At 59.2% G+C, this 114,751-nt stretch carries 108 protein-coding genes and 6 pseudogenes (1 of these 114 cut by a window edge); 41 read left to right on the forward strand and 73 right to left on the reverse strand.

The genetic code is table 11. The annotated features are described in order from the left end of the window. Positions 1-220: 220 nt before the first annotated feature. The 3 genes from BG60_RS21415 to BG60_RS21425 are packed head-to-tail and all read right to left on the reverse strand — an operon-like array spanning position 221 to position 2,180. Positions 221-718 (reverse strand): TPM domain-containing protein, encoded by a 498-nt coding sequence (locus BG60_RS21415; protein WP_033536755.1) that lies wholly within the window; start codon positions 716-718, stop codon positions 221-223. Positions 719-720: 2 nt separating this feature from the next. Continuing rightward, positions 721-1,569, reverse strand: a complete 849-nt coding sequence (locus BG60_RS21420; RefSeq protein ID WP_033536754.1) for a TPM domain-containing protein — start codon at positions 1,567-1,569, stop codon at positions 721-723. Continuing rightward, complete coding sequence (locus BG60_RS21425; RefSeq protein ID WP_033536753.1) at positions 1,566-2,180, reverse strand: LemA family protein; 615 nt, start codon at positions 2,178-2,180, stop codon at positions 1,566-1,568. Before BG60_RS21425 ends, BG60_RS21420 begins: the two co-directional genes overlap by 4 nt. Before the next feature lie 391 nt (positions 2,181-2,571). Here BG60_RS21425 and BG60_RS37030 point away from each other — a divergent pair, with 391 nt between their 5' ends. Both BG60_RS37030 and BG60_RS21430 read left to right on the forward strand, forming a co-directional pair. Next, entirely contained in the window at positions 2,572-2,811 is a 240-nt protein-coding gene (locus BG60_RS37030) for a DUF2933 domain-containing protein (protein WP_081851870.1), read from the forward strand. After that, positions 2,804-3,460, forward strand: coding sequence for a methyltransferase family protein (locus BG60_RS21430; protein ID WP_034472839.1), 657 nt, complete (start codon positions 2,804-2,806; stop codon positions 3,458-3,460). Before BG60_RS37030 ends, BG60_RS21430 begins: the two co-directional genes overlap by 8 nt. Before the next feature lie 67 nt (positions 3,461-3,527). On the opposite strand, the gene BG60_RS21435 is transcribed toward BG60_RS21430, so the two are convergent. The 13 genes from BG60_RS21435 to BG60_RS39640 all read right to left on the reverse strand — a co-directional run bounded on the left by BG60_RS21435 (position 3,528) and on the right by BG60_RS39640 (position 17,888). Beyond that, positions 3,528-5,999: a heavy metal translocating P-type ATPase gene (locus BG60_RS21435; RefSeq protein ID WP_277621795.1), complete on the reverse strand. Its 2,472-nt coding sequence runs from the start codon at positions 5,997-5,999 to the stop codon at positions 3,528-3,530. Between the two features lie 60 nt (positions 6,000-6,059). After that, positions 6,060-6,455: a Cu(I)-responsive transcriptional regulator gene (gene cueR, locus BG60_RS21445; RefSeq protein WP_029672610.1), complete on the reverse strand. Its 396-nt coding sequence runs from the start codon at positions 6,453-6,455 to the stop codon at positions 6,060-6,062. 352 nt (positions 6,456-6,807) lie between these two features. After that, positions 6,808-7,125 carry a P-II family nitrogen regulator gene (locus tag BG60_RS21450; protein ID WP_029672611.1) on the reverse strand — a complete coding sequence of 106 codons (318 nt, stop codon included), beginning with the start codon at positions 7,123-7,125 and terminating at the stop codon, positions 6,808-6,810. Between the two features lie 39 nt (positions 7,126-7,164). Further along, positions 7,165-7,716 (reverse strand): PCYCGC motif-containing (lipo)protein, encoded by a 552-nt coding sequence (locus BG60_RS21455; protein ID WP_049815765.1) that lies wholly within the window; start codon positions 7,714-7,716, stop codon positions 7,165-7,167. 2 nt (positions 7,717-7,718) lie between these two features. Further along, positions 7,719-7,877, reverse strand: coding sequence for a hypothetical protein (locus tag BG60_RS38790; RefSeq protein ID WP_160172906.1), 159 nt, complete (start codon positions 7,875-7,877; stop codon positions 7,719-7,721). Between the two features lie 105 nt (positions 7,878-7,982). Further along, entirely contained in the window at positions 7,983-8,210 is a 228-nt protein-coding gene (locus tag BG60_RS21465) for a DUF2933 domain-containing protein (RefSeq protein ID WP_029672614.1), read from the reverse strand. Positions 8,211-8,263: 53 nt separating this feature from the next. Then, on the reverse strand, positions 8,264-8,557 hold the full coding sequence (locus tag BG60_RS21470) for a hypothetical protein (RefSeq protein WP_029672303.1): 294 nt from the start codon (positions 8,555-8,557) through the stop codon (positions 8,264-8,266). A gap of 550 nt (positions 8,558-9,107) precedes the next feature. Next, on the reverse strand, positions 9,108-10,946 hold the full coding sequence (gene dsbD, locus BG60_RS21475; protein ID WP_033536827.1) for a protein-disulfide reductase DsbD: 1,839 nt from the start codon (positions 10,944-10,946) through the stop codon (positions 9,108-9,110). Between the two features lie 79 nt (positions 10,947-11,025). Continuing rightward, complete coding sequence (locus tag BG60_RS21480) at positions 11,026-11,376, reverse strand: copper-binding protein (RefSeq protein WP_029672306.1); 351 nt, start codon at positions 11,374-11,376, stop codon at positions 11,026-11,028. Next, entirely contained in the window at positions 11,373-14,579 is a 3,207-nt protein-coding gene (locus tag BG60_RS21485) for an efflux RND transporter permease subunit (RefSeq protein WP_029672307.1), read from the reverse strand. Before BG60_RS21485 ends, BG60_RS21480 begins: the two co-directional genes overlap by 4 nt. Next, positions 14,576-16,126 carry an efflux RND transporter periplasmic adaptor subunit gene (locus BG60_RS21490; protein WP_029672308.1) on the reverse strand — a complete coding sequence of 517 codons (1,551 nt, stop codon included), beginning with the start codon at positions 16,124-16,126 and terminating at the stop codon, positions 14,576-14,578. Before BG60_RS21490 ends, BG60_RS21485 begins: the two co-directional genes overlap by 4 nt. An 11-nt stretch (positions 16,127-16,137) precedes the next feature. After that, positions 16,138-17,433, reverse strand: a complete 1,296-nt coding sequence (locus BG60_RS21495) for a TolC family protein (protein ID WP_029672309.1) — start codon at positions 17,431-17,433, stop codon at positions 16,138-16,140. A gap of 92 nt (positions 17,434-17,525) precedes the next feature. Beyond that, positions 17,526-17,888: a hypothetical protein gene (locus BG60_RS39640; RefSeq protein WP_029672310.1), complete on the reverse strand. Its 363-nt coding sequence runs from the start codon at positions 17,886-17,888 to the stop codon at positions 17,526-17,528. Between the two features lie 989 nt (positions 17,889-18,877). Between BG60_RS39640 and BG60_RS21505 the strand changes: the two genes are divergently transcribed. The 9 genes and pseudogenes from BG60_RS21505 to BG60_RS21545 all read left to right on the forward strand — a co-directional run bounded on the left by BG60_RS21505 (position 18,878) and on the right by BG60_RS21545 (position 26,712). Beyond that, positions 18,878-19,204 (forward strand): DUF4148 domain-containing protein, encoded by a 327-nt coding sequence (locus BG60_RS21505; RefSeq protein WP_033536748.1) that lies wholly within the window; start codon positions 18,878-18,880, stop codon positions 19,202-19,204. A gap of 229 nt (positions 19,205-19,433) precedes the next feature. Further along, positions 19,434-20,069, forward strand: a complete 636-nt coding sequence (locus BG60_RS21510; protein ID WP_233409885.1) for a c-type cytochrome — start codon at positions 19,434-19,436, stop codon at positions 20,067-20,069. A gap of 473 nt (positions 20,070-20,542) precedes the next feature. Next, positions 20,543-21,301 (forward strand): annotated as a pseudogene (istA, locus tag BG60_RS21515) (IS21 family transposase); the annotation flags it as partial. Positions 21,302-21,399: 98 nt separating this feature from the next. Then, positions 21,400-22,641, forward strand: coding sequence for a tyrosine-type recombinase/integrase (locus BG60_RS21520; protein ID WP_034472844.1), 1,242 nt, complete (start codon positions 21,400-21,402; stop codon positions 22,639-22,641). Further along, positions 22,638-23,579, forward strand: a complete 942-nt coding sequence (locus BG60_RS21525) for a tyrosine-type recombinase/integrase (RefSeq protein WP_034472846.1) — start codon at positions 22,638-22,640, stop codon at positions 23,577-23,579. Before BG60_RS21520 ends, BG60_RS21525 begins: the two co-directional genes overlap by 4 nt. Beyond that, positions 23,572-24,567 (forward strand): tyrosine-type recombinase/integrase, encoded by a 996-nt coding sequence (locus BG60_RS21530; protein ID WP_034472848.1) that lies wholly within the window; start codon positions 23,572-23,574, stop codon positions 24,565-24,567. The genes BG60_RS21525 and BG60_RS21530 overlap by 8 nt, the downstream gene beginning before the upstream one ends. Before the next feature lie 104 nt (positions 24,568-24,671). Continuing rightward, positions 24,672-25,454: pseudogene (locus BG60_RS21535) on the forward strand (Mu transposase domain-containing protein); the annotation flags it as partial. Continuing rightward, positions 25,451-26,269 carry an IS21-like element helper ATPase IstB gene (gene istB / locus BG60_RS21540; RefSeq protein ID WP_034472851.1) on the forward strand — a complete coding sequence of 273 codons (819 nt, stop codon included), beginning with the start codon at positions 25,451-25,453 and terminating at the stop codon, positions 26,267-26,269. The pseudogene BG60_RS21535 and the gene istB (BG60_RS21540), both read left to right, overlap by 4 nt. 95 nt (positions 26,270-26,364) lie before the next feature. Continuing rightward, positions 26,365-26,712, forward strand: coding sequence for a response regulator transcription factor (locus tag BG60_RS21545; protein ID WP_029672313.1), 348 nt, complete (start codon positions 26,365-26,367; stop codon positions 26,710-26,712). Between the two features lie 286 nt (positions 26,713-26,998). Here BG60_RS21545 and BG60_RS21550 read toward each other — a convergent pair whose 3' ends face one another. Together BG60_RS21550 and BG60_RS37040 are read right to left on the reverse strand one after the other, a co-directional pair. Then, the gene (locus BG60_RS21550) at positions 26,999-27,682 is read right to left on the reverse strand and encodes a heavy metal response regulator transcription factor (protein WP_029672314.1); all 684 of its coding nucleotides are present in this window, start codon (positions 27,680-27,682) and stop codon (positions 26,999-27,001) included. Between the two features lie 490 nt (positions 27,683-28,172). Then, complete coding sequence (locus BG60_RS37040) at positions 28,173-28,499, reverse strand: DUF4148 domain-containing protein (protein WP_049815721.1); 327 nt, start codon at positions 28,497-28,499, stop codon at positions 28,173-28,175. Positions 28,500-29,803: 1,304 nt separating this feature from the next. Between BG60_RS37040 and BG60_RS21555 the strand changes: the two genes are divergently transcribed. Further along, complete coding sequence (locus tag BG60_RS21555) at positions 29,804-30,391, forward strand: DUF305 domain-containing protein (RefSeq protein WP_233392119.1); 588 nt, start codon at positions 29,804-29,806, stop codon at positions 30,389-30,391. Positions 30,392-30,489: 98 nt separating this feature from the next. Here the strand turns inward: BG60_RS21555 and BG60_RS37045 are convergent, their stop codons facing one another. From BG60_RS37045 to BG60_RS21570, 4 genes are all read right to left on the reverse strand, one after another. Further along, positions 30,490-30,894 (reverse strand): four-helix bundle copper-binding protein, encoded by a 405-nt coding sequence (locus BG60_RS37045; protein ID WP_375294347.1) that lies wholly within the window; start codon positions 30,892-30,894, stop codon positions 30,490-30,492. A gap of 274 nt (positions 30,895-31,168) precedes the next feature. Then, a complete protein-coding gene (locus BG60_RS21560; protein ID WP_029672316.1) occupies positions 31,169-32,428 on the reverse strand; it encodes a hypothetical protein in 1,260 nt (419 codons plus the stop codon). Positions 32,429-32,881: 453 nt separating this feature from the next. Continuing rightward, the gene (locus BG60_RS21565) at positions 32,882-34,003 is read right to left on the reverse strand and encodes a copper resistance protein B (protein ID WP_029672317.1); all 1,122 of its coding nucleotides are present in this window, start codon (positions 34,001-34,003) and stop codon (positions 32,882-32,884) included. Continuing rightward, positions 34,000-35,889 carry a copper resistance system multicopper oxidase gene (locus BG60_RS21570; protein ID WP_051996596.1) on the reverse strand — a complete coding sequence of 630 codons (1,890 nt, stop codon included), beginning with the start codon at positions 35,887-35,889 and terminating at the stop codon, positions 34,000-34,002. The genes BG60_RS21565 and BG60_RS21570 overlap by 4 nt, the downstream gene beginning before the upstream one ends. Positions 35,890-36,675: 786 nt before the next feature. Here BG60_RS21570 and BG60_RS39645 point away from each other — a divergent pair. Next, a pseudogene (locus BG60_RS39645) lies at positions 36,676-37,356 on the forward strand (IS3 family transposase); the annotation flags it as partial. 273 nt (positions 37,357-37,629) lie between these two features. On the opposite strand, the gene BG60_RS21580 reads toward BG60_RS39645, so the two are convergent. From BG60_RS21580 to BG60_RS36370, 6 genes are all read right to left on the reverse strand, one after another. Beyond that, positions 37,630-38,574 (reverse strand): copper resistance D family protein, encoded by a 945-nt coding sequence (locus BG60_RS21580; RefSeq protein WP_033536747.1) that lies wholly within the window; start codon positions 38,572-38,574, stop codon positions 37,630-37,632. Next, complete coding sequence (locus BG60_RS21585; RefSeq protein ID WP_029672320.1) at positions 38,574-38,948, reverse strand: copper resistance CopC family protein; 375 nt, start codon at positions 38,946-38,948, stop codon at positions 38,574-38,576. Before BG60_RS21585 ends, BG60_RS21580 begins: the two co-directional genes overlap by 1 nt. 76 nt (positions 38,949-39,024) lie before the next feature. Continuing rightward, a complete protein-coding gene (locus tag BG60_RS21590) occupies positions 39,025-39,372 on the reverse strand; it encodes a copper-binding protein (RefSeq protein WP_029672345.1) in 348 nt (115 codons plus the stop codon). Between the two features lie 56 nt (positions 39,373-39,428). Beyond that, positions 39,429-40,724, reverse strand: a complete 1,296-nt coding sequence (locus BG60_RS21595) for a copper oxidase (RefSeq protein WP_029672344.1) — start codon at positions 40,722-40,724, stop codon at positions 39,429-39,431. Then, complete coding sequence (locus BG60_RS21600; RefSeq protein WP_029672343.1) at positions 40,725-42,158, reverse strand: TolC family protein; 1,434 nt, start codon at positions 42,156-42,158, stop codon at positions 40,725-40,727. It abuts the gene before it with no gap. Then, positions 42,155-42,634, reverse strand: coding sequence for a hypothetical protein (locus tag BG60_RS36370; RefSeq protein WP_051996570.1), 480 nt, complete (start codon positions 42,632-42,634; stop codon positions 42,155-42,157). The genes BG60_RS21600 and BG60_RS36370 overlap by 4 nt, the downstream gene beginning before the upstream one ends. A 687-nt stretch (positions 42,635-43,321) precedes the next feature. Between BG60_RS36370 and BG60_RS21610 the strand changes: the two genes are divergently transcribed. Together BG60_RS21610 and BG60_RS21615 are read left to right on the forward strand one after the other, a co-directional pair. Beyond that, entirely contained in the window at positions 43,322-43,993 is a 672-nt protein-coding gene (locus BG60_RS21610) for a heavy metal response regulator transcription factor (protein WP_029672341.1), read from the forward strand. Further along, positions 43,990-45,411, forward strand: a complete 1,422-nt coding sequence (locus BG60_RS21615; protein WP_034472854.1) for a heavy metal sensor histidine kinase — start codon at positions 43,990-43,992, stop codon at positions 45,409-45,411. The genes BG60_RS21610 and BG60_RS21615 overlap by 4 nt, the downstream gene beginning before the upstream one ends. 447 nt (positions 45,412-45,858) lie before the next feature. Here the strand turns inward: BG60_RS21615 and BG60_RS37055 are convergent, their stop codons facing one another. Next, positions 45,859-46,275 (reverse strand): DUF411 domain-containing protein, encoded by a 417-nt coding sequence (locus BG60_RS37055; RefSeq protein WP_029672339.1) that lies wholly within the window; start codon positions 46,273-46,275, stop codon positions 45,859-45,861. 489 nt (positions 46,276-46,764) lie between these two features. Here BG60_RS37055 and BG60_RS21620 point away from each other — a divergent pair, with 489 nt between their 5' ends. From BG60_RS21620 to BG60_RS21645, 6 genes are all read left to right on the forward strand, one after another. After that, on the forward strand, positions 46,765-47,040 hold the full coding sequence (locus BG60_RS21620; protein WP_063897290.1) for a DUF4148 domain-containing protein: 276 nt from the start codon (positions 46,765-46,767) through the stop codon (positions 47,038-47,040). A gap of 677 nt (positions 47,041-47,717) precedes the next feature. Next, positions 47,718-47,918: a heavy-metal-associated domain-containing protein gene (locus BG60_RS21625; RefSeq protein WP_029672337.1), complete on the forward strand. Its 201-nt coding sequence runs from the start codon at positions 47,718-47,720 to the stop codon at positions 47,916-47,918. 17 nt (positions 47,919-47,935) lie between these two features. Next, entirely contained in the window at positions 47,936-48,898 is a 963-nt protein-coding gene (locus tag BG60_RS21630) for a YVTN family beta-propeller repeat protein (protein ID WP_029672336.1), read from the forward strand. 21 nt (positions 48,899-48,919) lie between these two features. Further along, complete coding sequence (locus tag BG60_RS21635; RefSeq protein ID WP_029672335.1) at positions 48,920-50,128, forward strand: permease; 1,209 nt, start codon at positions 48,920-48,922, stop codon at positions 50,126-50,128. A 23-nt stretch (positions 50,129-50,151) separates the two neighbouring features. Further along, positions 50,152-50,550: a CopM family metallochaperone gene (gene copM / locus BG60_RS21640; protein ID WP_029672334.1), complete on the forward strand. Its 399-nt coding sequence runs from the start codon at positions 50,152-50,154 to the stop codon at positions 50,548-50,550. Between the two features lie 65 nt (positions 50,551-50,615). Beyond that, complete coding sequence (locus BG60_RS21645) at positions 50,616-51,917, forward strand: Nramp family divalent metal transporter (protein ID WP_029672333.1); 1,302 nt, start codon at positions 50,616-50,618, stop codon at positions 51,915-51,917. Between the two features lie 33 nt (positions 51,918-51,950). Here BG60_RS21645 and cadR (BG60_RS21650) read toward each other — a convergent pair whose 3' ends face one another. Then, on the reverse strand, positions 51,951-52,382 hold the full coding sequence (cadR, locus tag BG60_RS21650) for a Cd(II)/Pb(II)-responsive transcriptional regulator (RefSeq protein ID WP_033536745.1): 432 nt from the start codon (positions 52,380-52,382) through the stop codon (positions 51,951-51,953). An 81-nt stretch (positions 52,383-52,463) separates the two neighbouring features. Between cadR (BG60_RS21650) and BG60_RS21660 the strand changes: the two genes are divergently transcribed. The 7 genes and pseudogenes from BG60_RS21660 (at position 52,464) to istB (BG60_RS21695) (ending at position 60,502) form a co-directional block, all read left to right on the forward strand. Then, on the forward strand, positions 52,464-54,854 hold the full coding sequence (locus tag BG60_RS21660; protein ID WP_375294348.1) for a heavy metal translocating P-type ATPase: 2,391 nt from the start codon (positions 52,464-52,466) through the stop codon (positions 54,852-54,854). Positions 54,855-55,709: 855 nt separating this feature from the next. Continuing rightward, positions 55,710-56,294: pseudogene (gene istA / locus BG60_RS21670) on the forward strand (IS21 family transposase); the annotation flags it as partial. Between the two features lie 163 nt (positions 56,295-56,457). Further along, positions 56,458-56,889 (forward strand): hypothetical protein, encoded by a 432-nt coding sequence (locus BG60_RS21675; RefSeq protein WP_029672327.1) that lies wholly within the window; start codon positions 56,458-56,460, stop codon positions 56,887-56,889. Positions 56,890-56,921: 32 nt separating this feature from the next. Continuing rightward, positions 56,922-57,683, forward strand: a complete 762-nt coding sequence (locus tag BG60_RS21680) for a tyrosine-type recombinase/integrase (protein WP_144403836.1) — start codon at positions 56,922-56,924, stop codon at positions 57,681-57,683. Then, the gene (locus BG60_RS21685) at positions 57,680-58,678 is read left to right on the forward strand and encodes a tyrosine-type recombinase/integrase (RefSeq protein WP_029672325.1); all 999 of its coding nucleotides are present in this window, start codon (positions 57,680-57,682) and stop codon (positions 58,676-58,678) included. Before BG60_RS21680 ends, BG60_RS21685 begins: the two co-directional genes overlap by 4 nt. Positions 58,679-58,764: 86 nt before the next feature. Next, positions 58,765-59,703: pseudogene (locus tag BG60_RS21690) on the forward strand (Mu transposase domain-containing protein); the annotation flags it as partial. Beyond that, positions 59,687-60,502, forward strand: coding sequence for an IS21-like element helper ATPase IstB (istB, locus tag BG60_RS21695; RefSeq protein WP_375294349.1), 816 nt, complete (start codon positions 59,687-59,689; stop codon positions 60,500-60,502). The pseudogene BG60_RS21690 and the gene istB (BG60_RS21695), both read left to right, overlap by 17 nt. Positions 60,503-60,603: 101 nt before the next feature. Here istB (BG60_RS21695) and BG60_RS21700 read toward each other — a convergent pair. Beyond that, positions 60,604-61,017 (reverse strand): annotated as a pseudogene (locus tag BG60_RS21700) (DUF4158 domain-containing protein); the annotation flags it as partial. Between the two features lie 579 nt (positions 61,018-61,596). Between BG60_RS21700 and BG60_RS21705 the strand changes: the two are divergent. Continuing rightward, positions 61,597-61,779, forward strand: coding sequence for a hypothetical protein (locus BG60_RS21705; RefSeq protein ID WP_033537010.1), 183 nt, complete (start codon positions 61,597-61,599; stop codon positions 61,777-61,779). Between the two features lie 138 nt (positions 61,780-61,917). On the opposite strand, the gene BG60_RS21710 is transcribed toward BG60_RS21705, so the two are convergent. Further along, positions 61,918-62,190 carry a DUF4148 domain-containing protein gene (locus BG60_RS21710; protein ID WP_033537011.1) on the reverse strand — a complete coding sequence of 91 codons (273 nt, stop codon included), beginning with the start codon at positions 62,188-62,190 and terminating at the stop codon, positions 61,918-61,920. Between the two features lie 872 nt (positions 62,191-63,062). Between BG60_RS21710 and BG60_RS37070 the strand changes: the two genes are divergently transcribed. Then, complete coding sequence (locus BG60_RS37070) at positions 63,063-63,335, forward strand: DUF4148 domain-containing protein (RefSeq protein WP_075583537.1); 273 nt, start codon at positions 63,063-63,065, stop codon at positions 63,333-63,335. 100 nt (positions 63,336-63,435) lie between these two features. On the opposite strand, the gene BG60_RS21715 is transcribed toward BG60_RS37070, so the two are convergent. The 9 genes from BG60_RS21715 to BG60_RS21755 all read right to left on the reverse strand — a co-directional run bounded on the left by BG60_RS21715 (position 63,436) and on the right by BG60_RS21755 (position 75,522). Continuing rightward, entirely contained in the window at positions 63,436-64,845 is a 1,410-nt protein-coding gene (locus BG60_RS21715) for a heavy metal sensor histidine kinase (protein ID WP_033537034.1), read from the reverse strand. A gap of 19 nt (positions 64,846-64,864) precedes the next feature. Then, positions 64,865-65,542 carry a heavy metal response regulator transcription factor IrlR gene (gene irlR / locus BG60_RS21720; protein WP_033537012.1) on the reverse strand — a complete coding sequence of 226 codons (678 nt, stop codon included), beginning with the start codon at positions 65,540-65,542 and terminating at the stop codon, positions 64,865-64,867. Continuing rightward, on the reverse strand, positions 65,542-68,769 hold the full coding sequence (locus BG60_RS21725; RefSeq protein ID WP_033537013.1) for an efflux RND transporter permease subunit: 3,228 nt from the start codon (positions 68,767-68,769) through the stop codon (positions 65,542-65,544). Before BG60_RS21725 ends, irlR begins: the two co-directional genes overlap by 1 nt. 72 nt (positions 68,770-68,841) lie before the next feature. Then, positions 68,842-70,317 (reverse strand): efflux RND transporter periplasmic adaptor subunit, encoded by a 1,476-nt coding sequence (locus BG60_RS21730; protein ID WP_033537014.1) that lies wholly within the window; start codon positions 70,315-70,317, stop codon positions 68,842-68,844. A 10-nt stretch (positions 70,318-70,327) separates the two neighbouring features. Next, the gene (locus tag BG60_RS21735) at positions 70,328-71,647 is read right to left on the reverse strand and encodes a TolC family protein (protein WP_033537035.1); all 1,320 of its coding nucleotides are present in this window, start codon (positions 71,645-71,647) and stop codon (positions 70,328-70,330) included. Between the two features lie 254 nt (positions 71,648-71,901). Then, positions 71,902-72,165 carry a DUF4148 domain-containing protein gene (locus BG60_RS21740; protein WP_033537015.1) on the reverse strand — a complete coding sequence of 88 codons (264 nt, stop codon included), beginning with the start codon at positions 72,163-72,165 and terminating at the stop codon, positions 71,902-71,904. 107 nt (positions 72,166-72,272) lie between these two features. Beyond that, positions 72,273-72,998 (reverse strand): ZIP family metal transporter, encoded by a 726-nt coding sequence (locus tag BG60_RS21745; protein WP_033537016.1) that lies wholly within the window; start codon positions 72,996-72,998, stop codon positions 72,273-72,275. Next, positions 72,995-73,375 carry a zinc-ribbon domain-containing protein gene (locus BG60_RS37075; protein WP_075583538.1) on the reverse strand — a complete coding sequence of 127 codons (381 nt, stop codon included), beginning with the start codon at positions 73,373-73,375 and terminating at the stop codon, positions 72,995-72,997. The genes BG60_RS21745 and BG60_RS37075 overlap by 4 nt, the downstream gene beginning before the upstream one ends. Before the next feature lie 32 nt (positions 73,376-73,407). Then, positions 73,408-75,522 (reverse strand): heavy metal translocating P-type ATPase, encoded by a 2,115-nt coding sequence (locus tag BG60_RS21755; protein WP_458026131.1) that lies wholly within the window; start codon positions 75,520-75,522, stop codon positions 73,408-73,410. Between the two features lie 60 nt (positions 75,523-75,582). Here BG60_RS21755 and BG60_RS39650 point away from each other — a divergent pair, with 60 nt between their 5' ends. From BG60_RS39650 to BG60_RS38295, 3 genes are all read left to right on the forward strand, one after another. After that, entirely contained in the window at positions 75,583-75,735 is a 153-nt protein-coding gene (locus tag BG60_RS39650) for a hypothetical protein (protein ID WP_235366324.1), read from the forward strand. A gap of 230 nt (positions 75,736-75,965) precedes the next feature. Continuing rightward, complete coding sequence (gene cadR / locus BG60_RS21765) at positions 75,966-76,397, forward strand: Cd(II)/Pb(II)-responsive transcriptional regulator (RefSeq protein ID WP_033537018.1); 432 nt, start codon at positions 75,966-75,968, stop codon at positions 76,395-76,397. A 443-nt stretch (positions 76,398-76,840) separates the two neighbouring features. Then, positions 76,841-77,044: a hypothetical protein gene (locus BG60_RS38295; RefSeq protein ID WP_144403809.1), complete on the forward strand. Its 204-nt coding sequence runs from the start codon at positions 76,841-76,843 to the stop codon at positions 77,042-77,044. Between the two features lie 71 nt (positions 77,045-77,115). Here the strand turns inward: BG60_RS38295 and BG60_RS21770 are convergent, their stop codons facing one another. The 3 genes from BG60_RS21770 to BG60_RS21780 all read right to left on the reverse strand — a co-directional run bounded on the left by BG60_RS21770 (position 77,116) and on the right by BG60_RS21780 (position 80,106). Beyond that, a complete protein-coding gene (locus BG60_RS21770) occupies positions 77,116-77,637 on the reverse strand; it encodes a hypothetical protein (protein WP_033537019.1) in 522 nt (173 codons plus the stop codon). Positions 77,638-77,968: 331 nt separating this feature from the next. Continuing rightward, the gene (locus tag BG60_RS39655; protein WP_033537020.1) at positions 77,969-78,598 is read right to left on the reverse strand and encodes a thioredoxin domain-containing protein; all 630 of its coding nucleotides are present in this window, start codon (positions 78,596-78,598) and stop codon (positions 77,969-77,971) included. Beyond that, entirely contained in the window at positions 78,595-80,106 is a 1,512-nt protein-coding gene (locus BG60_RS21780; protein ID WP_233392127.1) for a GspE/PulE family protein, read from the reverse strand. Before BG60_RS21780 ends, BG60_RS39655 begins: the two co-directional genes overlap by 4 nt. A gap of 144 nt (positions 80,107-80,250) precedes the next feature. On the opposite strand from BG60_RS21780, the gene BG60_RS21785 reads away from it, so the two are divergent. Genes BG60_RS21785 through BG60_RS39975 form a run of 7 tightly spaced genes read left to right on the forward strand, consistent with a single transcriptional unit; the run spans position 80,251 to position 86,072 of the window. Further along, positions 80,251-81,438 carry a hypothetical protein gene (locus BG60_RS21785; protein ID WP_233392129.1) on the forward strand — a complete coding sequence of 396 codons (1,188 nt, stop codon included), beginning with the start codon at positions 80,251-80,253 and terminating at the stop codon, positions 81,436-81,438. 12 nt (positions 81,439-81,450) lie between these two features. After that, entirely contained in the window at positions 81,451-81,999 is a 549-nt protein-coding gene (locus BG60_RS21790; protein WP_029672559.1) for a hypothetical protein, read from the forward strand. Continuing rightward, complete coding sequence (locus BG60_RS21795; protein WP_033537021.1) at positions 81,996-83,273, forward strand: hypothetical protein; 1,278 nt, start codon at positions 81,996-81,998, stop codon at positions 83,271-83,273. Before BG60_RS21790 ends, BG60_RS21795 begins: the two co-directional genes overlap by 4 nt. Before the next feature lie 8 nt (positions 83,274-83,281). Further along, on the forward strand, positions 83,282-84,700 hold the full coding sequence (gene traN / locus BG60_RS21800) for a conjugal transfer protein TraN (RefSeq protein ID WP_051996573.1): 1,419 nt from the start codon (positions 83,282-83,284) through the stop codon (positions 84,698-84,700). A gap of 8 nt (positions 84,701-84,708) precedes the next feature. Beyond that, positions 84,709-85,044, forward strand: coding sequence for a hypothetical protein (locus BG60_RS21805; RefSeq protein ID WP_029672532.1), 336 nt, complete (start codon positions 84,709-84,711; stop codon positions 85,042-85,044). Positions 85,045-85,048: 4 nt separating this feature from the next. After that, complete coding sequence (locus tag BG60_RS21810; protein ID WP_033537022.1) at positions 85,049-85,957, forward strand: hypothetical protein; 909 nt, start codon at positions 85,049-85,051, stop codon at positions 85,955-85,957. Next, positions 85,944-86,072: a hypothetical protein gene (locus BG60_RS39975; protein WP_255725350.1), complete on the forward strand. Its 129-nt coding sequence runs from the start codon at positions 85,944-85,946 to the stop codon at positions 86,070-86,072. Before BG60_RS21810 ends, BG60_RS39975 begins: the two co-directional genes overlap by 14 nt. A gap of 77 nt (positions 86,073-86,149) precedes the next feature. Here BG60_RS39975 and mobF read toward each other — a convergent pair whose 3' ends face one another. From mobF to BG60_RS21835, 5 genes are read right to left on the reverse strand one after another with little or no spacing between them, the layout of a single operon-like run. Beyond that, entirely contained in the window at positions 86,150-89,692 is a 3,543-nt protein-coding gene (mobF, locus tag BG60_RS21815; RefSeq protein WP_051996575.1) for a MobF family relaxase, read from the reverse strand. Between the two features lies 1 nt (position 89,693). Next, positions 89,694-90,164 carry a hypothetical protein gene (locus BG60_RS21820; protein WP_033537023.1) on the reverse strand — a complete coding sequence of 157 codons (471 nt, stop codon included), beginning with the start codon at positions 90,162-90,164 and terminating at the stop codon, positions 89,694-89,696. Then, complete coding sequence (locus BG60_RS21825) at positions 90,164-92,182, reverse strand: type IV secretion system DNA-binding domain-containing protein (RefSeq protein ID WP_051996577.1); 2,019 nt, start codon at positions 92,180-92,182, stop codon at positions 90,164-90,166. Before BG60_RS21825 ends, BG60_RS21820 begins: the two co-directional genes overlap by 1 nt. Then, positions 92,179-92,529 (reverse strand): hypothetical protein, encoded by a 351-nt coding sequence (locus BG60_RS21830; protein ID WP_033537024.1) that lies wholly within the window; start codon positions 92,527-92,529, stop codon positions 92,179-92,181. Before BG60_RS21830 ends, BG60_RS21825 begins: the two co-directional genes overlap by 4 nt. Positions 92,530-92,533: 4 nt before the next feature. After that, positions 92,534-92,914: a hypothetical protein gene (locus tag BG60_RS21835; RefSeq protein ID WP_033537025.1), complete on the reverse strand. Its 381-nt coding sequence runs from the start codon at positions 92,912-92,914 to the stop codon at positions 92,534-92,536. A 383-nt stretch (positions 92,915-93,297) separates the two neighbouring features. Between BG60_RS21835 and BG60_RS21840 the strand changes: the two genes are divergently transcribed. Continuing rightward, a complete protein-coding gene (locus BG60_RS21840; RefSeq protein ID WP_144403810.1) occupies positions 93,298-93,624 on the forward strand; it encodes a hypothetical protein in 327 nt (108 codons plus the stop codon). 732 nt (positions 93,625-94,356) lie between these two features. Here the strand turns inward: BG60_RS21840 and BG60_RS37890 are convergent. The 24 genes from BG60_RS37890 to BG60_RS21960 all read right to left on the reverse strand — a co-directional run. Next, positions 94,357-94,911 (reverse strand): hypothetical protein, encoded by a 555-nt coding sequence (locus BG60_RS37890; protein ID WP_033537026.1) that lies wholly within the window; start codon positions 94,909-94,911, stop codon positions 94,357-94,359. Then, a complete protein-coding gene (locus BG60_RS21850) occupies positions 94,908-95,204 on the reverse strand; it encodes a hypothetical protein (RefSeq protein ID WP_033537027.1) in 297 nt (98 codons plus the stop codon). Before BG60_RS21850 ends, BG60_RS37890 begins: the two co-directional genes overlap by 4 nt. A 10-nt stretch (positions 95,205-95,214) precedes the next feature. Continuing rightward, on the reverse strand, positions 95,215-95,415 hold the full coding sequence (locus tag BG60_RS21855) for a hypothetical protein (protein WP_033537028.1): 201 nt from the start codon (positions 95,413-95,415) through the stop codon (positions 95,215-95,217). Positions 95,416-95,982: 567 nt separating this feature from the next. Beyond that, positions 95,983-96,405, reverse strand: coding sequence for a hypothetical protein (locus tag BG60_RS21860; RefSeq protein ID WP_144403811.1), 423 nt, complete (start codon positions 96,403-96,405; stop codon positions 95,983-95,985). Next, positions 96,390-96,812: a phospholipase D-like domain-containing protein gene (locus BG60_RS21865; protein ID WP_233392132.1), complete on the reverse strand. Its 423-nt coding sequence runs from the start codon at positions 96,810-96,812 to the stop codon at positions 96,390-96,392. Before BG60_RS21865 ends, BG60_RS21860 begins: the two co-directional genes overlap by 16 nt. Before the next feature lie 202 nt (positions 96,813-97,014). After that, positions 97,015-97,446 carry a hypothetical protein gene (locus tag BG60_RS21870; protein WP_033537031.1) on the reverse strand — a complete coding sequence of 144 codons (432 nt, stop codon included), beginning with the start codon at positions 97,444-97,446 and terminating at the stop codon, positions 97,015-97,017. Positions 97,447-97,451: 5 nt separating this feature from the next. Continuing rightward, positions 97,452-99,032: a DUF5710 domain-containing protein gene (locus BG60_RS21875; protein ID WP_144403812.1), complete on the reverse strand. Its 1,581-nt coding sequence runs from the start codon at positions 99,030-99,032 to the stop codon at positions 97,452-97,454. A gap of 1,830 nt (positions 99,033-100,862) precedes the next feature. Beyond that, positions 100,863-103,136: a ParB/RepB/Spo0J family partition protein gene (locus BG60_RS21880; protein ID WP_051996582.1), complete on the reverse strand. Its 2,274-nt coding sequence runs from the start codon at positions 103,134-103,136 to the stop codon at positions 100,863-100,865. Between the two features lie 617 nt (positions 103,137-103,753). After that, a complete protein-coding gene (bamE, locus tag BG60_RS21885; RefSeq protein ID WP_033537032.1) occupies positions 103,754-104,140 on the reverse strand; it encodes an outer membrane protein assembly factor BamE domain-containing protein in 387 nt (128 codons plus the stop codon). Between the two features lie 67 nt (positions 104,141-104,207). Continuing rightward, complete coding sequence (locus BG60_RS21890; protein WP_033537033.1) at positions 104,208-104,486, reverse strand: hypothetical protein; 279 nt, start codon at positions 104,484-104,486, stop codon at positions 104,208-104,210. 764 nt (positions 104,487-105,250) lie between these two features. Then, complete coding sequence (locus BG60_RS21895; protein WP_033535947.1) at positions 105,251-105,634, reverse strand: hypothetical protein; 384 nt, start codon at positions 105,632-105,634, stop codon at positions 105,251-105,253. A gap of 40 nt (positions 105,635-105,674) precedes the next feature. Continuing rightward, positions 105,675-105,863 carry a hypothetical protein gene (locus BG60_RS21900; RefSeq protein WP_033535946.1) on the reverse strand — a complete coding sequence of 63 codons (189 nt, stop codon included), beginning with the start codon at positions 105,861-105,863 and terminating at the stop codon, positions 105,675-105,677. Between the two features lies 1 nt (position 105,864). Next, entirely contained in the window at positions 105,865-106,218 is a 354-nt protein-coding gene (locus tag BG60_RS21905; RefSeq protein WP_033535945.1) for a hypothetical protein, read from the reverse strand. 36 nt (positions 106,219-106,254) lie between these two features. Then, positions 106,255-106,485: a hypothetical protein gene (locus BG60_RS21910; protein ID WP_033535944.1), complete on the reverse strand. Its 231-nt coding sequence runs from the start codon at positions 106,483-106,485 to the stop codon at positions 106,255-106,257. A gap of 580 nt (positions 106,486-107,065) precedes the next feature. Next, entirely contained in the window at positions 107,066-107,368 is a 303-nt protein-coding gene (locus BG60_RS21915) for a hypothetical protein (protein ID WP_033536650.1), read from the reverse strand. 28 nt (positions 107,369-107,396) lie between these two features. Beyond that, positions 107,397-108,209, reverse strand: coding sequence for a methyltransferase (locus BG60_RS21920; protein WP_033536651.1), 813 nt, complete (start codon positions 108,207-108,209; stop codon positions 107,397-107,399). 58 nt (positions 108,210-108,267) lie between these two features. Then, positions 108,268-108,558 carry a hypothetical protein gene (locus tag BG60_RS21925; RefSeq protein ID WP_033536652.1) on the reverse strand — a complete coding sequence of 97 codons (291 nt, stop codon included), beginning with the start codon at positions 108,556-108,558 and terminating at the stop codon, positions 108,268-108,270. A 579-nt stretch (positions 108,559-109,137) separates the two neighbouring features. Further along, positions 109,138-109,359: a hypothetical protein gene (locus BG60_RS21930; RefSeq protein ID WP_033537241.1), complete on the reverse strand. Its 222-nt coding sequence runs from the start codon at positions 109,357-109,359 to the stop codon at positions 109,138-109,140. A gap of 53 nt (positions 109,360-109,412) precedes the next feature. Continuing rightward, a complete protein-coding gene (locus BG60_RS21935) occupies positions 109,413-111,350 on the reverse strand; it encodes a DUF3560 domain-containing protein (RefSeq protein WP_033537242.1) in 1,938 nt (645 codons plus the stop codon). A gap of 587 nt (positions 111,351-111,937) precedes the next feature. Continuing rightward, positions 111,938-112,699 carry a hypothetical protein gene (locus BG60_RS36375; RefSeq protein ID WP_049815773.1) on the reverse strand — a complete coding sequence of 254 codons (762 nt, stop codon included), beginning with the start codon at positions 112,697-112,699 and terminating at the stop codon, positions 111,938-111,940. A 40-nt stretch (positions 112,700-112,739) separates the two neighbouring features. Beyond that, on the reverse strand, positions 112,740-113,216 hold the full coding sequence (locus tag BG60_RS21945; RefSeq protein WP_029672638.1) for a hypothetical protein: 477 nt from the start codon (positions 113,214-113,216) through the stop codon (positions 112,740-112,742). Then, the gene (locus tag BG60_RS21950) at positions 113,213-113,488 is read right to left on the reverse strand and encodes a hypothetical protein (protein WP_029672639.1); all 276 of its coding nucleotides are present in this window, start codon (positions 113,486-113,488) and stop codon (positions 113,213-113,215) included. Before BG60_RS21950 ends, BG60_RS21945 begins: the two co-directional genes overlap by 4 nt. A gap of 583 nt (positions 113,489-114,071) precedes the next feature. After that, positions 114,072-114,602: a hypothetical protein gene (locus tag BG60_RS21955; RefSeq protein WP_029672564.1), complete on the reverse strand. Its 531-nt coding sequence runs from the start codon at positions 114,600-114,602 to the stop codon at positions 114,072-114,074. Further along, positions 114,599-114,751 carry the 3' portion of a hypothetical protein gene (locus BG60_RS21960; RefSeq protein WP_029672565.1) on the reverse strand. The gene runs 249 nt beyond the window's last position, so 153 of the gene's 402 nt are visible here — the last part of the coding sequence; its start codon lies off the right edge, out of view; its stop codon occupies positions 114,599-114,601. The genes BG60_RS21955 and BG60_RS21960 overlap by 4 nt, the downstream gene beginning before the upstream one ends.

Consider the following 114,751-nt stretch of genomic DNA (forward strand, 5'->3'; position numbering starts at 1 on the left):
GCGCTTACATGAAATTGAGCATACAGACCCATACAACGGGTGCCAGATTGATGCGACACGAAAGCGCTCCTAGAAATTTATAGCGCCCCGAGAGCCAATACGTGCAGCGTTTCGTCTCCCAGTTGGAGTTTTGCCTCTGCGGCCTTTGACGCTGCTTGCCATCGTCTGACGCGGTATAAATCGGCCATCCGTTGTCCTTCCCCATGCGGGGTGGCCCGGCTCATAATACGGTCGGCTTGCTCGGCAGTTCGCTGCGTAGCTCCTGCTGGATAGGGAAGTGCCTCGTGAGCAGTTCGGTCACTTCTTCTATGCCCTTGAGAACGCCGACCTCGTACTTGGCGAGCTTGAAATTCGCCTCCATTTTCTTGCAAATCCTTTCCCATTCGGCAGCGTGCACCCGGGCGTGCACACCTCGGTCAGCGACGATTTCAACATCACGGTCGGCGAGCAGGAGATAGATGAGTATTCCATTGTTGTGCTCAGTGTCCCAAACACGAAGCTCCGAAAAGACATCAATTGCGCGCTCCCTCGCTGTCGTGCCGCGCCGTAGTTCACTAACGTGCAGTGCGCCGTCCACGGCAAATCGAACCTGTCCTATGTGGGCGTGGTGACTTGTCTGAATCGCCTTTTCAATTGCTCGCAGCGTCCGGTGTGGGAAGGCACGGTCCACTTGCCAGCGAGTCATGAACATGTGTCTGACGACGCGTCTTAGGTCCATGGCTACCACCTGCCCGAGGCGCCGCCGCCGCCGAAACCACCGCCGCCACCGCGAAACGGTGACCTCCCCGACCCGCCACCCCGTCCGCCGATAGCTCGCCCTCCGACGTACGCACCCATGCCACCACCCACCAGCGTAAACACGAGAGCAATCGCCCCCGCGACGATTGCCACAAAGACTGTCCCCGAGAGCACCCATGTAATGCCCGCAACAGCGCCGCCCGTCACAAGCGAGCCCGGGAGACGTCCCATGATGGAACGAAGCACGCCACCAAGCGCCAAGGTGAGCACGAAAAGGATGGGCAAGTAGCCTCCTACGCGCCCTGAACGACCGCCTGCGTTTCGGTCCGGCGCGGGCAACGGTTCACCATTGATGACATTCATCATGCTGTCAACACCGGCCGTGATACCGCCGTAGAAGTCTCCCTGTCTGAATTTGGGAACGATTACCTCGTCGATGATGCGATGGCTCGTGGCGTCATTCAGCGAGCCTTCGAGGCCATATCCCACTTCGATGCGTAACGTTCGGTCATTTTTTGCGACGATGAGTAGCGCACCGTCGTCGATACGCTGGCGACCAAGCTTCCATTGCTCGACAACCCGTATCGAATACTGCTCGATGGTTTCGGGTCGCGTCGTCGGAACGATGAGCACCGAAAGCTGACTCCCTTTGTTCGCCTCGAATTTTTGTAACGTCTGCTCGAGCGCTGCGCGTTGGTCGGTGGTGAGCGTCTTGGTCTCGTCGGTGACGCGCGAGGTTAGCGTTGGAATCGCGACATCTGCGTTGGCAACAAGCAGCCAGAACGAGACGAGCGCGAAGAAAACGATTCTGGCCGCTTTCAGTATGTTCAATTGGCCGCTCCGCTCGCCGGCGCCGCGCTGAAGTCAACCTGTGGAGGGCGGGCAATCTCCGCTTCGTTCGACACCGAGAAGTTGGGTTTCTCCTTATAGCCGAACGCACTCGCCGTTAGATTTGACGGAAACGAGCGCACTGTGACGTTGTAGTCCTGCACCGCCTTAATGTAGCGGTTTCGGGCAACCGTGATGCGATTTTCAGTTCCTTCCAATTGGGCTTGCAGGTCCCGAAAATTGGCATCTGACTTCAGCTGCGGATAATTTTCAGACACCACCAGCAACCTCGAGAGCGAGTTCGTCAGTTGGGCCTGAGCTGCTTCGAACTTCGCGAATGCCTGCGGGTCGTTGATAAGCTCAGGAGTCGCCTGGATGGAGCCCACCCGTGCCCGTGCCTCCGTCACGCGCGTGAACACATCCTTTTCCTGGCTTGCGTAGCCCTTGACCGTATTCACAAGATTGGGAACGAGGTCGGCGCGCCGCTGATACTGGTTCAGCACTTCTGACCAGCTAGCCTTTACCTGCTCGTCCCGAGTCTGGATGGTGTTATAGCCGCACCCCGAGACTGCGAGAACGATGACGGTGACCAAGCCTAAAAGTAGTGTGCGCATTGAGCTGTTCCTATCCGTCGAGAATCCGGCTCCTGTACTTGCCACAGGACCGCGCGCCGTATGCGACGACCGCAAATTCCTTGGTTGCCAGGTGGAAGCGACGCACCACCGCCGAGATGGTGATGCCAGCCTACGCTCGAAGAGAACTTTGCTTTTGACGCACATCAACGAGGTTCATGTTTGACGTTGCCCCCTTGCTGCTGCGTCACTGGCCAGTCTTGATGACAAGCTGTCGTCAGCTCCGGAACTGTGTGGAAACGCTTCTCGCTCGCGATTCTCGAGTCACGATTCCAGCCACATCGCACTTCCCTTGAGTTAGGTCAATCGACTCTTCACCCCCGTCGTTACAGTCGACAACGTCCAGCCAGTTATCAGGGAGCCCGGTATGAAGATGCCTTCTCACGTCGCGTCACCGTTTTGGAAATCGCGCGGCGCTATTGCTTTGCTCGGCTTCGGGGCGATAGCCGCATTCTTTATGTTCTCAGAACATCGCGCGCACTTTCTTGGCGCGCTTCCATATCTGCTTCTCCTGGCGTGCCCGCTGATGCATCTTTTCATGCACCACGGACACCATCACGGAGAGCGCAGCGTTACTCAAAGCACGGACACGGAGGGAGGGCGAGATGAATGACCCAACTGGCGGGTATGGACTGTGGGGGCTGGTTGCCATCAACTCCCTAATCTTCATCATCTTCGCTTTCAGTTTCTTCAAACCAAATACTGCCCGAGACTGGCGCACCTTCGGAGCTTTCTCGGCGTTCGTCGTCGCGCTGTTTGCCGAGATGTACGGCTTTCCGCTTACCATTTATCTTTTGGCTGGTTGGCTCCAGGCGAAATTTCCGCAAACGAACCTGTTCACCCACGACGCCGGTCACATCTGGTGGACGATAACCGGCCAGCACGGCAATCCGCACCTTGTCTTCCCACATCTGTCCAGCATTGCCCTTATCTTCGGTGGCTTCTATCTGCTGTCGACGGCGTGGCACGTCCTCTATGAAGCGCAGCGCAAAGGGCAACTGGCAACGACGGGACCCTATGCTCGAGTTCGGCATCCGCAGTACGTCGCCTTCGTCATTATCATGGCTGGCTTCCTGCTGCAGTGGCCCACGTTGGTGACGCTCGTCATGTTCCCGATTCTCGTCGCTATGTACGTGCACCTTGCCCGTCAGGAGGAGCATGATTCCGAACAGCAGTTCGGACAGGCGTGGCGCGAATATGCCGCACGAACACCGCGCTTCGTTCCGAGGCTATCTGGCAGGGATACCGCGCAGGTCCAATGAGGCATCGAGGAAGTGGGCGTGTACCGTATACAGCCACGATACCCGCCCTACAATCCGAAGCGATGAGTCAAATCTCTACGTTGCGCAAACGCAGCGCGTTCGAGATGACTGAAGCCGAACTCAAACTCATTGCTAGCGCCGCAATCATCGGGGACAGCAACAGCCCTGTGAATGGATAGAGCACGCCGGCGGCCAGCGGGACACCCAATGCGTTGTAGACGAACGCGAAGCCGAGGTTCTGCTTCATGTTGCGGATGGTGGCTTCAGATAGCTCCCGGGCCCGCGCGATGCCGCGCAAGTCGCCTTTGACAAGCGTGACCTGAGCGCTGCTCATCGCGACGTCCGTACCGGTTCCCATCGCAACACCCACGTCGGCCTTGGCGAGCGCTGGCGCATCGTTGATACCATCTCCGGCCATGGCCACGACCTTGCCTTCCTCCTGGAACCTCGTTACGAGCGCAAGCTTGTCGGCGGGCTTGACCTCGCCATGGAACTCGTCGATTTGGAGCCTCGTCGCCACAGATTTGGCTGTCACGACACCGTCGCCAGTCGCCATCACAACGCGAATGCCGTCTTCCCTGAGCCGCTTCAATGCCTCGGATGTCGTCGCCTTTATCGGGTCCGAAACCGCGAGAAGACCTGCCAGCGTCTTGTCGACCGCCAGGTACATGACGCTCGCCCCCTGCGCTCGCAGCGCATCGGCCTCTGTGGCGAGTTCCCGAACGGAAATGCCTTCAACTTCCATCAACGCGGTGTTGCCGAGCGCGAGTTTCCGACCGCCGACAAGTCCTCGCACGCCAATCCCGGTGCTCGATTCGAAGTTTTCCACCTTCTCGAGGGCCAGTTTTCGATGACTGGCCGCATCCACGATGGTCGCGGCAAGCGGGTGTTCGCTACCCTGGTCGAGGCTCGCCGCGAGCCGGAGAACATCTTCCTCCGAATGTCCGTTCACACCGACTGCACGGTCAAAGGCGGGACGCCCCTCGGTTAGCGTGCCCGTTTTGTCCACGATAAGTGTGTTGACCTTGCGCAGATTCTCAATCGCGGCGGCATCCCTGAAAAGCACGCCATTGGAGGCCCCTTTGCCGCTCGCAACCATGATGGACATCGGCGTAGCGAGCCCGAGTGCACACGGACATGCAATGATGAGCACCGCCACGGCGTTGATGAGACCGTACACCCAGCTCGGGTCGGGGCCGAACAAGCCCCAGGCGAGAAGAGTCAAGGCCGCGATACCAACTACGGCGACGACGAACACACCCGCAACCTTATCAGCCATGCGTTGCATTGGCGCCCTCGAGCGCTGGGCCTGCGCCACCATCTGGACGATTTGTGCGAGTACGGTTTGAGACCCGACTTTCTCCGACTTGATAACGAGGCTGCCCGTCGCATTCATGGTCGCGCCTATGACATGGTCTCCGACCCGTTTGCCGACAGGAATTGGTTCGCCCGTAATCATTGACTCGTCCAGCGAGCTGGAACCCTCCATGACCACCCCGTCCACTGGCACTTTCTCGCCCGGCCGTACGCGGAGCAGGTCGCCAACATGGACGTGAGTCAAAGGGACATCCTCCTCAGTTCCATCAGCATTGATACGCCGCGCAGTCTTCGGCGCGAGACCCAGGAGCGCCTTGATAGCAGCGGACGTTTGTGACCGTGCTTTCAGTTCAAGTAGTTGACCCAGCAGGGTGAGCGAAATGATGACAGCCGCAGCTTCAAAGTACACCTCGACACGACCGTGGGCGATAAAAGCTTCAGGAAAGACTCCCGGAGCAACCGTCGCGATGACGCTATAGGCATAGGCCGCGCCTGTGCCGAGTCCAATGAGCGTCCACATGTTCGGGCTGCGATTGACGAACGACTGAACGCATCGTACGAAGAACGGCAGACCTGCCCAAACGACGACGGGGGTAGAGAGAACGAACTCAACCCAGCTCTGGGTGGATGCTTCTATCCAGTCCAGCCGATGGCCAAACATGGCTAGGACGAACACCACGGCGGTCAACGGCAGGGTCCACCAGAATCTGCGACGAAAGTCGGTCAATTCCGGATTCTCTTCGTCCTCGAGACTGGGCAACATGGGCTCGAGGGTCATCCCGCACTTTGGGCAGTTTCCGGGATGGTCCTGGCGAATTTCCGGATGCATCGGACAGGTGTATATCGTGCCCTCCGGAGAAGGCTGCACAGATGTATCGTTCGGCCGGTCGACATAACGCAGCGGGGCAGCCCGAAACTTCTCCTGACATGACTCGCTGCAGAAATAATATTGATATCCGTCATGTTCGGACCGGAATTGCGAATCCGCAGTGACACGCATACCGCAAACGGGGTCCTTGAGCACGCCATTAGTCTCCGCTTTTGCACCGACATGACCATGCCCGTGGTGCGCGATGTGATTGTCGTAAACATGCCCAGACGGTTTACCCTGTACATTGACCGTAGGCTGGTCATGTTGGCCGCCCGGCTCGTGGGCAGCACCCAAATGGTCGTGAGAAGTCTTACCGTCGCTAAGTGGCCTGCTCATATCGAGTGCTCCCATCTCGTCGTCATGCCCTGAACAACTTGCCTCGGTTATCGTAAACCTCGACCCATGGATGCATCAATGCGTCCCGCCAACCAGTTTGTCGAGAATCGGACAGTCGGGGCGTGAGTCCCCTTTGCAGTGTTTCGCCAGATGCATGAGCGTATCCCTCATGTCCACCAGTTCCTGAATTCTTGAATTCAAGTCTGCAATATGCGCGTTCGCGAGCCGCTTGACCTCACGACTTGACCGGCTGCGGTCTTCCCAAAGAGCCAGCAACACCGCAATTTGTCTGGTCGAAAATCCGAGATGTCGGGCCTGCTGAACAAAGCGCAGCACTTGGACATCTCGGGACGAGTACACCCGATAGTTCGACCCGGTTCGCGCGGCAGCCCGAATCAGGCCCGTTTCCTCGTAGTGTCGAATCATCTTGGCGGACATGCCCGATGACTTCGCAACCTCACCGATGTTCATGGTCTCCCCTTACGAAACGGCCGCTCGACCGATACAACCCATTGTTGACCTTCCTGCCATGGGAAGGTCAAGGAGCTTCAATCGGTGGCCGCTCCTGAGCGATAGACTCGTCTGACAATCGGTATGGACATGCTTCGCACTCGCCGAACTAAGCCAGACCCGCCGGCTGTCACTCGATTTTTCTTCGACGTCGGCACGGACCCCGGTCGAGCTCGGCGTCGAATATCTGCCGTACGGCGCGCTCAAAGAGCATCGCGAGAATCTTGCGCGCTTCGACAACGTGACGGGCCCACTGAGGCAGTCAGCACGTCGACCGGGCACGGGGGGACGTCCCGTCCGCCGTCTTTCCCGCTCACGGAGCCGCCTCTGAAGCCGTCCGCACGCGGAAAAAGCGCTCCACGGGAAGAACTGCGATGATTCCGTCGTCCCCTGAGGCGCCGCGCGCGGTGTCCATGATTTCCTGGACCAGCGCATCGACACGCTCGCTCTCGGTGAAGACTTCAATCTTGATGTGCTCGGTCGTCCAATCGTTCGAGAACGGGTTTGGATGAGTCCCGAATCCTTTGACTCGCGTGACGGTCAACCCATGAACGTGAACTGTTCCCAGCCGCCGTTCCAACACCTTAAGGACTTCGGGCCGCACAATTGCAACAACGCATCTCAGTTCCATGCTCCCCTCCATGACAAGTTGCGAGAAAGCCGCTCGGGCCTATCCTCTTGGCGCCCACTTCGCATCGACTCCCGCCTGAATCTTGCCCGCATCCTGAACGCCGTCCTGCGTCATCTGGTAAGCAATCTCAGCGGTACCCTGGCACACGGCACAGGTCACGGCCATCTCGTCTTCGAAGCACTGCAGGTTCGAGCGATGCACGCCACGATTCTCGCAACCGCACCAGCAGTAAAGCTTGTTGAGAACTGCGGGAATCTGCGTTGCAACCCAGTAGGCGTGCCGCACGTCCTTGGCAACGAACTTATTCGGACTCAGCACGTGGGAGGCATCTGACCGGCCACTTGGGATGATGCGCAACCCGTCAGGACGCAGCATTCCGATATGCCAGGGAACTGCGGCAGTTCCTTGCCGTACCTGACTGGATGGTCCTGCCACCATCGCAACCGATGTCGTCTCGTGGCGCATAAGAGACGGCCCCCAGACCATCGCAGCAGGTATCGCGAGAACCAGCGCCGACAGGAACAGCAGATGAAGCCGCGCTTTTCGCGACGGCTTGCCCCACGGATTCTTCTCGGGTGTATCGCGTTTCATTATCAGAGCCTCCCAGTTCTTCTGTCGGCGCCGGGGTCGAGCATCGCCTGACTGCAGGAATGCAGTCCCTGCATCATGCTGATATGCATCGCCGTCATGCCAACTGCACCCAGCACGACAATCAAACCGATGGCCGCAAAGAGACCGATGATGATGTTCAATATCGGCTTTCCGTTAAACATGATTCGCTCCCGTGCTACGCAGGGACTCGGCGCGACGACCATCAATGCCACACCGGCCCTGCGTAATGCCATCAGAGTGTTGAACTACGAGCCGCTTTTTTCCGTCGCCTGACCGGACTTCTCCGGTCTATCGGTTTGGGTCTGCATGCCGCGCATCATGAACAGCATCGAGAGCGGGCAAATCAGCACGCTGGCTATCGCGATGAATCTGCCGAGTTCGCCTCGTATCTGAGGCAGTGCCCAGTAGCCGACTGCAAGAATCAGTGCGAGAGCAAGCGCAATCGTCACCATCGTCTTTGTGTTGCACTTCATGATTGAATCCTCAAGGCTATGATTTGAGATTTAGCGGGAGAGTGCCGACTCATTCACTTCGACGGAGCCCCTGCGGCTTGGTCCGAATACTTAAGCATGATGTCGCCCATCGCGCGCATCATCTCGCCGTGCATCTTCATCGCGGTTTTAGGGTCCATACCGGCCGTACCACCCATCATCGGGCAGCCCCCCATCATTCCGCCCATGCCCATCATTGGGCCGTGTTCCCGGCTCTGCGATGACGAGCCGGGAGAGTTGTTCACTCCTGCTCCTGCTGCCATGCTGACCGCACTTGCACCCAGAAGTACTGCCGAAACAATCAATGCACCTACAGTTTTCGTGTTCATGAAAAGCTCCGAATCCGATTGAATCGTGTCGCTCGTAAAACGTTCATGCGCAGGTCGACAGTCGCTGCGCGCAGCGAACGTGCGCGAGCCACGGCGTAGAACCGTTCAAACCTGGTCGAAAGAGGAATTACAGCGAGCGAGGCGGAGGGGCGGGAAGTTCGGGAATGAACTCTTCAGCGAAGGCGGGAGTTACGGCCCGAAAGACGGGCGACGAAGGCGTGACGAGGACCGAATACTTCACGGGTATGGCCGACACACCGCAAAGGGAACCGCCTGCGCCACCCGGGCAGACGTGTTGCGCGTTCACGGCGCTGTGTTTCGCGTCATGTGCGCAGGGTGTCGAGTCCGAGGCACCCGACACACTGGCTTGTCGTGAAGCCATTGCCGTCATTTCCGGGCATGACGTCGCCGATGCCGGGTAGCCCATCAAAGGCAACCAGACAATCAGAAAACATGCGACGAATTTTACCCAGAATTTCATGAAGTTCAGTATAGGCTTGGTCGCAGCACAACGCTACGACACGTCGCGAGATTCGAGTGTGGCTTCATGTCACTGGGACCATTTCCTCAGGTGCGACAGGAACGCATCGGCACCGACGAATCCCGCGAGCTGCGCGTCGCGTTGCTGCCTGCCGTTCCTGTCATAGAAAATCAGTGCCGGCGGCCCGAAAAGTCCGAAGCGCCGCAGCATCGCTATGTCCTCGGGCGTGTTCTTCGTGACGTCAATGCGCAGCAGCTTCCATTGAGCAAATTCGATTACTACGCGCGGGTCAGTAAACGTGAAGCGCTCGAGTTCCTTACAACTGATGCACCAGTCCGCATAGAAATCGACCATAACCGGTTGGCCACGTGCTGCGTTGAGCGCCTGGTCCAGTTCTGCATTCGACCGTATCGCCTCGAAGCGTGCGGCTCCCTGGCCGGTGCTCTCCGACGAAACTCGCATCACACCACCAAGGGGCTCGAGGACGTCCCGCTGACCTGACAAAGCACCAATGAACTCGGCGATGCCCGCGACCAGTAGCAGCACGCCGAGCGCTTTGCTCACCCGCGTAGTCGCGGGCGCAGCTGTTGGCAGCGGGTCAATCGCGTGAAGCATCACGCCGCAACCGGTGAGCAGCAGCGCAATCAGTATCATCAACAACCAAACAGGCAGCAGCGAATAGACGAACCACAGCGCCGCTGCCAGCAGCATTACCCCCAGCGTGTTCTGGACCGCGACCATCCAGTGACCGGCCCGAGGAAGCATTCTAGTTCCGAAGGTACCGACGAGTAGCAGCGGAATTCCCATCCCCATACCCATCACGTAAAGGGCCAGCGCTCCCCCAATGACGTCGCGGGTGTTGGCGATATACAGAAGTGCGCCGGCCAGCGCCGGCGTCGCGCACGGCCCGACAATCAGCGCGGACAGCATGCCCGCAATGAACACTGGGACAAGGCGCCCCCCAGGCAGACGATTGCTCCATTCCGTCACTCGGGTCTGCCAGCTCGTCGGCAGTTGCAGTCTGAAGACACCGAACATTCCGAGCGCCAGGATGACCATGAGCACGCCAAAGCTGGCGAGCACCCAAGGCTTTTGTGTTACCGCCACTAACGGGATGCCGATGAGCGCCGCAATGGTGCCCGCCGCCGCATACGTAATCGCAAGCCCCTGCACGTACGCGAATGTTAGAGCGAAGCCTCGGCCAAAGGACGACGGTTCCCGCGCTCCCCCGATAACCGCGGTCACAATGGGAATGAGCGGGTACATGCACACGGTACCGGCCATTAACAAGCCCGCAAGCAGAAAGCCGAACAGTTCGGCGAGGGAAATGCCATTCGCAGGGTGTAGATTGAGTCCAAGCCTGGCGGCCGGCAGGGCGTCGCCAGTGTCGGGAAATCCGTCAACAGCCGCCGGCGCGTTATTCCCTGGTGCGACGGAGGCAACTGAGCCATTCGCTGCCACGCGATAACTTCGCGTCTGCGGCGGATAGCAGACGCCCAAGTCTGCGCATCCCTGCGATGTGACGGACAGCACAATGCTGCTCGCAATCGGGCGGGGCAAAGGAATACGGATTTGCATGGGCCGGTGGTAGACCGTGACCATGCCGAATGTTGGGTCGCTTTTCAGCTCACCCGGCGGCATGTGGTCCGGCTTTATCGGTGTGCCGTCGACCGCAAAACGGAACCTGTCCCGGTAAAGGTAGTAGCCTTCGTGAGTGTTGAAATCGAGTTGCACCTCCTGCGGCGCGCTGAGCGTGACCTTTAACGGGAAAGCTTGTTCAGGTGACAGTAGTTCCGACTCGTCGACAGCGTGGGCGGCCAGCGACGTCAGTACGAACAGCAAGCCGAGTGCAACGCGCAACACGCGTTTGACCGTCGCGCTCCATACATTGGTTGATATTGCTAGCATCGCTGGCCTCTGTCTCCTGTCGGCCGGACCGCAGGCCCACCGCACATAGCGAGCCTGCGAGTACGGTATCAGTACCTCGTCAAGACTGCTTTTCAAGCCTCACAATGGTGAGGTTGCCGTCGACGTTCTCGATGCGAACCCGGACCTTGTCACCCTCGTGAGCTTGCGTGACCATCGCAGCATCTTTTGCCTTGAAGGCCATCGTCATTGGCGGCATGCCGACGTTCTCCAGCGCGCCGTGCTTCAGCGTAATCATGCCGGTCGTTGCGTCTACCTTTTTTACTTCTGCGTCGGTCAGCGCGGCGTTCGACGACGCCTTCGCAGCCGACGGCTTCGCGGACATGTTCATGCCGGCCATGTCGTCGCCCGCAAACGCAGGGGTGGCAAAGACGGCTGCAAACGCTGCTGTTGCGACAATCAGATTCTTCATTGGACTTCTCCAGTTTCGGTAGATGGCACTCTCGTGCCGGAAGGTACTTCACTATGAAAAGGTGTCGCGTCGGCCTGCCGCGCACGACGGCGCTGTAACAGGAACCAGGCAGCAGGAATCACAAACATCGACAGAAAGGGTGCGGTGACCATGCCGCCGACCATCGGCGCGGCGATGCGCTGCATGACCTCTGACCCCGCGCCGTGTCCGACCATGATGGGGATAAGACCAGCCAGCACGACCGCAACCGTCATCGCTTTTGGCCTCACGCGCAACACAGCGCCTTCGCGTATTGCGTCGAAAAGCAGCGCCTCTGTCAGAGGCTCACCGTCTTCCAGGCGACGATTGAGGGCACCCTTAAGGTACAGCAGCATGACGACGCCGAATTCAGCAGCAACACCGGCGAGCGCGATGAAACCCACTGATGTAGCGACCGACACGGCATGGCCCAGTAGCCAGACGAACCAGAGGCCGCCGACCAGCGCGAATGGCACTGTCGACATGAGCAGCAACGCATCGGCCGCCGAATTGAAGGTCAGGAAGAGCAGCACGAAGATGACGACGAGTGTCACGGGAATGACCGTGCGCAGTTTCGCCGCCGCGCGCTCCAGGTACTCGAACTGCCCGGACCAAGCAATCGAGTAGCCGGGAGGGAGGACGACCTTTTCTGCGACCGCACGCTGCATCGCTTTCACAGCTGACTGTAGGTCCGTGTTACGGATGTCCACGTAGACGTAGCCCGAAAGACGGGCATTTTCGCTGCGAATCATCGGGGGACCGTCGGCAATCGTGATATGCGCTACATCACCGAGCTGGATTTGCGCGCCACGGTCCGTCACGACTGGCAGCTGTCGCAGCTTCTCGAGGGAGTCCCGAACCTCGCGTGGATAGCGGATATTGATGGGAAAGCGCTCGCGGCCTGCAATCACCTCGCCGACATTCTCGCCGCCCACCGCGGAGGAAACGACTGCCTGGATATCCCTCACGCCAAGCCCGTAGCGGGCCGCCGCCGACCGGTCGATATCGACATCAATGTACCGACCACCATTCAGCCGTTCGGCCAATGCGGACGTCACGCCGGGTACATCCTTAACCGCCGCTTCCACCTGCGTCGCAATTCGGTCGATTTGTGAAAGGTCCGCGCCCGAAATCTTCACCCCGACGGGCGTCTTGATGCCCGTCGACAGCATGTCCAGGCGATTACGGATGGGGGGCACCCACACGTTCGACAACCCCGGGACCTTGACTGTCGCGTCCAGTTCGTCGACCAGCTTCTCCGGCGTCATGCCCGGGCGCCACTGGCTGCGCGGCTTGAACTGAATCGTGGTTTCAAACATCTCAAGGGGGGCCGGGTCTGTGGCAGTGTCGGCGCGGCCGGACTTGCCGAAGACAGTGGCCACTTCCGGCACGGTCTTGATGAGCCGGTCGGTCTGCTGCAGTAGTTCCGACGCTTTCTCAGCCGAGATGCCCGGAAGCGCCGTCGGCATGTACAGCAGGTCGCCTTCATCAAGTGGTGGCAGGAATTCCCCACCGAGACGCGAAACCGGGACTATCGTGGCAGCCAACGCAACCACGGCGAGCCCCATGACAAACCACGGGCGTCGAAGCGTTGCTTCGAGCAGCGGCCTGTAGAGGCGAATCAGCACCCGGTTGATGGGATTGGCATTTTCGTGCGGGATGCGGCCACGTATGAGGTAGCCCATCAGGACGGGCACGAGCGTGACCGACAGTCCCGCAGCGGCCGCAATCGTGTAGGTCTTCGTGAATGCCAGCGGCGAGAACAGCTTGCCTTCCTGCCCTTCCAGCGAGAAGACTGGAATGAACGACAGCGTGATGATGAGCAGAGAGAAGAAGAGCGCCGGCCCCACTTCAGCCGCAGACGTGGCAATGAGGTCCCAGCGTTGCGAGGCAGAAATCCGCGTGCCAGCATACTCATGCTCGAACGCTTCCAGATGCTTGTGCGCGTTCTCTATCATCACGATGGCTGCGTCAATCATCGCGCCGATGGCAATCGCAATGCCGCCAAGCGACATCAGGTTCGCGTTGACACCCTGATAGCGCATCACGATGAAGGCTGCGAGGACGCCGAGCGGTAACGACAGAATCGCGACAAACGCGCTGCGCAGATGGAACAAGAAGACCGCACAGACAATCCCGACGACGATGAACTCCTCGATGAGCTTGTCCTTGAGGTTGTCCACGGCGCGCTCGATAAGCTGCGAGCGGTCATAGGTCGTTACGACTTCCACGCCGGCGGGCAGAGAACGTTTGAGGTCGGCGAGCTTTGCTTTCACGGCGTCGATAGTCGTCAGCGCGTTCTTCCCCGAGCGCATCACGATGACGCCACCCGCAACTTCGCCCTGTCCATTCAGCTCCGCAATGCCGCGCCGCATCTCAGGTCCAATCTGAATACGTGCCACGTCGCCGAGCAACACAGGTGTACCCGTATCGTTCGTGCGCAGCACGATGTTGCGGAAGTCATCCAGCGAGTGAAGGTAGCCGGAAGAGCGGACCATATATTCGGACTCCGCCATCTCGACCACCGACCCGCCCGATTCCTGATTCGCCTTGCCCAGTGCATCGGTCACCATTGCCTGGGTGATGCCATATGCGCGCAGTTTGTCCGGGTCAAGGACGACCTGATACTGGCGCACCATGCCGCCAATGCTGGCCACCTCAGACACGTCGGGGACCGACTTCAGCTCGAACTTCAGGAACCAGTCGTTCAGCGCGCGCAGTTGCCCGAGGTCGTGCTGCCCTGTCCTGTCGACAAGCGCGTACTCGTACACCCAGCCCACGCCGGTTGCGTCCGGACCGAGCGAGACCGTCGCTCCTGGCGGCAGGCGGCTTTGCACTTGGTTTAGATATTCGAGCACGCGTGAGCGTGCCCAGTACTGGTCGGTCTTGTCATCGAAGAGCACGTACACGAACGCGTCGCCGAACGAGGAATAGGCGCGGATGGTTTTTGCGCCCGGCACGCCGAGCAGCGTTGTGGTCAGCGGATAGGTGACCTGGTCCTCGATGACCTGCGGCGCCTTGCCCGGATACGAGGCCTTGATGATGACTTGCGTATCGGACAGGTCCGGTAGCGCGTCGAGTGGCGTCTCACTCACCGAGTAGACACCCCAAGACGCGACCAGGACCGTCGCCAGCAACACGAGGAAGCGATTGCGGATGGACCAGCGGATGAGACGCGCAATCATTTGGCGCCTCCCACCGGTTCGACCTTCGTGAGCTGATATCCGTCATCCGTCTGCCTGAACACGAAATGCACCGTCTCGCCCGCCTTGACGTCCGGGAATGCATCGGGCGAAGGCTTGTTGAACGCCATCGTCATCGCGCCCCAGCCGAGCGCCGGAACGGGCTGATGTGAGAATGTGATGTCGCCCGCAGTTACCTTCTCGACCTTACCGGTGGTCTCATACGTCTGAGTCGCCGCAGGGGCAGAGGCTGGCGCCGAAACGGTCGCGGGCGTAACGCCCGTTGCCCCTGATGCCGCGCGAGTTTCGAGCCTCGGCAGAACTGATTTCAGGCTGGCTTCGGAGTCGATGAGGAATTGGCCGGAGGCGACAACCGTCTCGCCGTCGTTCAGGCCACTGAGCACCGCAGTCTCGTTGCCAACATCGTTGCCGACGGTGACACTAACAGGTTGCAGGCGTCCGTCGCCGTTCTTCACGATGACGACGGAGCGTTTGCCGGTTGTGATGACGGCTTCTGAAGGCACCAGCAGCCGCGGCACTGCCTTCTGGCCAGCGACGCGCACTCGCATGAGCATGCCCGGCGTCAGCTTTAGCGCTGAATTGTCGAGTTCAAGGCGAGCCTGCAGCGTGCGGCTCGTCGTGCTGATGCCAGGCAGGATTTCCCGAATCTGGCCTTTGAAGTGCTGGGACGGGTCACCGCTGAACCTAGCGTCGACCGTCATGCCGGGTTGCACCGTCAATGCGAGCGCTTCCGGGATTTCGACGACAAGCCACAACTTCGAGAGCCCCGCGATTTTGGCCAGCGTTTGCCCCGGCGTGACCATCGCGCCATCCCTGACGTTCAGTTCGCTCACGACGCCCGTTTCTGGCGACGACAGCACGACATGGGTCTGCGCTTTACCGGTCCGGTCGAGCGCCGCGATGACGCCGTCCGGAATCGACAACGCCCGCATGCGCGCGCGGGACGCTTCCAGCAGGCCGGTGTCCATTCCACTGCGCCTGAGCGCGAGGTATTCCTCCTGGGGTGCCAGCCAGTCGGGGACGAATAGCGACGCAATCGGTGCGCCTTTCGCAATCCGCTGCATCGGGGCGCTGGCGTATAGGTGGTCGATGTAACCTGTGACGCGTGACTGCACGACGTCTGCCCGCGACTCGTCGAACTGTGTAGTGCCGACGGCGTCGAACCCTTCCGAAGTTTCCTGACGGCGCACGGTCGCGTAACGGATACCGAGGTTCTGCTGGAGGCCAGGGTCGATGCTGACGCCCGTCGAGCTACCACCTTCGTCCGCGTAGACGGGCTCAAGTTGCATATCCATGAAAGGCGACTTACCCGGCTTGTCGAAATGCTGTGCCGGGACCATCGGGTCATGCCAATACAGCACCTTGCGACCCGTTTTCGGGTCGACCTTGTCGCCTGACGTGGAGGCGGCGGCGACAGCGCCTGCTCCTCCTGAAGCCGGACGATGGGTGCCGGCAACATAGCCGACGGCGAGCAGCGCCGCTGCCGCAAACACCGCCAAGGCTGCGCGTGCCAGTTGTTTCTTTTGCATTCGTTTCTCCTTCACTGACCCGCAGTCATCGAAGCTGGGACGACCTGGTATTCAAGCTGTGCCCAGGTCTGTGACACGTCTCGCCGCAGTTCAAGCACCTGAAGTTCAGCCTCTAGTTGCGCGCGTCGAGCTGCAAAGGTGTCGGCGAGTGAGCCGGTGCCTGCCTTATAGGCGGCAGCCGCTAGTTGTACGCGCTGGCCAGCAGCCGGAAGTAGCGAGTTGGAGAGATTGGCAATGCGCTCGCGACCGCTCGCGAGGGTGGCGGACTGAGTGCGGATGTCGGCTTCGACCTGACGCTGCGCGTCCTCGTACATCAGGCGCGCCTTAGTGCCAAGCTCCGCTTTTTCCGCCGCATCCCGGTCCTGGCGATTTTTGCGATTGATGGGCAACGGGATGCTGACGCCAATCGACACCATATTCGAGTACGCTCCGCCGCGCTGTTGGTACGCAACGCCCCACGTCCAGTTCGGGCTTCGGTTACTGTTCGCGACGGCCGTATCGGCATCGGCGAGCGCGATGTCGCGCGACGCAGCGACGAGTGCCGGCTGTACCTCACTGAGCTCCTCCGGAGGTAGCGTCGATACGTAGGATAGGGGCGCGGGCGGCTCGCCCGCCACGTCGGACGCAGGCATCGCCGTCCATCGAGACAACCCGATGAGTGCCGTCTGGAAAATTTGGCGGGTCTTGAGCAACTGGTCCTGGGTCTGCGCGAGCATCACCTGCGCTTGCGTGACATCAGCGGCGGTCGCCTTCGCCCCGCGGTATGAAGCCTTCGTCGCGGCGAGCTCATGACTCATGTGTTCAACGAGTTCCTGCTGCAACAAGACAGTCTTCTTTGCGTACACCGCATTCAGCCACGCGATGGCAGTCTGCTGACGCGTGTTCGCGAGCTGAGCAAGATAGCCCGCTCGCTCGCGGTCAACAACGTCGTTTGCTAGAGCGGATTGGAGTCGGCGCTTCTCGCCCGACACCCATTCCTGCTCGATGCCGACGCGACGCATCGTCATGAAATCCTGGCCGACCGTGAATTTCTGCTGCCCTGTCACGGGCAGATTATCGATGCCCGCCTTGAGTACCGGGTCGGGCAACTGACCTGCCCGGATGGCCGCTTCTGAACTCGCGCGCACCGAGGCCTGCGCCGCCCCCATGACGGCAGAATGGTCGGTCGCCGCCTGAAGTGCTGCATCAAGCGTAATGGGTGTTTCCTGAGCGTACACAGTCACGCTCGTGAGAATCAGCGCGGCAAAAAGTGAATGCGCGCGCGGGGATGCACGCCGGTATGACGGCGTGCCAATGATTAAAGGCATGTTCTAACCCCAACGGCGGACTCCCATAGGGAATCCACGTCCTGAATGCAGGACGACCTCGCCGCTATTGCGGCGAACCTGTCAGCAAGGGATTAGAGAGTGCGAGGAGGTCGCCAGAGGCCGGCCGGTTCACGGTCGACGAGCGAGTGCGCGTAGTGGAATTGGGGCGGGCTGGACAAGGCGGCAGGACGCGTTACCTCGAGGCGCGAAACCGGGTGGTAGAGGCTGCCGAGCTGGCATTGCGCCGTTGCCTTGCAAAAGTACCCTTTAGCCTTCTCAGGTTGAGAAGATTTCGTCATCTCGCACCCGAGCATCTCCGACGACATCGCGCTTCCTTCGTCAGAGCCCGCGCTCATCTGCATCGGACATTCTCCGGTCAAGCCGCTGGCCGCCAGCCCACTGATGGGCAGCACAGCGCAAAGCAACAGGAGGAGCAGTATCCGAAGAAATTTCATGTCTAGAAGCGTAGCGAAGCTATTTTATACACGTTCTAGGAAATTTGTCGTCCGCGCCGCTTTTTTACCGGCCACGACGTGCACCGGCAGCACGTCCGGCGGAGCAGCTCAACGCGGTGCCGATTACCGCGCTAGGATGCACGCGAGGTTTTATAGTGCAGCCAACATCACTAAGCGTCCGGTACCTGCCGGCGGTAAATTTACGCACAAAGCTACGGCGCAGCAGGCCGGAACCCACTTCTATCCTTCAAACGACCACGTAGACCGTCAGCATGCGCTTGGACCAGGGACCAAAGCGGTTGGCACACTGCTAGTTCCGACGGACCGCGGTTGTAGGGGCAGTTCGCCGCAATATCCGGAGACGTTCGAGCCCCAGCCCGTGAATTTCGGAAAAAAAAAGACCCGGCGTTGCAACCGGGTCTGAAGGGATGGCGGTGCACACGACTACCCGCACGTCCGTCGAACGCTTAGGGAAGCATAGTCGAGGTCCACCATCCGCGTGGACGTCAAAACGGCATGAAGTCGCGCGAGACACAGTGTCCCGCGCGCCGGCTCTTAAAACATCGGTAGCACCCTCTGACGCACGTCGAAACCGCTCAGAACCGATGACGCAACGCTACACGAGCACGCCTGATTTGAAGTCGTCGCTTTATCACGAAGAGTCTTGATTTGATACGCAGTCCTATTTGCCAAAACTTAACGCAGTCATTTTTACCAGATTTTGCATCCCAATATTCTAACTATACAAACCAACGGCGCACGGTTCATTGCGCTGGGATTACATTTTGGCAATCTGTTCGTCATCAGACGTCTTCAATACGCTCCGAGGCATTAAGATGCGAGAGTAGGTAGCCAACCGGGAGAATGCCAACCAACTTCATCCACATTTTCTACGCTTCAAACGTTGCGCAATTTTCATGTTGAAGCCATGCTCCCGACAGAGTCCAAAACCTAAACTTTCCTCCAATCAAACTCACTTGGAGGACGCAATGAAAGTAATCCCGTTGTTGGTTGCTACCCTGAGCATCGCCGTCGCAGCGCCAGCTTTTGCCGAACATGCCTATCGCTTGAACGGCGTACAGCCGACCCGAGTGGCCGAATCGTTAGCGGCGTCGAGCAGCAGCACGCAGTCGTATGGCGGCAGCTCCGATGGCGTGGCTGCTACAGGCAAAATTGGGAAGAGCCGCGCGGAAGTCGTCGCCGAAATGATTCAAGCGCAACGGGACGGCATCATCCCCACCAGCAAGAACGACTACCCGCCCAGCGAGAGAACCATCGAACGCAATAGAGAACTCTATCGGATTCGCAATCGCTGACCTCCACACAACTAGGATTTCAGGCCAACTTGCTTCGCTCGACGGATGGCCTTAGCCAACGTGGCACAAGAGTTTGCAGAATTCAGCTGGCGATGGGCGGCAGTTCGACGGAAAAACGAGAGGTTCGTCGAACTGCCAAACATGGATTTCTTCAGCGAAGACAGCGTTCGAGCCGCCATGAAGCGTTGATTGGATGATGTTGGCCGATTCCCTTCTTCTCGGTGAGAGCATGAGACACTGGGTTCTTCCTGCAGCGTCATTGTCGGCCGTCGCGCTCGTCGGTGCGACCGCGTTCGTCTTGTCTGGAAGCTACAACATGGGGGCAGATGCTCCGCATTGGTCCCTTACCTACAAGATTTTGCAAACATTGCGGATGAGGTCCATCGAGGCTCATTCGAAGGACATCGCGCTGCCAGACCTCAATAGTCCCGAACTCATTCTTAAGGGCGCGGGGCAATACGCGGCAATGTGCGTGACATGCCACCTTGCACCTGGAGTGAAAGATTCGGAGCTGGCTCCTGGACTCTACCCTCAGCCGCCGGAGCTGGCGAAGTCGCAATTGGACCCGCGCAGCGCATTCTGGGTTATCAAGCACGGCCTCAAGATGAGCGCAATGCCCGCTTGGGGCAAGACACACGATGATGAGACGATTTGGAGTATGGTTGCCTTCGTGAACAAACTGCCGAGTATGAGCCCACAGGAATACAAGGAAATGGTGGCCAACGCGCCTCCAGACGAGGAAATGGAGAGTATGAAGAACATGCCTGGAATGAAGTCGATGCACGGCGCAGCAGAGGACGCGAAGAATGATGCCACTTCCTCACATAGCCCAGAGACCAGCCATCATACTCATGGCGCGGACTGAAGTTTTCCAGTCACGCTTCGAGGGCCTTCGTACAGACTGAGGCGCTCCGCATGAGGCTGCCGGTTTCTCGATTGGTTGGCTCGCGGAGAGGTCGAGTTTCGGCCACGCGGACGGTTTCGTACGGCAAAGGCTGAACGCGTATGCCAATACGCGTTTTTGCCGGTAAGCGATTCCGTCCACCTTGGGCCCGGCAGAAATGTCGGGCCTTTTTTTCAACACAGGAGCGTTGTCGCGAACAAGTTGCAAAGTGCCAACTGCGCAGCGCGCGGTTGCGCATCGACGCCACAGCAACGGCGTTTCGGTCGACCTGCTGGGCAGCGACAATTGTTTTGGCCGGTCGTTGACGATCGTTTTGGCCGGTGGTGAGGAGTCTAAGGGCGGCGCAGTCGCCGTAGACGATGAGCCACCGGCGGCGCCAGGTCGACGGGCTTTAGGATGGACTGATCGAAGCTTGAAGAAGAAGCGGTCAGCTCATGTCTGGAACCCGCATTACCGACCAACAGGTTCATCTCTATATGAACAAGCGCAAACAGTACTCCCAGGAAGTCGCGGCCGCCAAGACCGGTATCAGCGTGCGTACGGCGCGCCGCATCGAACGTGACGCCACCTTGCCTTCTCAGAAACCACGGCAAACATGGCGGACCCGAGCTGATCCCTTCGTCGACGTATGGGAGAGCGAAGTCGTACCGCTGCTGCGCAACGCGCCCCACCTGATGGGCATCACGATCCTGCGCAAGCTGCAAGACGATCACCCGGGTTGCTATCCCGATAGCATGCGCCGCACGCTGGAACGGCGTATTCGCCAGTGGCGGGCGCTTGAAGGGCCTACGCAGGAGGTGTTCTTCCCCCAGGAGCATCAGCCCGGTGTGCGCGGTCTGTCAGACTTCACCGATATGAGCAAGCTTTGCGTGACGATCGGCGGTGCCCCATTCGGTCATCGGCTGTATCACTTCGTACTGGCGTTCTCGCGCTGGGAATACGCGAACGTTGTTGAGGGAGGCGAGAGTTTCGAGGCCCTCGCAGCGGGATTGCAGAACGCGCTGTGGCAGGCCGGCGGCTGCCCGCGCGAACATCGCTCTGACAGCCTGTCGGCTGCCTTCAAGAATCTGACAGAGCAGGAGGACTTCACGAAACGTTACTCAGCGCTGCTCGACCATTACGGCATGGAGGGCACGCGCAACAATCGGGGCCTGGGTCACGAGTATGGTGCGGTAAAAAATATGTCACAGTGGTTCTCAACAACCCCGCATCGTCTATCGCATTGACGTTTCCATGACGACATAATTTTCAGGCTGACTGATATTCCACTGATCAATGATGGGGGAATATCATGTTCGAGACTCTCTTTACGCGTCCGCGTGTTCTTGCTGCCCACAATCTCGCGCCCTGCGTGGAATCCAGGAAGCGCTTCCTCGTACATTGTCAGGAACAGGGTTATCCGCTCAGGTCGATTCGGAAGATCGCGTGGATCCTGCTGGTTTTTTCACAGAGCATTGATCTGTCCCGCCCGCGGTTAATAACGCACGAGGAAATCGCGTTTGCGGTTGACCATCGGATTCGACTTCTCCGAAGTGAGCGCACGAACGAGTCCCGCAGCTCGCGGCTTCTGTTCATCCATACCGCCACGGCCTGGCTGCGCTTCCTGGGGCGTCTGGAGGAACGGCATCCTATAGAAGAACCATTTGTTCGCTATGTCGAGCACTACGTCGATTTCATGCGCGACCAGCGAGGACTTTCCTCTGCCACGATTTCAACCTGTCGTGATGAGATCGGCCATTTTCTGGCAATGGTCTGTCGCCCTGACAAGGCAATCGATGCTCTCACTATCCACGATGTCGACACCTACCTCGCCTATCAAGGCAACCGCGGCTGGAGCAGAGTCTCATTGCACGCGCTTGCGAGCACGCTGCGCAATTTCTTCCGGTACGCAGAAGGACAAGGGTGGGCTACCAACGTTGCGTCGGGCATTGAGGCACCTGTGGTGTATAGAGAGGAGGGGTTGCCGCTCGGGCTGAACTGGGATGACGTGCAAAGGTTTGTCGCCAGCTTTGTCGGCGAGAGCACGATCGATCTACGCAACCGTGCGATGATCATGCTGCTGGTTGTTTACGGACTGAGGCGCGGCGAGGTGGTACGGCTCCGTCTGGAGGACATCGACTGGTGCGGCGAGATCCTTCATGTCAATCGTCCGAAGCAACGCTGCACACAGCAATACCCGCTGGTGGCAACCGTTGGAAACGCCATTCTGCGCTACCTGAAGGAAGCGCGTCCACGAAGCGCCCATCGAGAGCTCTTCCTGTCGGTCGAGGCGCCGATCCGACCGCTGTCACCCGGACGCGTAAGCGGCATTGTCCGCTCGCGTCTCACGACGCTGGGCATCGATATTCCGCGGCGTGGCGCACATTCCCTGAGGCACGCCAACGCCCGGCATTTACTCGACGCTGGTTTTGCGCTGAAGGAGATCGGTGATCACCTCGGCCATCGCAGCGCTTCGTCGACGAGAATCTATGCGAAGGTCGACCTGACCGGACTGCGGTGTGTAGCCGAAATCGATCTGGGGAGTCTGCTATGAAGCTCTCCGAACTCGTCGCCCAATACGTGAGCCACAAACGGGCGTTGGGCATGCGCTTCAATTCCGAGGCGGCCACGCTTGCCTCATTCTGCCACCGGGTTGATGGCAACATTGATGTGGAATCGGTCACGGTCGGACAGGTACAGGACTTTCTGACCGGCAACAGGCCGCTGACTAACCATTGGCGGAAGAGAAGGTCTGTACTTGACTGCCTGTTTCGTTTTGCTCTCTCGCGTGGATATGTCCAGGCTTCGCCGCTTCCTCGCTACAGTCCGAGATTGCCGCCACCGCTGGCACCCTATATTTACTCGCAGCAGGAATTAAAGCGCCTGCTCGACGTGGCGTCGGCGGCATGCAGTCCACGCGGTCTGCTGGATGCATATGTTTTGCGTGCACTCATTCTGATTCTGTACGGCGGTTGCCTCCGCCATGGCGAAGCCTTGCGGCTAACCATGCAGGACGTCGATCTCGACGAAGCCGTCCTGCACGTGCGCGAGAGCAAATTCTATAGATCCAGGCTGGTTCCGCTAGGCGTAGATCTGAATAGAGCGATGCAAACTTATGCCCGGCAACGCAACCAGAGATTTGGGCAGGCACCGGATGCGCCGTTCTTCTGCTTACGCGATGGTCGCCCCCTGAGCCAGAAAGCTGTGCGCAAGGCCTTTCAGCGACAGCGTACTCTGGCAAATATCCAACGCGAAGGCGGTGCGTCCTGCCAGCCGAGGCTGCATGATTTGCGACACTCAGGCGCAGTGCACCGGCTAATCGCCTGGTATCGCTGCGGCGCGGATTTGCAACTGTTGTTGCCGCAGCTCGCGACCTATCTCGGCCACATCGATCTCGCGGGCACCCAACGCTACCTTACCCTGACGCCCGAGTTGCTGAATGCAGCGAGCACGCGCTTTGAAACATACGTCCTTGAGGTGCAACATGAATAACTCATCCCTGCTGGGTCCGTGGATCCGACGTTTCCTGATTGAGTATCTGGTGGGCGAACGTAACCTTGCCGTCAATACGCAAAGAAGTTACCGCGACATGCTCATGCTGTTGCTTCCGTATTTAGCCGCCAAGGTCGACAAGCGGATCGATCGCCTGACCGTTGATGATCTCTCCGCGCAAATGGTCCGTCTGTTCCTGACGCACATGGAAGAACAACGCCACTGTACGGTCAGCACACGAAATCAGCGGCTTGGCGGCATCCATGCGCTGGCTCGTTTCATCGGCGAACATGCGCCTGAATACGTCGACTGGTGGGCACAGATTCATCTGATTCCTGTCAAGAGAACCAGTCGGCCGGAGATCAGCTACCTTAGCAGGCAGGAAATGGACGCCCTGCTCGCTGCCTCTGACGTCAATACGGCGCAGGGGCAGCGCGAACATGCGTTACTGCTCTTCATGTTTAACTCAGGAGCGCGTGCAAGCGAAGCTGCGCAGCTCAAGATTGGCGACGTTGACTGGCACACGCGCTCGGTCAGCATCGTCGGCAAGGGGAACAGACATCGCCGCTGCCCGCTCTGGAAATCCACACTCGATGCGTTGCGCTCAGAGTCCGAGGGGAGGGCCGCAGACGCGCCGGTGTTCCTCAATCGATTCCACCAGACGATGACGCGATCCGGCATTCATGCATTGGTCAAGCGCTGCGCTATCCGTGCTGCAGCCAACGCGCCGTCGCTTGCCGGCAAGAATGTGCACCCACATGTGATTCGGCACACGACCGCCTCGCTACTACTCCAGGCCGGTGTCGACATCAATACGATACGCGGCTGGCTTGGGCACGTTTCGTTGGAGACGACCAATATCTACGCCGAGATCAATCTGGAAACAAAGGCGCGGGCGCTGGCGACATGCGAAGTGGAAGGCGGTGCCGAAGGACAAAAGCAATGGCGGGATCAGCCCGACCTGATGACCTTCCTCCGCACCTTGTAACCGAATAATATGTGCTGTTCGCTTTCTACAAAAGTACTGCCTTGGCCTAGTTCGTTATCGAGCAGCACATATTTTTTACCGCACCATACTCGTGGTTATGGCTTCGAGGCCATAACCACGAGAACGGCAGCGTGGAGTCATCGCATCGGTATCTGAAGGAAGCGGTCGACCAGGCCTTGATGCTTCGCGGTCATCGCGACTTCGCTGACCGGGCCGCCTACGATGAATTCATCCGTGAGGTGGTGATGCGCCGGAACCGGCGCAACGCTGCGGCGTTTCGCATTGAGCGCGCACAGTTGCAGGATTTACCCGCACGTCGCACTACTGACTTCGTCGAGGAAGAAGCACTCGTGACCCGCTGCAGCACATTCACCGTGCGCGGCATCCTATACAGCGCACCGTCACGCCTGATCGGCCATAGGCTAAAGGTGCGGATCTATGGTGACCGGCTCGACTGCTATCTGTCGGGCGCGCTGGTGCACAGTACGCCGCGAGGATCCCGTGCCGCCGACAACCGCCACGCGCTGGACTATCGTCACTTCATCGATTCTCTCAAGCGCAAGCCGCAGGCGTTCAGGGGGTTCGCGTTTCGCGACGCGCTGTTTCCCCGTGAAGCCTACCGACGGACCTGGGAGAAGCTGGAGACGCAACTGACGCAACGCCAGGCATGCAAGACGATCGTAGGGCTGCTCGAACTCGCAGGACATCACGGCGTTGAGGCGTTGCTGGCCGAGCGGCTCGAGGCCTTGCTCGAAGCAGGCGAACTGCCCGATCTGAAGCAGTTGCGCGATGAATTCGCGCCGCGTCAGGCCCAATGTCCCGAGGTCGTAGTCGAAATGCCGCCCGTCGCAGTCTATGACGAGCTTCTCGACAAGGTGGCAGCATGAACGCCCCTGCCCATGACAACGGCCGTCTGGCCTTGATGTTGAACGAGCTACGTCTGCCGACCATCGGCAGGTTATGGCCCGAGTTCGTTGAGCGCTCTGATAAGGAAGGCTGGCCGGCTACGCGATTGCTTGGGGCGCTGCTTGAGCACGAACTGGCCGAACGTGCCAAACGACGCATCGAGCGGCATCGTACCGAGTCACATCTTGATCCAACCAAGACGCTGGCCACCTTCGACTTCGGCATGGTGCCAATGGTCTCGAAAGCGCATGTCACGGCACTGGCGACCGGAGATTCGTGGCTGGAGAAAGGTGCCACGATTCTCCTGTTCGGGCCCCCCGGTGGCGGTAAAAGTCATTTAGGTTCAGCCATCGGACACGCTTTAATCGAAGCCGGCTATCGAGTGCTGTTCACACGCACGAGCGAGCTCGTCCAGAAACTCCAGGCTGCGCGTCAGAGCCTGCAGCTTCCATCCGCCCTCACGAAGCTTGATCGGTTTGATCTCATCATCCTGGACGACCTGTCGTACGCGCGTAAGGACCAGGCCGAAACCAGTGTGCTGTTCGAACTGATCGCCGAGAGGTATGAGCGTAAAAGTCTGCTCATAACGGCCAACCAGCCATTCTCGGGATGGAATGACGTGTTCCCCGACCCTGGCATGACGGTCGCAGCCATTGATCGGCTCGTCCATCACTCGACGATCTTCGAACTGAATGTTGAAAGCTATCGCCGTCGAAAGGCCAGCGCCAAACAGAGCGCGCGCCGGCGACAATTACCCGACGACAATTACGATGGAGAAGCGACAACTATGAACTAGCCAGCGACAATTACACCCGTCGACCGGCCAGAATAGTTGTCGCTGACCGGCCGTGCCGCTTGACGCTGTCTAACCTGCACTATTGGAGAGCTGTCATGGGGAAGGTCTTGTTCGTCGACGACCACATAGACACAGCCGATATGTTGGCAAATATCGCACTCGAATTGGGCCATTCTGTGTCGGTCGCATATGATGGAGCCACGGCAAGCTGGATGGCGTCTCAGCAAATCTTCGACCTGGTGTTTCTGGACATCTCACTACCGGATGTCGATGGACGAGACGTGTGCTCTCAGATTCGTTGCGGCCTGTCAAGGCATGCCCGCATTGTTGCCATTACAGGCCGCGCTGAAATTCGCACGAGCGGCGAACTGAGCGGATTCGACGACTGGTTAATCAAACCCATTTCGATGCACCAGATTGAACACCTGCTTACTGCACCGTAGCCGTGGGCGGTATTCATGCCAGGACGAGCAGAGAACGCGAGTGCCCTCGGCGGCCTGCATGGTCCCCTTGACGTCGTCACCGAAATCGAGGTGTGCGCGCCTTCTAGGGGCTCCTCCAATCCGACCAGAGGTTCGTCAAGCCGGCACCTTCCGCAGGTATCACTCGCATCATGGAACATCTCCGTGCGCGGGAGGCCCAGCTCCCTTTTCCGCGCCGGGACCGACGTCGCGTACTTCTTGCGGCGAGGGTGCTACCCTTAAGACCTCGGACAAGATGGTCTTTCAACTATTCACTCGCCGGAGACTTGTCCTCCAGCACGTAACCCATTCCGCGGACAGTGTGGAGCAACTTCTTGTCAAAGGAGGAGTCAATCTTAGCTCTGAGCCTTCGGACCGCGACGTCGACCACATTTGTATCGCTGTCGAAGTTTATGTCCCATAACTGCGATGTGATGAACGTTCTAGTCAAGACTTCGCCCTGCCGCTCTGCCAGCAATTGAAGAAGAGCGAACTCCTGGGCGGTAAGTTCAATCCGTACGCCACCGCGCCTCACGCGTCTCTTTATGAGTTCAATCTCTAAATCAGCAATGAACACGTAGTCACGGGCCGAACGAGGCACTCGTCGAAGAAGAGTACGGATTCGAGCCAGCAGCTCTATGTACGCAAAGGGTTTCGCCAAATAGTCATCAGCGCCCAGCTCGAAACCTTTAACTTTGCTCTCAGTGGTGTCTCTCGCGGACAGAAGGAGCACAGGCGTGTCCTTTTGCTCCCTTAACCGTTTCAGCACCTCGAAACCATCTATCTGAGGCAGCATCACATCAAGGACAATCAGGTCGAAGTCCTCGTGCAGGGCCAGAAACAAGCCATGCCTACCATTGTCGGCAATGTCGACAGTGAAACTCGCCTCCGTGAGTCCTTTACGAAGATAGGAACTCATCTTCTGCTCGTCTTCGATAAGTAGGATGCGCATACCGCTATGATTTATTCCTTTCGACCAATGGTTCCGAGCGGAAGCGCCCACCGCGTTGCACTCCGCTTCGAGATTATTCCGGGGAAGACAAATTGAGAACCGAGGAGGCGAGGGATGAACTCCGTGAGCCTCCCCCTCTCCAAGAACCTTACCGGCCGAACTTGATGCGCGCGGTTCGCTTACCGCGGAGGACAGTTCGTTGGCTTTACGTGCAGGTTTTGGCAGGGATACTCGGGCTTCAACTGTGGACTCGGTGCAGCGCGTGTGTTAGTGCTAGCAGCAGAGCCTTTCTGATTCGATATCGTGCCACAGGCGGCAAGAACGACGCCCGCTATTATCGCTACCATTACTACGCGGCCACTACCAATATCTGCTTTCAAGCTGGACCTCGCTCTTTCAGCACCAGCGTAACCTAAGTGTCCGGCTCACACCTTGGCTGTCAAACACTGCACCTTGTTGGCGAAACAAGGCAGCGCGAGCCGGCCGACCCTTACTGCGCTTGCGCCGCGCGTTGCCGCGCAGCGTACTTTTCTTTGTTCAATTGAACGCGCGATTCGCTAGGCGGATAGTCGTTGTCACCGTGCTGGATGAGTCCGTCTCGTTCCGCTTGTTTCAATTCTTGCAAGACTTGCTGTCGGGTCTTCCCTGTGGGTGCGGCCTGAGCGACCGGCGCTTGCCAGACGTGAGCGGATTGAGTAGTTTCAACACTTTCCGCTCTTGCGGTTTCCTTCGGAGGGTAATTGTGCATAGAATCTGCCAAGGCAGCTGTTGTGGCGACACTCAAGCATAGGGCGACAGCAAGACGATGCAATTTCATGTTTAACCTCGTTGTTAACAGCTGCGTCGGTGATTCGACGCGCTACGGGGCTTATTCTGAAGACGTGCACCTGAAAACACCGTGACGCTCAGATGACTATTCAGTCACCCAACGTGCAGGACGCGAAGGGCTGAGTGTGTCACTGCATTGCGCTTTTCCAATTGAGAGGTTCTGCTCTTTCACGGTATGAGTGGTTGCCGTGCGCGGCGCAGCCGTGATGGCGGTCAAATAAGTAACATCGCGTCGGTGCGATGCTGAATGACTTAGCAGGTCGTTGAACTATCCTTCGCGAACGCGTGCTCGCTTATACGCAAGAGCTAGCGCGGTGGTGTTCCGACGGCGAGCTTCCTTGATTCGGGTGACGCTGATGCCGCTTTCCGTCTTGCTTACCCTTTCATGTTGCTTGAGCAGCAAGCGTTCGCGCGTGAAACAAGTTGTGGCCGATTGAGTCAGCAAAAGCAACTGGACATCGCCTGCCGAATCCTGCCGACGGTCTTGCCCTACCCAGCAACTGGGTCGACTCGCCACAGACCTCGATACTCTATGCGTTCGCGTCTGAGTTGACTGATTGCGCAACCACCATTACGTCGTTGGCGCGTTAATCGCGGACCTGGGACCCGCCCGCGCATGCGGAGCTTTGCGCCACATGCGGCGTCACAGCGGCACATGGCCACGAACCCCGCCGCTTCGTAGTTCTTGTCCGCATCGACTGTGATAGACGTACTGGCAAATCGCACCGCATCCGCGAGCATCTCTGCGGCCTCGTCCCGGTCGACCGTGTCGTTTGCCTTGTACATTCATCACGACGCCATGCCGGTGAAGCGAGGTCCGAGGCATTTCTCGACGCGGCCATTCGTACGTGTCACGGACGTCGGTTCCAGGGCGTCTCTCATATTCGCCTCGCCGTGGCCGGGTTTAACTGGTTTAACTAGGGTTGAGCTGCGTAGATTATGAGAAACGAAGTTGGGCACCGTTTCGTGGCGCAAAGGCGAGAAGCTCTTCCTTTCTGGTTGATGACTGTCGCGTGAAATCTTTGTCATTTTTGCCAATCGGGCTTAACGGATGCTAGCGCTCCCTCTGTCACTCGGCGATGCGCATACTCGGAAAATTCCACGGAGGGGATTATGCAATTTAGTATGAGGAAGGAAACAGTACGGCGTGACGTTCCGGCTTTTACCATCTGTGCACGTCAAGGCCGTCGAACGGCAATCGCAATCGTCGCAGCAGTAGCTGCTTTTGCCAGCTCGTCCACCTATGCTGACGGCCCTGGGCGAGGACTAACGGCGAATTTCGAGGTGGGACTGATGGAGACCATCGTGGACCATCATTTTTCTGCGCTCAGGATGACCGAGCTTGCCGCAGGCACTGACGTTCGAACGAGCGGCAATCTGTCTCCAACCGAGGGAACGTCACCGTCTCCGGGGTTTCCTCCGACACAAGCTAAGGCCAGCTCGGACGAAATCAAATCTAATGCTCGTATGGAAAATCGCACACAGCGCGAGCAGATTTTTCAGTTGCAGTCGCTTCTTCACGACTGGTATGGAATCAACTACCAACCCCAGCTGCGTCCGGAACAACAGGCGGCCATCGGAATACTTGAGCATGCGCAGCCAGGCAAGTCTTTCGACCGCGCTTACCTGGAGGTATTCAGTCACCACCACTATCAGTTGTTTAAGTCCCTTAATGGATGCATGAGCGGTGTAGACCGACGCCATGAGGCACTCGCGCGCCTATGCAATCAAATGTGGCACGCTCAGACTAGCGCCGTCGACGAGATGCGAGAGCTGCTCGAGAAGAACTTCGGGATTGCAGATTATCAACCCTTCTCGGACGCTAGCCCACTGCAACCCGAAGGAGGAAATCTGCGCGGACAGCACAGCGGTGGTCGATAGCGCTTACCGAATATAGAAACTGCATCGCCAAGTGCTTACACCTTTTTCGCACGGCGGACCGAGCGAGCCGCTCTGGGCCCGCTTGGCGAGATAGCGTCCTACGCCATCGCGCGACATTCCTTCGCGCACGTGCGGCAAGCCTCTGCGCATTGCCTGCAATGCTCGTGTTGGTGTTTCTCGCACTCGGTAGCGCATGCTTCACATAGGGACGCGCATAGCGAACAAATGTCTTTGACATGTTGGCTGCCGCGAGCCATGACCGCAGACGCAAGACGACAGACACCAGCGCAGTCCATGTCCTGTCTGATGCAATCGGCCATTTGGGAGACGTTGCTTTCAGACAGGCATGCAGTTGCGCAATTGTCGCAAGCAGTGGCGCAGGAATCGCAAGCGTCAATGCACGACTGATACTGTTGGTGAGCCATATTTCCTCCTTGAATAGTAGGGGCTGGATGAGCCAGCGAAGAAGGACGCGCACGCATCGTGCCCGGTGATGCAAGCATCAATGCAGTCCTGTCATGACATGCGGTAGGTCTATCGGTCGGCGACGAGGTCTGTTCCTACGTCGGCCACCGACGGCTATCGCTCGCTAAATCAAGCGTTCCAACGAGCATGATGCGGTGTCCGCTCATCTATCAGAACCGCAACGAACACCACAGGCCCAACAGGAAGCATTTCGCAGAAACATTTGAACAAATGCGTGCCGCTGCTACGGAGTGAACCGGACATTCTTAGCGTCTAGATTAAAGCGACCAGCAAGCAACGGGAGACAAGTGACTACAGCTTGGAGGCAATGGCCTCGATGGGCTTCATCCCGGTGCCGAAACGCGCGATGGTTTCCCGATTTGCTTTTAGCGCACTATAGGGGATGTATTTCATGCTCAGCGCAGCCACGCGCGAGAATGCCGGCCTCGCGAGTTGACTACGAACGTCGCTCTCTCGGCTGTCGGGAGCAACGAGATACAGATGTCGTTGAATAGTATCTGCGGACCCAAGCGCAAGGTCGAGCAATCGAACGATGCCGGAGTAGATTGACGTCGAATGCTCTACTTCGAAAGCGGCGACAACCGAGCCGTCTTCATGCAGCCAGATGACGTCAATCAAAGGTACCGTGTCTCCGCCCACGATTGAAAGCGCAACCGGTAACTGCTCAAGGCATCCGTCGGAGAGCTTTCCTTCTTCATACGGGCGGGACCTATCGTTGGTCGCAATCCAAACCTTATATCCAAGCGAATGTCCGAGGTCGCGCAGCCAACCTTGAATCTGCGTATGTGTCGCATCCTCCTGTCTGCTTGCCGCCAATTGTTTGGCTTGACTCGCGGATTGGGCGCGGACTGCCTCAAGGTCTTTGCGCCACGCGTCGTGTGAGGCCATGTCGTCAGCCATCGGCGGAAGCGGATACCGTTCGCTTCCAACGTCAAACAGGAATCCAGCGGCTGCACCAAGGTCGTTGGATAAGAGCCCGCGATGCGCCGCATTGAACGCAAGAATGCTCTCCCGCATCGTCAAATAATGGTCCCAGCGGCCGAGCTTAACGTTCGAGCGCGAGACTGCGTTGAAGCCTTTGACGATGGCTGTATTGAAGGGACTGACCAGCGTCGGATGGATGAAATACAACAAGTTCGCGACAGCCGGTCCCAGCCCCTTGATAGCATGGGAATCGAGCGCTCGTATGGCGCAAAGCACTTCTTCTGCTTCGCTGCAGCAGTCGCAAGTTTCCAGGAGCCGCGCGAACGCCCGCTGATTGCCGGAGTTCTCGTAGATGTCCGGGATTCGGAGCTTCGGCTTCCAGATGAACGCATGGTCCGCCCCTTTAAATATTTGCCGTTGCTCGGCGATTGAGTGAACGACAGTCTCGAGTGACGACCCGCGGTACGCGTTCCCGAAAGTGCCTGCCTTTATCTCCTTCACAACTTGTCGAAGCCCTTGGCGAATCGAGCGGAAATTCTTTAAGCGTTCGGGCCATAAGAACCAACTCTGAAACGTTCCTGTCGGGTCTTGCTTCCAATGCTGAATCAACGCTGCTATTTCGTCCATTTGCTCGCGACTCTCTCGTTTGCCGCGAGTCTACCACTGCCCCGTTGCTCAAAAGCCATATGAAAACGTACATCCGAGCGTGCCGGCTCGCATTAGCCCTGCCTTGTGGGTCATCGGGAGAATCCCGGCTCGCCGCATGTGTTGTAACGAGTAACGCGTCAGGACGTTCCACCGGTCGCACGGCACATTAGGGCGCGCAACGCGGCCTGACGTGGAAGGCTGAATGACCGAGCCGCCGTCGGTTCCACCCGACAACGGTTTCTTCACCGAGGTTGCGCTTTACCTACGTGATATGCCTCGTCGAAGGAGGACCGCAAAAATGACGGTTGAATGACCAAAATGTAATGCTGACATCATCTGCCTAGTTCGAGTTGTGGACTACTAGGGCGAAGGCGACGTTGGAGTGCCGGGCGCGACGCTTCATGTTCAAACGACGGGGACAGCGGAGGTGCGTTAATACCAAAGGCGCAAGCCAACTACCAGTTCCGTATCGGTTACCGGCTCTCCATCGCGGCGGGAAAAATCAGCCGTACGGCCGAAGCGGCGTCCCCACACAAAGCCAATGTAGGGAGCTATTTCTCGCCTAATCTCGTAGCGAAGACGCAACCCCAGTTTGATATCAGATATACCACTGCCAATTTCTCGCTCCGGGTCGGACTTGCCGTATGCATTCATCTCGGCTTCGGGGGTCAGAAAGAGCTTCTGAGACAGCAAGATGTCGTAGGATGTTTTCAACTGAAGAGCGGTGCGGCCGGAAGTTCCGATATAGCCGGTCGCCTGTATATTGAAGAAATAAGGAGCTAGTCCTTCAACGCCGATGGCTGCCCAATCGCGAGTCGGTCCATTACCGAAGTCGTGCCGGACACCAAGTTGCGCGTTCCAATAGGTCGAGTATGCATGTGATACGAGAGCTTCGACGCGCGCATCGTCTGTTTTTCCGTAAAGACGCTCCCCAGAACTCTTCAACCAAAGCCTGTTGATGTCGCCGCCAATCCATGCCTCACCGTCCCACGACCATCCTTGTCCTCCAACTGCCTTAACGTACTCCAACTGGTTGATGAGAATTTGATGGTAGATACCGCTGTCGGACATATCCATGCCTTGCATCGGTATGCCTTCATTCGGGTTCGCCATCGGAATGCGAGGTTCGTCTACCCCAATGATGTGATTGGGTCCATTGAGCGGGCCTGCCTTCGGACTCTTCGAATTATCCACCCGGATACCGGCGTCGCCGCTAGACTTCGACCCATTGCTGTCGGTCGATGCAGCCGATTTGGGATGTGGCTGGTCGCCCGGCGATTTCGTCTGGTCCCCGCGGTCCATCCCTGACGTTCCTTTTGCCCTGGGTGCTCCGCCCGTCTGTAAGGCGGAGCCGGAGCGGGACTGAGATGAGTTAGTCCCTTCGTCCGACATGTCCACGTTGCCCATGCCTTTCATGCCCGGCATACCGTCCATCTGCGACATATCTCCTGCAGCCACGGCCGACGAGGAGGCTATCAATAGCGCGACCGCGGTTGGAAAGGGCTTGACCGGCTTCCTTTGGCTCGCGCGCCTGAAAAAGTGGCTCGCGCTCATGCGACCACCACCTTGCGGAACATTCCCGCCTCCATGTGATACAGAAGATGGCAATGAAACGCCCATTGCCCGGGAGCGTCCGCTGTTACCAAATAGCTCACTCGCTTGGTGGGCTGGACGTTGATGGTGTGTTTCCGCACGAGGAATTGCCCATGCTCGTCCTCCAATTCCATAAACATCCCATGAAGATGAATCGGATGGTTCATCATCGTGTCGTTTATGAGCGTAACCCTGAGCCGCTCCCCATAGTTGAAGACGATAGGTTCAGCTTCCGAGAACTTCTTGCCATCAAAGCCCCAAATAAAACGGTCCATGTTCCCCGTAAGCCGTAGCGTCATTTCCCTCGTAGGCGGGCGGTTGTCGAGCGGGCCGCCAATGGTCCGCAGGTCGGAATAGGTCAGCACCTTTCGGCCGTTGCCCCGCAGCCGTGGTCCTGGGTCGCTTAGAGAACTCGAAACAGTCATCGGTCGCATGTCGACTTCAGGGCCGGTCTTAAGAGCCATCTCACTCATCCCCGTGGTCCCTCCGCCGTTTATGCCTTTCATGTCGCCCATGTCCTTCATGTCGCCCATGTCTTTCATGTCGGCCATGCCCTTCATGTCACCCGTGTCCTTCATGTCGCCCATGCTCTTCATGTCGCCCATGTCACCCATGTCCTTCATGTCGCTCATGCCCTTCATGTCGTGCATGCCCTTCATGTCGCCCATATCCGACATTCCCTTCATTCCGTCCATCCCGCCCATACCCATGTCGTCCATCGTCAGCCAGGTCTTCTGGTCCATTGGGGGAATTTGAGCTTGCATACCGGGGTATGAAGCGAGAGTTGCGCGGGCATATCCACTTCTGTCCATCGACTGACAAAAAATCGTGTACGCCTTGTCGTCAGGCATCTCAACCACAACGTCGTAGGTCTCGGCGACCGAAATGCGGAATTCGTCAACCTCAACCGGTTCAACTTCCTGTCCGTCTGTCGATATGACTGTCATCTTCAGGCCCGGGATACGAACATCGAAAAGCGTCGTTGAAGACCCGTTGATGAAACGAAGTCTCACCTTTTCACGAGGTCGCGCGATAGCGGTCCAGTTCCCGGCAGGAGCCACACCATTGACGAGGTATGTGTAGGTGGCCCCCGACACATCATTGAAATCGGTGGGGTTCATTCGCATTTCGTTCCACATCTGCCGCTTCTTCAATGCCCCCTTGAGCCCGATTCGCTTGATATCGCTAAAAAACTGCGGCGCCGTCGGCATCTGGTAGTTGTAGTAGTCACTGGAGACCTTCAGGTTCTGCATGACTCGCTCTGGATTCTCGTCGGTCCAGTCGCTAAGCATGACAACGTAGTCACGGTCCGTAGGGACGCTCTCGCCATTGGCGGGCTCAATGACCAGTGGCCCATATAGGCCGGTCTGCTCTTGGAAACGGCTATGACTGTGATACCAGTACGTTCCCGCTTGCCGAACAAGGAATCTATAGGTGAACGTTTCGCCGGGCTCGATTCCAGGAAAGCTGATGCCAGGGACGCCGTCCATTCCAAAGGGGACAAGGATGCCGTGCCAATGAATGGAGGTAGGAACCGCAAGCCGATTCGTGACTCGCATCGCAACTTCCGAACCCTGTTTCCACTTGAGAATCGGAGCAGGAATCGACCCATTGACGGAGGTTGTAGGTCGGGTGCGCCCGGTATAGTTGACCGGTGTCGAGTCAATCGTTAAATCAAACTGCGTGCCGCTAAGTACCGTCGGACCCGTGCTTACAGTTGCGGCATGTGATGCAATCGGCCATCCGCCAATGCCAGCGACGAGACTACCGGCTGCGAGCCCGCGTACAAAACGCCGCCTTCCGTTGATTTCAACATCAATATCCGCTTGTTGCTTTAGCTTAGTCACGTCAAGCCCTCTCACAACTAGAACTAGGATTTGTCCCACCGCGCGCCGCATGGTCATACGAACGCCGAGGCTTCTTGCGCACTGCACACGAGGCAGTATCGACGCCCTTGGCGAAAAGCCGGAGCCGACGACATTCCATACGAAAACGCTTTTGAACATTGACCAGCCCTCTGTATGCGAGCGACCGAGTCGACTTGTCGATGAGATTAACTGCACAAGACAGCGGAAGGAAAGCGGAAAAACGCAATACGATTGAAGATGACTAACAAATGACCCAGTCGTAATGTGCGCGCAATCAATGCGTCACTTGCGAGCATGCCACCATCCTGCGTCTACGCAGTTCGCGCTCCAACCACTGGTTAGTTCGAGCAAGAAAGTCGAGAAAGATGTATTTTTTCGAATACCAAAGTCCCCGGGTTCGAGCGCCGCCGGTCGCGGTCGTGAACCTGACGGGGCGACGCATCGACGCTTAATGCCCCAAACTGCTCGCAGTCACCTGCGCACCTGGGCCGTGCCGCGTGGCTGTCGCCTTGCCGTGCTCAGTCGAACTCATGCCCGCCGTTCCCGAATCCTTGCCGTACTGCATTTCGAGGATTTGTGCGGCCGTGCCCTCGGCGGGTCACGTTTGATTGGGTCTTCGCTTGTAAGCTGTCCCGGCTTGCAGCTTTTGACCGTGGTCCGTTTGACCCTCCAGAACGCGAATCGTAAAACGTTGCGTCATTTTTTCATAAGCACCGCTATGGCAATTCGGATGTGAGAAGGAATACCACTCCGGCTTCGTCCTGCCGGGTGAGCGACGACGTGCTGCTGACGTACATCAAGCCGATTCATGCCGAGGTTAAGGGCGAATACTGACGGCCGCGCATTTGGAAGGAGTTGATTGCGCTGCGTACGCGTGGATTAGGACCGGCTTCGCAAGCTGATGGCGCGGCACGGTATCCACGCACGGCACAAGCGCAAGTACGTTGCGAAGACCAACTCGAACCACAACCTGCCGGTCACGCCGAACTTATGGAGCGCAACTTCACGGCGGTAGCGCCGAAGCAGCTCTAACGAGCGACATCACGTATGACGCGGAGGTCGAAGGTTGGCTTGTATCTGGCCGTCGTCATCGACATGCTTAGATGGCAGGTGGTGGGCCGGTCGATGCAGCCGCATATGAATGCCGGACTGGCCACAGATGCGCTGCGCATCGCATTGCGTTCCGGCGTCGCCTGGGAGCCGGAATGATGGTGCGTATCACCGTGGCAGCCAATATTGCAGCGGACTCTTCCAGGACACGCTTAAGGCGTACTGGCATCCGTTTGTCACGGAGCCGTCGCGGCGATTGTTGTGATAGTGCGTCGACCGAAAGCCTGTAAGGCTCGCTGAGGGGTCGCACGACTGCGCGCTCGTCACTTCGCAACGCAGAGTGCTGCGATGGATGAAATCGCCGACTGGCTCGGCTTCTACAATGCCCGCCGACTACAAATTCACGAGAAGGTCTTTCAGTGCGGAGAGGACATCGACGGATGCGTCTCCCATCGCAGAAACACGGCTCGCCACGCGGTTAAGAAGGCCCGAAGTAGAACTCCGGGCCCGAAAGACGAGTCTGCTGAGAGCCTCAACTAATCTCGATGACGGTAGACTCGCCGCGAACCGCCGCGTTGCTATCTTCGGTTCGCGCCGACCGCTTTCCAATTTAAGTTGCGAGGGGCTTGTGAGCACCGATGTGCAGGAGCCTGCCGAGATTTCGCTCTGTCACTCGGTGCCCGGAAGCGGGCTCGATACGAGCACCGTCGCAATTGCAATCACGCCTATAAGGACCCATGACTCTATATGCAATACGGTCGCGAAGCGTTTCAGTTGACGCGTCTGAATGGCAGACGAAGACCCTTTCAGCGACGCAAGAAGCGCGGGCATCTCGAAGAACCGGTTATGGCCGCCCAGCGCGGCGGCGACCAAGACGAGCGCAAGCTTAAAGACGAGGACCACACCGTAAGACGAACCGAGAATATTCTCAGGTGCGCTGACACCACGCCAGCCGTTGAACGCGCCCGTCAGGAACAGGGCGATGAGGGCGACGGTAGCCGCATCCGACATCGCCTGAACATATCTCGCGCCCCCGGAGAGTTCCGTCGACCTCGCGCGCAACATTCCCGGCGACACGATGTACGCTGCCATGAGGACCATACCCACCCACGAACTAATCGCGAGAAGGTGAACCCAATCCACCCATACGGGGAGACTCAAAATACCTGCATCTACCGGGTGACCCGCGTTACTTTTTGCCAGAGCGACTCCCCCTATCAAGAGCCACATTAGAGGGTGACACGGAATACCGGCGCCACTCGTAGGTTTGAACGACAACACAACAGCGCAGAGCAGCAGACTAGCCCCAATTGCCCAAATATGGCCGAACTGCGTCTTCACCAGCATCGAGCGGACTGCGGGCCAAGCGTCGAGGAGAGTAGTCTCGCTCATCAACGCGCAATGAACCCAAAATCCTGCCGTACTTGACAGCAACGCTACGATGGCTGACATCCTGAAGACAAGTGCGAGCTTCGCCGAGGCGCGCACTTGCCAATCGGATTTCGGTCCCCTCAGCCACCACGCGCTGAGAAGAGCGCCGACCATGGCCGCAAGACCGAGGTTTTGCAACGCCATCAACAAAAGGCGCTCGATGTCCAAGGAGCCGTAGTTCATCAGTTCACCGAGAATTTATACGTGCCTTTCGCTTTGTGACTGTCACCGGTCATGACAGCCCATTGCACGGAATACGTACCTGCCGCCAACTTCGGAACGGCGAGAGTCAAAACGCGCTTGTTTGCCGGGTCCACCTTGGCCTTTTCATCACCTACCGATGCACCGCTCGCATCAGCGACTTTGATGGTGCTGAAAGTCGGTTCGAGGTCTTCATTGAAGGTTAGGCGCAGTACGCCCGGTGCAGTTGAAACCGTGCCATTCACAGGAGGTTCTGCGCTCTCGAGCTTGCCGTGTGCGAAGGCAATAGCTGGGGTCAATGCGATGGCCAGAGTCGCAACGACCGGCGCGATGAGCTTGTTTTTCGAAGCCTTCATTTTTGATTTCCTTGATAGTGGTTGGTGCGGGCCGTCGAAACAGCGCTGCGCACCGAGTTGTCTGTCCTAGATGCTTTTACTGTTTCTGCAGTTTCGTAACAGTCAACGCACCGTTAATTTCCTCTGCAACGAAATCAACCTTGTCGCCCACTTTGACTTGCGACAACATCGCCGGGTCCTTGACCTTGAAAGCCATCGTCATCCCGTCCATGCCGAGGTTCTCAAGCGGGCCGTGCTTGATGGTCAACTTGCCGGACGCCGTATCCACTTTCTTAATTTCGCCGTGCGACATCGATGAGTTAGCTGCCCCCCCTTGCTTGGCGCCGCTCGACATGTCCATGTTCTCCATATCGCCCGCCGCGAATGCGGCGCCAGAAGTGGCCAATGCAACGCCGAATGCAATCGAAACAAATGTCTTTTTCATGCTCTTTCTCCAGATACTGTTTAGAAAATATCCGCTTCTCGCCGCGGACCTGCGATTTAGCTATCAGACATGTCGCCGGTGTATTCGTATGCGACAGTGCCCTTAGGATGCTTGTACCAACCCGGGTCGCGATAATCGTTACGGCCCAAGCCTTCGCGCACCTTCACAACCGTGAACATACCGCCCATCTCAAGCGGCCCGAATGGTCCCGTTCCCGTCATCATGGGGAGCGTATTTTCAGGCAACGGCATCTCCATTTCCCCCATGGCGCCGCCCGCACTCCCCATTGCCATGTAGTCCGGAACGAGCTTATTGATACGCTTCGCCAAATCCTTTTGTTGCACGCCAATCAGATTTGGCACCTGGTGGCCCATGGCATTCATCGTGTGGTGCGATTTGTGGCAGTGAAACGCCCAGTCCCCCGGCCGATTCGCCGCAAATTCAATAGCTCGCATCTGGCCTACGGCCACGTCTGCAGTCACCTCCGGCCAGCGCGCGCTCGGCGGAATCCAACCGCCATCCGTCCCCGTCACTTCAAAGTCATAGCCGTGCAGGTGAATTGGGTGATTGGTCATCGTGAGGTTACCGAACCGAATGCGAACACGGTCCCCCTTACGCACCGGCAATGTGTCGATGCCCGGAAAGACTCGGGAATTCCAGGTCCACATGTTGAAATCGGTCATCTCGTTGACCCGCGGAGTAAAACTCCCAGGGTCAATGTCATACGCCGACATCAGAAAAACGAAATCTCGGTCAACGCGCATGACGTTCGGGTCCTTGGGATGGACGATGAACGTACCCATCAATCCCATTGCCATTTGCACCATCTCGTCGGCGTGCGGGTGATACATGAACGTCCCATGTTTCTCGAGTTGAAACTCGTAGACGAAGGTCTTTCCCGGCGGGATATGCGGTTGCGTCAGCCCTCCAACGCCGTCCATCCCGGACGGCAGCAGCATTCCGTGCCAATGCACGGTGGTATGCTCGGGAAGCTTGTTGGTCACAAAGATTCGAACTTTGTCGCCCTCGACCGCTTCGATGGTTGGACCCGGCGACTGGCCGTTATAGCCCCAAAGGTTCGCTTTCATACCGGGGGCCATTTCGCGCACGACTGGCTCGGCTGTCAGGTGAAACTCCTTCCAGCCGTTCTTCATGCGCCATGGCAACGACCAGCCATTGAGAGTCACCACCGGTGTGTAGGCGCGGCCGCTCGACGGGACCAACGGTGGCTGCATGTTAACGCTCGACGTTGTCGGCGCCTCCGGCAGAGATGCAGCGCCGGCCTTGCTAACAAGTGCTGCGCCCAACAACGCAGCGCCTGAACCGCCGATGAAATTTCGACGTGAGACCATTTATTTACCTTCAGAATTTGGTGACGATGCCGGCTGTGCCAGAGGCGCGGGGTGAGATTGGGCGACGGCTAGAGTAGGAAGGCGGCCACCGACTGCTTGCTGCAAATCGGTCTCCGCAATCCAGTAGTCCTTCAGCGCCTCGATATAGCTGTTGACGGCGCCGACCTGCTCACGAGAATCCGCCAGCAACTCAAAAACGCTTGCAAGCATGCCGTTGTAGCGAAGCATCAGCTCGTCTGAAATCGACTTGCGCAGCGGAACGACTTCGTCGCGGTAGTGCTTAGCTACGTCGTATTCGGTCACGTAGGCCGAGTAAGATTCGCGAACCTCCGACCTGGCGTTCACAGCGGTTTCCGCCAAGCGGTTTGCCGATTGCATATAGATTGCTTGCGCGCGTGCTACCTTCGACCCGCCCCAGTCGAAGATGGGAATCTCGACGCTGATTTCGTAGCCGTGCTCGTGACCCTTGTCGGTCTCGTAGTTATTGAGAATTCCAACGTCGAGTGCGTTAATGAAGCGTGTTGCCTTGGTCAAGCCTAAGGAAGTGGCCACGCTCTGTGTCTGCAACTTCGCCGCCTGAATGTCGAGACGGTTCTGCATTGCAAAGCTTTCCAAGTCATTCAATTCCGGGCGAGAATTCGGAAGGTCCGGCAGCCGGTCAGGAAGCTGGTATTGAGTACCCGAACCCCAAAGGCCCATGACGCGAGTAAGCTTCTCGCGGGCCGAAACGCTTTCCTGGCGGGTCTTCGCAAGTTGAGCCACGGAGTCGGCGTAAAACGCCTGCTCTCGCGCGTAGTCCAACTTGCTGAAGTTGCCTGCTTGTTGCATCCGCTGAGCGAGTTCTGCAGCTGCCTCGGCCGAATCCTTGACTTGCTCGGCGTAGGCAACCGACTGCTGGGCGGCCACTGCGGTGGTGTAAGCGCGGCGTGCGTCAGCGGCGACCTTGAGCATGGCATCGGCCGTAAGCAATTTCGTCTGTTCGAAGCGGCGGCTTTCGATTCGAGTCGCGAGCGGGAGCGTAAAAATGCTCAAGATGCCCATCGAGAACGTACGGCCGATGGTCAGGTCGTTGCTGGAATGCGTCCGACTGAACGTGAAACCCGGGTTTGGCAATCGTCCTGCCTGCACGAGGTCAGCCTCGGAGATACCAAGCTCCCCATAGGAAACCTGCAATCCGCGGTTGTTCAGGAGCGCAACCTGCACTGCATCGTCCATGGTCAGCGGTTTGGCCAACAACTCCTTGGTCCGCGTGAAAACCGCATTGCGGTCATCGTCAGTTTTCACGATGACAGCGTCTTTTCCCAGTCGTTCAGATGCGACATTAGCGACACTGTTAAAACCGCCGTCCTTAGAAAAAGTCGTACACCCGGCCAGCACCGCGACGATGCTTACGGTCGTCACTAGGCGGCCAGCGGAAAGAAAACGCTGGTTCATTCGTGCATACCCTCGTGGTTCGAATGCTCTTTCTTGTTGTCACGAGTCGAGCCCGTGTTGCCATCAGTCGCGGACTTCGCGGGCATCTCTGAAGGGCTCATTCCGGCCATGCCGTTGCGGCCCTTCTGCGATTTTTCGTCCCCACGTACCGCGCCCTTGCTAGCTTTGGTGACGGCCGTCGACGACGGCATCGTGGAATGGTCCATTTCTCCGACCCCGGACATTCCAGCCGGACCGGTTTTTTTCGGAGTTGGAGCCACGGCATTGTTGAGCTCGCTCCAAGGCCCGACCGGCTTGTCCTGGAACGATTGATATGAACCGGCTATCGCCGGAACCATCACAGACGGCACCGGCGCCGCGGCGTCCGTAGGGTCGGGAAGCGACGGCGTTTCGCTCGCGAAGGACGGCATCGCCGCCGCCGCAGTGAGCAGCGCCGCTAGAATGTTTCGCATAAAAAATTTCTCGACGTAAGTCAACTGTCCACAAGGAGTTGCAGACAGAACGAAGGTGCGTCACGCCATGGGCGGGACGACTCGACTTAAACGAGAAGAGTTCGAGGAGGACGTTCGATACCGCCCGTCAAAAAACGGGCCGAGCGAACGTGCGGTGGCGTAGGTGCCACCTGATGAGATAGCTCGATGGGTGTCGCTACGACCGCTACCGGTGGCAGAGCATTACCGAAGCAGCACGACGCGCAGATGCTGCAGGGCCCACTGCCGTGATGGTGTGAGCCGTCATGGGCGTCGTGATGATGCTGGGCGGAGCCGACGGCGGCGACGGAGTCCGACGCTGCATCAAACAAGTGAGTTGCACGGAAATGACTAACGGAGGAACTCCCTCCGCTAGTCCGCGAAAGTTCGCAGCTCAGCGGTGTGCCCGCGAATGCCCGAGCCGACAGGCTGAGCATCAGCAGAACGACAGTAAGGAATTGGCGCCAGTTTGTCATGAGGCAAGAGTCTAGCACGCGGGTTTATACCCGTTGCAAGCTACGGCGGATTAGTTGACAGGACGATACACAGGTGAGCATGACGCGACCGTGGCTCGAAAATGACCAAGCTGTAATGGAAGACCCTAAAATTACCGAAATGTCATTTTCGCGTCATGTGCTTGACTGACAGCCGTTGCTAACCTTACCGACGCCCTCTGCGATTGAAAGGCTCAATATGCGCATACTCCTCGTCGAAGACGAACAAAAAATGACGTCATATCTGCATAAGGGGTTAACCGAGGCGAGCTTCAACGTCGACGTTGCATCAAACGGAAAGGACGGCCTTTTCCTCGCCTTGCATGAAGACTTTGATATTGTCGTCCTAGACGTGATGCTTCCCCAATTAGACGGCTTCGAAGTGCTTCGCCGGTTGAGGCAACAAAAATCGACACCGGTGCTCCTTCTTACTGCCCGGGACACGGTGGAGGACAAGGTCAAAGGGCTCGAGTTGGGGGCCGACGATTATCTTTCAAAGCCATTCGCGTACGCGGAGTTCCTGGCGCGCGTCAAGTCTTTGCTTCGACGCTCGCCGCGCGGAGCGCGCGACGTAATCAACATCGCTGACCTCGAAATTGAACTCTTCAAGCGACGCGCCCGTCGTGGAAACGTTCGTATTGATTTGACAGCCCAGGAATTCGCGCTCCTTCAATTGCTGGCAGAGCGCCAAGGAGAGGTGCTGACGCGTACCTTCATCACGTCCCAACTCTGGGACATGAATTTCGACAGCGACACAAACGTCGTCGACGTCGCCGTTAAGCGCCTGCGGGCCAAAATCGATGCTCCTTTTGAAAGAAAACTGCTCCATACAGTGCGCGGCATGGGCTACGTACTGGAGGAGCGCACATGAAGGCGGATGGGCAGCATTATTCACTGTCCGGCCGCCTTGCGCTCGCCTTCCTCGGCGTCGCGGCGATGGTATTCGCGTTAATGGGTGCGTTCCTGTATACGTCGCTCTCATCAGAACTTCAGCGACGCGATGATATCGAGATTGACGGAAAGCTCAGTCAGTTCCGACAACTCATTCACAACACCGGGACAGTCGCAGGCGTCCGCGACGCCAGCAATATGTTTCACGAAATTCTGCTATCTCATCCGGGCGTATATTTGACGGTCCTGGACCGAGCGGGCGCGATAGTGGTTCAACACCCGGAAACGCCCGGTGGTCTGTTGTCCGCTTACGAGCCGCGGCGACTGCAAGGGTTCCCTTACACGTGCTCGCCCGAAGCGATTGGGTCTGCAAGATGCATTTTTTCAAGCGAGACCCTGCCCTCCGGGGAGACCGTGCGCATACTTCTCGCGCGCAGTGCTTCTGACAGAGTTTCCCTGCTGGCTAGTTACCGCTTGGACGTTTGGGCTGCGGCGGCAATTGGTTCGGCGCTGGTAGGACTTCTTGGTTATCTCGTGGCGAGGCGCGGACTTACGCCGGTGAAAAGTATTGGCCGCCAGGCGTCTCGCATCGAGGCGCACAACTTGAGTGAACGACTCAATATTGAGCGCGGCCCAGTCGAATTGCACGAAATAGCGCACTCGGTAAATCGAATGCTGGACCGCTTGGAGCGCGCGTTCGTCCGGTTGTCGCAATTTTCATCGGACCTCGCTCATGACATGCGCACGCCGCTCGCGAACGTAATCAGCTCTTCGCAAATCACGCTATCCAAGACCAGGAGCGTTGAGGAGTATGAAGCGCTTCTCGACTCCAACATCGAAGAGTGCGAGCGGCTTCAGCGCATGATTGGAAATATGCTGTTCCTTGCTCGGACCGATAATGCTCAGCAAGCCATCACGACTGTCGATGTAGATATCGCTTCAGAGCTTCGACGGCTCGCGTCCTATTTTGACGGTCTAGCCGAGGAACGCGGCAATTCGCTACGCGTTCAGGGCGACGGTACTATTCGCGCCGATACAACGATGTTTCGACGAGCAGTTAGTAATCTTGTAAGCAATGCCTTGGACCATGCATCTCCCGGTTCCACCATCGAGTTGCGAGGTTCCAACGGGCGCGGTTATACCGCCGTCTCCGTTACTAACGAAGGCGTCGAAATACCCGCCACGGACGTCGAAAAGATATTCGACCGATTCTATCGGCTAGACCCTGCCCGACACGATTCCGGGAAGAATGCGGGTTTGGGCCTTGCCATCGTCAAATCTATTATGGAACTGCACCGCGGCAAAATTGACGTGCAAAGTGCCGCTGGTCGGACGACGTTTACTCTATATTTCCCAACGAGCGATTCTGCTGCAATCAATGAGGTCGTCCCCGCCTGAAAACGTTGTCAGCATTGTTTCTCGAATAGGCTTGTCGCGCCAAGGGTAGCCCGGAGCAGAATTTGTGATTGTACTAAACCCGACGAATGCACGCCTGAGTTTCGTCGACATGAAGAGTTAGAAAGTGGACGATTCGTGTTGGCAAGGAGCCGCAAGACTTGTCGCGGCTCAGAGCAACAAATCCCGTCGCTGCTCCCGTAGGACATTAAATTGCCCTGCGACCATGAGCGGTGATTCGCAAAGTATCCTTGAAACATCACGAGCGATGCACAAATGGGGAATTCGCCAGCCATGATTGATTGCTCGTTGCCATCCCTGCAGAATGACGGAGCAATCCTGGCCGGCCGCGAGGGCAAATCGGCGATTAAATGCGCCTGGAGCAGCTAACCGCGAGAGAGCTCGCCGCGTGCTTGAATCACGCATCTGACACCTCGCCCTTCGTTCGGGTCAGTCCTGCGAGAATTTTTCTCCGGAGAAGTCAACGGTGACCAATTTCCCATCCATTTTTCCCATGCCAGGAGAATTCATCGGCATTCCCGGCGCGGCGACACCGCGCACTGCCCGTTGAGCAACTAACTTTTTTATAGCTGATGCAGGAACGTGGCCTTCAATGACTTGATTCGTGGCGCTCACGACAGCGGTATGGCAGGAACGCACGAAGGTCGGTACGCTTAGCTGGTCCTTAACCGCTTGAAGGTTGCTCGTATCAACGACGTTAGTCGCGAAACCCGCAGTCCTTACATGTTTAACCCAACCTTCGCAGCAGGCACAATCAGGGCTTTTATATATCGTGACCGTGACAGCCGCGGCATGCGCTATCGGCGCTCCAAGCATAAAAGCCGCTGTGATAAAAAGACGTTTCATGTTCGCTTCCGAAAATCCGAACTGCTTCTGAAACGTTATATTAGCGGAATTGCGAGGACCGCGACACCGAGAAAAAGCGACGTGGCGTCGCACCCGGCAGATTGACGGTAACTCGAGCGTCTCTCACCGGCTATTAAGAGCTGTCAGGTCAACCGGGCGACGCGCTATTCTTGTTACTGCTATCCTCGGGGCTAAAGTCCGGCTTAGGACGCTTCTACTTTTTTGTCCCGTACTAGGTAATTCTTGGTTCTCCTGGCAACTGCCCCCGTCGTCTACATCAAACAAAATAACCTTGCTCACCATAAACAGCGAAGCTTGGGCTAGCGACCGTTACTTCCATCGTTTGCTCTCTCTTTTTCTATGAGAGAGGTGTCGGCAAAAAATTACAGTCAAATGGCAGTTTTATCATTTTCGCGTCATCGTGAAGCAGCTTCGGACTTGTACACTGAAGAGAAGGCCAATATGAATTTTGGTCAACGGAAGAATGCGATGAAACTCATTATTGCAATCGCGACGCTCATGCTGCTGACAGTAGGAGTCAATGGCGTAGCCTATGGCGATGAAGGTCCGTTGAACCGGGGGAAAACGCGCGAGGAGGTTCGGCGTGAACTCGTCCAGGCCTACAAGGATGGTATTTTGCCTTTTCGACGGTCGGAGTACCCGCCTAGCGCGGCTTCCATGAAAAAGAACAAGGACGCATACGCTCGCGCTCACCCTGAGAAGACTTTAGAGTTCGACACGCCCAGCAAAGCAACAAGTCACTGAACCCGATTGTGCTGCACCTGAGCACCGCGCTTTCCGCTGTTTTAAACGTTCGCGCCAGCCGTGATATGTTCTTTTTGTGGTTTTAGACAAAAAACTTTAGCGAGCTCAACATACATTTGGTTTTTGCTCGGAGCACCTGCCACCCGGTCACTTCAGCGCAACGGATGGTCTTCGGTTTGATGCTCCGCTTCAATTTGATGCTCATTCCTCGGCGGCTGACTTCTGTGCGATGACGAGCCGTTGCAGGTTAAGAGAATCGCTCACGTTGCCGCCGATGCCATCCTGTTCCGTCGGTCGTAACCAATCTCATTTCGGTCGCCGCCAGCATGCTCAATGGGCTTCAATTTACGTCGGTGCGTCCTATTCGAGAAGTTGTCCGCTATCAAGGAAACAAAGTTGGGCCCGCGATTGCGCTCAGGCATGTCGAGAAAATCCCGAGCGCGGTCTAAAGATGGACGCTTCAAGGCGGAAGTCACCGGAAAACACAGGCTTGAAGCTTGCTAGCGTGAAACCTGTCGCGGGACTCCATCAGGGAAAGCGGACGCCACGAGGCCTTGGCGTTGCATTTCCCGCGGTTCCTGCGCGTGAATTGGAAGACATGCGCAATCGGAGAACAAGCTTGACCTTCCCGCAATGGGAAGGTTCAGCATCAGAGCTTCTAACTGCTGGAGCCAGCAATGAAATTCGAAGTCAAGGACATGTCATGTGGCGGATGTGCGAGCGCCATCACGCAAGCCATCACGCGGGAGGACGCCGCAGCCAGTGTGGCAATCGACGTGGCCGGCAAGGTTGTCGAGGTCGATTCGACCGTGTCCCAGGAACTGGTCATGGCAGCAATCGAAGCCGCGGGTTTTCATCCCACGGTGCTCGCTTCATGAAGCCGAGCATATCTCCGATGCGATATATGCTTGGCGCTCTTGCCGTCGCGATACTCGCAAGTACACCCGCCTTGGCGGAGAACGTCATCGTTCTAAACTCGGCGGACGCGAGTGTAAGTCTCATCGACCAGGCGAGTCAGAAAGTCGTTGACACTTTCCCGGTCGGTAAAGAGCCGCACCATCTGATGGCGACGCCAGACAACCAGTCTCTGATTGTCGCAAACTCGGTGGGCAATAACCTCGTGTTTCTGGACCCGAAAACAGGTAAGACTCAGAGGTGGGTTCCCGACATCGAAGACCCATATCAGCTTGGCTTTTCTTACGACCGGAAGTGGTTCGTCACCAACGGACTGCGTCTTGACCGTGTGGATATTTACCACTACGACGGCAAGAATGTCTCGCTCGCCAAGCGGGTGCCGCTCGCTAAGATGCCAAGCCACATGATTTTCACGGCCGACAGCAAGATTGTCTTCGTCACGTTGCAGGAGTCCGGAGAAGTTGCCGCCATCGACCTTGCGACACAGACAGTGCTGTGGAAGATGTCTGTTGGCAAAGCGCCGGCAGGACTGTGGCTCACGCCCGGCGACAAGTATCTGCTGATTGGCATGACCGGTGCTGACTATGTGGCCGTCATTGACTGGCGGGCGCGCAAAATCGTGAAGACAATTCACACGGATAGAGGGGCGCACAACTTCCGCTCCCTTGCCGACGGCCAACATGTGCTCGTGACGAATCGGGTCGGCAATACCATCAGCATCCTAGACCAGAACACGCTGACTAATGTGGGAACCATCGCAGGGTTGCTGCCCGGGCCCGATGACATGGAGCTCACGCCCGACCGGCGATACCTGTGGGTCACGTTCCGTTTCACGCGCTATGTCGGCGTTATCGACATGAAGACGTTGAAGCTCGTGAACACTATCAAGGTCGGGAAATCACCGCACGGCATTTACTTCTATAACCGCGCACCGCTGATGTAGCAGTCTTCGCAGGAGGTTGCGATGCAGATTGTCACTGCCCTCGGTCACGCGTTGTGGATGTCCTTCACAATGTTGTGGCAGATATTCTGGGGGCTGAGTCTCGGCTTCCTGTTTTCCGCTTTGATTGAAGTCGCTGTCTCCAAGTCGGAGATGTCGAAGCTTCTTCCGAATGCGTCCGCCGGGTCGCTGACAACTGCCAGTCTGCTCGGCGCTGCCTCGTCCTCCTGCTCCTATGCCGCCGTCGCGATGACCCGCTCCATCGTGCGCAAGGGAGGCGACTTCACGGCCGCGATGGCGTTCCAGTTCGCAGCAACCAATCTCGTGCTCGAGCTCGGCGTGCTGATGTGGGTGCTGATTACCTGGCAGTTCGCAGCCGCTGAGTTCATCGGCGGCCCAGTCATGATTGTCGTCTTGTCGCTACTCTTCCGATTCTTTCTCAAGGGCTCGCTGAAAAGCGAGGCTATCGAACAGGCGAACGAGGGTATTGCCGGCAGCATGGAGGGTCACGCCGCCATGTCGATGAGCAAACAGCAAGGGACCTGGAAGCAACGTCTCGCTTCCAGAGAGGGTTGGATAGCCATCAGTCACGGCTACGTGATGAACTGGTCGATGCTTTGGCGCGATATTGCAATAGGGTTGCTTATCGCGGGCGCGCTCGGCGCATGGGTGCCGGACAGCTTCTGGCAGAAATTCTTCCTCGTCAGCCACCCTACGGTCGCGATGATTTGGGGCGCGTTTGTAGGCCCGCTGATTGCCGTTGCGTCGTTCACCTGTTCCGTGGGTAACGTGCCGCTCGCAGCAGTACTGTGGAACGGTGGCATCAGCTTCGGTGGCGTCGCTTCTTTCATCTTTGGCGACCTCATCATTCTCCCCATCCTCAACATCTACAGGAAATACTACGGCGGCCGCATGACGGTGTTCCTCGCTGTGACCTTCTATCTTTCAATGGTTTCAGCGGCACTCGTGGTCGAAGGGCTTTTCCAGTCGCTCGGGTGGGTGCCGAGCGAACGCCACACGGCAGTCGTCGACGCAGCGATTACATTCAACTACACGACCGTACTCGACATCATCTTTGGTGCAATCTTCATCGTCTTGACAGTCGTATTTTTCAGGACAGGTGGTCCGGAGATGATGCGCATGATGGAGGGCGACCATCACGAGCACGGCGCTCACGGGCATCACTCTGGACATGCCGATGCGCATCATCATCGCCAGGACCCATCCAACTGATTTCACTTGCAAGGAGCTCCAGCATGAAATACGTAACCTTCCTCAATGTCATCTCCGTCTGTGCTGGCGTGGCCCTCTCGGGCGCTTCGCTCGCGGTGCACGCACAGCAGAGTGCGTCGATGCCCGCCATGAGTATGGCCGGGTCGACCGCCGGTGATTCGAACCCTGCAACCCATGCCTTCAAGGAGGGCGGCGAACAGATGATGAAAAACATGAGTGCTCCGCCCTACACGGGCAACACCGACAAGGACTTTGTGGCGCACATGATTCCCCATCACCAAGGCGCCGTGGATATGGCGAAGGTGGAGTTGAAGTACGGAAAGGACCCCGACATGAAGCGACTGGCCAAGAACATTATCAAGGCACAAGATGAGGAGATTGCTTACATGAAGAGGTGGCAAGCCAAGCACGCTGGCGAATGATGTGTCAGCGTGCAGGCGGACTGCTGACGTGCAGCGCGTGCATCAGATGACAGGCTGGAGTGGTAATGGACGACCGTGCCCGTCGCAAGGACAGACGTAAAACCCTGACGGAGCAAACGAAGTCGGCGATGCGAGAGCGGCTCGAAGGGCGAGGCGCGCGGGTGTTCCTGCCGTTTTTTGGCCCGGCGGTCGTCGTCTCAATCGCCTACATGGACCCAGGGAATTTCGCGACGAACATTCAGGCTGGCGCGAAGTACGGCTATACGCTCCTCTGGGTTGTGCTGTTGGCGAATCTAATAGCCATGCTGTTTCAGGCGCTTTCGGCGAAGCTGGGGATAGTTACCGGACGAAACCTCGCTGAGCTCTGCCGCGAACACTTTCCGAAGTCCCTCGTCCTTCTCATGTGGGGCGTGAGCGAGGTGGCCGCGATGGCCACGGATTTGGCCGAGTTTCTGGGCGGAGCAGTCGGTCTATCCCTGCTGTTCCACATGCCTTTGTTTGTCAGCATGGTTGTCACCGCTCTCGTGACCTACGCGCTTCTGTTGTTTGAGCGCGCCGGTTTCCGTCCGCTCGAACTTGCAATCGGGGGGCTGGTGGGCGTGATTGGCTTGTCTTACCTAGCCGAACTGTTCATCGTACGGGTCGCCTGGCCAGAAGTCTTCACGCATACCTTTTCGCCACGTCTTCCAGATTCAGAAGCTCTCACTATTGCTGTCGGCATCATTGGTGCCACCGTCATGCCACATGCGTTGTTCCTCCATTCTGGGTTAACTCAAAGGCGCATGCTCCCAGAGACAGAAGCTGAACGCACCACGCTACTGGCGTATTCGAACCTCGAGGTGGTCATCGCGCTGAGCACTGCCGGCCTTATCAATATGGCCATGGTCATCATGGCTTCCGGCGCATTCCACGAGGGACACCCTGATGTCGCCGAAATCGAGACGGCATATCACACATTGGCACCGCTGCTGGGCATTGGCGCTGCAGGCATTTTTCTACTTGCCCTAATCGCCTCCGGGATATCAAGCTCGGTCGTGGGAACGATGGCCGGCCAGATGATTATGCAGGGATTCGTTGGCTTTCGTATCCCGCTATGGGTGCGGAGGGTCGTGACCATGTTGCCCAGTTTTGCGGTAGTCGGCTTCGGCGTAAATGCTACAACTGCGCTCGTCATCAGTCAGGTCGTGTTGAGCCTGGCGTTGCCGTTTCCGATGCTGGCGCTGCTATGGTTTAGTAGCCGACAGGACATCATGGGTGTCCGCAAGAATAGCGCATCTACGACCATACTGGCCGCGGGGGCAGCGGTCATCGTCCTGGCACTCAACGCGTTCTTGTTGCTGCAAACGTTCGGATTAGCACGAGGATAATCGCGGCTCGTGAGGCCGATGAACCGCTGCCTCCTAGCCCAGATGAGTTCCTCGATGTTTCTCAAGCGTGGTTTCCATCGAGGTTAAACCTTGCATAATTCCACACTCTTTGACCGCCGCGTCGCCCGCGCAACGGGCGCGCAGAGTACCCAGTTGTTCCCGCAGGCGGACAAGTTCTGCGATACGTTCGTCGACATGCGCGATGTGCTCGTCCAGCAGCGAGTCAATGGTGCCGCATCCGATGCTCGGCTCGTACGATGCGGACAGCAGCGCTCGAACTTCATCGTGCGTCATGTCAAGCGCGCGGCAGTTTCGTATGAAGCGGAGACGGTCGATGTGGGCGGGAGTGTAGTTACGATAGTTCGCCTCGGTCCGCTCAGGCGGCGGGAGTAAGCCTTCCTTTTCGTAGAACCGGACCGTGTCTGTTGTGCAGTTGGCCGCCTTTGCCAGTTCGCCAATTCTCATACATCTGTCCCCCAAAAAACCCTTGACCTTGGAGTTCCTCCAAGGTGTTTACTGGGAGCATATACCAAGCGGATAGCAGACATGGAAGATTGTTGCGGTAAAAAAAGCTCGGACATCGCGTTGCAACAGGCCAAAACAAAGCGCGAGACGCACGATGGTTGTTGCCGTGGAAATACCTGCGCAGACATACTCGATGAAGATGCGACAGGACGGGTGCATGACGACGCAGGGCATTCGACCAATCGTCACGTTCATGAGCATCGCCGAGACGCGCAATGTGACCACGTCCATGGACACGACCACGCACCGCATGGTGGGTACAGTAAAGCGCAGCCCGCTCTGGCTGCGCTCACTCAGTCTTCGGCGGTCGGAGGCTTGGTCAGCACTCAGATGCGGATAATGCAGATGGACTGCCCGACGGAGGAAGCGCTCATTCGCAAGAAGCTCGGCGGAATGGCTGAGGTCTCCGAGATGCAATTCAATCTCATGCAGCGGGTCCTCACAGTAGTTCATCGGCCCGACGGTCTCCAAGCAGTCGTCAAAGCGCTTTCGACTCTTGGGTTCACGCCGGAACTCGGCGACGAAGCGGCCGCACGTCACGCTCCGAGGCAGGTCAAGAGGTCCTGGTGGCCATTGGTCATCGCCGGTGTCGCCGCGTTCGGTGCAGAAGTTTCCGACTGGCTCGGTGCGTCAGTGTGGGTCGTAGCAGGGCTTGCCTTGGTGGCCGTTGCGTGTTCCGGTATTGGCACCTACAAGAAGGGCTGGGTCGCCATCAAGAATCTGAACCTGAACATCAACGCGCTGATGAGCATCGCGGTTACGGGCGCGTTGGCCTTAGGCCAATGGCCCGAGGCTGCGATGGTGATGGTGCTGTTCACAATTGCCGAGCTCATCGAGGCGAAATCGCTCGACCGAGCCCGCAACGCAATCGAAGGGTTGATGAGCCTCGCGCCCGAAACCGCGACGGTCAAGCAGGCAGATGGTTCGTGGGTCGACGTTGACGCGGCACGCGTCGACTTGGGCGCGATTGTGCGCGTACGTCCTGGAGAACGTATTGCGCTTGACGGGGCTGTCACAGAGGGGCGTACCACGGTCAACCAGGCACCAATTACTGGCGAAAGTATGTCGGTTGAAAAAGGTCTCGGCGATAACGTCTTCGCAGGCACCATCAACGAATCGGGTTCATTCGAGTTTCAAGTCACCGCTGCGGCGAACAATTCGACGCTCGCGCGCATCATTCATGCGGTCGAGGACGCTCAAGGCACCAAAGCCCCGACGCAGCGATTTGTCGACCAGTTCGCCAAGGTCTACACCCCGATTGTCTTCGTGGTTGCGCTTGGCGTCGCCATCGTTCCGCCGCTCCTTTTCGCCGGCGCATGGTTTGACTGGGTCTACAAGGCACTGGTGCTGCTCGTCATCGCTTGCCCTTGCGCACTTGTGATTTCGACGCCGGTTTCTATAGTTAGTGGTCTTGCTTCCGCTGCTCGCAAAGGCATTCTGGTCAAGGGCGGCACATTCCTCGAGCAGGGTCGGAGGCTTCGTTGGCTTGCACTCGACAAGACGGGCACTATTACCTACGGTAAGCCGGTGCAAGTCGCCTTCGAGCTCCATGCGACCGACATCGAAAGCATGTTCGTGCGCTCTATTGCGGCCAGCTTGTCGAGTCGCTCAGACCATCCTGTCTCGACAGCCATCACGCGAGCAGGAAATGCCGATGGCGTGGCGCGGCTCTCAGTCGAGGAGTTTGAGGCGATTCCTGGACGAGGTATCGCGGGACGCGTGGATGGTCGCCACTACTCCCTCGGTAATCACAGCCTCGTTGAGGAGCTTGGCCGTTGTTCGCAGGAACTCGAGGCTCGACTAGAACCATACGAGCGAGACGGAAAGACTGTGGTTATGCTCGCGGATAACAAGCGTGTGCTTGGTCTCTTTGTTGTTGCCGACACGGTGAAGGAATCGAGCCGCGAAGCAATCTCCGAGCTCCGCGCGCTCGGCGTGCGAACCGCGATGCTCACAGGTGACAACGGACACACTGCGGCAGCGATTGCCAAGGAAGTGGGCGTCGACCGCGCCGAGGGTGACCAGCTTCCCGAGGACAAACTGCGCGTGGTCGAGAGCCTGTCGAGTGTTAATGCGATGGTCGGCATGGTGGGTGACGGCATAAATGATGCACCAGCACTCGCGCGGGCGGACATCGGCTTCGCCATGGGTGCGATGGGTACGGATACCGCTATCGAGACGGCCGACGTCGCGCTGATGGATGACGATTTGCGCAAGATTCCCACGTTCATCCGTCTTTCGAAGGCGACCCACACGGTGTTGGTCCAGAACATCACGTTGGCGCTTGGCATAAAGGCACTCTTTCTTACACTGACCATCGGTGGACTCGGGACGATGTGGATGGCCGTGTTCGCTGACGTGGGAGCGAGCCTGCTCGTCGTTGCGAACGGCTTGCGACTGCTGCGCAAGTAGATTTGGGTAAGGGTCTCTGCTCGGTTGGCGTTCACCACGCGGTCGTCGTCGAAATTGCTCCGCCTGAGGCGCAGATAGTTTGGAGTATGGTTTTGAACCTACCTGACCATCAGAAGATGCCTGTAACACCGCTCGTAAATATCGCGAGTCGTGGCAGAGGAGAAGTCCAACCGCAGATTGCTGTCAAAGATGGACGCTAGAGCGCTGCCGCTCAGCGTGAGGCCAGTCTCAGCTTCGATGACCTTCGAAATCGATAGCGCACGACTTGTCAACATAACCCGGGCTACGACATCTTCGTCGCGCTGCATTGATTTCGACCAGAAAACGGAAGACTCGACGGTATTCTCTGTTGACATCCATCCACCGGTCGCGAATTTGGTCGCAAGGTGGGAGATGACGAGGAAGGTCAGCATCTCTGTTTGCACTTTCAAATTGCCGCTAACAGGAAATGTCATTGGGGACAAAGAGAGGCTTGGTTACGATGAAGTCCATTGTAGGACGCGTTCGACTGAGTTCAAGTCGTCGAAGCCGGCAAATCTACCGCGGCACGACGCATGGACGAAATTGAGTATCCCTGCCTCACACGTTCGGCCTGAACACGGCTCGTTCGGAACTCAGCGGAGGTGAAGACTGCATTTGGGTCTTGCTGCGCATCGGTGCGCACGTCGTGCAGGTACCCGTCGAAAACGGGACCCTAGAAAAAGGCCACACCCTACGCCGGCGGTTGTTCTCGTTGTTCTTGTATGTTGATGCGCGCGCAAAACTGACCCACTTCCGCTAGAAATTTGCATCGAAAATTGACCCACATGTTCAACTTCCTGCTTGGACGCCAAGCAGCAGAACGGAGTGATTACCGTGAGCATGTTGGCCAAGATTCGGCGGATGCATTTCCGCGACGGCGTCCCGCTTCGGGACATTGCGAGACAGACGGGGCTCTCGAGAAACACCATTCGACGTTGGCTGCGCGAGCCCACGACGGGCGAGCCCAAGTATCCGAAACGCGTCAACGACAGCGTTATTGACCCGTGGTCTGAGCAATTAAGGTTGTGGCTGGTCGCCGACACAACGCGACCTAGGCGAGAGCGTCGTTCCGCAACGCAGATATATGAGGATTTGCGCGCGTCCGGTTACGACGGGAGCTACGACCGCGTCTCAGCGTTTGTGCGCAACTGGAAGAAGGCACGCGATGCTGGGGCGCAGCGCGGTGCCTTCGTGCCGCTCGCATTCGAATACGGCGAAGCGTTCCAGTTTGACTGGAGTTGCGAGTATGTCTTTATCGGAGGGCTGAGGCGACGGATAGAAGTTGCCCACATGAAGCTCGCCGCGAGTCGTGCCTTCTGGCTGGTGGCCTATCCGACGCAAAGTCACGAGATGTTGTTCGACGCGCACGCGCGAGCGTTCGTGGCCTTAGGCGGCGTTCCTCGGCGCGGCATCTACGATTTTGTGGCCAGCCACAAAATCGTAGTTTTGTGCCCGGACTCGTTTTGTGCCCTAGCGGCCTGAGACGCGCACCGCGCCTCAAGGCTCGACTGCGAGCGGACACATAACGCAGGTCGGATGGTGGATGATCAATCTCCCTTCCCATTTTGGAACGGAGGTTGTCATGTTGGAGTACTACTACGTCAAGCCGGCCACCGTCGATCGTATTCTGGCCAACGTCGCCGGGGCTTATATCGAGCACTACGTCAGTTGGCTGCGTGCACAGGGCTATGCGGACCGCAACGTTTTCAGACGGGTGCCGATTCTTTGCCAGTTCGGCGAATTCGCAAGCGCCCGCGGCGCAACCGACGGCCAGACTGCGCTGGACCACATTGATGCCTTCGCGCAGCACTGGCTGTCGATTCACGGTAAGTCGTGCAATTCCGATATCGCTCGCGCGAAGGTCGCTTATGACGCGCGTAATCCAGTTCGACAGATGCTGGAGTTGGCGCTGTATGGCAGCGTCGGGCCACATCGTCAACGCAAGCCGTTCCCGTTCGAATCGGAAGCTCCCGGATTTGCTAGCTACTTGCGCGACGAACGCGGGTTAAGATAGACGCCTTCCTCGCTTCACGTCCGCGTGCCCGTGTGCGCAGCTACAACCACCTTGTGGGCGTAACGCGGCGATTCTTCGACTGGGCATCGATCCAAGGAGTGCTCGAGGGCAACCCGGTCAATGCCTGTTCTCGCCGCGTGACCGGCCAGCGCATCCCCTACCTGTTTAGCCTTGACGACGCGAAGCGGTTGCTCGAGGCCGCCCGAGGCATGCGTACCCGGCCGAAGGCGCCACATCGCGCGTTGGTCTACGAGATGGTGTTCGCCTTGCTGTACGGGCTGGGCTTGCGGGTCGGCGAAGTCACCAGGTTGTTGGTGGGGGACGTCGATTTCCAGAGTGCAATGCTGTCGGTGCGGGATACCAAGTTCTATAAGTCCCGGCTTGTGCCGTTTGGTCCACGCATGGGCGAGCGCCTGGCACGCTATGTCGATCGACGCTTCGGCCCGCGCCCCGATCCCGAGGCCCCGCTGTTCACGTTCACCAAGCGCGGAGCCATCCATGAAGGCACGATCAGCCTAACGTTTCACTCGCTACTGCCGCACCTCGAGTTGAACATCCCGAGCGGTGTATGCACCCCACGGCTACACGATCTGAGGCATGCCTTCGCGGTCGGAACCTTGTTGCGTTGGTATCGCTCGGGAATCGATCCGAATTCGCGCTTGATCCATCTGTCAACCTTCCTCGGACATGCAGACCCGGCATCCACTGCCGTGTACCTGACGATCACCGAGGAGTTGTTGCACGAAGCCGACAGACGATTTCGGATGTTCGTACCTGGAGGAGAACAATCATGAGCACCGTCGGGCAGGTGTTGTTCAGCTTCTTCGAAGACTATCTGAAGGTCCAGAAGGGACTACGTCCCGGATCGGTCAGGAGTTACCGAGACACGATCAAGCTGTTCCTCGCCTTCGTTTCTCACGCGCGTCGCAAACCGGTCACTCGTCTCAGTCTGACGGATCTATCATCGCAGAGGGTACTCGAATTCCTGCAGATGATCGAGGTTCAGCGCCACAACAAGCCGCAAACGCGCAACCAGCGCTTGGCCGCGTTGCATACCTTCTATCGCTTTGTGGCGTTACATCACTGCGAGATGTTGGCCGAGGCAGAGCGCGTCGAGGCTATCCCGAACAAGCGGACATCGCCCGCGCCAACGCGCTACTTGGAACACGATGAGATCGACCGGCTATTCCGGACGCTTGCTTCGCAGGGGACGCTGCGCGATCAAGCCTTGCTGATGCTGCTGTACAACACGGGTGCTCGCGTACAGGAGATCGCCGATCTGCGCGTCGGCGATGTCGATCTCGAGGGGCCGCTGCGCGTGCGACTACATGGCAAGGGCGACAAGTGGCGGGGCTGCCCCATCTGGCCCGAAACGGCCGCTTTGCTCAAGGAATTGGATACGGTGCAGGGCGGCGACGCGAAAGCAGCACTCTTCGTTTCGAGTCGACGCCAACCGCTGACGCGCTTTGGTATCTACAAACTCGTCAGGCGGAACACGCAGAACCTTGTGCGAAGCGATGGCCACGATCAAGGCAGGAATATTTCGCCCCATGTGTTTCGACACACGACCGCGGTCCGATTGCTGGAGTCGGGAGTTGAAACCAACGTCATCCGTGCCTGGCTCGGTCATGTCAGTCTCGACACAACTAATCGGTACGCCGAGATCACGATGCGAACCAAGCAAGCCGCTCTCGCAGCATGCATGCCTCCGACGGCTTCGGCGGCATCCCCGCCTCGCGACGGATGGCACCAAGACAAAGACCTGATGAAGTGGCTGCAATCGCTTTGAAGCTTATGTGCCTCGCGGCCGGTGACTCGTCAATGCCGGTGCGCGTCTCAGGCCGCTAGGGCACAAAACGAGTCCGGGCACAAAACTACGACAACATGAAGACCGCCGTCGACAAGGTTGGGCCGGGCAAGGAGAGAGCCATCAATGCGCGGTTCCACGCGATGTGCGGCCACTATCTCTTCGAGCCTGAATTCTGCAACCGAGCGGCCGGCTGGGAGAAAGGCATCGTCGAGAAGAACGTTCAGGACCGGCGCCGACAGATTTGGCACGATGCAATCAATATCCGGTGGGAATCGCTCGAGGTCCTTAACATATGGTTGGCCGAGCGATGCCAACAGGCCTGGAAGCAGCTGAGACATCCACAATGGCCGGAACTGAGCGTCGAAGACGCCTTGGCCGACGAACGTCCACGGCTGATGCAGGTTCCAAAGCCCTTCGACGGCTACATTGAGAAGCCGGTGCGCGTCTCGCCGACGAGTTTGGTGCATCTCGACCGGAACCGTTACAGCGTGCCGACGGAGTATGCCCATCAAATCGTCAGCCTCCGGAGCTATCCAACCTACATCAGCGTCGTGGCGGATGGCGCCGAGATTGCGCGCCATCCACGCAGTTTCGACCGTTATCAAACCTTCTACGACTGGCGGCACTACATCAATCTCGTGGAGCGTAAGCCCGGTTCCTTGCGAAACGGGGCCCCGTTCTTGACGATGCCCGAACCAATGCTTCGTCTGCAGAGACACTTGTTGAAGCAAACCGGTGGCGACCGCGTGATGGTTCAGGTTCTCGCTGCGACTCCCGTTCATGGATTGGAAGCCGTGCTCGTCGCCGTGGAATTAGCGCTCGAGTCCGGACGCCCGAGCGGTGACCATGTCCTCAACATCCTTGCTCGACTAAAAAGTCCGTCGCAGCGTCCGGGTGACGTTGTGAGAACAGCAATCACGCTCAAGGTCGAACCGCTTGCAGACGTTCGCCGTTACGAGCGGCTGCGAGTTACGCGCAATGAGGAGGATGGTCATGTCGAATGAAACAGCTGCACTTCTCAAATCGTTGAAGCTTCACGGAATGGCGCAAGCATGGCCCGAACTGGTAGCGCAGGCGCGTCACAACGACTTCGACCCGGAGCAATTCATGCAGATGCTGCTGAAGGCGGAGACTGCTGAGCGGCAGGTCCGGTCAATCAACTACCAAATGGCCGCAGCTCGTTTCCCTGCCCATCGTGACATCGCCGGGTTCGACTTCGGGCAGGCGAATGTCGATGAAGCTCTTGTGCGAGAACTCCATACTGTTCGATTCTGCGAATCCGCGCAAAACATTGTGTTCATCGGTGGCCCGGGCACAGGAAAGACGCATCTTGCGACGTCCATCGGCATCGAAGCGATACAGCATCACGGGAAGCGAGTTCGATTCTTTACCACCGTTGAGCTTGTGAATCAGCTCGAAGCCGAGAAGGCCGCCGGCAAACCGGGACAGCTGGCGAATCGCTTGATGTACGTCGACGCCATCGTTCTGGACGAGCTGGGCTATCTCCCATTCACTCAAACGGGTGGCGCACTGTTGTTTCATCTCTTCTCGAAACTATACGAGCGTACGAGCATTCTCGTTACGACCAACCTAAGCTTCACCGAATGGTCGAACGTGTTCGGCGACGCGAAGATGACGACTGCGCTGCTTGACCGTCTGACGCACCACTGCCATATCGTCGAAACAGGCAACGATTCTTGGCGCTTCAAAAACAGCACCGCGGGGCAGCCCGCTTCGCGGGCTGCAACCCGGAAAAGCTCACCCAGACGACAAAAAGAGGAGGAAATCGACGCACCAGAATGATGTTTCTGCACATCAGGGGTGGGTCAATTTTAGATGCAAAAAGTGGGGGTGCGGCTTTCGGGGGTGCGGTCGAATTGCTCGCAGAGAAATGGCCGCAAGGCCCGAGAGGGGTGTGTTCTGGAACCAAATTCTAGCCAATCCGTGGTCCGTTGGTGCTCTGAGATCGTGCGGAAGTTCGCGATGATTTGAGCAAATCGTCGATGGTCGGACAGCGTATCGAAGCGTCCGTCGTAGATCGAGCGCAGCGTTCCGAGATCGGGCGGCTGGACATGCAGTTGTCGACCGAGGTGCCGCCACAGCATCGCAGGTATCTGGCGATATGAATCCAGCGATCGGCCGGACATTCGTATGAACCCGACGTGCAACGCAACGGCGAGACGATATAATTCAGATCGCCGCGTCTCGATGAGCGCGATCTCTTGCTTCGAGAACGTGAAGAAAGTGTTGAGTTCAAACTCGCTCAGATCGCGGGGTACTTGACGGATCCCAAGATAGCCTGTTCGCCAGCTTTCCATCGTCTGTGCTCCGCGGCGATCACGAAGCGATCCAGCCTAGCGGCGCAAAATCGGCGGCGCTACGGTACAAATCGGGATGCCGACCTGGCATCGGCTGTCCAGCCGACAGCAACCAGCGGCGATTCTTTACAATTGACATAATGTAGCGCGAAACGAGTCTAGTCAGCGGATGGTTCTTGACATAAGGCCTCCCGAATTAAAATGCGATAAGTTAGGTTATGTAAAATTGCTACGGTATGCGAAGCAGACGGTTTTTTGCTCAGGACGCGCAGCGAAACACCGAGCTTCAGTTTCAGGGTCCGGCTGAATCCGGCGACCCTCCAGTGGCCACGGCGTCTCCGGAGCGTGTTCTCAATTCAGACGCCTTTCCTCGATATTTTGAGACTGCTCGCCAGCCCGCCAACGACGGTGGAACTTGCGACTCAAAGACAGACGCGAAAGTGACCGGCGTTGTTGAATCGGCGTATCAGACGCTCAAGAGGATCATCGGTCTGCCGGGGTCCCGGATGCCCTCTGTTGCCACGACCGCAGCAATCCGTTGCCGATTGAGTTGGAACGCGAGCTGAAGTTGTGATACAGATGCGTCTCGACGTGACGAAGAACACATCGGAGGACTTTGCGATGTTGCGGCGCTTTGGCCTCTTTGGGCCGCCCGCACTGATCTTCTACGACAGTAACGGAAGACAGGAACGCGACGCGCAGCTCGTCGGATTCGTCGGTGCCGATGCGTTCCTGGCGCACCTGAAGAAGTGGGGACAGTGAAATGAAGCCATCTGACGACGTCATGCGGGACCGGTACGACATGGATGATCGTCGGCCCGGTCCCTGCGCACGTGGAAGCGAACCCCATTTATCGGTCCGTTCGGACGGTGCCTACTGACGAGTTACGTTTTTCGCACATTAGCGGCCCGAGATCTGATCGTGTTGATCCGCACTCGGCGATCTTTCACCGGCATGGGTTGTAGCAGCGTGAATCTCTTTGTTGCGCGCAAGTACCGCCTCGGTCGGTGGATATTGAGTCTTGCTTGCCGGTGTGATGCCCTCGTGACGAGCTTGAATGAGTTCTTGACGGACTTGCTCACGCGACTTGGACTGCGCGATCGCCACTTCCGAAACCAGACCCAGCGTCGCACATACAGTCAGCATCGCGCCCACAACCTTCTTCGCATTCATTTCAGTTTCTCCAGGAGTTAATTGCCGAATGGCAATTCTGTGAGTGGATTATGGCAACTGGACGCTTTGCCAACATGATCTGAATATGAAAGTATCGTCATTTTGATCTCATAGACCAGGCTCTGATAGAAGCCTTGCAGAGCGCGTTCGTCTCAAATGAATGAGGGCGATCAAGATTGATTCCTAGTGGACCATTCGCTCGATTACTGCGACCAACTTTCGCTGTGTGCCTTGCCCTTCGCGTTGTGCCCTTTCCCAAGACCTATCCTATAAAACCCGTTCTTCACAACGCCGTCCCTTTCATTCCATTTCAATCGTCAACACGCGGCGCGACGATTCTTGCGTCACTCGGCTCGATCCCGCGGAAAGATACACGGGTGTGCCTTCACGTGCAGATTCGCGCTCGTACAAGGATGCCCCGCATAATCGACTTGGTTGTTGGATGGTAGCGCCGAGGACTTTTGTTTCGTGACGTCGTTGGATGACGGCAACATGTTTGCATCGAACGAACCAAACTGAGCGCATCCCGCAAGGGTAATTGCGGTGATTGCAGTACATGCAACAAGCGTCTTTCTACGCATAAGGTCCACCAATCTGAGTTAATCCTGACTCCACCGCTCTGCTCTCAGAGATCGAGCAGATTTACAGTGTTATGGTGGCTTAGAAGCGAATTGCGGCGATGACGCGGAAATGATATTTTCATCATGTTGGCGTCATCTACGTGCTTGCGAATACGGTGACGAACGGTCCCTCCTTCACTTATCTTCTCTCTAACAGATTTCTCATTTTCGCGTCACGCTGACGAAGGGGCTAACACGCATACTGTTCTCCAAGACGCGCCGATTGGGCGTCTGAATCAACGGAGAAAAGAGATGAAAGCAATCAAATTCGCAGCGTTGCTTGTTACCGCGTCTGTCACGCTCGGCGCAATTTCAAACGTTGCTATGGCGCAAGGTAAGTCACGCGCACAAGTCCATCAGGAGCTTGTCCAGGCTCAGCACGAGGGCGTTGTGCCGACGAGCAAGACCCAGTATCCGCCTACTGAAGCGCAAGTCGCTCGCAATAAGCAAGTGCACGCCACGTCTCGACATGCTGGCGAAGTAACGCCAAACGTGGATCATCACGACTCGGTTGCTGCTCGATAGCGCCGTCTGATCGCAAATAACGCGCGCGTGATTGAGCTCTGCGCGCGTTCGCTTTTTCTCGGTCGACGGCGATAAACCACTTCAACGCGTTGATTGAAAATCAGAGCGCAGGTGGGACGTCTCGAATACGTTGGATCGGAAAGCTAACCCAGAACCTTGTTTTGACATGGGGTTGACTCTCGACTCCGCAGTTTCCCCCGTGACTGCCAGCAATAGATTTCACAATAGCGAGACCGAGACCAGAGCTGGATGATCGCGAATGGCGAGAGGGATCGACACGGTAGAACCTGTCAAAGATGCGATCCACGTGTACCGGTTCGATTCCTGGTCCGGTGTCCGTGACGCTAATGACAGACTGGTCGCCGCGTTCCTCGCAACTAACATCGATTGTGCTACCAGAAGGCGCATGAGCGATCGCATTGGAGACGAGATTGCTCAGCGCTCGTTGAAAAAGAAGCAGATCAGCATCTATACGCGCGTGTCCAGAAATGCGGATACTCAAATCTGTGTCCTCCGCCAACGACTCATAGAAGCCCGCTACCCTGCCTGCCTCCAATGCTCCATCGAGCCGTCTGATCTTCAGCATTGCATCAGCTTGTTCGGCACGCGCGATGAAAAGCATATCTTCGATCATTCGCGAGAGGCGTTGATACTCGTCGATGCTCGATTCAATTACGTCCTTATAATCTTGCGCGGAACGCTCGTGGGTCAAGGCAACTTGTGCCGCCGCCTGTAAGTTGGTGAGCGGGGTGCGCATGTCATGCGCAAGGTTTGACGAAAACTCGCTTAAACGCGTGAACGACTCGTTGAGCCGTTCGACCATGCCGTTGAAGGCGAGTTCGAGTTCCTTGAGCTCACCGGACGTATCCAGTGACGGCAAGGGATGCGCGAGTCTCGAAGTGGACATCTGCTCGGCGCGAGCGGCGAGCTGCCTCAAGGGTTTTAGGCCAAATCTGGCAATCCCGTATGCGAGCGCTGAGGCGAGCATCACCCCGAGTACTTCGATCACAATGATCGTATAAGCATAAGCTCGAAGAAGTTCTGCATCATTCTTGCCGTCGTACTGCAGCACGACGCGAACACTCTCGCCAGGCGAAGCGTTTAGCGGCGTCGCGGCGGTGAGATAGCGCTTCTTGGAGTTCGATCTGTCAAGGCTAACCGCGTAGGGCGACCGCTTGGCGATCATCGGCGTGGACGGTTGGAACCCGGGCGTCTGAAGCAACCGTGCTCCTTTACTATCGTAGATCGCCATGGCCATGTTGGGGTGATCATGAAGCTGATCCGTCCACATCTCCGGATTGCGCGCGATCTCGTCCGCGGTTTTGATCTCGTCGAAGTGGCTCCTGAGCGCCGTCAGAATGCTCGACATCTGCTCGGTCGCGGTCCATTCAATACGGCTTCGCAAAGCCTCGTAGAGCGCCAGGCCGCTCAAAGCGAGCACAGTCGAAGTGGACACGACGATCAGGACGGTCAACCTGGCGCGCAGGGTTCTCGGAAAGTCGCGCTTCATCGTCTGACGCTTGAGGTTCTCACTTGCCATCCCTGACTTCGAGTACGTATCCCATGCCGCGCACGGTGTGAATAAGCTTGGGCTCGTAATTGTCGTCGACTTTGGAACGAAGCCGCCTGATGGACGAGTCGACCACATTCGTATCGCTATTAAAGTTCATGTCCCAAACCTGAGAGGCGATCGTCGCGCGTGGCAGAATTTCACCCTTACGGCGCATGAGCAACCACAGCAAAGCAAATTCTTTCGCCGTCAAGAGGATCGAGCTGCCCTGTCTTAAGGCCTTCCGTTTGGTCAAATCGAGTTCAAGATCGGCCACACGGATGGTGCTCGAATCACTCGGCTGACCTCGTCGGAGAATAACCTTGATGCGAGCGGTGAGCTCCACGAAATCAAACGGCTTCGAAAGATAATCGTCGGCGCCAAGCTCGAGTCCCTTGACCCGATCGCCCACATCGTCTCGCGCCGTCAGAAAAAGCACGGGGGTCTTCTTCGTGCGACGCAGGTTTTGCAACACTGACCATCCGTCCTGGCCGGGCAGCATCACGTCCAGGATCAGAAGGTCGTAGTCTTCCGTTTCAGCCTGATACTGGCCTGATAAGCCGTCCTCAACCCAATCGACGGTGTACCCGGCCTCGGAAAGCCCCCGTTTCAGATAGAGGCCCATCTTCGCCTCGTCTTCGACAATCAGAATTCGCATTACACGTTACCTCGGGAGTGACGCATGCGCCGCTGAAGCCAGCTTGGCGCGAGAAAGCCGAAGCGCTTTTCGAACACGGCGCGCATCGATGTCGAGTGGCTCACCCGATACAGCACCGGTAAAACCAGCAAGGTCAGAGCGGTGGACGACAGAATGCCACCGATCACTACGGTCGCTAGCGGCCGCTGAACTTCCGAGCCCGTGCCGGTTGCGAAGGCCATCGGCAGGAACCCGAGCGAGGCGACGAGCGCGGTCATCAGCACAGGCCTCAGGCGAGTCAGCGCACCTTCCCTGACCGCGACGTCGAGCTCCGCCCCGCCCTCTCGCAGGCTCCGGATGAACGATATCATCACGAGGCCGTTGAGCACCGCGACGCCCGACAAGGCGATAAAGCCGACCGCCGCCGTAATCGACAACGGAATGCCGCGCAGCCAAAGCGATACGACACCGCCACTCAGTGCGAAAGGAATGCCGGTGAACACCAGCAAACCGTCCTTCACGTTGTTAAACATCACGAACAGCAGCACAAACACCATGAACAGCGCCAGGGGTACCACGAGCTTCAGCCGCTCGCTTGCGCTCTGGAGTTGTTCGAACTGGCCACCCCACGACACCCAGTAGCCGGCCGGGATTTGTACATCCTGCTGGATCTGCTGGCGTGCATCGGCCACGAACGAGCCCACATCGCGCCCGCGCACGTTCGCGCTCACCACGACGCGCCGCTTTCCGTCTTCGCGGCTGATCTGGTTCGGTCCGGGTCCGACCTCGATTGTCGCGAGTTCTGCCAGCGGAACGTACGGCGCCTGCACGACCGGCCCGCTCGCGGGCGCCAACGCCGCCGCGGGAAGCGCAATCGGCAACCGCTTGATCGCCTCAATATCCGAGCGCAGCTCGTCGGGCAGACGCACGACGATGTCAAAGCGCCGGTCGCCCTGAAACAGCGTTCCCGCTTTCTGACCACCGACCGCTGCGGCGATCGCATCCTGAATATCGGCAACCGTGACGCCGTACCGGGCCAGCTTCTCCCGCTCGAGATTGATGGTCAGCACCGGCAGGCCTGTCGTCTGCTCGACCTTCACTTCGGACGCGCCCGACACCTTGTTCAGCGCCGCCGCGATCCTCTCGCCCGTACTGTTGAGCACCGACATATCGTCGCCAAAAATCTTGACGGCCACGTCGCTACGGACGCCGGAAATCAGCTCGTTAAAACGTAGCTGGATCGGTTGCGAAAACTCATACGCGTTACCCGGCAGTTCGGCGAGAACCGTCTCGATCTCCTTGATGAGATCGTCACGCGACTTGTCAGGATCTGGCCAATCCTTCGTCGGCTTCAGCATCACATAGCCATCGGACAGATTCGGCGGCATGGGATCGGCCGCGATTTCTGCCGTGCCGGTACGCGCGAACACCCGATCGATCTCGGGAAAGCGCTGCTTGAGCGTTTTCTCGATCGTTTTCTGCATGTCGAGCGACTGAGACAGACTTGTGCCGGGAATGCGCAGCGCGGCCACGGCGAGATCGCCCTCGTTGAGGCTTGGAATGAATTCGCTACCGAGTCGGGTCGCAAGTCCCATCGTCAGTGCAACGATGACCACAGCACCGCTCAGCACGCGCTTGGGTTGCGCCATGAACCGAGTCAGCACAGGCTCATAGGCGCGCCGCGCCCAGCCCATGATGCGGTTTTCTTTCTCTTCTACACGCTCGCCAATGAATAGAGCGACCGCCGCCGGAATGAACGTCACGGTCAGCACCATCGCCGCCGCCAGGGCCATGACGACCGTGACGGCCATCGGATGGAACATTTTGCCTTCCACGCCAGTGAGCGCGAAGATCGGCAGATACACCACCATGATGATGAGCTGCCCGAAGATGAGGGCCCGCCGCGCCTCCTGCGATGCGCCGAACACTTCGGCAAACCGTTCCTCGCGCGTCAGCGGTCTGCCAAGCAGAGTTTGTGCATGCGCGAGCCGCCGCACGCAGTTTTCGACGATCACCACCGCACCATCGACGATGATGCCAAAGTCGAGCGCTCCGAGACTCATGAGGTTCGCACTCACCTTCGCGTTCACCATACCGGTGAAGGTCATCAGCATCGACAGCGGAATGACGAGCGCCGTGATGATGGCCGCGCGGATGTTGCCCAGGAAGAGGAACAGAATGACGATGACCAGCACCGCACCTTCGAGAAGGTTCTTCTTGACCGTGTCCACGGCCTTCTCGACCAGATTGGTCCGGTCATACACAGGAATGGCGCGCACGCCCTTGGGCAGCGAACGATTGACGTCGTCCATCTTGAGCGCGACGGCTTTCGATACCGCGCGGCTGTTCTCTCCCATCAGCATGAAGACCGTGCCGAGCACCACTTCTTCACCATTGGACGTCGCAGCACCCGTACGCAGTTCACGCCCCGTGTCGACCTGCGCGATGTCCTTCACGCGAACGGGCACGCCCCCCACGTTCGTCAGTACGACATTCGCCAGATCTTCCGCCGAGCGCGCCTGACCCGGCACGCGTACCAGATACTGTTCGCCGCGTTTCTCGATATAGCCCGCGCCGACATTGTCGTTGTTGCGCTCGACCGCCCGCACGACGTCTGCCAGCGTCGAGCCATACGACATGAGCTTGGTCGGGTTCGGCGCGATGCGAAACTCCTTGACGTATCCGCCGATGGAATTCACCTCAGTCACGCCCGGCACATTACGAAGCTGAGGCTTCACGACCCAGTCCTGGAGCTCGCGCAGATCCGACGACGTGTAACGCGTCCCGTCAGGCTTACGCGCAGACGGATCCGCTTCTACGGTCCAGAGATAAATTTCGCCGAGTCCTGTCGAAGTCGGGCCCATTGCAGGCGTTGCACCGGGCGGCAACTTGTCCTTTGCTTCCTGAATCCGCTCGTTGACCAGCTGACGCGCGAAGTAAATGTCCGTGCCGTCCTTGAAGATGACCGTCACTTGCGACAAGCCATATCGCGAGATCGAGCGCGTTTCCTCCAGGTTCGGCAGACCCGCCATCGCTGTCTCGACGGGATAAGTGATGCGCTGCTCCGCCTCGAGGGGCGAATAGCCTGGAGCAGAGGTGTTGATCTGCACCTGAACGTTGGTGATGTCGGGCACGGCATCGATCGGCAGCTTCTGATAGCTGTACATGCCGAAGGCGGCCACTGCAGCGACCGCGAGCATGACAAGCCAGCGGTGCGCGATCGCGAAGCGAATCAATCGCTCAAACATGGAATGGTCCTCTGATGCAGCAGGAAGCGCGCGGCGCGAAGGGCCGCGTCGTTATGTAGCGGGTTGCGCTGTTCATTCTTCTTCGGCGCTACCTTTACCGAGCTCCGCCTTCAGCACGAAGCTGTTCGCCGCAACGTACTGCTGGCCAGGGTGCAGGCCCCGGACGACTTCGGTGACCCGTTCATCACGACGACCCGTTTCGACAGCCTGAGCGACGAATCCCTTGGACGACTGGACAAACACAGACGGCGCGCCATCGACGTCCTGAAGGGCGTCGCTCGCAACGGAGATCAGCACGTCCTGCTTGCCTGCGTCGACTGAGACATTGACGAACATGCCGGGCCGCCATGCGCCGTCGGGATTTGGCAGCACGACCCGTGCGGGTGCGGTGCGCGTCTGTTCACCCAACAATGCGCCGACATAGGCGATGGGCCCGCGCGAGGTCGATTCGAACGCTGCGGCGCTCACGGTGGCTTCCCGTCCCACGCGAACGTCGTTGAGCCGCTGTGCCGGCACCGCCATTTCTGCCCAAACGCTGGAAAGGTCCGAGATCACAAAGACATTGGCGTCCGCGGTGATGGCCTCGCCCGGTGTCGCATGCTTCTCGACCACGGTCCCTGAAAAAGGCGCACGCAACTCGTACTGATTCAGGCTAGCGGAGCCCGCAGGCGCATTGATCGCGGCGAGCTTCTGGCGAGCGTTCTGCGCCGCGATCTCCGCTTCGCGCAATTGCACCTGTGCTTGCAGGAAGTCCTGCTCGGCGGACACGCGTTCTTTCCACAACGTCTGCTCCCGATCGTATGTCGTGCGCGCGGCCGACAGACGCCGCTCGGCCGTCAACAGTTCGCTGCGAAGATCCGCCAGACCGGTGCTCGCGATCACGGCAAGCACCTGCCCCTTCTTTACGTTCTGCCCGATGGACACATCCACGCGTTCGACGATCCCGGCCACGCGAGGCACGACGTGAGCTGTGCGATCCTCGTTGAACTTGATCTCGCCGGGCAACTGAAACGAGGTTGCGATCTGCGCCGGACCGACCTTGGCCAGATCGATCTTGGAGGTCTTCAGTTGCTCCTCGGACAGCACCACCGTCCCATCGGTGCGGGAATATTCGAATGAGGCATTGCGACCGCCTCCTTTGACCTCGATGATCGCATCGAACACGTGCGGTTTCGCAATGGGCTCGGTGGACGTGTATTTCTGCGCGGAATGCCTAAACTGCAACGTTTCTTTCTGCCCGTCGTAACGGGTCACGGCTGCCGAGACCACCACTTCCCTCGACAGCGGCTTGCCATCGCTCGCGGGGTAAACGATGAGACGCGAGTCACCGGGCTTCTCGGCGAGCACGACTTCGAGCGTGAGCGGGCCATTTTTCAGGAGGACGCCGCCGTGCTGTCCGGCACTGGCATTCGCCTCGCCCTGTTGAGCCTCGGCGACCGGGGGCTCGAGCGCAGGCGCTTCCTTTTTTTGCGTCATCGCGTAGGCGGCAATGATGATGCCGATCCCACCGAGAGCGGTCATGAGGAAGTATGTTCTACGGCGCGGCATGGTGATTCCTTCAGGGTAAAGTGTTCTTCGACAGCGAGACGGCGGGAAGTGGCGTGCCAACCAGGCGCCCCACTTCGGCATACGCAAGGTGAGCGTCGGTGAGCGCCTGCACGTATTGCGATTGCGCTTGGAACAGCGTGCGCTGTGCATCGAGCACATCGAGGAAAGCAAACTTGCCGAGTTCAAATCCTCTCGACATGGCGTTCAATGCATCTTTGGAGGCCGGCAGCACGTCGTCCTTGAGCCTGCGAGCCGCCTGAACCGATGTTTCGTAGTTCGCATACGCGCGGGTCAACTCCAGTTGCAGCCGCAAGCGCTCGTTATCGAAATCGGCGCTGGCTTTCTCGGCTTTGTGAGCCGCCTCTAAAAGCGCACCTTTATTCGTGTCGAAGAGAGGCAGCGGAATCGATACGCCGATGACGGCCTGATTGTCGGGAATGCCACCGGTGATGACCCGCTTCATACCGGCGCTGACCGTGATATCTGGGATGCGCTTGGCTCGCTCAACGGAGATCGCAGCGTCTGAACGCAACATTTCGGCGCGGGCCACGCGCGAGCCTGGGCTATCGTTCAATTGACTGACGAGTACCGAGAGCGGCTCAAGACTCGGCACCGACTCAATATCGCCTCCGGCTGCGCTGCCCCGCACTTGCGCGTTGCCGGTGACGGATGCCAGACGCTCGCGAGCGGTCAAGACACGCGCAGTTGCATTCGTCACTTCGATCTGGACAGCACTCGCGGCAATGCGCGCCTTGGTGGCTTCGACCGGCGAAACCTTGCCTGCGCGCGCACGCTTCTCCGCAAGATCGGCAGAGCGGGCCGCGATGTCGCCGGATTCACGCGCGACCTGCTCTTGCCGCTGCGCGGCGAGCTCTTCGTAGAACGCGGAGATGACGTCTGCCCGCAATGCCGCGCCTCTGCCGTCGAGCGCGGCGAGCGCAACCTCTCGACCATAGGACGCCACGTCCAGCCGTGCCTGACGTTTGCCGCCGAGTTCGATAAGCTGGTTCACGGTCGCCGTGCTCGTGCGCTCCGTACCACCAAACCCTTCCTGCAGAAGCGACAATTCGGGGTTGGGCCTGGCGCCGGCCTGCATCAATGCGCCGGCCGATGCGTCCGAGTCCGCCCTCGCGCCTCGCAAGAGGGGGTTGCTCTGCGCGGCAAGCCCAAGCACGTCGATCAATGAAACTTGCGGCAGATCCGTTGGTGAAACGCTCGGAGACTGCGGCAAGCCGCCCTCATCCGCAATCGGCTGAACGGGAGACGCCTGTGTGTAGTTTGATGTTGTGACCGCCAGGAGAGCCATGACGGCAAGGGTTCGCGTGAGCATGTGCGACATTGAAGGATGGGGGTGATGCGATGCTACGGTTCTATCGCAGTGCCAAGATGAGATCAAAATGAAATTTTTGTCATCTTCGGGCAAGCCACTAACCGCACAATTTCTGACTCAGTACGCTGGGTCCTCGGCTTTATGCCGTTGCAAAAAAGCGTGCGTCCCGTGGGAGAACGGGCCGCAGCAATATCGAGTTTATTTAGAACAAAGCGGTCGCAAGCTGTTGCGACCAGCATCTCACTCAAGTCGAGTTACTGGCCGGCATTCGCTTCCGAGGTTGTGGGCTTCGCGATTTCTTCAGGATGTGCCCGCAGGTACGCGTCGCGGTTCTTCTTCTTTGATGCCGCCGTGGGCGGGTACTCGCTTCGCCTGAAGGGCAGTACGCCGTCTTTATAGGCTTGCTCGAGTTCTTGACGCGTTTGCTCCCGCGTTTTCCCCTCGTTCAATGGACCTTCGTGCGCTTGCGCCAAGCCGGCCATCAACAAGGCCGTTGCAACAACAACTTTCGATTTCATCGGTGAACTCCACACTGAGCCGCATATGGCTCAACTCAGTGTGGAGTGCCGACGGTGCGTCTCAATGACGCGAAGATGAGAAAATTGTCATCTTGCCCGCAGAATGGTCATCCCGTCTTGACCGTCGCTTCAATGACGAAGAAGACGATGAAACCGACAAAGAACGCTGTGGTTGCAAGCGCAGTTTCAGCCACCTCATGCGCTTCCACGAGCAACTCCTCGGTCACCAGATAAATGAGCGCAACGGTTCCCAGCCCGAGGAGTGCCGCGTAATAGACCGAGGGTAAGTTGGCAAGTGCGCCATGGGCCGCCACAGCCGATACCGAGAGCAGTGCAGAAAGCGCAATCGGGACGACGATTGCCCAAAGGCTACGCACCCCGGAAGCGCTCAGCGCTGCGCTGACAGATAGCGCCAGAAAAAGCACTTCGAGGGTAAGCGCGATGGTTAGGATCACGCCAGTTTCCTCTCCCGCCGCGAAGGCAATTCCCAGCACAAGTCCGTCGATGATCAGGTCGACCGCAGTCACGACCACGAGGCCGGTTGGAAGCGCGGAACCTTCAAGTCGTTCTTCCAGACGGTTGCAGACCGCCTTGATGCCCAGCATCAGTCCTAAGCCCAGTGCAAACCCGATAACGACCGGCCACAGGGCATGCTTGCGGTCTTCGGGAAGCAATTCGAGCGCCGCGGCGGCGAACACGATGCCCGCCGTGAAGTGCTGGATGACGCTGGTGGTGCGTGGGCTAGGCTTGCGCGCCGACGCGATCACAGCACCTGCGGCAGCGGCGAGCACAGGTGGCAGCGTGAGGAGTGCAAGTTTAGCAGCGGGTGTCACGTGGTCACCTGTGTGCCGCACTGGCTACAAAACTTCGCGCCCGGCGCCAACGGCTGATTGCACTTCGTGCAGGCTTGCGGCGTGAGCGAGCTCGCGCACTGGCTACAAAAGCGAGCGCCTTCGGCATTGGCCGCGCCACATTTTGGGCACGTCAGGCCCGGCTGCGCTGCGGGAGCAGCGCCGGGCGTCCTGCCCCACCCTTCATTGGAAGCGCGACTGCGTTCGTCGACATACCCACCATTGTTGCCGTGGTTGCTTCCGTGATGACCGCGTCTGTCGTCGTGCGATCCACCATGCGAGCTTCCGTGCCCACGATCGTGACCTCCACTGTTGTGGCCACCGTGATGACCTCCGAATATCCTTTCAAGCCAGTTCATGGGTCATCTCCCGTTTCGGTTGAAATCTCGATTTACTTGCGAAGTAGTCGCAGTCCATTCCCCACGACCAGCAGACTCGCTCCGACGTCCGCAAATACAGCCATCCACATGGTGCCCAAGCCGCCGATGGTCAGCGCGAGAAACACGGCCTTGATCCCCAGTGCTAGTGTGATGTTCTGAACTAGAATGCTGTGCGTCGCCCTCGAAAGCCGTATGAACGTCGGAATCTTGCGCAGATCGTCATCCATCAGCGCGACGTCGGCGGTCTCGATTGCGGTATCCGTTCCCATCGCGCCCATCGCGAAGCCGATATCAGCTTGTGCAAGCGCCGGTGCATCGTTGATGCCATCGCCGACCATCCCCACCATCGACCGACCGTCCGAGAGCGTCTTCACGACTTCGAGCTTGTCTTCCGGAAGCTGATTGCCTTCCGCGCGATCGATGCCGACCTGACTCGCAATGGCCGACGCCGTGTGAGGGTTGTCGCCAGTCAGCATCGCCGTTCGAACGCCCAGTGCGTGCAACTCGGATATGGCGGCCTTGCTGCTGTCCTTCACGGTATCAGCTACCGCGAAGAGTCCGAGAACGCGAGTCTCGTCGATCAGCATCACGACCGTCTTGCCCTCCCGCTCGAGTACATCCAGTCGGGATTCGAGCTCGACCGAACAGCGACCGAGCTCCTCGACGAGCCGGTGATTGCCCAACGAGTAGCGCTGCCCATTCACGACGCCTGCGACGCCCCGGCCCGGAATCGCCTCGAACGCATCGACGCTCAGTCGAGCGACGCCGTTTGCATCACCCGCTTGCGCGATTGCCAATGAGACGGGGTGATCTGAGCGCCCCGCGAGACTCGCCGCGATGGAGCGAACCATCATGCTGTCTTGATCGACCGCGCGAAGTTCGAATTCGGTCTGAACGGGATTGCCGTGCGTGATCGTGCCGGTCTTGTCGAGCGCCAGCCAGGCAAGTTTGCGGCCCAGTTCGAGATAGGTGCCGCCCTTCACCAGAATCCCGTGGCGCGCCGCGGCGGCGAGGCCGCTGACGATCGTGACCGGCGTGGAAATGACCAACGCGCACGGGCAGGCGATCACGAGCAGCACGAGGGCCTTGTAGATCCAGTCGAACCACGCGCCCGCGAAGAACAGCGGCGGAACGACGGCAACGCCGATGGCCAACACGAAAACGATCGGCGTGTAGACGCGCGCAAACTGATCGACGAAGCGTTGTGTCGGCGCCTTGGCGCCTTGCGCCTCCTCGACCGCATGAATGATTCGTGCAAGCGTCGTGTTGTTGGCCGCCGCCGTCACCCGGTATTCGAACGAGCCAGCCTCGTTGATCGTGCCAGCGAAGACGGCGTCGCCCTGCGCCTTGTCGACCGGCAAGCTCTCGCCGGTGATCGGCGCCTGATTCACCGTCGAGCGGCCGCTCACAATTTCTCCGTCGAGTCCGATTCGCTCGCCGGGCTTCACACGCACCACGGCCCCAATGGTGACCTGCGCGGCCTCGATCTCCGCCCATGATCCATCCGCCTGTTTGACGGTCGCCTTGTCGGGAGCAAGGCGCATCAGACCTTGAATCGCATTGCGCGCGCGGTCCAGCGATTTCGCCTCGATGAGTTCCGCAATGGTGAAAAGGACCATCACCATCGCGGCCTCGGGCCACTGCCCGAGCAGCAGCGCGCCCGTCACGGCAATGCTCATCAGCGCGTTGATGTTGAGATTGCGGTTCCGAATGGCAATCCAGCCTTTCTTATAGGTTCCGAGACCGGAGCAAGCGACGGCCAGGAGCGCAAGGGCCGCTACGACCCAGACCGGCGCGCCCGCCCAACTGGCAGCCTCCGAGCCAACCGCGGCCGCACCGGCCACCGCAAGAGGCCACCAGGGCTTGCGCACCTCGGATGCGGCAGGCGAGGCACCTGGATCGCCTGCTGCGCCCGCGACCTCGGGCTTAAAGCCGAGCGTGCCGAGTGCCTTGACGATGGCGTCGAGCCCGTCCGGCCGGTGCACCACCGTCAACACGCGTTGCATCAAATTGAACTGAAGCTCAGCCACCTCGGGCATGCCGCCCAGCTTCTTGCGGATGAGCGCTTCTTCGGTCGGGCAATCCATTTGCAGGATGCGCATCTGGGTGCGGATCGAGCCGCCCACGGCAACCGCTCCGGCAAGGGCCTGGAAGGAGGTTGGCGCAGTGCCGCAGCACGAGTCGCCATGGTCGTGCGCCTCATGGGAATGTTCGCCGCCGTTGGCGTGAGCATGTGCGTGGGGATGATCGCCACCTTGGGAATGATCGTGGTCGTGGTGATCGTCCGCGCCGTGGTCGCGGTTCCCATGTGCGTGCTCGTGCTTTTGCGTCCCGCTTGACGCTTGCAAGTCAAGGGGTAGCTGCGCAGGTCCGCTGCAGCAAACCGCCTCGCCACAACCCGCTATGGGATCGTTCCCCGGTTCCCGCTTCGACTTGTCAGCGAGCGCTTGAGCGGTCGTCTTGTCTTCGCCGTGTGCCATGCTCGTATCCTTATTCTGCTGTATGCTCGCAGTACACACCTTGAAGTTGCTTCAAGGTCAAGGATTTTTTTTGAGAAGGGACGCCAAAGATGAGGATCGGGGAATTAGCGAAACTGGCGAACTGCACGACTGAGACGATTCGCTTTTACGAGAAAGAGGCGCTCCTCCCTCCGCCCGAGCGAAACGGCGCGAACTATCGTAGTTACACCGCAAGCCACGTCGATCGGCTTCGTTTCATCCGGAATTGTCGCGCGCTCGATATGACGCACGACGAAGTGCGGGCGCTGCTGGTTGCCTCCGACGACCCGTCCGGCGGTTGCGAAAACGTGAACGCGCTCGTGGATGAGCACATTGCGCACGTCGACGAACGGATTGCTGAACTCACGCATCTGCGTCAGCAATTGACGGCGTTGAGGCAGCGATGCGGCGGAGGGGCAGTCGTCGAGAACTGCGGCATTGTTCAAGGCTTGACATCGATGGACACGATCTCGCCGAAGCCCCGCACGACCCACTTGGGATAGAAACTTCGGGCATCCGCGTTCGTTTCAACGCTCAGTCTGGACGTCCTCCGCCCGCGAACTCCTCTCTGCACAAAGGCATTGCACGCTGGGGTTCCGGCCCAGGGACTTGGTACCTGCATCGCGTGTGGCCGCTGTTTCATTGCTCCGTCCGGCCACCTCGTGCCTCCTGCGCCCGCATATTGCTGAAATCGAGTCTTCGACGAGAAGGTACCCTTAGTCCGGAAACGAATTGCTAGGCTGCCCGCGACGCAAAAAGATAAACGCAAGCGCCTAAAGGGAGACAGGAAGCCTCTGATTTTAAATAGTATTTATTTGGGGGCACAAGGGAAACCCTTGTCAGATCGTGCTCGACCTAACCCGATTTTGGCGCCGAAATCAAGGCGACCCCGTAAACGGGCTTTTGTGTTAGCCTAGAGAAAAGGTTTAAAGCAGAAGAGGTGATCATGTCGATGTTAAAAAACGCGGCGGCTAAAATCCTCGAATTAGTTAAGCGCATTCCGCTCGATAATGAGGATGAAGACGGTGATTATGTCGCTGGGTCCGGTGTCGGACCGAGCGGGTTCAATCACGTCAATCCAAATGGATTTGGGCAAGGCGCGCGCGGCCCGAATAACGATTGGGGCGCACGACCCGGCCCCGGTTTTTGAAGTTTGTTAAGTGGTAGCAAGAGGGCGAGTTTCGCATGCGAAATTCGCCCTTTGCGTTTCTAGGCTGCCTCTCACCAGTCGAACGCCCCATGTGCGGACTCTGAAGGGACCTTCATGTCCGTCGCCTTCCTGATGGCATTGCGCACGGTCGAGGCCTTCAGCTTGTAGATGTCCGCAATCGCTTCCACCGACATGCCTGAGTCAAATAGCCGCACCCAAGCCTGAGTCCGTTGCTCCTGAAGGTCTTGAGCGGTCAGTCCCATCGCCTTGCGGAAACCCGCCTCGATCGCCTTCTGACCGCGCTTCTTCGCTTCCGTGTAAGAGAAATCGCGCTTCCGGTACAGGCTATTCAGCACGGACTCAGGCTTTACCTGGTACATGGAAGCCACGAGGTCAACGCTCATCCCTGCCTCAAGCAACCGTATCCATGTGTCGTACCGCGCTTCGACCACCTGTTGTGAGCTGACGCCGATGGATTTCCGGTAGTTGAACACCTGCATGTGTTTAACGCCGATGGCTTCGGCTATCTGGGTGTCGGCGACTCCCCTGCTGAGACCCTTAGTAATAAGTTTTTTCTGTTCGTCCGTCAGCATAGGTCTTCAACTTTTTTCGCCACTCTCCGGTGACAGGTCGTGCAGCACATTACAGTTTCATAACTCAAGTTGTCTCGACTCACGCGCGCAAGACCCTACCAGCGCACTTTACAACGCTGGTTTGAAATAAGAAATGGTCGAACGAAAGCGGCCTGCAAGCAAAGGTTTGCGGGGAACCAGCAAAAACGAAGCCCGCAACGCAGAGCCCGGAATCTTAACCGGACAATTATGACGGTAGCTTTGAAAACTGTTAAGAAATGTAATGTGGTAAGCGCGTATTTTCGCCCGCGCGTCTCCTTCGCGGGCGACAGATTCTGGTTCGGGCCCGCCATCAGCGAGCCATCGAGATGATGCCGTTGACCAGCTGGCTGAAGAGCTGCGCGTCCCCGTTGGTGAATTCCGGCGTGACGATGTAAGTTCCGGCAACGGAGACGGCCGGCGTATTTGTCACCTGCAGGTCCTTCTGCAGCGTCAGGAGCGCGGCCAGGTCAGTCCTGAGGGCGGCTTCGTGCTGCTTGACCAGCAGCGGTACGGAAACTGGTACGTGAGCCGCCTTCCCGATGCGGTCAATTCCGGCCCAATTCACGGTCGAGATACCGAGGTCTTGTGCTCCAATAAACGACGCCTCCATAAAATTATGGACGTACGACGGATAATATTTCTCGACGGCTAAAAAGCTTAATGCGAAGGCGAGCCCATCTCCTTTATTTACCAAAGGCGTGAATTCAAACGTTTTGGGTTTCGGCATCGTTGCTTCGAGATTTTTAAAAAACTGAAAGTAGTTTCTTGAAAACTGGCAACTCGGAGAAAAGAATACGCGGACCGTCTCCTCGTCGCCCGCAACCGGTTTTACCTGCAAATAGGGTTTGAGCTGTTCCATCCCCGCTGGAACCTGCGCGTGCCCACAGCATGCAAACGTCGCCGCGGCCGCCGCCACAATGAGTGATGCGATGCCTTTCATGCCGCCTCCTGTTCGATGACCTTGTTCAGCGCGCCAAGCGTGGCAGTCTCGATGTGTTGTTCGATCGTGGTTTTGCTGCCGCTGTCGGCGTCCAGGTGATAGGCATCGATCGCATCAGCGACCTGTACAAAATCCAGACCGTGCTGACGCGCCAGTCGAACCCGCAGGCTCGGGTGCATACGGGCGTCGGTATTGCCTTCGAGACGTTGCATGCATTCGTGCAAAGTCGACAGGTGCGCCTGCACCGCCCGTACTCCTCCGGTCGCAAGCGGCTCGAAATGGTCCTGGTCGCACGCCGCACGATAGATGGCTGACGTATCCATCCGGTCAGCCCGGATAACCTGCTTGATTTCAGGTGTTGTGACAACCGCCTCGAGTACGGCCACCTTGCCGACGACCCGCTCAGGTACGACCTCTGAGATATCGTCGCCGTACGGGATGCCGTTCGCATCGAGCCATTGCTGCTCATCGCGCGTCAGCCGGCGTTTCACCACCGGTCCCTCGTATTTGGTCAGGAGACGTTGCGCGACCACGAGTTTGAGATTCTGCGCGAGCCGGAATGCGTCCCGGCCCTTGTCCAGCGTGAGATCGAGCGCCCGGGAGAAGGTTTCAGCACTGTCGTTGGTGTGCAGCGTCGCGAGAACAATGTGACCTGTCTGCGAGGCCTGAAGTGCGATTTCCATCGTCTCCGCGTCGCGAATTTCGCCGATCAGGATGACGTCTGGGCCCGACCGAAGCATCGAGCGCAAGGCGCGCGGGAAGGTGATGTTTCCACCGATCTGCCGCTGTTTGATCGGGCCTATGCCGCGCAGTGCGATCTCAACCGGGTCTTCCGCGGTATCAATCGCTCGCGTGCCGTCGTTCAGCACCGCTAGCATGGCGTTTAGCAGTGTGGTCTTTCCCGAGCCTGTCGGCCCGGTCACCAGGATGAGGCCACTCGGTTCGTTCAATGCACGCAGGATGATGCGGTACAGCGTGTAGGAAAGACCCAGCTCCTCCAGTTTCGGCGCGCGCTGAGAATCGAGCAGGCGGCTGATGAAAGCGAAGCCGTTGTATGTCCTCGTGTACTCGACCCGGATGTCCACCCGATAGGATGGATCGTCCTCGAACGGTTTTAGCCCATGCCGCGACGCGAAAGCAGACGGCAGCACGATGTCAAAACGCGTTGAAGCGATCTCTGGCGTCGTGGCCCCCTGCGACGTGCCAGTGAGCTGGAACATTTTGGTTTCCCAATGCCGCGCTTCCTTGCCTCGGGGTTCGAACTTGAAGTTCACCATGCCGCCTGGCAGTCTCACGTGCACATGAACCGTCGGCGAGTCCCGGTGCCCTCGCCCTTCAATGTGGACGTCTTCGGCCTTACTGATAATCGCCCACACGAAAAGATTGCGAATGGCGAGTTCGATGGGCGCCTGCTCACTGCTGCCCTCGCGGATCATCATGACGCTCCGGCGTTCTTCCTCAGTCAGGTCGTCCAATCCGTCGACTTCAGGTATCTCTTCCAGCAGCATCCCGTTTCTAATTTGCATCGCTCGTTACCCCGTTGAGGTCTCTGCGCTGGACCATCTGTTGCGTACCCGCCGAGTCGCAGATTTAAATTTGAGTCCGCACGATAACTGATTATAATTAAGGTAACCTGCCCTCTCAATAGAACGATGCAGAACAAAGTTACGACCACACGGGGATGTCTCTCATTGTTTTCTGCTGCCTGTCTGGCCGCGCTGTTGCCTGGCTATTCGGCTGCTCAGATGCAGCCAACGACGCCTGAGAGCGTCAAGGGCTTCGCCGAGTCAACATTCAATTCGCCCGTCTTCAGCCAGCTCCAGTCGAACTTCCAGCGTCAAAACAGATCCGTGATCGACAGCGTGAATGACGCCGCGGTCGCACAGGCAAAAGCAATGCTGCCCAAGGCGAAGGTCCTGGGTGAGCGACTGAAATATGGAAACCACGCGGTCGTTAGCAACGACGGCGAGACGATGATCGCGTGGATGATCCAACTGACGAGCGCGTCGCCGGCGGAGCGCACGGATCTGCTTGGCAAGCTCGCGGCGTTGGCGGATCAGAACATCCCCGAAGCGTTGACGTTCGAGGGCTTCGCTGCTGAATATGGCCTGTTCGGGAATCCACAGAATGTCTCTCGCGCGCTACAGCTATATCAGGCAGCGGCCGCCCGCAATTATCAGCCAGCGATCTATAACCTCGCTGTCGCGTCGGCCTATGGAAAACTCGGGTCCCGCGCAGATTTCAATAACGCGCTTGGCTATATCGCGCGCGCCTCGTCCATCAGCCCGGACGCTTCCTATCGTGTGTGCGGGTTTGGTGCATTCCTCAGCTATCGGGTTGGCGATCGCGCGCAGGCGGCTCGTTACGCACAGTCATGCTGGTCCAGTCTGGCCGGCATTCCAAAGGCACTCTACGACGACCGCGTAACCCTGCCACAACGCGTGACCCTTCTACGCGAATCGATCGTCGCAGGCATTGACGACGGCTATCCCCTGCTCGCAAAAGTGACGCATGACGCGGGAGCCGATCCCCAATACCTTGCCTGCAAGTACATGCTGGTCGATCGCTACCGTCACAATCTCGATGGCAATACCCTGCGCGACGACGCGATCAGTTGCTACCGCCAGACCGGCAATATTGCGGCAGACCCTAAAGAGGCCCTGATCCGCTACAACACCGTAGTGCCTGGAATCGTCGGCTTTGTCCCTACCGAGATCCGCTCACTGGAAAAGGAGCGCGCATCCAACCATTTCCACTATGCGTGGAGCGTTCCTTACCTCCCCTTCCGGCAACAGGACGTTGACCAGTTCGCCCCATTTGTCAGCCATACAAGGCAATAAGGAAAAGAACCCATGAGGCTGTCACTCCCGGCTTGGTCCCTATGCGCGTTCGTGGTGATGATTTCCACCTTGGCTCGTGCAGACGAAGGACCGTCAAGCGTATTTACGCAGGCGCTTTCGAACGGCTCGGCCAGCGCGCCCCTGTCCGACGACGGCAACTTTGGCAAAGCCGTCGTCGCCATCAAGAAGCGAACCGGCGACAGCGGCCCCGTCGTTGTTTACGCGCAGCGCATTACCCGCTTCACGCAACAGCCGCTTTGTGGACGTGTCGGGTTCATCATCGGGCAGCCGAGCGCGAAAGTGATGTACTCCGATATGTCGGGGCAGTTCAACATCTGTGAAGACGGCGAGCCGCCTTTGCGCATGTGCAAGGGGCACCCCGACAAACTCGTCCCCTACAACAGCGTGTGCGCCGATGCGTCCACGCCAGTTGACACACCTGAAGTCGCTGCCGCGATTCAAGGTGCCGTCGCCGCTGGCGGCATGACCCCGGAACAGGCCGCCAAAGCGGTTAGAAGCGCCACGCCCGACGCACCCGCAGCAAAGGGGAGCCGTCAATGAAGCGCGTTATCGCCGTCCTCCTTCTCGCCTGCGGCGTTACGGCTGCTTATGCGCAAAGTGCCTCAGACGTGGCGAATGGCACAGCCTTCGCGAACTCGATCAAGCCGACTTCTCCTTCGCAGATCGTCAATCCGACCGGGGTAAGTTCGAGCACTTGGGGCAACCAGACTGGCGTATCTTCGTCGGTCCCAACAGGCCTCGGTGGCTTTTCGAATCCAAACACTGCATCGGATTCGTTGAACGCTGCGAAGAATTCAAATCTGACGGCGTTCGGACGCCAGGCTGAGTCGTACTGCGCCAGCTATACCCCCGGAAGTGACCCGTACCAGAACCAGTACTGTGCCGCCGTCAATTTCCTGAATGAACAGTGCATGACGCCGACCGGGAACCAGAAGTCAGTGCTTGGCGCGACTTCGACTCAGTTTGGCTCGTCCGCCAACTGCGCGGGCACCTACGGCGCTGGTCAAGGACAGTACAACTACGGCAATGAAGTGACGTCGTCGGACCCGATCTTTCAGGTGATAGGCAACCTGGGAAACACAGCCACGGACACGCTCACGCAAACGTGTACCTCTGACACCGTCGTTACCCAGCCCGCGCAATATGCGTACAACACCTGCACGGTGTCGACCGACGAAGAAGAAAACGCCTGCTCGCAGTATCTGAGCGCGAAGATCGTCAACACGATCAATCAGGCCATTTCAACCGAAAGCTGTCCGGGAGGCGGGAGTCTCGTCAATGGCGCTTGTCAAAACCAGTACACCTATGCGCCGACCATCACCTGTCCGGCCGGGTACATTCAGTCAGGCGCTAATCAATGTGTCCAGACCAACACGCTTGCGGCCTCGATGACCTGCCCGAGTGATACGACGCCCATGACGATCTCGGGCAACAACACGTGCATGAAGCAGTTCTCAGACGTGACCGCTTACCCTCCGACTTATGAGGGGATGGATCTCGTGACCTGTTACGCGGGGACGTGCTGGTTCCTCCCGCTCAAATCATGTCCGAGCGGATACTCGTGGGATGGCGCCCAGTGTATCCAGACCATCACCGTGGGCGCTCAGTACAACTGTCCGAGCGGCGGCTCGGTGCAGGGCCAGTCATGCGTATCGGTCACGCAAACGGCACCCACGATCACGTATAGCTGCCCATCTGGCCAGTCGCTCACTGGAACCAACTGCGTCAAGCAGACGGTTACCACGACGTGGACGGATACATGTGGCGTCTACGAACAGAGCGCCGGTTCGTCGCTCGCCACACCTACGAATTGAGAAGGCACATGACAAACTTCTCCCGCTTCCTACGGCAGGTCATTGCGCTTCTGCTGTTCACGTTCGCCTGCAACGTTCCCGTCGCCTTCGCACAAACCTACGGAGCGGGAGCATGTTCGCTTGTACCTGGCTCGCAGACATGCATCGACACCACGCCGTGCAAGACAGATTCGAACGGCCAGCAGGTTTGCCTGTCGAACGCCTCTCTGCCGTCTGGCGCACTCCAGGTGCCATACAGCTGCTGGCAGTATTCGTACAACTACGCGTGCACAGGAACAACAACCGATACCTGCGGGCAGTATCGTAGCGACCCGGCGTGCGGCGTTGTCTCAAGCGTTTGTAATGACACGATCGCCGAAACCGGCAAGTGCGATCAGTGGACGTATACGTATAAATGCCAGACCCAGGCGCAACAGACGGCACAGAACCTGAACTGCACGAGTGGCCTCTTTAACGACGGTGGGTTCCCGACCCCGCCTAACAATAACGACTCGTTCATCAAGGGTGCGCTGGGGCTCGAGATTCTTGGCGAGGGGCAAACCTATACGGACGGCAACACCATTTTCAAGGGCGTTGCCGAAAGCTGCCGCAAGGGCTACGAAGGCATCCAGAACTGCTGCAAGAGCTCGCCCGGAGCGACGTCGAACAACGTAGCGATGTCTACAGCGGTCGGCGCCGCAGGGTCGCTTGTGAAGTATGCAGGCGAGAAGGCGATCGACCTCGCTTCGCCTTACGTGTTCGATGCCATGTACACGAACGGCATCTTCACGAACGCACTGACGGAGAATTTCACGACTGCGTTTTCGCTTGATGCAGCAAACGGCGGCGGCAACCTCGGCACGAACCTCGCAGCCAATGGCTTCTCGGTCGGCGCGTTCGGCTTCACGGCTGGCTGGGGTTCGATGGGGGCCGGCCTCTTCGGCGGCAATATCGAACTCGCGACATTCGGATCTAACGGTTATCTCGCGTTCAACCCGTATGTCTTCGCCGCAATGGTCGCGATACAGGTGATCACGTCGCTTTCAAAGTGCTCGCAGGCAGAACAGTTGCTCGCACTACACAAGGGCGCGGACCTCAGCACGTTTATCGACGAGACATGTTCAAAGAAGGTGTTGGGCGCTTGCGTGCAGTACGTCGACAACTATTGTTCGTTCAACTCGCTGCTCGCCAAAATCATCAACATACAGGGTAAGACCCAGCTCGGCTTGCCGCTGGAAGGTTGTGGTGGCTTGACGCCAGCCCAGGTCAGTGCGATTGACTTCACAAAGATCGACTTCAGCGAATTCACCGCACAGATGGAGCAGCAGGCGCTGGCGAACGTGCCGAAAAACATCCCGGGCAACTACAACACGATCGAGCAGAACAGCAAGAGCGGCACCGTGCAATCCAGTAGCAACCCGGTCCTACCCACTTACTCAACCAAATAGAGCCGAACATGGACACCCGTAAACCGGTCATCACCAAGATCTTTACCGCGCTCGGCGCAGTCGCATTGGTAGCGTCGCTCGCCTTTTCCGGCGTTACTTATCTTTCCAAGCGCTCGCTTGAAGTGCAGAACAAACAGCAGGCCGACAAGCTGACAAAGCTCGACGCGCAGGTCAAGACGCTGGACAAGCAGTACCGGGACGACGAGACGAAGCTCGCCTCACTGAGCGACCAGCTCGCGAAGCTGCTTCCTGAAAACAGCAGCCTGAAAGACAATGTCGGCGCTTTTGCCGAACAGGCGGCGGCATGCGAGAAGATCCGCCAAACGCTCAAACTCGGAGTCTGACTCAATGAAAAGGATGCTCAAAGCGCTTGTGCTCGCCACGGCGGCGGCCGGCGCGCCGCTCTGTAGCATGGCACAGCCGGTTGAACTCGATACTGACGCCGCCCATGTCATCGTCGTGCGGCCGGTCGATTCCTGGTCTGGCGACACCTCCGTGCAGCAGGACACGCTTGACGCAATCCGTGACCGTCAGGTCTCGTACGACATCATGCTGGACGGCACGCGCTACCGCGGAAGCCCACTGGTGCTTCAAGGCGTCAGCGACAATCCGGTGACGCTTGGAGCCCAGGCTGCACTGGCGGCACAGAAGACAACGCTGGTCCGCAAGTCTGCATATCTCTTCCACGTGGGGGACGCGACGACGCTCGCGCCCGACGACTACCCGAAGTTCGCCAAGGCGCAGCTCGATTACCGGCAACTGTTCGTACGTCGCGAGGGTGATCCCCGCTCGTTGCCCGCACGTGTGAGGGTCCGCAACATTGCGGGCGACGCATTGTCGATCGGTGCGCTCTTCATTCCGGTGCCTGGGCTCGGCACGGCAGCCGGCGCTCAGGTCATGGCGAATTCAGGTATTGCCGAGGATCTTGGCAATGTACCCCGGCCCGCACGCGCCGCATTGATCCCTGCTGTCCTGCCGGCGCTCGACACGAGTGCATACCGGCAGATCGACGTACGGCGCGTGGATTTCAGGCCCGACACTCCGGGCGAAATTGTGATCGCCTACAAGACAGAAAAAACGCCGCAGGCCGAACAGGATGCCCTCGTGAAAGCGATCGTCGCGCTCGCGGCGGCCGATACCACAGCCGATGCGGTGGATGCCGCACGGCAGACAGATTTCAAGGAGCGCGTCGCGATTTGGGACGCATGTGTAGCTGACGGTAAATGCCAAAAGGAGGCATCGAATGACAAGCAGTGAGGCAAAGAAGGAAACTTTCGGCCAGAAGATGGCAAAGAAAAACAGCTGGATTACCTGGGTGGCCTTTGCCGCCATCGCGGTAGCCGCGATCATCTCTCTGGCTCAGCACGCGTAGTGCGACGCCAAGTGAAAACGGCCCGCCTTGTCTAAGGCGGGCCGTTTTCTTTTGCGCGAGCGTATGGCTGCAGTCTGTCAGAGTTCCAGCACCTTCCCCTTCTCCTGTCCCTGCCGCTTGTCCTGGTCCGTCTGGCGTTCTGGCTGCGCGTGCGCATCGACCTCCCGCACCTGCTCCTTCGTCGCTGATCGGTCGCGCTTGTTTGTCTGCTTTTGCGCCGCGTTTGCTTGCTGCGACGTCGCCGCGTTGCGCGTAGCTGCCTCAAACTCGACGGCCGTTGTTTTACCGACCTCCTTGCCCGCGTTACGCAACATACCGTCGCGGTCTTCTGTGACGATCTCTGTATTGTCCCGTGCGCGCGATGCCGCGACGTAGGCAGCTTCGCGATTGAAAACCTTGGCACCCGTCACGCTGACAGCGATGATTTCGCGATCATTCGTCGCGCCCTGCTCCTTGTACGAGGTGTGCGCGTACGCGTGGTCGACGAACCGTATGTCGTCGTTCTTCAGATACGACTCTTTGCCGGTCCGCGTCCAGCGGACCTTTGCTCCCTGTTCGTCGATTTCGGTGATGACGCCGGGCGTGCCATTGTCGATCCGCTGCAGTTCCTGCGCTGGCAGGCGAATGATCGCGCGCGTCTCGATGCGATCGCCCACAGAGAACTTCCGGCCTTCCAGCACCGCAGGCGAGAAATAGTCCTGGCGCTGCGGATTGATCTCGATAGCTTTTCCCTGGGCGTTCACGGCGTGGATGCGATTCTTCTCGATGTCATACGATTTCACGTGCAGCACGTCGCCATTTTCGACACCGATTTCGCGATAGGTCTTGCGGTAAACGAGCACGTTCACCTTTTTCTCGCGCAACATGACGGCGTACCGCTGCTCCGCACCGGTCATCTTCGGATCGTCGAGATGTGGCTTGTGAAAATCCTGACCCGACACAAGCCCGTTTTCGGCAAGCTTCGCGTGGACAGCCTCGTTGATTGCTTTCCGGTCGCGGTTGGTAATCGCGACAACGCCAATCTTCGGATTTTCGACGCCGCGCGCTTCGAGCGCTTGCAGGTTCTCGAAATAGCGTTCGGCGACGGTCGTGGCCAGCTTGCCCTGGTCCACGGTCACGGTATCCAGCATCTCCACGGCCCGGCTGTAGTTTCCCGCCTTCATTTCGAGCAAGGCCTGTTGCGTGGGCGCAGTCGCATCGACGAAACGCCGCGTCTCCTCAAGCACCGAAACATTCATACCGGCGTTCTGAGCCTGCTCAAACGCGCGGCCGGCCGCCACGCTCCCATGCTGCTTGATGTCGCCCTGAAACACGACACGCGCGCCGATCTCTCGCGCGAGGTTAGAGATCTTCTCGGTGTCGAATGCACCGGTCAGCGACGACTCGTCCATCACGATCAGGGTCTTCTTGCCCTCAATGTTGCCGTATCTGCGAAGGTTGGCCAGCTCAGCCTGTTTGACCAGCAGCTCGCGCTGCAACTCGGCTCCGGGCCCCGGCCGCGTCTCGTAGAGCGTGTTCCGTGCAGCAATGGCCTCGACCGTTCCTACCTGTCCGAATGTCGAGAGTCTGCGTCCAAGCGATGCGGCAAGATCAAATGCGCCTGACTGAATACGCGCGCCGAAGGTCTCGCGCTCCTTCACTGCTTCGCCGGGCTGGGTCCGATGCCGCGCTGCAATGTCAGTCAGCACCGCGCCGATGGCGTTGCGCAGATTGTCGGGCGACTTGAAGACCTCCCCTCGCTGATGATCGAACGAATAACGGCTGGTGCCGAAATCGATATCGCTGCCTTTGACTGTCAGCCGGCGTGATTCCATACGCAGTGCGCCGGTATCCCGGATGTTCTCGCGCTTGTCCAGCGCGTCGCGCAGCTCCCCCAGGCGTGACTCGATCGTACGGATCTGCGTATCGCGCGCGGCGAAATAGGCAGCAACCGTGCTGCTCTTCATTCCGCTCGAGGCCTCCAGTTCTTTCGCTGCCGCCGCCGACGTCGCCACGCCAATGACGTCCCATCCCTTTGCCAGCGCCACGTCGTTGACCATTGCCAGCGCAGCAGTCTTGCCCGTTCCTGCCTCGCCCTGGATGCCCTGAAACGAGTCTGGATGCATGAGCACGTTCCGCGCCGCGTTGATCTGCTCGCCAGAAAGCTTGAATGGTTTGCCGGTCTTCTGTTCCTTCTTCTGCTCGAAAGCTTTGAGCGCAGCGTCGAACTCGGACTCGTTGCCCAGGATGATGTTTCCGCCGTCTCGCCCCGACTGGATGTTTTCGGCGAGTCGCATCTCACTATCGATCGCGCGGTGCGTCGTGTACAACAGTCTGCCGTCGTCGGTCGTGCCACGCTCGACCAGCATGTGATTGTCGATATGTCGCTGCACGGCTGCATCGACGTCGTCGATCATCCCGCGGCTAAATTTGACCGCTGCGATTTCGAGATCGGCCAGCTCGAACGACTGCTCTCGTTCAGTAAGGTGTTCGATGGCCCATGACACAGCGCGCATGGCGCCCAGGCTTGGCTCGCCCTCGACGCCCTCCCGGCCGCGCGACGAGCGCTGTGCATTGGCCGCCTCAGTGCCGTCTGTGGCGTCCCGACTTACCGACTGTTCGCTTCCATCCCGTCCGATATCCGCGCGCGGTCGATCCACGCCTGCGCCGCGGTCATGTGTCAACGGTGGCGTACGGTCCCGCGCAGACTGAACAATAGCCTCGACGTCCAGACCGGCCTTTCGCGCCGTCTCCTGCCAGATTTCCTGCAGCACCTCGCGCGGATGCTCCTGCTTGGCCGCCCGGCTGTCCAGCTTCGCAATTCGGCGAGCGTCGAAGCTCGCCTCGCCCGGATCTATGCCGCGCTTGAGCAACGCATCGCGTACCTGCGTCGCACGTGTGCTGTATGTGTCGACGTGTTCTCTGGTAAAGCCCTTGATCTCGAAGTCCACGCCGTTGGTGGCGTATTCCAGCTCGTACCCCAAGGTCTTCAAGGCGCCCGCAAGTTCGGCCTTGTAGATCACGTCGCCCTGCGCGCGCAGATTGTGCAGCATGTCATTCGTGAGGCTGCGCCAGACCTTCCGATTTTCGTCATAAACCGCCGAGACGATGACGTTATGGCTGTGAATCTGCGGCTCGTTCTCCCGGTTGGTCTCGTGAAGCACGCTCGCGTAAAGCAGATTGCCCGCGCGCTCCTGCCGATTCCGGCCGTTCTCATCTTTCACGCGAATGATCGATGCATGCTTTTCAAACCACTGCATTGTCCGTTCGTTCGCGACCAGATGGGCCGCAACAATCCGGTCATCCCTTCCGACGAGGCCGGCGATTGAAACGCTTTTTGGCGGTGCAACGGTGAAGTCGATTCCCGGCCGGCGGTTATCGCCTTTGCTGTTTTTCGCAAGGTCGACCACTTCGCCAGTCTCGGGGTTCACTAGCTTTCCGCTCAGGAAATTGACGAAGTCCTTCTTCTCGACCGCGTTGCCGCGAATGCCAAGAATTTCGGCGCCTCGCCCCTCCCAGCGGGCGGTTGCCTTTTCGTTGATGTAGTAGTTGTCCGCCTTCTGCCCGGCGTCCTGATTGAAGGATTTGTCGTGGTATCGCGCAGCGTCGCCGACGCTTTTGATTGGCTCCTTCGAGATCACGTCAGGTCCCTCCGGCGCCGTAGAAAGCGCTCGCCGTAAAACCTGTTTCGCCGGTCTGCAGCCTGATCGATACCTTCACCGGCTCATTTACGAGGGTTGCGTGATGCTCGTAAGCGCCCGGACCAATGACAAGCGTGCGCACGGTCTGGTGGTTCGCCTGCAGGTAGACGCGCAAACTTGGATACAACGCCGTCGGCTCGCTGCTCGCCAGCGTCAGACCGATCGTCGCAAAACCCTGAGCTGCTGTTATCACGCGCAAATCGGACACGGCGACGTTGGCGATGATCTGGTCGTGCCCAAGAAATTTCACCTCGCGGATGCCAGCCAGTTCCGCATCTTGCAGCGCCGGCATGCCGGCATTACCCGAATACCAATCGGCGGCCACTCCGCGGATTTGCGGGAAAAATGCCCATGCGAGCGCGATGCCGATTACCGCGAACGTGACGGTCCAACGAATGAAAAGCCCTTTCATCAAAACAGCCCCCCTTCGTCATTGCTGTTCTCGTTGAGGTCACCATCCGCTCCCTCGGCGAGCGCTTCCTCGTGATGATTCTCTGCTGGCATGATCTCGCCCGTTTCAAGATCGGTCACAACCCATTTGCCGGTCCGTTCGATCGCGTCTTTCGCTGCGGCAGCTTTTTCCGCTTCGACCCGCTTCGCTTCAGCTTCCGCGCGAACGCTCGCGAGAGCGTCCTGCCCCTCCGCGACCACAATTTTGAATCTCGGGTCACGTGGCGGGTCATCCTGACGCGCGGCAAGTCGATTAACGCGAGCCCACGGTCGATACCACGCCGGCAGCCAGTGACGGTAATTGACGAGTGTCGCGGGATAGTCACCCGGCACCTGAACGTAGGCCATGCAGTTTTTCAGCTTGCCAATCTTGTCGGGCATCACCAGCCATTTTTCCTGTTGCCCCTGATTCAGCGATCCGCCGTCCCGCCAGTCGCTCACCGCCAGAGCCTGCCCGTTGGAGACGACTTCCATGTCCATCCGGCCGAGGCGTCTTGCCATGCGATCCCGCATCTCTGGCTCGTTCGCCCGCAGCATTACGGACGTGTTAAAGCAGTTCATCAGCGTCTTCGCCCGTTCATGCCCGATCGACGTGATGTACTGAGTGTCCGCCTGAATCCCGGTCGCCACGCACACGCCATATTTGCGATGCGTCGCCTGCGTCTCATCAAGCTTGATGTCGCCAAGAACATGCACCTCGTCGAGGAAGTACCAGTAACGGTCGTAGTGGCAGATCTCGCGTTTGGCGGCGATGATGCCAAAGGAGATCGCAAGCAAAAGCCGGTAAAGCGGTGCGAACATCGCTTTGGTGTCGTCCGTGCTAACGATAAAAAATCGCGCATCGTCGTCAGCTTCGAAAAACTGGCGCAACGTCCATTCGCCGTCCTGGACCGCCGCTATCCCGTCGAGATAGATCGCGATGGAGCTGATGACACCCTGGCGCTGCCCTTTCGAATCGCCGCCGACCGCCGAACTTGCAACCGACTCCTGAATCAGCAGTTCGAGCTCATCCTCCGGCATGCTCAAAATAGCCTCTGCGATCGTCCGCGTGTAGACAGCACCGCGTTGGCGTAGCCGCAAAGTCATGACGGAGAACAGCGCGCGGGCAGCGTCTTCAAAGAACGCACTTGCGCCGTGCACAACTCCTGCCTTCGGCGGCAGAAAGGCGTGCGCCAAGGTGTTTGAGTCGTAGGTGTTCTGCAGCTCCTTGAAGATAGACCAAGGCACCGAGCCCAGCATGGACGGGTTGAAAAAATAGTCCTTTCCCGGACGGAAGTAGGCTCTGAAATACTCGCCGCTCTGGTCATAGATGATGCACTTGCGCTTGCGCTGAAAGACCTGCTGCATGAGGTCATGGATAGCCAGCGACTTCCCGGTGCCCTGCGCGCCCATGAACTGAATACCCTGCATGGGTGCCGATTTCGGCAGAGCGACATCCAGTACAGTGTAGGGACCGGCTTCCTCCTTTCTAACGAGACGCGAAAGCTCTTTCGGCTCGACCAGCTCCTCGACCCCATCGACCCGCCTGTTCTCGCGGGCACGCTTGCCGAGACGGCTAAGCGACCACCAGACAGACAGATATCCGAGCAGGCCGCACAGCATGCTGGAAAGCATGACATAGCCAAAGACGGTCACAGGCCGCGAGATGGAGGTCGTCACACTGCGGTATTGGGCAGCGGTTAGCAACTGCACCGGGTCCCCACTGGACTTGATCACGGTCAGAATCTGCTCCTGACCCGCGTCGTCCCGGATTCGCCATTTACGGGGCGTGTCCTGTTTGACCAAGTGCGACACGATATTGAGCTTGACGATATCGACATCGCGAGGCGAAAGGCATGACATCCAGAGCACAATGGGAACGATCAGCCCGGGGACCGCACCCGCCCACAGCGACATTGACACCGCATGGATGGTCAACTTCATCCGGGTCAGAAAGAGCGCACGACCGGCACCCGCGTCGGAAATGATCTTCTCGCTCATGTTGCATTCCCCACATGTTGCACACCCAGTTCGGACACACTCAACAGCCGATACCCCGCGGCGTCATGCGGCAAAAGGGTAAGCAGGGAATCCGCGCGTGCGCCGAAACTGTCTCGCCAGCTACGGTCTGGCATACGCAGGAAATCGCACGCCCTGACGCGGCCATCAGGTTCGACAAACACGATCTCGCAGGCACCCGGCAGCTCGTCACCGACCCGCTTGTATTCGAAGTGAAGCATCGTGCAGGCGCCGTCTTCGGAGGCGTAGGTACGACATGAGGCGTGATACTCGCCTTCCTCCAGCTGCTCTTGACGGTTGACGGACTCGATGTCGATAGGAAGAAACATGGCGTCAATCCCCGTTGAAGGTCCCGTTGTCGTATGCGCGGTCGATGAACTTTCCTTGCTTGATCGCTTCCCGGATATGCCCTCTCACCTGATCCTTCACGCTGTCTGGCATCGTGCTGGCGAGTCCCGGAGGGATTGCGGAGGACGCGAGCGCCCCGGCCGCGAGAATGCAGAGTTTGGTAACCGCTTCCTGCAGATCTGTTACCTGAGCTTGTAGCGTCTGATTGGTCTCCAACAGGACCTCGTGCATGCGGTCGTAGCCGGAGATTGCGTCGCGCAGGTAGAGGCGAGCCAGCGTGTTGTGAGTGATCTTGCGCTTCTTCGCCTCCTGTTTTAGATGCTCGTATTCGTCCCATTCAACGCGGAAATGAATTGACGGCTTCACGGTATCTGGTCTCTCTCGCTTGAGGTTGATTGATCGGCAAGTGGTGCAATTTGCACCACTATGTATCTCTCTGATTTCATGCGCGATTTTACATCTTTATTTCTTTCATGGAAAGAACTGATTATAATTTTTGGTGCGCAAAAAGAACCGCCAAATCATGAGCTTGCGACGGTTTTGACGTGTGCACGGTACGTGCGTCATGTCTGTGCTTTCTGAGGGGCGGTTTTGATTTTTCCTGCTGCCTCGGAATACGGGGAAAAGGCATGCCCCTGCAGCGTCGGGGGATTCCGGGGAATTGATTTTTGGGCGTGAGAAAGCGATGATGCACCGGCGCACGCTACTACGGAATCCCCCGACTACAACCTCACTATGGGATGAGCATCATGAGCAAGCAAGACGTAACTGAGAAGAAACCGCGTGGACGTCGGCCGGCGTTGTCTACCGCTGAGAAAATCGCCGACATGGAGAAGCAACTTGCAGCGCTTAGGGAACAGGCGAGGCGCGAAGAGAGAGAGAACGTCGAGAAGAACCGTAAGGCGATTTTCGATCTGTTCAAATCCGAGCGACTGGATGTGATCAGCGTCGACGAGTGGAAGAAGGTTGTCCCGCAGGTCAAGGCGCTTCTCGGCGTGCAAGCCTCGGGCGAAAGCCCGGCGCGCACGCCGGATAGCGCCAAGGAAGCAAGCCCAGCGCAGGCGCAGGCGGCTTAGCGCTTTCCACAAATCCACGGCACCGGACGGACGGCCGCGATTGATATAAATCGCAAGAGCCGTCCGCCGCGGGAGTTTTCCACAACGGGGTTTGTTGTGGAAAACTCGGTACCGCGGGGTGCGGTGGAGCTTGTGGGAAACGTGCGGTGTAAGAACCGCGGCGGTGAGCGGCGACGGCGGCCAAGGGCAAGTGTGGGACGATAGTCCCGCGCGACCCCTGGTCGCCGTTTCCATTTTCAGGGGCTTCCTGACCGATGACGAGGGTACGAGTTAATCGGTTAGGCTGGATTAAGTGAATGCTGGACCGGCACGGGCCAGCACCGGTTCAAATGCGAGAGTCCGGCCAAAATGAGAGCGGCGTTTAGGTCGGCGACGTCTCCATCAGGATGACGTGCCGTGCGCTAGGCGAAGGGACGCGGAGCGTTCCGTAGCGTGGAGTCGCGAGAGGCGGCATTGCATGGCAATGCGCCGCGAGCGGCCACTCGTACGGTAGATCCGGCGAGCGGCGCGTGAGCGCCGGTAGCCGGATCGGACGGACCTATTTTGAGCAAGTCATTGCTCAAAATCGCGAGTGCTGTGCCCGGCGCGGGCGGGGTGGATTCGGCGCGCAGCGCAGAAGCCGGCCCGCCCGCGCCGACCGCGGAAATTGCAGTCACCCCCACCTGTGAATGTTTTTCGCATGCGCAACTTTGCCCGCCGTGCATCGCACGACGGGTGCGCCTCCGTAGTCCGCTATTCGTGATTACCGCAAGGGCAACACCAGGGATCAATCCCCGTCAGTGAGCACCCTCCGGACTCCTCGATCTCATCCTGCATCGCCTGACATTCCTCCGGCGTGGCGTAGCCCTTGCCCTTGGCAATCTCCAGGGCGAGGTCTCGGAAGGGCACTTCGAGCGCGTCCAGAAAGTCGTCCACGTTCTGTGAAAACCGCTTTACGAACAGTTCGTATGAGAGTCCGCATCCACGCCTTGCCGTGTCGGCCATCGCCGTTAGCTCGGAGTCGATACCTTCCCGGGTGCGCCGCTTTTCTCGCCGCTCCCTTACCGCCTCGAACGCCTCGATGTACGCGTTGCGAAGCGGCTGAACATCGGCGAGAAGTGCCGGACATTGCACATCACAATCGTCACTCCCGGCGACATCACCACAACGCTTTGCGTAGTTGAGCGCCCAGAAAAGCCGGTCTTTGGCGTCCCTGTCATCGCCAGCAACCACGCTAACGCGGTGCAGCGCCCATTGCGTGCGAGCGTCGAGTGCGGTCGAAAATGTGCTTTTCTGCGTATCTGTCATTGCGTCACCTTGTTAGCGTTGAGGGCGGCCTCGATAAGGTCGTGGATAGTCGGGAGCGCGGCTCTCGCTCGTTCATTCCAACCTGCAGTCCATTTGCCGACCAGCGCGGGAACGTCCGACACCAGGTTGGGCCTGCTAACACCTTCGGTGTGGCTTGCCCGTCCGCTCTCCATCGCCATAATCTGTGCCTCGGCGCGGTAAGCGTCCGCGGCCTTCGAATCGCCTGCAATCACTGCGACGACGTGAAGTGCCCATGCGGCGCGAGCTTCAAGCGCAAACGAATAGCTGCTCACGGTGCCTCCCTTAAATGGCCATCGGGGACCAGTTACCGGGCGTGTGCTGGTAGAGCGTCACGCGCTTGGGCTGGCCGTCGATCACGGTTTCGAGACGCACGGCGCGCACGTCATCCTCCTCACGACGCCAGCGGTACATCACGCGGATTTCTGCGTTCAGGTCGCAGCCGAGAAAGAAAGCTGCGATGCGGCGAAGAAGATTCGATTTCATGTGCGCTCCGTTCGGTTTAAGGGGTTCAGGCTGACCGGGACCCTAGATTCCGAGTCCCTTCGTAGGGTTTGTTTTTGCCCGACCGGCAGCTGCTACCGTGCTGCCGCCAGTCCCCTGAGTTCGTCGTCCCGGCGACAAAGGAGCCCGTAGCCGCGAACGGACAAGGGCGTGCCCGGAGGCCGCATGCGGAGCGCAGCCGCAGGCGAGCACCGAACGGGCGAGGACACGGCGAAGCGAACCCTTGGCCGGGCGCGGCGGAGGGCTACTGTCGCGAAAAGGGACGGCGGACTCAGGGGACTGGCGACGGCGTGTCTGCGCGAGAGGGTAAAAACGCCGCGCGGCGAGCGCCCTTCATGCGGCCGCAGGCCGCATCACTTCGGGAAGTTGGATGTCCAGAAGGGACTCGTCCCTTCTGGTCGGCGTCAGCCGAAAGGCAAGCGATGAAAGCCCGAAGGGGCGAGACCCGGGACGGGGCTCGATGACCGGCTCGCGCAGCGTGCCGGGCACGCCGTAGCGGTTTCCGGGCTCTGCCCGGAAATGCCCCTGCAGCTGGTGCTATGACTTGAACTACGACGGCCGATACGCAGCGAAGTGCCGACTGGCCGCTTTCCGCTGCCGAAGCGGGAAGGCGTCGAGATGACGGGCGGCGGACGCAATCGTGGGCATGACGGTATCCCACATTTCCCGGTCAGGCTCGTCGCCGGCGCAATGTTGCTCGAGGAGGGTATTCAGTAGCCGCACGACCAGGCTGAGGTGAGATCTCGTGTGCGGGTCGATCCTCGACGCGTCGTCGGCCAGCAGCAACCGCCATGCGCGGACATGCTCGCCAAGCGTCGACCATTGGGAGGCGCGAACCGGCAAAGAAGACCTGACGCGCCCCGACAGCAGCTCGCCAATGCTCACAGCGATGTGCAGCGCGCCGAGCACACGAATACGGCCGTCGTCGCAATGCGGCGCCTGACGCGACGACTCCATCAGAATGGGTGACATTGTTCGAGCCTCGTCTGAAAATGCCGTTCAAAGCCGGCTGCACTGTCGACGTCGTTCCATTCAATGACCGCGTTCTCGCTGTTCTCGCGTGCGCCGGCAGCCGTGTAATTGATGCTTCCCGTCTGCACACTGCGACCGTCCAGCACCATCGCCTTATCGTGCGAAATTCTGTAGGCGTCGATCGCGCACACTCTTACACCTGCGTTTTCAAGGTAACCGAGCCCTTGCCGGATGTAGCCACTGCGGTCGTTAGCGATACTCTCGCCGTAGTCGACCACGACAGCGACCTGGACACCGGATCGCGCCTTGGCGGCGAGAGCTTGCAGCAGCGGGCGATACGTCATCACGTACGACAGGACATGTATCGACCGTTTGGCGGAATAGACGCCGTACATCACAAGGTCCATTCCGTGATCCTCGGGTGAGAACGCGAACCAGTTGACCCGCTGGGACGGAACGCTCGCGGTATGTGTCGCCCGTGCAGCCTCAAGCTGCGAGGACCAGGGCGATGACCGGGCGGGCGCACTGAAAGCAACACAGCCAAAGACGACCGCGGCCGCAGTAATGCAACGACGCATGATGATTCCCGTAGCGGATGATGTTTATGAATTACTGAACGCCTCGCGGGCTACCGGCGTGGAGGCTCACCATCACTTGCGTGTGAAGCCGGTCCGCAGGCGTGACTACGTACACCTGGGCGATGTCGCCCACTGCATAACGTGAAATGACGGGAGCCCCGTTCTCGATGGCGAGATGGTTTGCTGCGCACTCGTCGGGGGACATTTCTGACCAGTCTCCGATCGCATGCCGAACCACGAATTCGATCTCTGCGCGATGAAACTTTGCAAGTTGCGCGCGCTCGCTGTCCGCCACGCGGACCGTTCCTGTCTGGAGGATCGGGTTCAGCGGCAAACCTCGCAACACGTCGCCCCGGAAATCGACCATGTAGCATTGCCACTCCGGACGCACTTCCTCGGAAAACTTCAGCGCCTGAACCTGTTGTTCAAGGGTGAGCTGGTGGTAGTAGTAGAGATGTGCCATAGGGATCAGGCGCGTTCGGTAACAGCCGCGTCCGCAGTGATGTGAAACGGCAGGACGCTCTGGACGAGTTCCGTGACGCGCGCGCGCCCTTCGGATACGTCCAGGTCGTTGAAGTCGGTCGGCCGGCGTTGGAGCGATACAAAGAACGGTGTCACGACGCGGCCGGCCGCGAGACGGGCCGCGTCCGTGGCCGCTTCGACGCCGGTGTTGCGGGTCGTTACGCGGACGTGCGGCTTATCCGGCACAACGAGGTCGAGCGTCACGCTCCTGACCACGCCCGCGACGCTTTCCAGCGAGAGACGGTATTTACCAAGCCGTGTCTGGTGCCACTTGCCGTCTGCATAGGTGGCGCGGATCTCGACCTCCCGCGTTGCCCCATCGGCGCCGGCGACCACGCGAACCGAAACCGGCTTCGCATCGGGTGAGCCGCCAATCTCCGCGATTCTGGCCAGCGCGTTGTCGAGAAAGAACTGGTCGTTGTCCGCGCAGATGACCTTGGGCTGTGACGGCGGCAGCAACGGCGTGATCTGCCGAACGACCTCGACCAGATTGCCCGCATCGAAAGCGATCACCACGGGCAGTCCGGTCGCTTCGTGCAGCGACGCACCTGTCGCATAACCCTCCGCGAACAGCACCGCAGGCGCGGCCGCAAGGTCGCGCGTGCGCCGCACGCCAATGGGATGGAACGCCCCCTTCTTGCGGGCATCGCGCACGAACATCTTGAAGCCGTCCGGGCCGATCGCCTGAGCCGTAAGCAGTCGGTCCTCTGCATCGCGGCCGGGAATCACGAGATATGTGGCATTGCTACGTTTCAGGACGCTTGGGTCTTTCGCGTTTAACAGCTCTGCCAGATTGTGCTTCGATGCGTGTGCAACGCGCAATCCGTACGCGCCGACGCCCTTCTTGTCCAGATAAGGATGCGGGTGCTGTTCCGCCCTCGGCAACATGGTGAGGATTTTCAGGGAGCGTTGCGCGACAAGTTCCTGAGCGCGGCGCAGGGCTGCTTCGCGCGCGGCCTGCCGTTCCCGACTTTGCGCCTCGAGCGCGGCGCGCTGCTCACGCGTGAGCTTGCCTGCCCGATACCACCACGCGCCCGACGCGCCAACGAAGTTACGGATGTAGCCATGCGGTACTCCGTCAAGTTCGATGATGTAGCCGCCATGCGATCGCGGGCCAGACTTCGTCATGACCATCGCACAGTGCCATTCGCCGTCCGCATACAGCGTGTCAGGCACAATGAGGCCGTAGCTTCGCATCGCCTCGGCAAAGTCGGCAAGGACGTCCGTCCGGTCGATACCGGCAGCGTTCAACGCGGCATCATCCACGACCCACGCTGCGAAAGGTGTCGTATCTGCGGTGGCGGGCAACCAGCAAAGGCGAAGCTCGTGGTCCCATTCTGCGCCCATCGCGCGCGCCTTCGGGATGTCCTTAGTCGGCACCGCAAGGAATATGCGGCCGCCAGGGCGCGTGGTCGGTGGCCGGAGGGGCGCGGCAGCGCCGCGCCGTGCCTGTTGAATAGCTCCCGGCGAGCGCGGGGGCATGCGATCCTGAAAACGCTTAGAGCGCGTGGCCATGACTGGATTCATGATGTGTGGCTGCTCCCGGATGCGATCTGTTGCGACCCGTTGACTTCGAATACCTCGCACTCCTGCGCCTGCTTGTCGTCTGGGAAGATTGGCCCGGTACGGGGCAGGTCCGCGTGCATGAGATAGGCTGGCAACGGGGCATCGCAACCGCCCCATCTGTAGTCGCCTGCCCTGCACCAGTGTCTGCATCCCCCACATACGCGTTCGTCGTCTTTATCCATCGCCCCTCCTGCCGGGTGTCGCTGACCGGGCCCCTAGATTTGGAGTCCCGGCGTCCGTGTTTTGCCGAGACGGCCGCACTTGCCGAAGCTGCCGCCGTTCCCCTGAGTTCATCGTCCCGCGGCCGGTTGTGGTTCGCCGCGGCGGATGTCAAGGAGAAGAGCGCGGGGTGTTGGGGCGGGCGGTCGCGCAGCGACAACACGGCCCCGCGCGCCTTGACGGACGCCAAGACGAACCTATGGTCGCGAGGTTGGACGTGAACGGGTGGGAACGGCCATTGACGGGTTGTGACGTCGAGGTAGAACGCCGCGCGGCGAGCGCCTTTCGCGCCAACGGCGCGACACGACAGCGCGTCCTCAAGGACGAAGAGCGAAGCGGAAAAAAAACCCCGCGTGAGCGGGGCGTAAAACATGCTGCCATTCCGAGGGCCATATGCAGCATGCTGAGAGACCGTACCAGCGATGGTGAGCTTTTCCGGGAGCGAGGCGACCGGACGGCGAGGCGCTGGCAGCCCCGACCGCAGGGAGAGGGGCGAGACTCCGCAGGAGGCTCGACGCATAGCCCGCGTCTTTTGCGGGCGTAGCGCAACATAGCCGGTCTTTGCGGAGCAAAGACGCCCCAATAAATTGGGCTTACTCCTTTCCATCGTCGTCGACCATAACTGACCAGCGACTAACTGCACGGCGACTGGATCGCTCCCTGAGGCTTATCACGATTCGCCATGCCAATGCGATGCAAAATACGACAAACGATAATCCTGCATATCCGACGAGCGCGCGTTTGACGACATACCAGCTCGCACTGCTCGGAGCACAATCTGAAGGAAATGAAACACTCAGTAAGCCACCGACAGACGAACTGCAAAAGCGAACTGCGGATACTACTGCTGGAGCGACCATCCATACAAGCGCACTCAGCGTCAGCAGAATAATCGACCCAACAAAAAATTCAGTTGCGACGGAAAACGTCACAACGCGATCGACATGATTCGGCGTGACTGCCGCCGTTGCGGCCGCAGCTCGGCCCGTGGACACCCTTGCTGCAATGAATCCAAAAACGATCGACGTGAGCATGGCCCCGGCACACTTCAGTTCTGGTTCGTGTTCTGCCGTGGCCCTATGGTATTGCCGATCATGGGTTGAGCGACCATACCTGAAGGAGGTTCGACAGAGATTGACGTGATCGGGGCGACTCTGTTCCCGAAGCGTAGCCTTAGACGACGCGTGTCTGCTGCCGCGCAAGCGGCGAGCATGGCACGCGTTTTCTGGCTTTTGGTTTTTTGCTTCAAGTGGTCTCCGCGGCTACCTTGATGGTCCTGCAAAGCAGGGCCACAATTTAATTTTACTCAGTTCTGCAACTGAGCACAATTATATTATGAAAATGCTTGCGGCCCGAGGGAGGGAGTTCCAAGGGGGAACCGGAACGGGGTTCCTCCTTGGTCGGCGAAGCCGAGTGTCCCTTGTCGCCCAGCGGTCCGAACGATGAGCGCCGGAGGCGCGAAGAGGAAGGATCGTGAGGCGCCGTTTGGCCGGGCGAAGTTACCCACAGAAAAAAAACCCCGCTCAAGGCGGGGCGAAAAAGGTCCGAAGACCCGAGGGAGAAACTGGACGGTCAGGCCGCCTGCCGCATTCCACGCAGTGCTTGCGGATTGGTCGTCGGGAACGGCCAGGCGATCGCTGGCGAAGTCGGCTTGCGGGGCCCATCATCACGGTCGGACTTGCGCGCGCTCACTTCTGCCGGAACGGTTCCGAAATCGGCCGCCTTCGGGAACGGCCACGGTGCCGCATCCGCGTGCTGAGGGCCTTCGGACGCTGCGGAGTCGTCGCACTCTCCGGCGTCGAGCGTGACGTCGTCGCACTCGTCGTCCGCATCGTCGTCGTCATCACCGTAGAACCGTACTTCTGCGACCTGGGCTGCGGCCATGAATTCGGGCAACCAGTCCTTGCCTTGCAGCAGCTTCTCGGCTGCCTGCGCTGCTTCGCCCTTCTTCATCTTGGCGAGCCGCGCCCCTTCTTCCTTCGAGACGACCTCGCTCACGACTGCAACGATGCGATCCTTGGACACATGATCGAGGTAGCTTGCTCGCGTCGGTTGCCAGTAGGCGGACAGGTTCAGGCTCAGAGCGCCCGCCAGAGCATTTACCGCGCTCGGGCCCTCCTCGCGCGAGACGCCGTTGATGCTCAGCGACGTGCAGACAGCCAGCAAGTTCAACAGGCGGTCCTGCGGCTGCTCCAACAGCCAGCCGAACAGCAGGTTGGGATTTTTCGGAATCTGAGCGCGCCATGAGTCCACGTAGGCGCGAAGGCCCGAAGCGTGCTCGGTCTGCTCCAAGTCCGGTGCCGACCGGGCCAGTTCGTAAGTCACTTCGCGCGCGCTGATCTGCGCGACGCTCAGTCGGTCGAGGCTACTACCCGTGTAGAGATATTCGAGCGCAAGCTTGTGAACAGTCGCCACCAGTGCGACCTGCGGATTCTGTGAGAGAGCGGACTGCACAGCAGCCGTCCGGTGCGCCGTCAGGTTCAGCAGCAGCTTTTCGGAGTGAACGCCCTTCTCTTTTTTGGTCAGGCTGTGCGGAACAGCGACGCCGTTGTCCTCCATCATCGCGCGTGCTTCGGCGCGATCTTCGCGACGAACGAGGCCACGCACGACCTCCAGTTCGCCGTGGTAACCAACGGCCACGACAGCGCCGCTGACCTTCATCTGTTCGGCCGTGAAATTGCCTTCCCTTTCGTCCATTTCATCAATGGCTTGCGACACCTTGTCGAATTCGTCGCTCAGGGCTTGCCACGCTTCGTCGCTGAGGTAGGCCTCGTCGCCTTCGTCAGCATTCTCGTGCGCATCCAGCTTGTCCGAGATTTCCCCGGACCGCTTTTCAAGTTCGTCGTAACGCGCCTGTTCGTCAGCGGTCAGGGGTACGGGTTCTGCGTCCAGTTGGGTGAACTGGTTGCGGTCGCTGTAGTCGAACTTCGGTCGGGCCTCGACCCATGCCCATCCTTGCGCCTTGATGGCTTCGACCTCGCTGGCGACCTTTGCATCGAACAGCCGGTTCAGGACGTCGCGGTTGACGATAAAGCCATCGTCGCGCTCGGCAAAGAGATCACGTTCCACGATTCCACCAGCAGCCTCGTAGGCCTCCACCGTGACGAACTTGACCATCCGGTCGCCAAGCGTCAGCTTGTCGCCTTTCAGCACAGCGCGCAGTTCGTGCGGCTGCTGTGACCACGAATGTTTCGCGCCGAACCATGCGGCTTCCTGTCGTTCATGGTCATCGGTCATGGCGAGGGCCTTGATCTGGTCAAGGTCCATTTCGTCGGTAGCGAACAGGTCGAACAGCTTGGGCGACACGTTCGCCAGCTTCAGATAGCCCGCGACGGTCTTAGGCGTTACCTTGAACACAGCGGCGATGAACTCGGGGCTGCGACCTTCATCCGCGAGCGCCTTATAGGCGATAAACTGGTCTGCCGGGTGCGGTGGCACGCGCAGGTCGTTCTCCGATGCACTGGCGAGAATCGCCTCGGCCTCAGTGATGACGATGCAGCGCACCGGAAAATCCTCGCTGATGTGGCCGCGCTCGACGTTGAGAAGCAAAGCCTGTCGGCGCGTTTCTCCTGCATCCACGCCATACGTCTGCGCCCTTTTTGCGGACACCTTCATCGGGTGGACGACCAGATTTTGCAGGAGGTTGACTGCGAGGATATTGTCCGCGATTGCCTCGATGCTCGCCGGGTCACGCTTGGTCTTGCGCTGGTTGTACGGCGAGGCGACCAGACGCTTGAGCGGAATCAGCACCTCTGCCGAGCCTGCCTTGAGTGCGTTCGGCAGTTCTGCGGTCGTCGTGTTCTCGTTCGCGGTCTGGTTGGTGTCGTGGGCGTTCACGGTTTGCATGGCAGTTCCTCAATGAAGGTTGAAGGTGTGACGGGACCGCCGGGCCCCTAGATTCTGAGTCCCGGCGTAAGCCGTTCTGTTGAGTCGGCGGCTTGCGCTTTGCAGCTGCCGCCGTTCCCCTGAGTTCGTCGTCCCGCGACGAAAGGAGCGAGGGCCGACGCCGGGTCAAGGATTGACGCGTGGGGTGGGTGCGGGATGGAGCGATAGCGACTGACACGGCCCCACGCGCCTTGACGCGGCAAAGGCTCGAGCTACAGTCGCGGGAAGTGGACGACGGACCAGGGGACGGCAGGTGTTGGCAGCTGCTGGCCGTCGACGAGGCAGAACGCCCCGCGCGGCGAGCGCGCTATCTGAGCACTGCGACGAGAGGAGCGGTGCGAAGCTGGAGGGGATGGCCCGCGCCGGGGCAAGCTGCGGGACGCAGCGCGCCCCAAGAGCGGCTGGTTCCGGAAACTGGCCCGCGACGAGGCGGCTTGCATGCCGGTCTGCAGGGCAGGCCGGCGGGCAAGGTGCAGCGGGCCGGCTCGATCGCAGCTGTGACACCGCGCACGCGCAAACGAAAAAAAACCCGCCGGTCGGCGGGCTTCACGCGGCACGTATGCGGGTGTCAGTGTCCATCAGCCGATCAGCCCGCCTTTCACCTCGTCAACGGAGTCAGTGAAAGTGTATTTCTTCACACGGCCAGCGTCGTCGAAAAGGATGAGAAGCTGCTTTTTGTGAACGTCGGCGCCACGCGCGAACATCGAAACGATCGGCACGAAGTTGATCGCCTTCGGCGTGGCACGCGCGTAGCTGTACGTCCACTGCTCGACGCTGTTCTCGTTGTAGGTCACCTTCGATGGCGAGCCCAGCGCGTGCAGGACCTCACTCTTGGTCGTCTTCCCTTCATCGATTTGCGCGCTGATGCTGTCGGCGCTCTGCTCCCTCATGGCCATGTTGCCCGCACTGGTTGCGCAGCCCGATACGAGGATGGTGACCACAACTGCAACAAGAATCGACTTCATGATTAAGGCTCCTGATTAAGTGAAAGAGAAAAGCAGATAAGTCACATTCCCGGCTGCTGCGCTACCGCTATTGAAGCAACGCGGTTACATCTCCAGCGTCCTCGACAACATAGGCACCGATGCGGCCGCCCTTGATGCGCCATGCTTTCGCCGTGCAGCCCGCCTTGATCGGCCCGAACAGTTCGACAAAGCACTGCGCGACCTCCTCGACGGTTTCACACGCGGGCGGATCGTATCGGTACTCCACGCGAGTCATACCGAGCGCATCCGGTGCCGAATACACCTCGATCCTGTGATAGTTACCAGCGGCGATTGCCTGCGCAATCGAGCGACCTGCTTCGACCATGAAAAGGCCCTCCTGTTGGGTGTTACGCTGACCGGGACCCTAGATTCCGAGTCCCGGCGTAGAAGTTGTTCTGCCGAGTTGGCGGGCTGCGCTTCGCAGCTGCCGCCGTTCCCCTGAGTTCGTCGTCCCGCGACGATTCGTGCGAGGACCGGCGACGCGTCAAGGAATCAAGCGCGGGGTGGGTGCGGGATGGAGCGCAGCGACTGACACGGCCCCGCGCGCCTTGACGCGGCAAAGGCCTGAGCTAAGGTCGCGGGAACTGGACGGCGAACCAGGGGAACGGTGGGTGTCGGCAGCAGCAGCTCACGCACGAGGCAGGACGCCCCGCGTGGCGAGCGCGCTATCCGAGCGGTGCGACGTCAGGAGCGCCGCGAGGCTGGAGGGGATGGCTCGCGCCGGGGCGAGTCCGCGGGACGCGGCGTGGCCCCAAGAGCGGAGTCGTCCGGTCACCGGGCCGCGAGATCGCAGCTTGCGTGACGGGCTGCGCAGCGGACCGGCACGCAGGGTGCAGCGGCACGGCTCGATAGCGGCGCGCGGCCCAGTAACCGGCAGGGCTGCGACATCTAGTCGCCGGTGTACAGCTGTTCCAGCACGCGATCGGATTCCGGGCGGCTCTCCCAAAGGGCGTCCATGTGCGCCAGGGCGAGGCTTCGGGTCATCGCGTTGTGGACCGTTACGCCGTCGCAGACCACGTCAAAGCTCTGACAGAGGCGACCGTTCGGCGCTCGTCTGGTGACTGGATGGATTGAGAGCTGCATAGATCCTCAGTTGGTAGGGCTGGTGTCCGGCAGGGACAAGCGTCCGGTGTCGTACATGTGCAGCATGGTCAGCAGATATTCGGGGTCGGCGGGCCATCTGCATTGTTGCCAGTACGCGTGCAAGGCGCTGCGAACAGGTGCCCGATATCCGCGCAGGCGGCCGCGAGCTTTGCGCCACTGCGTCGCGCGACGCGAGCGGTCCGCAGCCGTCTGCCGGTCCCACTGCTCGCGTCGCCCCTTCATTTCCTCATCGGCGCCGATCTGCTCGGCGGCGATTTGGTCGGCGAAGAGCGGAAAGGCTTCACGCTCCAGGCGCTGTTTGCGCGCGAACGCGGCGCGCTTACGCGGCGTGTCGGTGAATTCGTAACGTCCATATCGCTTGAATCGCATTTTTGTGGTGGGTGAGCGATCCGCTCACCCTTCCTTTTCGTTACTGGTTAGCTGCAGCGAGTGCGGCGCGCACGTGCCGCGTGATCGCACGCTGCGCGCCTGCATACGTGTTGCGACGCTGCAGCGTGAATCCGCCGTCGGCATACATGATCTGAGTCTGGATGGTCTCGACGCCGTCCTGATAGGCCAGGTGAATGTAGTGCCCTTTGTAGCCGATGGTATGGAACATGTCAGGCCTCGACCGTGACCGGAAATCCTGCTGTGGCGAGTTCAGCGCGCGCCTCGTCGTCCCAGCTCGCGGGCGAATCCGACTCGCAGCGGTAGGCATACTCCAATGCCTTTTCGCGTGCTTCCTCCGTCAACAGGCCGGTGACCTTTACCGCCACTTCGCGGTAGGTGCCGAAGTCGTGCGCGTTACTCTTGATGAAAAGGCCAACGCCTTCCGGCGGCTCGCCCATTGCGCGCTTGATCTGGTTGATGAATGCGCGGCACTCGGCGCGGCTGCACTCCGGGTAATTGGATTCACCGACCTGCGCGCACTGCTCATCGCAGGGAGCGGAACCAATCTCGATCGTTTCGACCATTGCAAAATCCTCCAGTAAGGGGTGTGGTAACGGGATTCAGCACTCGGGGAGGCCACACAGACAGCAGTAACCCGCGTCGCTTTCCTCATTGACGGTCCACTCGTGCGGACACACGAATTGCTCGATCGTTGAACATCCAATCGATGCGTCGTCGCAGTTGATCCACTTCAGCACGTAGCGCGCGGGAATCAACGGATGCTTTGTGCGGAGTCGCTGATACTCCTGCGCAACCGACGCAAATTCGGATAACTGTGAAAAAGTACGCATGCGGTTCTCCTTTGCTGACCGGGACCCTAGATTCCGAGTCCCGGCGTAAAAGTTGTTCTGCCGAGTTGACGGGCTGCGCTTCGCAGCTGCCGCCGTTCCCCTGAGTTCGTCGTCCCGCGACGATTCGTGCGAGGGCCGGCGACGCGTCAAGGAATCAAGCGCGGGGTGGGTGCGGGATGGAGCGCAGCGACTGACACGGCCCCGCGCGCCTTGACGCGGCAAAGGCCTGAGCTAAGGTCGCGGGTACTGGACGGCGAACCAGGGGAACGGCAGGTGTCGGCAGCAGCAGCTCACGCACGAGGCAGGACGCCCCGCGCGGCGAGCGCGCTATCCGAGCGGTGCGACGTCAGGAGCGCTGCGAGGCTGGAGGGGATGGCTCGCGCCGGGGCAAGTCCGCGGGACGCGGCGCGGCCCCAAGAGCGGAGTCGTCCGGTCACCGGGCCGCGATAACGCAGCTTGCGTGACGGGCTGCGCAGCGGACCGGCGCGCAGGGTGCAGCGGTCCGGCTCGATAGCAGCGCGCTGCAGCGCACGTGAAAACGCCGGCTCGCGGCCGGCGTTCATATCGGCGGTGACGTTGGCTAGTGCACCAGTCCTGCGGCCTTCAATGCTTTCGGCAACCAGCGCTTGGCCCGTTCGTTGCCGGGATGGAGTGAGATATTGCGGGTCGAACCGTCGACATATTCACGGTCGCCGTCCGCGGTGATGCAGCTGCATCCGCGTTGCGGGACCGCGCCGATGTAGTCACGCCTGAGGCGGTGGACCAGCTCGCTGAACGTGTGGGGTTCGTCCTGCCAGTCGAAGCCGGTTTCCTCGGCCTCGCCCTGCTCTGCGCTGTCGTCAGTGACAACCTCGTAGGTCTGGTGAAATGTCATCGGTGTCATAGGGGCACTCTCGTTATCTGGTTGGGGATCACGCAGCAGCGGCAAACAGATCAAGTTGCGTTGTCGGCACCGCGATAGACTCGGCGCGCGTCTGCGCGAGCGGGCTGGTCTGCTCGAACTGCTCAAAATCGCATACAACGATTTCGCAGGTCGGCGCGACACCGTGCCACTGCTCCCGGTACATCGCCGTATCGATGCCGCAATTCGGCTCCAGGAGGATTCCCGTCTGCTCCATGAATCGACGGCAGTCGTCACTTTCGCGCACGTCGTAGCGACGCGAGCCGCTGTACACGAACGGGGCCGACGATTGGGGCACGATGAAAACGCCAGTGTCTGCAATACGCGATGCAAGCTCGATCACCTTGTATTCAAAGGTGCTGCCGGTATATCGACCCTCGAAGCCGTGCGCCTTCACGCGGTTGCCAAAGGGCGGATTGCTAATCGCCACGTCGAAGCCGTCAAAATCCTTAAACCAGTCCCCGAAAACATCAGCGTGAATCCACGTCGCGTCCGGCACCAGCTTCCGGCCCACGCGCACATATTCCGCGCACTGCTCCACACACACGACCTGCCGCGCCCTGTTCTCGCACCAATAGGCAAGCGACCCGATGCCCGCGCAGAGATCGACGATCGTATTGCAACGCTCCGGCACCTCCACGGCGAAATCCCGAGCAAGACCCCAAGGGGTGAAAAAAGCGCCCAGCGCTGCATTGTTGCTGCTCGCGCCTTCCTGATAGTGCTCGAACACAAACAGGCGCTCATCGTCTGTCAGGCGGCGCTCAAGCGCAATCAGTTGCTCAACTTCCTGCATTTTCTTGGTCTGTGCGCGGCTCAGCTTCATGTCGTAATCCTTAGTTTCTGCGTTTCTCTGTGGACGATTGAACTGTGTCGGGTGCGTCTCAGTCGCCTATGCCTGTGCGGCGGGCGCTGGCGAGTCCAAAAAAGCCGTTCGCGCCGAGAATGTCGGCGGCCTTGTTGGCAAGCACGCCCAGATGCGGGCCGCTTGGATAGTCGCAGTACCATTCGCCAAGCAGGCAGAAGGAGACCGGCTCACGCGGGCGTTCGAAATCAGCGCACAGGTGCGTGCCTTTCGCCGGGCCCGTGAAGACCGAGCCATTCACTTCGATCCGGTCGAACCTATACGGAAAAGCTCCGCGCACGTAATCGCTTGCCGTCTTCACATCAAACATCGCAATCCCCCTTGCTGACCGGGACCCTAGATTCCGAGTCCCGGCGTAAAAGTTGTTCTGCCGAGTTGGCGGGCTGCGCTTCGCAGCTGCCGCCGTTCCCCTGAGTTCGTCGTCCCGCGACAAAACGTGCGAGGGCCGGCGACGCGTCAAGGGATCAAGCGCGGGGTGGGTGCGGGATGGAGCGATAGCGACTGACACGGCCCCGCGCGCCTTGACGCGGCAAAGGCCTGAGCTAAGGTCGCGGGTACTGGACGGCGAACCAGGGGAACGGCAGGTGTCGGCAGCAGCAGCTCACGCACGAGGCAGGACGCCCCGCGCGGCGAGCGCGCTATCCGAGCGGTGCGACGTCAGGAGCGCGGCGAGGCTGGAGGGGATGGCTCGCGCCGGGGCAAGTCCGCGGGACGCGGCGCGGCCCCAAGAGCGGAGTCGTCCGGTCACCGGGCCGCGAGATCGCAGCTTGCGTGACGGGCTGCGCAGCGGACCGGCGCGCAGGGTGCAGCGGCCCGGCTCGATAGCGATGCCCTGCTGCGCATGTGAAAACGCCGGCTCGCGGCCGGCGTCGATGTTTCGTGCGCTGCGTCACGGGGCGGGTTTCGTCTCGCGCTGGTTGATCGTGATCTTTCCGTCCGGCGACAGGCTGAACTCCCCCGGCGCCGCGAACCCTGGCGGGGTCTTGGGCTCGTATATGCGAATCGTCGCAGGCTTGCCGGTAAGCGGCGGCGGCTGGTCTGCGCAGGCAGTCAGCGCGGCACACGCGGTGCACAGTGTGACGCCAACGGCAAAGCGGCAAATCTTTTTCATCGTTCTTGGTCTCCTCGTATTCGGCCACGTCTTGCGACGTGGCCGCGCATCCGTTACAGCTCGAGCGTCAGCAGCACGGTTCTAACGCGCGTGCCGGACTCCTCGAAAGCGCCGTCGGGCAGCTCCTCCCACAGTCCGCCGTGTTCCTCGACCAGCGGCCGCAATTTCTCCTGCTGTCTCGGACCGTTCGCGCAGATCGCGACAAGTCGCCCGCCCGGTTTCAAAAACCCGAGCGCGCGCGAAATATGCGCGATGTCCTGACCGTTTGCAAACGGCGGATTAATGATGATCTTGTCGAACGCGCCCAACTCCGGGCCGCATTCCATGAAATCCGCGTTCAGCACGCGCGCGGCAGGATAGCGTGCCTCAAGCGCGCGCGCGAGCCCCTGGTTGATTTCGACGGCGGTAACCTGGATCTGGGAAAAGTCGATAGCCTCGGAGACAGCCGACAGAATCCGCCCCGTTCCCGCGCTGAATTCTCCGACGTGTTCGCCCGGCTGTATGTCTGCTTCGTCCACCATGCGCCCGGCAGTCTCGGCGGGAGTCGGGAACAGTTGCGGCGCGCTCACAACTTGCACACCTTCGCGCAGCTGGTCGCGCAGCTGTCGAAGCTTCGCGCCTCGGTCGTCGTCCTCCGGCACTTGCGCGGGGCTCGGTTGGATCGTCGCGCTCGGTTCCGCCTGTCGCTCGATTTCGACGGGCGCGGCGCTCGCCGGCGCGGGACGCTCTACGCGTTTCGCGTCGGTAATGAAAACCTGTTTCAGCGCATACCCTGCATCTGAAACAAGCGCGCGGCGCACGCGGTACGCGCCGTGCTCGGCCGTTGCGGCGATCTTGCGGATGCTCTTGCCGTCTTCGTTTCGCTTCTTCCATTCGTCATTGGTCATCTCGACAAAGCCCTCGCCCGGGTAATTGACCAACGGCGCGAGCTTCGCCTTTTGGGCGACTGCGGCCGCGTCGACGGGATCGGGTGCGCGGTAGTCTTTGACCTCTTCAATCGCGACCTTCCACCGGCTGCTCCACGAGACGACGCGCGGCGACGACGTAGTCAGGCTATTGATGCGCCCGCCTGCCTTGTTCACGCGATGCACGACCAGCCATTCATCGCGGACCAGCACACGGCCGCCAACAGCAATGTCGAATTTGTCGGCCGCGATGCCGCCGGCCTCGCCGAGCATCGCGCGCTCGTACGCCAGACGGTTATCGACGTGCGCAATCCAGCGACCATAAAAAGCGATCGTGCGCGCGTGCGCCTTGAGCGCCCTGTCGCGCAACTGCTCGATGTCGGCTCCCTCGGCGCACAGCATCGTGTAAAGCGACGTGACCTGTCCGTCCACCTTGAAATAGAGATGGTCATAGCCAGCAATCGCTTTCGCCTGCTCGTGGGTGAGCTCTGGCTTGCTCCACAGTTTCGTAAATTTTTGCGCGTTGTCGATCTCTTTCTGGTACTTGCGGCGGTCCGACTCCAGCCCCTTGATGCGACGATGGCGAACGTCCGGGCGTTCCTTGTATTTCGCGTGCGCCAGTGCGCCCTTGGCGCGACGCGTCCAGTATTCGGACGTCTCCCACGCGTTCACGGCGCGACGCATCCCGGCCTCGATGCGTTCGGCGTCACGCCGCGCGCGGCGCTCGCTATGGTGGCCAACCAAGATGGGCTGACCGAGCGGGATATGCTCGGTGATGCTCTGGACGTTCGAATACGCTGCATCGCCTTCGCGCGCGCGGTTCTCGCTGTAACCATCGAAGCGGTCCGCGCGTTCCTCGGCGCGGTCGACAAGACTGGTGTCTTCGTCGCCGATCTCGCCGCACAACTCCAGCAGCAGATCCTCGCGGGACGGTGTCCACATCGGCGCCACGAAAAGATCCTGTTTCGGCGCGAATCGGAACCCTTCGCTGCTCACGCGCTGATAAAGCGCCTCGTCGAGGCGGTGCGGCGAGTACAAACGCAGCTTGTTGTCTTCCGGCGAGTAGGTAGCGCTGAAGTTGGACATACAGTTTTCTCCTGACGGGTTGGTAGCTGACCGGGACCCTAGATTCGGAGTCCCGGCGTAAAAGTTGTTCTGCCGAGTTGGCGGGCTGCGCTTCGCAGCTGCCGCCGTTCCCCTGAGTTCGTCGTCCCGCGACGATTCGTGCGAGGGCCGGCGACGCGTCAAGGAATCAAGCGCGGGGTGGGTGCGGGATGGAGCGATAGCGACTGACACGGCCCCGCGCGCCTTGACGCGGCAAAGGCCTGAGCTAAGGTCGCGGGTACTGGACGGCGAACCAGGGGAACGGTGGGTGTCGGCAGCAGCAGCTCACGCACGAGGCAGGACGCCCCGCGCGGCGAGCGCGCTATCCGAGCGGTGCGACGTCAGGAGCGCTGCGAGGCTGGAGGGGATGGCTCGCGCCGGGGCAAGTCCGCGGGACGCGGCGTGGCCCCAAGAGCGGAGTCGTCCGGTCACCGGGCCGCGATATCGCAGCTTGCGTGACGGGCTGCGCAGCGGACCGGCGCGCAGGGTGCAGCGGCACGGCTCGATAGCGACGCCCTGCGGCGAACGTGAAAACGCCGGCTCGCGGCCGGCGTTTGGGTGGGCGTGGGTCAGCGCACGAGCGAGGACCAGACGCTCAGGCCGTCCCCCATTGATCGCAGATAGACGACCCGGCCATTAACTGAGTCGTGGTGACTGGCGACGCATGCGAAGCGCTTTTCTTTGAGTTCCATCTCCCGGTCCGAAATCAGGCGCTCGCGCGTGCCTCCTGGCCGGTTGAGTCGATCGTGCTTGTAATAGCGGTCCATCGCGTCCGCGACGCTCGACGCCTTGTCGATCTGGCTCTCCAGGGACCAGTCCGGCTCCCAGTAGGGTTTGCTGCGTCGCTCGCCTTCCTCTCGTTCGAACGCGTCCAGTTCAGCCAGATAAGCTGCGTCGGATAGATCAACCGATCGCGTGCCCGGCGCTTCGCCGTTCAGAATCGCGCGGCTCGCGTGCAACATACGCACTTGCTCGCTGTCGAGTTCCATCGTCATCAACTCGCGCACACGCTTCATATGGTGCAGCCGATCGTAATGACACTGGCGCGCATGCAGTCGCTTCGCGGCATCCGCGCCGACTGTCGAAGGCCTCGGCGTGACGTCAACGTACCCGAGGCCGTCCCAGCGCTGCAACGTCTCGCGCTTCGCGGTATCACTCGATCGCAGCGCCTCCCGGAACGCGTCGTCATCGTCCGTCGCGCCTATCATGATCCAGCCAAATGCGCCCTTGCAGCGATAGGACCGTAGTCCCTCTGCAGCCAGTGGGCGATCGCACATGTTCATTGGTCCGGCCGCAGTGTGCTGGGACGCGCTATCGTGAGCAAAAGTCATGATGTTCCTTTCGGGCCGATCGTTCGGCCCGTTGTCTGGATTAGTCGAAGGCCGTGACGGGGCGGCGGCGCTCGGGGTGATGCGCCGCATGCTGCGCGAAGCGGTACGCGTCCAACAGGCTCGGACGCAACGCTTCGTAACTGTCCGCGATGTAGACCTTGAAGCCCTCGCAGTCGCGACCAATCAGCACGTCGCGACCATTGATGACAGCGCGGAAATTCGCATCGTTCGTGTCTGCGTCCAGCGTCATGACCGGCTGGCCGATGCGCCGCGCCTCCAGACATTCGCGATGTCCGAACAAGCTGAGGCAGTGATAGGGCGTCCAGCCGAAGCCGCCGCCGGCGCTTTTCCGGTCATAAAGCATCGCCGACGTGAGATGAAATACTTCGCTCGCGTGCTGGTTGCAGACCTCACATGCGCCGTAGCGCTCGCTCGATGAACCAGTGGTTTTCATGCGGTAGCGGAACACGGCGTTGCCGTGCTCGTGAACCGTGATGTGCAAAGCCTGCGCGTTCATTGCTGCCCCGCTTTTGCGGCCAGTCGCTCGCTTTCCTTCTTCAGCGCATACGGCAGCAGGTTCGCGATCTGTTCATCGCTGAGCGTTTCGAGCAGTGTCAGCACTGACGCGCCCTGTTCGTTCACCACGATGGTTTTCTCGCCTGCATGCTCGCCCCACTGCGGACCGGCGGGGCCCTTGAAGTCGCGGTGCGTGTGGCGATAGATGATCGCGAGCTTCTGCTTGCGCGAAAGCGTGGTTGGGTCGATGGGCTGGGCTGCTGGTGAAGGCATTGCAATCTCCAAAGGTTGAAAGCTGACCGGGACCCTAGATTCCGAGTCCCGGCGTAAAAGTTGTTCTGCCGAGTTGGCGGGCTGCGCTTCGCAGCTGCCGCCGTTCCCCTGAGTTCGTCGTCCCGCGACAAAACGTGCGAGGGCCGGCGACGCGTCAAGGGATCAAGCGCGGGGTGGGTGCGGGATGGAGCGATAGCGACCGACACGGCCCCGCGCGCCTTGACGCGGCAAAGGCCTGAGCTAAGGTCGCGGGAACTGGACGGCGAACCAGGGGAACGGTAGGTGTCGGCAGCAGCAGCTCACGCACGAGGCAGGACGCCCCGCGCGGCGAGCGCGCTATCCGAGCGGCGCGACGTCAGGAGCGCTGCGAGGCTGGAGGGGATGGCTCGCGCCGGGGCAAGTCCGCGGACGCGGCGTGGCCCCAAGAGCGGAGTCGTCCGGTCACCGGGCCGCGAGATCGCAGCTTGCGTGACGGGCTGCGCAGCGGACCGGCGCGCAGGATGCAGCGGCACGGCTGGATGCGCGTTGAAGCCACAAAGAAACAAACCCGCCAGAGGCGGGCTTGTACGAGCGTTGGTCGGATTCAAAATCCTGCACGTATCGCGAGCGGAAGCGCCTCTTCGATAGGAAGTGGATTGAGCATTACCGCATTGGGGTAATGCTTCTTCACCGCACCCATGACCAGCTCGACATTCTGACCAGCACGAACCGGATAGGTGTACGGGATGCCTGCTTCGATGAAAACGATTTTTGTCTTGAACGCCCGATTGAGACGCCGCTCGCACCGGACAGCGTTCACCAATTGGTCAACGACCATGTCGGGCGTTAGGCAGGCAAGTCGTTCGTCCTGCTTGTACTTCGGCAGCGTCAGGACGTATGCGTGAAACGCGGCTTCCTCGACGGTGCCGCCAAACTCGCACGGTTCGTCCCTAAAGTCGACCGTCTTGACGATTGCGCGCGCGCCAATATCGACCCAGCGGAAAATGAAAGCGCCACCGCGCGCGTTGTTGATGACTTCCGCCACCGTCTTACCGTCGCGTAACAGGGTGAGACTGAAGCCCTGCCCCTGCATCCCATCGAACGTCTTGAGTCTGGAAATCGTGTATTGGCTCATCGCTGCACCTGTTGAACGGTGTGCTGATTGGAACGCTGGGTGCCGCGCAGTGCTTGCGCAAGGCGAGTAACGGCGGGTGACGGCGCATCACCGGCTCTCCGACCGAAACCAATGATTGCCGGATCGGCATTGACGGCGAAGAAACGCAC

The sequence above is a fragment of the Caballeronia zhejiangensis genome, assembly GCF_000698575.1.
Lineage (GTDB): Bacteria > Pseudomonadota > Gammaproteobacteria > Burkholderiales > Burkholderiaceae > Caballeronia > Caballeronia zhejiangensis.

Excerpts from the sequence above, each read along its gene's own strand:
- BG60_RS21625 (WP_029672337.1), top strand. The coding sequence starts at position 47,718 with ATGAAATTCGAAGTCAAGGACATGTCATGTGGCGGATGTGCGAGCGCC.
- BG60_RS21425 (WP_033536753.1), bottom strand. The coding sequence starts at position 2,180 with ATGCGCACACTACTTTTAGGCTTGGTCACCGTCATCGTTCTCGCAGTC.
- BG60_RS21905 (WP_033535945.1), bottom strand. The coding sequence starts at position 106,218 with ATGGTCGAAACGATCGAGATTGGTTCCGCTCCCTGCGATGAGCAGTGC.
- BG60_RS21950 (WP_029672639.1), bottom strand. The coding sequence starts at position 113,488 with ATGCCTTCACCAGCAGCCCAGCCCATCGACCCAACCACGCTTTCGCGC.
- BG60_RS21465 (WP_029672614.1), bottom strand. The coding sequence starts at position 8,210 with ATGAAGTGCAACACAAAGACGATGGTGACGATTGCGCTTGCTCTCGCA.
- BG60_RS21510 (WP_233409885.1), top strand. The coding sequence starts at position 19,434 with ATGAGACACTGGGTTCTTCCTGCAGCGTCATTGTCGGCCGTCGCGCTC.
- BG60_RS21890 (WP_033537033.1), bottom strand. The coding sequence starts at position 104,486 with ATGGTCGAAGCAGGTCGCTCGATTGCGCAGGCAATCGCCGCTGGTAAC.
- cadR (WP_033537018.1), top strand. The coding sequence starts at position 75,966 with ATGAGGATCGGGGAATTAGCGAAACTGGCGAACTGCACGACTGAGACG.
- BG60_RS21710 (WP_033537011.1), bottom strand. The coding sequence starts at position 62,190 with ATGAATGCGAAGAAGGTTGTGGGCGCGATGCTGACTGTATGTGCGACG.
- bamE (WP_033537032.1), bottom strand. The coding sequence starts at position 104,140 with ATGAAGTCGATTCTTGTTGCAGTTGTGGTCACCATCCTCGTATCGGGC.
- BG60_RS21880 (WP_051996582.1), bottom strand. The coding sequence starts at position 103,136 with ATGCAAACCGTGAACGCCCACGACACCAACCAGACCGCGAACGAGAAC.
- BG60_RS21470 (WP_029672303.1), bottom strand. The coding sequence starts at position 8,557 with ATGAACACGAAAACTGTAGGTGCATTGATTGTTTCGGCAGTACTTCTG.
- BG60_RS37070 (WP_075583537.1), top strand. The coding sequence starts at position 63,063 with ATGAAAGCAATCAAATTCGCAGCGTTGCTTGTTACCGCGTCTGTCACG.
- BG60_RS21780 (WP_233392127.1), bottom strand. The coding sequence starts at position 80,106 with ATGCTGCTGGAAGAGATACCTGAAGTCGACGGATTGGACGACCTGACT.
- irlR (WP_033537012.1), bottom strand. The coding sequence starts at position 65,542 with ATGCGAATTCTGATTGTCGAAGACGAGGCGAAGATGGGCCTCTATCTG.
- BG60_RS21585 (WP_029672320.1), bottom strand. The coding sequence starts at position 38,948 with ATGAAGGCTTCGAAAAACAAGCTCATCGCGCCGGTCGTTGCGACTCTG.
- BG60_RS21525 (WP_034472846.1), top strand. The coding sequence starts at position 22,638 with ATGAAGCTCTCCGAACTCGTCGCCCAATACGTGAGCCACAAACGGGCG.
- BG60_RS21505 (WP_033536748.1), top strand. The coding sequence starts at position 18,878 with ATGAAAGTAATCCCGTTGTTGGTTGCTACCCTGAGCATCGCCGTCGCA.
- dsbD (WP_033536827.1), bottom strand. The coding sequence starts at position 10,946 with ATGCTAGCAATATCAACCAATGTATGGAGCGCGACGGTCAAACGCGTG.
- BG60_RS21450 (WP_029672611.1), bottom strand. The coding sequence starts at position 7,125 with ATGGAACTGAGATGCGTTGTTGCAATTGTGCGGCCCGAAGTCCTTAAG.
- BG60_RS21790 (WP_029672559.1), top strand. The coding sequence starts at position 81,451 with ATGAGGCTGTCACTCCCGGCTTGGTCCCTATGCGCGTTCGTGGTGATG.
- BG60_RS21435 (WP_277621795.1), bottom strand. The coding sequence starts at position 5,999 with ATGGGAGCACTCGATATGAGCAGGCCACTTAGCGACGGTAAGACTTCT.
- BG60_RS21620 (WP_063897290.1), top strand. The coding sequence starts at position 46,765 with ATGAAACTCATTATTGCAATCGCGACGCTCATGCTGCTGACAGTAGGA.
- BG60_RS21955 (WP_029672564.1), bottom strand. The coding sequence starts at position 114,602 with ATGAGCCAATACACGATTTCCAGACTCAAGACGTTCGATGGGATGCAG.
- BG60_RS21865 (WP_233392132.1), bottom strand. The coding sequence starts at position 96,812 with ATGGACCTTGTGATGTACGGCGTCTATTCCGCCAAACGGTCGATACAT.
- BG60_RS21730 (WP_033537014.1), bottom strand. The coding sequence starts at position 70,317 with ATGCCGCGCCGTAGAACATACTTCCTCATGACCGCTCTCGGTGGGATC.
- BG60_RS21660 (WP_375294348.1), top strand. The coding sequence starts at position 52,464 with ATGGAAGATTGTTGCGGTAAAAAAAGCTCGGACATCGCGTTGCAACAG.
- BG60_RS21915 (WP_033536650.1), bottom strand. The coding sequence starts at position 107,368 with ATGACACCGATGACATTTCACCAGACCTACGAGGTTGTCACTGACGAC.
- istB (WP_034472851.1), top strand. The coding sequence starts at position 25,451 with ATGAACGCCCCTGCCCATGACAACGGCCGTCTGGCCTTGATGTTGAAC.
- BG60_RS21455 (WP_049815765.1), bottom strand. The coding sequence starts at position 7,716 with ATGAAACGCGATACACCCGAGAAGAATCCGTGGGGCAAGCCGTCGCGA.
- BG60_RS21595 (WP_029672344.1), bottom strand. The coding sequence starts at position 40,724 with ATGGTCTCACGTCGAAATTTCATCGGCGGTTCAGGCGCTGCGTTGTTG.
- BG60_RS21855 (WP_033537028.1), bottom strand. The coding sequence starts at position 95,415 with ATGAAATCGAATCTTCTTCGCCGCATCGCAGCTTTCTTTCTCGGCTGC.
- BG60_RS21555 (WP_233392119.1), top strand. The coding sequence starts at position 29,804 with ATGGAGACCATCGTGGACCATCATTTTTCTGCGCTCAGGATGACCGAG.
- BG60_RS21740 (WP_033537015.1), bottom strand. The coding sequence starts at position 72,165 with ATGAAATCGAAAGTTGTTGTTGCAACGGCCTTGTTGATGGCCGGCTTG.
- BG60_RS21715 (WP_033537034.1), bottom strand. The coding sequence starts at position 64,845 with ATGAAGCGCGACTTTCCGAGAACCCTGCGCGCCAGGTTGACCGTCCTG.
- BG60_RS21805 (WP_029672532.1), top strand. The coding sequence starts at position 84,709 with ATGGACACCCGTAAACCGGTCATCACCAAGATCTTTACCGCGCTCGGC.
- BG60_RS21895 (WP_033535947.1), bottom strand. The coding sequence starts at position 105,634 with ATGCGATTCAAGCGATATGGACGTTACGAATTCACCGACACGCCGCGT.
- BG60_RS21565 (WP_029672317.1), bottom strand. The coding sequence starts at position 34,003 with ATGAGCGCGAGCCACTTTTTCAGGCGCGCGAGCCAAAGGAAGCCGGTC.
- BG60_RS21685 (WP_029672325.1), top strand. The coding sequence starts at position 57,680 with ATGAGCACCGTCGGGCAGGTGTTGTTCAGCTTCTTCGAAGACTATCTG.
- BG60_RS21920 (WP_033536651.1), bottom strand. The coding sequence starts at position 108,209 with ATGAAGCTGAGCCGCGCACAGACCAAGAAAATGCAGGAAGTTGAGCAA.
- BG60_RS21930 (WP_033537241.1), bottom strand. The coding sequence starts at position 109,359 with ATGAAAAAGATTTGCCGCTTTGCCGTTGGCGTCACACTGTGCACCGCG.
- cueR (WP_029672610.1), bottom strand. The coding sequence starts at position 6,455 with ATGAACATCGGTGAGGTTGCGAAGTCATCGGGCATGTCCGCCAAGATG.
- BG60_RS21900 (WP_033535946.1), bottom strand. The coding sequence starts at position 105,863 with ATGTTCCATACCATCGGCTACAAAGGGCACTACATTCACCTGGCCTAT.
- BG60_RS21795 (WP_033537021.1), top strand. The coding sequence starts at position 81,996 with ATGAAGCGCGTTATCGCCGTCCTCCTTCTCGCCTGCGGCGTTACGGCT.
- BG60_RS21615 (WP_034472854.1), top strand. The coding sequence starts at position 43,990 with ATGAAGGCGGATGGGCAGCATTATTCACTGTCCGGCCGCCTTGCGCTC.
- BG60_RS21520 (WP_034472844.1), top strand. The coding sequence starts at position 21,400 with ATGTTCGAGACTCTCTTTACGCGTCCGCGTGTTCTTGCTGCCCACAAT.
- BG60_RS21830 (WP_033537024.1), bottom strand. The coding sequence starts at position 92,529 with ATGTTTCTTCCTATCGACATCGAGTCCGTCAACCGTCAAGAGCAGCTG.
- BG60_RS21600 (WP_029672343.1), bottom strand. The coding sequence starts at position 42,158 with ATGAACCAGCGTTTTCTTTCCGCTGGCCGCCTAGTGACGACCGTAAGC.
- BG60_RS37075 (WP_075583538.1), bottom strand. The coding sequence starts at position 73,375 with ATGAACTGGCTTGAAAGGATATTCGGAGGTCATCACGGTGGCCACAAC.
- BG60_RS21870 (WP_033537031.1), bottom strand. The coding sequence starts at position 97,446 with ATGGCACATCTCTACTACTACCACCAGCTCACCCTTGAACAACAGGTT.
- BG60_RS21860 (WP_144403811.1), bottom strand. The coding sequence starts at position 96,405 with ATGTCACCCATTCTGATGGAGTCGTCGCGTCAGGCGCCGCATTGCGAC.
- BG60_RS39975 (WP_255725350.1), top strand. The coding sequence starts at position 85,944 with ATGACAAGCAGTGAGGCAAAGAAGGAAACTTTCGGCCAGAAGATGGCA.
- BG60_RS21610 (WP_029672341.1), top strand. The coding sequence starts at position 43,322 with ATGCGCATACTCCTCGTCGAAGACGAACAAAAAATGACGTCATATCTG.
- BG60_RS21725 (WP_033537013.1), bottom strand. The coding sequence starts at position 68,769 with ATGTTTGAGCGATTGATTCGCTTCGCGATCGCGCACCGCTGGCTTGTC.
- BG60_RS21580 (WP_033536747.1), bottom strand. The coding sequence starts at position 38,574 with ATGAACTACGGCTCCTTGGACATCGAGCGCCTTTTGTTGATGGCGTTG.
- BG60_RS37055 (WP_029672339.1), bottom strand. The coding sequence starts at position 46,275 with ATGAAACGTCTTTTTATCACAGCGGCTTTTATGCTTGGAGCGCCGATA.
- BG60_RS21820 (WP_033537023.1), bottom strand. The coding sequence starts at position 90,164 with ATGAAAGGGCTTTTCATTCGTTGGACCGTCACGTTCGCGGTAATCGGC.
- BG60_RS21945 (WP_029672638.1), bottom strand. The coding sequence starts at position 113,216 with ATGAACGCGCAGGCTTTGCACATCACGGTTCACGAGCACGGCAACGCC.
- BG60_RS21545 (WP_029672313.1), top strand. The coding sequence starts at position 26,365 with ATGGGGAAGGTCTTGTTCGTCGACGACCACATAGACACAGCCGATATG.
- BG60_RS21490 (WP_029672308.1), bottom strand. The coding sequence starts at position 16,126 with ATGCAAAAGAAACAACTGGCACGCGCAGCCTTGGCGGTGTTTGCGGCA.
- BG60_RS21560 (WP_029672316.1), bottom strand. The coding sequence starts at position 32,428 with ATGGACGAAATAGCAGCGTTGATTCAGCATTGGAAGCAAGACCCGACA.
- BG60_RS21910 (WP_033535944.1), bottom strand. The coding sequence starts at position 106,485 with ATGCGTACTTTTTCACAGTTATCCGAATTTGCGTCGGTTGCGCAGGAG.
- BG60_RS21735 (WP_033537035.1), bottom strand. The coding sequence starts at position 71,647 with ATGCTCACGCGAACCCTTGCCGTCATGGCTCTCCTGGCGGTCACAACA.
- BG60_RS21875 (WP_144403812.1), bottom strand. The coding sequence starts at position 99,032 with ATGAATCCAGTCATGGCCACGCGCTCTAAGCGTTTTCAGGATCGCATG.
- BG60_RS37040 (WP_049815721.1), bottom strand. The coding sequence starts at position 28,499 with ATGAAATTGCATCGTCTTGCTGTCGCCCTATGCTTGAGTGTCGCCACA.
- BG60_RS21480 (WP_029672306.1), bottom strand. The coding sequence starts at position 11,376 with ATGAAGAATCTGATTGTCGCAACAGCAGCGTTTGCAGCCGTCTTTGCC.
- BG60_RS21495 (WP_029672309.1), bottom strand. The coding sequence starts at position 17,433 with ATGCCTTTAATCATTGGCACGCCGTCATACCGGCGTGCATCCCCGCGC.
- BG60_RS21810 (WP_033537022.1), top strand. The coding sequence starts at position 85,049 with ATGAAAAGGATGCTCAAAGCGCTTGTGCTCGCCACGGCGGCGGCCGGC.
- BG60_RS37030 (WP_081851870.1), top strand. The coding sequence starts at position 2,572 with ATGCCTTCTCACGTCGCGTCACCGTTTTGGAAATCGCGCGGCGCTATT.
- cadR (WP_033536745.1), bottom strand. The coding sequence starts at position 52,382 with ATGAGAATTGGCGAACTGGCAAAGGCGGCCAACTGCACAACAGACACG.
- BG60_RS21785 (WP_233392129.1), top strand. The coding sequence starts at position 80,251 with ATGCAGAACAAAGTTACGACCACACGGGGATGTCTCTCATTGTTTTCT.
- traN (WP_051996573.1), top strand. The coding sequence starts at position 83,282 with ATGACAAACTTCTCCCGCTTCCTACGGCAGGTCATTGCGCTTCTGCTG.
- BG60_RS21530 (WP_034472848.1), top strand. The coding sequence starts at position 23,572 with ATGAATAACTCATCCCTGCTGGGTCCGTGGATCCGACGTTTCCTGATT.
- BG60_RS38295 (WP_144403809.1), top strand. The coding sequence starts at position 76,841 with ATGTCGATGTTAAAAAACGCGGCGGCTAAAATCCTCGAATTAGTTAAG.
- BG60_RS21485 (WP_029672307.1), bottom strand. The coding sequence starts at position 14,579 with ATGATTGCGCGTCTCATCCGCTGGTCCATCCGCAATCGCTTCCTCGTG.
- BG60_RS21935 (WP_033537242.1), bottom strand. The coding sequence starts at position 111,350 with ATGTCCAACTTCAGCGCTACCTACTCGCCGGAAGACAACAAGCTGCGT.
- BG60_RS37890 (WP_033537026.1), bottom strand. The coding sequence starts at position 94,911 with ATGACAGATACGCAGAAAAGCACATTTTCGACCGCACTCGACGCTCGC.
- BG60_RS21415 (WP_033536755.1), bottom strand. The coding sequence starts at position 718 with ATGGACCTAAGACGCGTCGTCAGACACATGTTCATGACTCGCTGGCAA.
- istB (WP_375294349.1), top strand. The coding sequence starts at position 59,687 with ATGGTCATGTCGAATGAAACAGCTGCACTTCTCAAATCGTTGAAGCTT.
- BG60_RS21550 (WP_029672314.1), bottom strand. The coding sequence starts at position 27,682 with ATGCGCATCCTACTTATCGAAGACGAGCAGAAGATGAGTTCCTATCTT.
- BG60_RS21825 (WP_051996577.1), bottom strand. The coding sequence starts at position 92,182 with ATGAGCGAGAAGATCATTTCCGACGCGGGTGCCGGTCGTGCGCTCTTT.
- BG60_RS39640 (WP_029672310.1), bottom strand. The coding sequence starts at position 17,888 with ATGAAATTTCTTCGGATACTGCTCCTCCTGTTGCTTTGCGCTGTGCTG.
- BG60_RS21840 (WP_144403810.1), top strand. The coding sequence starts at position 93,298 with ATGAGCAAGCAAGACGTAACTGAGAAGAAACCGCGTGGACGTCGGCCG.
- BG60_RS21590 (WP_029672345.1), bottom strand. The coding sequence starts at position 39,372 with ATGAAAAAGACATTTGTTTCGATTGCATTCGGCGTTGCATTGGCCACT.
- BG60_RS21705 (WP_033537010.1), top strand. The coding sequence starts at position 61,597 with ATGCGTCTCGACGTGACGAAGAACACATCGGAGGACTTTGCGATGTTG.
- BG60_RS39655 (WP_033537020.1), bottom strand. The coding sequence starts at position 78,598 with ATGAAAGGCATCGCATCACTCATTGTGGCGGCGGCCGCGGCGACGTTT.
- copM (WP_029672334.1), top strand. The coding sequence starts at position 50,152 with ATGAAATACGTAACCTTCCTCAATGTCATCTCCGTCTGTGCTGGCGTG.
- BG60_RS21770 (WP_033537019.1), bottom strand. The coding sequence starts at position 77,637 with ATGCTGACGGACGAACAGAAAAAACTTATTACTAAGGGTCTCAGCAGG.
- BG60_RS21925 (WP_033536652.1), bottom strand. The coding sequence starts at position 108,558 with ATGTTTGATGTGAAGACGGCAAGCGATTACGTGCGCGGAGCTTTTCCG.
- BG60_RS21675 (WP_029672327.1), top strand. The coding sequence starts at position 56,458 with ATGTTGGAGTACTACTACGTCAAGCCGGCCACCGTCGATCGTATTCTG.
- BG60_RS21630 (WP_029672336.1), top strand. The coding sequence starts at position 47,936 with ATGCGATATATGCTTGGCGCTCTTGCCGTCGCGATACTCGCAAGTACA.
- BG60_RS37045 (WP_375294347.1), bottom strand. The coding sequence starts at position 30,894 with ATGCTTGCATCACCGGGCACGATGCGTGCGCGTCCTTCTTCGCTGGCT.
- BG60_RS36375 (WP_049815773.1), bottom strand. The coding sequence starts at position 112,699 with ATGACTTTTGCTCACGATAGCGCGTCCCAGCACACTGCGGCCGGACCA.
- BG60_RS39650 (WP_235366324.1), top strand. The coding sequence starts at position 75,583 with ATGGTCGTGCGCCTCATGGGAATGTTCGCCGCCGTTGGCGTGAGCATG.
- BG60_RS21645 (WP_029672333.1), top strand. The coding sequence starts at position 50,616 with ATGGACGACCGTGCCCGTCGCAAGGACAGACGTAAAACCCTGACGGAG.
- BG60_RS21430 (WP_034472839.1), top strand. The coding sequence starts at position 2,804 with ATGAATGACCCAACTGGCGGGTATGGACTGTGGGGGCTGGTTGCCATC.
- BG60_RS21635 (WP_029672335.1), top strand. The coding sequence starts at position 48,920 with ATGCAGATTGTCACTGCCCTCGGTCACGCGTTGTGGATGTCCTTCACA.